At 33.9% G+C, this 115,343-nt stretch carries 88 protein-coding genes and 3 tRNA genes (2 of these 91 cut by a window edge); 48 read left to right on the forward strand and 43 right to left on the reverse strand.

Annotated features, from left to right (window positions below; all coding sequences use genetic code 11):
• Positions 1–613: the 5' portion of a UxaA family hydrolase gene (locus OZP10_RS09465; RefSeq protein WP_281634437.1), read on the reverse strand. Its footprint begins 1,043 nt before the window's first position; only the first 613 of its 1,656 coding nucleotides appear in the window; it begins with the start codon at positions 611–613; the stop codon falls past the left edge of the window.
• Positions 614–785: 172 nt separating this feature from the next.
• On the opposite strand from OZP10_RS09465, the gene OZP10_RS09470 reads away from it, so the two are divergent.
• Positions 786–1,682: an AraC family transcriptional regulator gene (locus tag OZP10_RS09470; protein WP_281634438.1), complete on the forward strand. Its 897-nt coding sequence runs from the start codon at positions 786–788 to the stop codon at positions 1,680–1,682.
• 141 nt (positions 1,683–1,823) lie between these two features.
• On the opposite strand, the gene OZP10_RS09475 is transcribed toward OZP10_RS09470, so the two are convergent.
• The 5 genes from OZP10_RS09475 to OZP10_RS09495 all read right to left on the reverse strand — a co-directional run bounded on the left by OZP10_RS09475 (position 1,824) and on the right by OZP10_RS09495 (position 8,134).
• Entirely contained in the window at positions 1,824–2,603 is a 780-nt protein-coding gene (locus OZP10_RS09475) for an L-fucose dehydrogenase (RefSeq protein ID WP_281634439.1), read from the reverse strand.
• Positions 2,604–2,879: 276 nt separating this feature from the next.
• A complete protein-coding gene (locus OZP10_RS09480; protein ID WP_281634440.1) occupies positions 2,880–4,565 on the reverse strand; it encodes a sodium/sugar symporter in 1,686 nt (561 codons plus the stop codon).
• 248 nt (positions 4,566–4,813) lie between these two features.
• Positions 4,814–5,875: a UDP-glucose--hexose-1-phosphate uridylyltransferase gene (locus tag OZP10_RS09485; protein ID WP_281634441.1), complete on the reverse strand. Its 1,062-nt coding sequence runs from the start codon at positions 5,873–5,875 to the stop codon at positions 4,814–4,816.
• 16 nt (positions 5,876–5,891) lie between these two features.
• Complete coding sequence (gene galK / locus OZP10_RS09490; RefSeq protein WP_281634442.1) at positions 5,892–7,052, reverse strand: galactokinase; 1,161 nt, start codon at positions 7,050–7,052, stop codon at positions 5,892–5,894.
• Between the two features lie 29 nt (positions 7,053–7,081).
• Entirely contained in the window at positions 7,082–8,134 is a 1,053-nt protein-coding gene (locus tag OZP10_RS09495; RefSeq protein WP_281634443.1) for an aldose epimerase family protein, read from the reverse strand.
• A gap of 101 nt (positions 8,135–8,235) precedes the next feature.
• On the opposite strand from OZP10_RS09495, the gene OZP10_RS09500 reads away from it, so the two are divergent.
• On the forward strand, positions 8,236–9,234 hold the full coding sequence (locus OZP10_RS09500) for a GntR family transcriptional regulator (protein ID WP_281634760.1): 999 nt from the start codon (positions 8,236–8,238) through the stop codon (positions 9,232–9,234).
• A gap of 12 nt (positions 9,235–9,246) precedes the next feature.
• On the opposite strand, the gene OZP10_RS09505 is transcribed toward OZP10_RS09500, so the two are convergent.
• Positions 9,247–9,936 (reverse strand): NUDIX hydrolase, encoded by a 690-nt coding sequence (locus OZP10_RS09505; RefSeq protein ID WP_281634444.1) that lies wholly within the window; start codon positions 9,934–9,936, stop codon positions 9,247–9,249.
• Between the two features lie 397 nt (positions 9,937–10,333).
• Here OZP10_RS09505 and OZP10_RS09510 point away from each other — a divergent pair, with 397 nt between their 5' ends.
• The 7 genes from OZP10_RS09510 to OZP10_RS09540 all read left to right on the forward strand — a co-directional run bounded on the left by OZP10_RS09510 (position 10,334) and on the right by OZP10_RS09540 (position 19,058).
• Complete coding sequence (locus OZP10_RS09510; RefSeq protein WP_281634445.1) at positions 10,334–11,872, forward strand: alpha-N-arabinofuranosidase; 1,539 nt, start codon at positions 10,334–10,336, stop codon at positions 11,870–11,872.
• Positions 11,873–12,101: 229 nt separating this feature from the next.
• The gene (locus tag OZP10_RS09515) at positions 12,102–13,793 is read left to right on the forward strand and encodes a ribulokinase (protein WP_281634446.1); all 1,692 of its coding nucleotides are present in this window, start codon (positions 12,102–12,104) and stop codon (positions 13,791–13,793) included.
• Positions 13,777–14,478, forward strand: a complete 702-nt coding sequence (locus tag OZP10_RS09520; RefSeq protein ID WP_115887881.1) for an L-ribulose-5-phosphate 4-epimerase — start codon at positions 13,777–13,779, stop codon at positions 14,476–14,478. Before OZP10_RS09515 ends, OZP10_RS09520 begins: the two co-directional genes overlap by 17 nt.
• 185 nt (positions 14,479–14,663) lie before the next feature.
• Positions 14,664–16,172, forward strand: a complete 1,509-nt coding sequence (gene araA, locus OZP10_RS09525) for an L-arabinose isomerase (protein WP_281634447.1) — start codon at positions 14,664–14,666, stop codon at positions 16,170–16,172.
• A 106-nt stretch (positions 16,173–16,278) separates the two neighbouring features.
• Positions 16,279–17,463, forward strand: a complete 1,185-nt coding sequence (locus OZP10_RS09530) for an aldose epimerase family protein (protein ID WP_281634448.1) — start codon at positions 16,279–16,281, stop codon at positions 17,461–17,463.
• 170 nt (positions 17,464–17,633) lie between these two features.
• On the forward strand, positions 17,634–18,512 hold the full coding sequence (locus OZP10_RS09535; RefSeq protein ID WP_281634449.1) for an alpha/beta fold hydrolase: 879 nt from the start codon (positions 17,634–17,636) through the stop codon (positions 18,510–18,512).
• A 75-nt stretch (positions 18,513–18,587) separates the two neighbouring features.
• Positions 18,588–19,058 (forward strand): OsmC family protein, encoded by a 471-nt coding sequence (locus OZP10_RS09540; protein WP_281634450.1) that lies wholly within the window; start codon positions 18,588–18,590, stop codon positions 19,056–19,058.
• A gap of 37 nt (positions 19,059–19,095) precedes the next feature.
• Here OZP10_RS09540 and OZP10_RS09545 read toward each other — a convergent pair.
• Positions 19,096–19,175, reverse strand: a tRNA-Leu gene (locus OZP10_RS09545).
• A 288-nt stretch (positions 19,176–19,463) separates the two neighbouring features.
• Between OZP10_RS09545 and OZP10_RS09550 the strand changes: the two genes are divergently transcribed.
• The 4 genes from OZP10_RS09550 (at position 19,464) to OZP10_RS09565 (ending at position 23,033) form a co-directional block, all read left to right on the forward strand.
• Positions 19,464–20,405 (forward strand): ribose-phosphate pyrophosphokinase, encoded by a 942-nt coding sequence (locus OZP10_RS09550; protein WP_177211423.1) that lies wholly within the window; start codon positions 19,464–19,466, stop codon positions 20,403–20,405.
• A 123-nt stretch (positions 20,406–20,528) separates the two neighbouring features.
• Positions 20,529–21,140: a 50S ribosomal protein L25/general stress protein Ctc gene (locus OZP10_RS09555; RefSeq protein WP_111368498.1), complete on the forward strand. Its 612-nt coding sequence runs from the start codon at positions 20,529–20,531 to the stop codon at positions 21,138–21,140.
• Between the two features lie 464 nt (positions 21,141–21,604).
• A complete protein-coding gene (gene pth, locus OZP10_RS09560; protein ID WP_281634451.1) occupies positions 21,605–22,282 on the forward strand; it encodes an aminoacyl-tRNA hydrolase in 678 nt (225 codons plus the stop codon).
• A gap of 139 nt (positions 22,283–22,421) precedes the next feature.
• Positions 22,422–23,033: a superoxide dismutase gene (locus tag OZP10_RS09565; RefSeq protein WP_091490394.1), complete on the forward strand. Its 612-nt coding sequence runs from the start codon at positions 22,422–22,424 to the stop codon at positions 23,031–23,033.
• Between the two features lie 841 nt (positions 23,034–23,874).
• Here OZP10_RS09565 and OZP10_RS09570 read toward each other — a convergent pair.
• From OZP10_RS09570 to OZP10_RS09590, 5 genes are all read right to left on the reverse strand, one after another.
• Positions 23,875–25,773, reverse strand: a complete 1,899-nt coding sequence (locus OZP10_RS09570; RefSeq protein ID WP_281634452.1) for an amidophosphoribosyltransferase — start codon at positions 25,771–25,773, stop codon at positions 23,875–23,877.
• A gap of 83 nt (positions 25,774–25,856) precedes the next feature.
• Positions 25,857–26,780: a PfkB family carbohydrate kinase gene (locus OZP10_RS09575; RefSeq protein ID WP_177211420.1), complete on the reverse strand. Its 924-nt coding sequence runs from the start codon at positions 26,778–26,780 to the stop codon at positions 25,857–25,859.
• A 288-nt stretch (positions 26,781–27,068) separates the two neighbouring features.
• Positions 27,069–27,971: an alpha/beta hydrolase family protein gene (locus OZP10_RS09580; RefSeq protein WP_281634453.1), complete on the reverse strand. Its 903-nt coding sequence runs from the start codon at positions 27,969–27,971 to the stop codon at positions 27,069–27,071.
• A gap of 8 nt (positions 27,972–27,979) precedes the next feature.
• Positions 27,980–28,384, reverse strand: coding sequence for a hypothetical protein (locus tag OZP10_RS09585; RefSeq protein WP_281634454.1), 405 nt, complete (start codon positions 28,382–28,384; stop codon positions 27,980–27,982).
• The gene (locus tag OZP10_RS09590; protein WP_281634455.1) at positions 28,368–28,955 is read right to left on the reverse strand and encodes an RNA polymerase sigma factor; all 588 of its coding nucleotides are present in this window, start codon (positions 28,953–28,955) and stop codon (positions 28,368–28,370) included. The genes OZP10_RS09585 and OZP10_RS09590 overlap by 17 nt, the downstream gene beginning before the upstream one ends.
• Before the next feature lie 328 nt (positions 28,956–29,283).
• Between OZP10_RS09590 and OZP10_RS09595 the strand changes: the two genes are divergently transcribed.
• Positions 29,284–29,631 carry a DUF6249 domain-containing protein gene (locus OZP10_RS09595; RefSeq protein ID WP_281634456.1) on the forward strand — a complete coding sequence of 116 codons (348 nt, stop codon included), beginning with the start codon at positions 29,284–29,286 and terminating at the stop codon, positions 29,629–29,631.
• A 51-nt stretch (positions 29,632–29,682) separates the two neighbouring features.
• On the opposite strand, the gene rnhA is transcribed toward OZP10_RS09595, so the two are convergent.
• Positions 29,683–30,159 carry a ribonuclease HI gene (rnhA, locus tag OZP10_RS09600; RefSeq protein WP_281634457.1) on the reverse strand — a complete coding sequence of 159 codons (477 nt, stop codon included), beginning with the start codon at positions 30,157–30,159 and terminating at the stop codon, positions 29,683–29,685.
• A 149-nt stretch (positions 30,160–30,308) separates the two neighbouring features.
• A complete protein-coding gene (purN, locus tag OZP10_RS09605; protein ID WP_281634458.1) occupies positions 30,309–30,872 on the reverse strand; it encodes a phosphoribosylglycinamide formyltransferase in 564 nt (187 codons plus the stop codon).
• A gap of 175 nt (positions 30,873–31,047) precedes the next feature.
• Here purN and OZP10_RS09610 point away from each other — a divergent pair, with 175 nt between their 5' ends.
• From OZP10_RS09610 to OZP10_RS09680, 15 genes are all read left to right on the forward strand, one after another.
• A complete protein-coding gene (locus tag OZP10_RS09610; RefSeq protein ID WP_007137004.1) occupies positions 31,048–31,284 on the forward strand; it encodes an acyl carrier protein in 237 nt (78 codons plus the stop codon).
• Between the two features lie 237 nt (positions 31,285–31,521).
• Complete coding sequence (gene fabF / locus OZP10_RS09615; RefSeq protein ID WP_111368511.1) at positions 31,522–32,775, forward strand: beta-ketoacyl-ACP synthase II; 1,254 nt, start codon at positions 31,522–31,524, stop codon at positions 32,773–32,775.
• A 9-nt stretch (positions 32,776–32,784) separates the two neighbouring features.
• Positions 32,785–33,525, forward strand: coding sequence for a ribonuclease III (gene rnc, locus OZP10_RS09620; RefSeq protein ID WP_177211413.1), 741 nt, complete (start codon positions 32,785–32,787; stop codon positions 33,523–33,525).
• A 125-nt stretch (positions 33,526–33,650) separates the two neighbouring features.
• A complete protein-coding gene (locus tag OZP10_RS09625) occupies positions 33,651–34,139 on the forward strand; it encodes an IPExxxVDY family protein (RefSeq protein WP_095930692.1) in 489 nt (162 codons plus the stop codon).
• Positions 34,140–34,144: 5 nt separating this feature from the next.
• A complete protein-coding gene (gene pyk, locus OZP10_RS09630) occupies positions 34,145–35,578 on the forward strand; it encodes a pyruvate kinase (RefSeq protein WP_177211412.1) in 1,434 nt (477 codons plus the stop codon).
• A 609-nt stretch (positions 35,579–36,187) separates the two neighbouring features.
• Positions 36,188–37,870 (forward strand): arylsulfatase, encoded by a 1,683-nt coding sequence (locus OZP10_RS09635; RefSeq protein ID WP_281634459.1) that lies wholly within the window; start codon positions 36,188–36,190, stop codon positions 37,868–37,870.
• Positions 37,871–37,933: 63 nt separating this feature from the next.
• Positions 37,934–38,950: an HAD family hydrolase gene (locus tag OZP10_RS09640; protein WP_281634460.1), complete on the forward strand. Its 1,017-nt coding sequence runs from the start codon at positions 37,934–37,936 to the stop codon at positions 38,948–38,950.
• A 72-nt stretch (positions 38,951–39,022) separates the two neighbouring features.
• Complete coding sequence (locus OZP10_RS09645) at positions 39,023–40,645, forward strand: arylsulfatase (protein WP_281634461.1); 1,623 nt, start codon at positions 39,023–39,025, stop codon at positions 40,643–40,645.
• Between the two features lie 112 nt (positions 40,646–40,757).
• Positions 40,758–41,579: a hypothetical protein gene (locus OZP10_RS09650; RefSeq protein WP_281634462.1), complete on the forward strand. Its 822-nt coding sequence runs from the start codon at positions 40,758–40,760 to the stop codon at positions 41,577–41,579.
• Positions 41,580–41,622: 43 nt separating this feature from the next.
• Positions 41,623–43,023: a DUF2252 domain-containing protein gene (locus OZP10_RS09655; RefSeq protein WP_281634463.1), complete on the forward strand. Its 1,401-nt coding sequence runs from the start codon at positions 41,623–41,625 to the stop codon at positions 43,021–43,023.
• A 298-nt stretch (positions 43,024–43,321) separates the two neighbouring features.
• The gene (locus OZP10_RS09660) at positions 43,322–43,900 is read left to right on the forward strand and encodes a DUF4136 domain-containing protein (protein ID WP_111422276.1); all 579 of its coding nucleotides are present in this window, start codon (positions 43,322–43,324) and stop codon (positions 43,898–43,900) included.
• 129 nt (positions 43,901–44,029) lie between these two features.
• The gene (locus OZP10_RS09665; protein ID WP_281634464.1) at positions 44,030–45,205 is read left to right on the forward strand and encodes a helix-turn-helix domain-containing protein; all 1,176 of its coding nucleotides are present in this window, start codon (positions 44,030–44,032) and stop codon (positions 45,203–45,205) included.
• A gap of 102 nt (positions 45,206–45,307) precedes the next feature.
• Positions 45,308–46,219 carry a SphA family protein gene (locus OZP10_RS09670; RefSeq protein WP_281634465.1) on the forward strand — a complete coding sequence of 304 codons (912 nt, stop codon included), beginning with the start codon at positions 45,308–45,310 and terminating at the stop codon, positions 46,217–46,219.
• A 79-nt stretch (positions 46,220–46,298) separates the two neighbouring features.
• Positions 46,299–47,459 (forward strand): BamA/TamA family outer membrane protein, encoded by a 1,161-nt coding sequence (locus tag OZP10_RS09675; RefSeq protein ID WP_281634466.1) that lies wholly within the window; start codon positions 46,299–46,301, stop codon positions 47,457–47,459.
• A gap of 222 nt (positions 47,460–47,681) precedes the next feature.
• Positions 47,682–48,878: a C1 family peptidase gene (locus OZP10_RS09680; RefSeq protein WP_177211400.1), complete on the forward strand. Its 1,197-nt coding sequence runs from the start codon at positions 47,682–47,684 to the stop codon at positions 48,876–48,878.
• 73 nt (positions 48,879–48,951) lie between these two features.
• Here the strand turns inward: OZP10_RS09680 and OZP10_RS09685 are convergent, their stop codons facing one another.
• From OZP10_RS09685 to OZP10_RS09695, 3 genes are all read right to left on the reverse strand, one after another.
• Positions 48,952–51,360, reverse strand: coding sequence for a helicase-related protein (locus OZP10_RS09685; RefSeq protein ID WP_281634467.1), 2,409 nt, complete (start codon positions 51,358–51,360; stop codon positions 48,952–48,954).
• Positions 51,330–52,238, reverse strand: coding sequence for a Hachiman antiphage defense system protein HamA (locus OZP10_RS09690; protein ID WP_281634468.1), 909 nt, complete (start codon positions 52,236–52,238; stop codon positions 51,330–51,332). Before OZP10_RS09690 ends, OZP10_RS09685 begins: the two co-directional genes overlap by 31 nt.
• 239 nt (positions 52,239–52,477) lie before the next feature.
• Positions 52,478–52,873 (reverse strand): helix-turn-helix domain-containing protein, encoded by a 396-nt coding sequence (locus tag OZP10_RS09695; protein WP_198854942.1) that lies wholly within the window; start codon positions 52,871–52,873, stop codon positions 52,478–52,480.
• A gap of 178 nt (positions 52,874–53,051) precedes the next feature.
• Here OZP10_RS09695 and OZP10_RS09700 point away from each other — a divergent pair, with 178 nt between their 5' ends.
• Complete coding sequence (locus tag OZP10_RS09700) at positions 53,052–53,330, forward strand: hypothetical protein (protein WP_281634469.1); 279 nt, start codon at positions 53,052–53,054, stop codon at positions 53,328–53,330.
• Positions 53,331–53,449: 119 nt separating this feature from the next.
• On the forward strand, positions 53,450–54,130 hold the full coding sequence (locus OZP10_RS09705) for a hypothetical protein (RefSeq protein WP_281634470.1): 681 nt from the start codon (positions 53,450–53,452) through the stop codon (positions 54,128–54,130).
• Positions 54,131–54,569: 439 nt separating this feature from the next.
• Here the strand turns inward: OZP10_RS09705 and OZP10_RS09710 are convergent.
• The 3 genes from OZP10_RS09710 to rseP all read right to left on the reverse strand — a co-directional run bounded on the left by OZP10_RS09710 (position 54,570) and on the right by rseP (position 56,183).
• A tRNA-Asn gene (locus tag OZP10_RS09710) sits at positions 54,570–54,643 on the reverse strand.
• 39 nt (positions 54,644–54,682) lie between these two features.
• Positions 54,683–54,756, reverse strand: a tRNA-Asn gene (locus OZP10_RS09715).
• An 83-nt stretch (positions 54,757–54,839) separates the two neighbouring features.
• Positions 54,840–56,183 carry an RIP metalloprotease RseP gene (gene rseP / locus OZP10_RS09720; protein ID WP_177211392.1) on the reverse strand — a complete coding sequence of 448 codons (1,344 nt, stop codon included), beginning with the start codon at positions 56,181–56,183 and terminating at the stop codon, positions 54,840–54,842.
• A 732-nt stretch (positions 56,184–56,915) separates the two neighbouring features.
• Between rseP and OZP10_RS09725 the strand changes: the two genes are divergently transcribed.
• The 7 genes from OZP10_RS09725 to hflX all read left to right on the forward strand — a co-directional run bounded on the left by OZP10_RS09725 (position 56,916) and on the right by hflX (position 67,506).
• On the forward strand, positions 56,916–57,986 hold the full coding sequence (locus OZP10_RS09725; protein WP_281634471.1) for an NADH:flavin oxidoreductase/NADH oxidase: 1,071 nt from the start codon (positions 56,916–56,918) through the stop codon (positions 57,984–57,986).
• Between the two features lie 218 nt (positions 57,987–58,204).
• Positions 58,205–59,248, forward strand: coding sequence for a Gfo/Idh/MocA family oxidoreductase (locus OZP10_RS09730; RefSeq protein WP_281634472.1), 1,044 nt, complete (start codon positions 58,205–58,207; stop codon positions 59,246–59,248).
• 258 nt (positions 59,249–59,506) lie between these two features.
• The gene (locus OZP10_RS09735; RefSeq protein ID WP_177211378.1) at positions 59,507–60,727 is read left to right on the forward strand and encodes an MFS transporter; all 1,221 of its coding nucleotides are present in this window, start codon (positions 59,507–59,509) and stop codon (positions 60,725–60,727) included.
• 216 nt (positions 60,728–60,943) lie between these two features.
• The gene (locus OZP10_RS09740; RefSeq protein ID WP_281634473.1) at positions 60,944–63,763 is read left to right on the forward strand and encodes a carboxypeptidase-like regulatory domain-containing protein; all 2,820 of its coding nucleotides are present in this window, start codon (positions 60,944–60,946) and stop codon (positions 63,761–63,763) included.
• A 17-nt stretch (positions 63,764–63,780) separates the two neighbouring features.
• A complete protein-coding gene (locus OZP10_RS09745; RefSeq protein ID WP_281634474.1) occupies positions 63,781–65,115 on the forward strand; it encodes a DUF5689 domain-containing protein in 1,335 nt (444 codons plus the stop codon).
• Between the two features lie 136 nt (positions 65,116–65,251).
• Entirely contained in the window at positions 65,252–66,109 is an 858-nt protein-coding gene (locus OZP10_RS09750; RefSeq protein WP_177211375.1) for a hypothetical protein, read from the forward strand.
• A gap of 164 nt (positions 66,110–66,273) precedes the next feature.
• Entirely contained in the window at positions 66,274–67,506 is a 1,233-nt protein-coding gene (gene hflX, locus OZP10_RS09755) for a GTPase HflX (protein ID WP_281634475.1), read from the forward strand.
• A 142-nt stretch (positions 67,507–67,648) separates the two neighbouring features.
• Here the strand turns inward: hflX and OZP10_RS09760 are convergent, their stop codons facing one another.
• From OZP10_RS09760 to OZP10_RS09785, 6 genes are all read right to left on the reverse strand, one after another.
• Positions 67,649–68,599 carry a DUF3078 domain-containing protein gene (locus OZP10_RS09760; protein ID WP_281634476.1) on the reverse strand — a complete coding sequence of 317 codons (951 nt, stop codon included), beginning with the start codon at positions 68,597–68,599 and terminating at the stop codon, positions 67,649–67,651.
• Between the two features lie 78 nt (positions 68,600–68,677).
• On the reverse strand, positions 68,678–69,187 hold the full coding sequence (locus tag OZP10_RS09765) for a DUF2480 family protein (protein ID WP_177211372.1): 510 nt from the start codon (positions 69,185–69,187) through the stop codon (positions 68,678–68,680).
• 79 nt (positions 69,188–69,266) lie between these two features.
• Complete coding sequence (locus tag OZP10_RS09770; protein WP_012023258.1) at positions 69,267–69,590, reverse strand: SUF system Fe-S cluster assembly protein; 324 nt, start codon at positions 69,588–69,590, stop codon at positions 69,267–69,269.
• A gap of 87 nt (positions 69,591–69,677) precedes the next feature.
• Entirely contained in the window at positions 69,678–70,103 is a 426-nt protein-coding gene (locus OZP10_RS09775) for a SufE family protein (RefSeq protein WP_281634477.1), read from the reverse strand.
• A gap of 2 nt (positions 70,104–70,105) precedes the next feature.
• Positions 70,106–70,531: a hypothetical protein gene (locus tag OZP10_RS09780; RefSeq protein ID WP_281634478.1), complete on the reverse strand. Its 426-nt coding sequence runs from the start codon at positions 70,529–70,531 to the stop codon at positions 70,106–70,108.
• Between the two features lie 13 nt (positions 70,532–70,544).
• Positions 70,545–71,759, reverse strand: coding sequence for an aminotransferase class V-fold PLP-dependent enzyme (locus OZP10_RS09785; RefSeq protein WP_281634479.1), 1,215 nt, complete (start codon positions 71,757–71,759; stop codon positions 70,545–70,547).
• Positions 71,760–71,979: 220 nt separating this feature from the next.
• Here OZP10_RS09785 and OZP10_RS09790 point away from each other — a divergent pair, with 220 nt between their 5' ends.
• Positions 71,980–73,329, forward strand: a complete 1,350-nt coding sequence (locus OZP10_RS09790; protein WP_281634480.1) for a serine hydrolase domain-containing protein — start codon at positions 71,980–71,982, stop codon at positions 73,327–73,329.
• Between the two features lie 120 nt (positions 73,330–73,449).
• On the opposite strand, the gene sufD is transcribed toward OZP10_RS09790, so the two are convergent.
• From sufD to OZP10_RS09815, 5 genes are all read right to left on the reverse strand, one after another.
• Positions 73,450–74,766, reverse strand: coding sequence for a Fe-S cluster assembly protein SufD (gene sufD, locus OZP10_RS09795; RefSeq protein WP_111368792.1), 1,317 nt, complete (start codon positions 74,764–74,766; stop codon positions 73,450–73,452).
• 117 nt (positions 74,767–74,883) lie between these two features.
• Positions 74,884–75,252: a four helix bundle protein gene (locus OZP10_RS09800; protein ID WP_012023264.1), complete on the reverse strand. Its 369-nt coding sequence runs from the start codon at positions 75,250–75,252 to the stop codon at positions 74,884–74,886.
• 50 nt (positions 75,253–75,302) lie between these two features.
• The gene (sufC, locus tag OZP10_RS09805; RefSeq protein WP_008466070.1) at positions 75,303–76,049 is read right to left on the reverse strand and encodes a Fe-S cluster assembly ATPase SufC; all 747 of its coding nucleotides are present in this window, start codon (positions 76,047–76,049) and stop codon (positions 75,303–75,305) included.
• Between the two features lie 158 nt (positions 76,050–76,207).
• Positions 76,208–77,656, reverse strand: a complete 1,449-nt coding sequence (sufB, locus tag OZP10_RS09810) for a Fe-S cluster assembly protein SufB (RefSeq protein WP_177211367.1) — start codon at positions 77,654–77,656, stop codon at positions 76,208–76,210.
• An 85-nt stretch (positions 77,657–77,741) separates the two neighbouring features.
• Positions 77,742–78,071: a HesB/IscA family protein gene (locus tag OZP10_RS09815; RefSeq protein WP_012023267.1), complete on the reverse strand. Its 330-nt coding sequence runs from the start codon at positions 78,069–78,071 to the stop codon at positions 77,742–77,744.
• A 319-nt stretch (positions 78,072–78,390) separates the two neighbouring features.
• On the opposite strand from OZP10_RS09815, the gene OZP10_RS09820 reads away from it, so the two are divergent.
• A complete protein-coding gene (locus OZP10_RS09820; RefSeq protein ID WP_281634481.1) occupies positions 78,391–79,311 on the forward strand; it encodes a DUF8428 domain-containing protein in 921 nt (306 codons plus the stop codon).
• Between the two features lie 81 nt (positions 79,312–79,392).
• Positions 79,393–80,250: an MBL fold metallo-hydrolase gene (locus OZP10_RS09825; RefSeq protein ID WP_281634482.1), complete on the forward strand. Its 858-nt coding sequence runs from the start codon at positions 79,393–79,395 to the stop codon at positions 80,248–80,250.
• Positions 80,251–80,327: 77 nt separating this feature from the next.
• Here the strand turns inward: OZP10_RS09825 and OZP10_RS09830 are convergent, their stop codons facing one another.
• From OZP10_RS09830 to OZP10_RS09840, 3 genes are all read right to left on the reverse strand, one after another.
• Positions 80,328–83,501 carry a T9SS type A sorting domain-containing protein gene (locus OZP10_RS09830; RefSeq protein ID WP_281634483.1) on the reverse strand — a complete coding sequence of 1,058 codons (3,174 nt, stop codon included), beginning with the start codon at positions 83,499–83,501 and terminating at the stop codon, positions 80,328–80,330.
• A 156-nt stretch (positions 83,502–83,657) separates the two neighbouring features.
• Positions 83,658–84,359 (reverse strand): glycoside hydrolase family 78 protein, encoded by a 702-nt coding sequence (locus OZP10_RS09835; RefSeq protein ID WP_281634484.1) that lies wholly within the window; start codon positions 84,357–84,359, stop codon positions 83,658–83,660.
• Between the two features lie 3 nt (positions 84,360–84,362).
• Entirely contained in the window at positions 84,363–88,895 is a 4,533-nt protein-coding gene (locus OZP10_RS09840) for a T9SS type A sorting domain-containing protein (protein WP_281634485.1), read from the reverse strand.
• A 294-nt stretch (positions 88,896–89,189) separates the two neighbouring features.
• Here OZP10_RS09840 and OZP10_RS09845 point away from each other — a divergent pair, with 294 nt between their 5' ends.
• From OZP10_RS09845 to OZP10_RS09860, 4 genes are all read left to right on the forward strand, one after another.
• Positions 89,190–90,824 (forward strand): S8 family peptidase, encoded by a 1,635-nt coding sequence (locus OZP10_RS09845; RefSeq protein WP_281634486.1) that lies wholly within the window; start codon positions 89,190–89,192, stop codon positions 90,822–90,824.
• Positions 90,825–90,888: 64 nt separating this feature from the next.
• Positions 90,889–92,769 (forward strand): M1 family metallopeptidase, encoded by a 1,881-nt coding sequence (locus OZP10_RS09850; RefSeq protein ID WP_281634487.1) that lies wholly within the window; start codon positions 90,889–90,891, stop codon positions 92,767–92,769.
• 136 nt (positions 92,770–92,905) lie between these two features.
• On the forward strand, positions 92,906–93,490 hold the full coding sequence (locus OZP10_RS09855) for a Crp/Fnr family transcriptional regulator (RefSeq protein ID WP_281634488.1): 585 nt from the start codon (positions 92,906–92,908) through the stop codon (positions 93,488–93,490).
• Between the two features lie 94 nt (positions 93,491–93,584).
• On the forward strand, positions 93,585–94,643 hold the full coding sequence (locus OZP10_RS09860) for an SDR family oxidoreductase (RefSeq protein ID WP_281634489.1): 1,059 nt from the start codon (positions 93,585–93,587) through the stop codon (positions 94,641–94,643).
• A 264-nt stretch (positions 94,644–94,907) separates the two neighbouring features.
• Here OZP10_RS09860 and OZP10_RS09865 read toward each other — a convergent pair whose 3' ends face one another.
• Positions 94,908–95,846: an L-threonine 3-dehydrogenase gene (locus OZP10_RS09865; protein WP_281634490.1), complete on the reverse strand. Its 939-nt coding sequence runs from the start codon at positions 95,844–95,846 to the stop codon at positions 94,908–94,910.
• Between the two features lie 323 nt (positions 95,847–96,169).
• On the opposite strand from OZP10_RS09865, the gene OZP10_RS09870 reads away from it, so the two are divergent.
• The 3 genes from OZP10_RS09870 (at position 96,170) to OZP10_RS09880 (ending at position 100,934) form a co-directional block, all read left to right on the forward strand.
• Entirely contained in the window at positions 96,170–96,778 is a 609-nt protein-coding gene (locus OZP10_RS09870; protein WP_281634491.1) for a hypothetical protein, read from the forward strand.
• Complete coding sequence (gene mfd, locus OZP10_RS09875; protein ID WP_281634492.1) at positions 96,771–100,136, forward strand: transcription-repair coupling factor; 3,366 nt, start codon at positions 96,771–96,773, stop codon at positions 100,134–100,136. The genes OZP10_RS09870 and mfd overlap by 8 nt, the downstream gene beginning before the upstream one ends.
• A 243-nt stretch (positions 100,137–100,379) precedes the next feature.
• Positions 100,380–100,934, forward strand: coding sequence for a DUF5683 domain-containing protein (locus tag OZP10_RS09880; protein WP_177211352.1), 555 nt, complete (start codon positions 100,380–100,382; stop codon positions 100,932–100,934).
• A 161-nt stretch (positions 100,935–101,095) separates the two neighbouring features.
• Here the strand turns inward: OZP10_RS09880 and OZP10_RS09885 are convergent, their stop codons facing one another.
• From OZP10_RS09885 to OZP10_RS09915, 7 genes are all read right to left on the reverse strand, one after another.
• Complete coding sequence (locus tag OZP10_RS09885; protein WP_281634493.1) at positions 101,096–104,212, reverse strand: Ig-like domain-containing protein; 3,117 nt, start codon at positions 104,210–104,212, stop codon at positions 101,096–101,098.
• 224 nt (positions 104,213–104,436) lie between these two features.
• Positions 104,437–106,617, reverse strand: coding sequence for a glycoside hydrolase family 97 protein (locus OZP10_RS09890; protein WP_281634494.1), 2,181 nt, complete (start codon positions 106,615–106,617; stop codon positions 104,437–104,439).
• Between the two features lie 39 nt (positions 106,618–106,656).
• Positions 106,657–108,054 carry an alpha-amylase family glycosyl hydrolase gene (locus OZP10_RS09895; protein ID WP_281634495.1) on the reverse strand — a complete coding sequence of 466 codons (1,398 nt, stop codon included), beginning with the start codon at positions 108,052–108,054 and terminating at the stop codon, positions 106,657–106,659.
• A 119-nt stretch (positions 108,055–108,173) separates the two neighbouring features.
• Positions 108,174–109,250 (reverse strand): SusE domain-containing protein, encoded by a 1,077-nt coding sequence (locus OZP10_RS09900; RefSeq protein ID WP_281634496.1) that lies wholly within the window; start codon positions 109,248–109,250, stop codon positions 108,174–108,176.
• Positions 109,251–109,264: 14 nt separating this feature from the next.
• Positions 109,265–110,758: a RagB/SusD family nutrient uptake outer membrane protein gene (locus OZP10_RS09905; RefSeq protein WP_281634497.1), complete on the reverse strand. Its 1,494-nt coding sequence runs from the start codon at positions 110,756–110,758 to the stop codon at positions 109,265–109,267.
• Between the two features lie 8 nt (positions 110,759–110,766).
• The gene (locus OZP10_RS09910; RefSeq protein WP_281634498.1) at positions 110,767–113,982 is read right to left on the reverse strand and encodes a TonB-dependent receptor; all 3,216 of its coding nucleotides are present in this window, start codon (positions 113,980–113,982) and stop codon (positions 110,767–110,769) included.
• A 190-nt stretch (positions 113,983–114,172) separates the two neighbouring features.
• Positions 114,173–115,343 carry the 3' portion of a FecR family protein gene (locus OZP10_RS09915; RefSeq protein ID WP_281634499.1) on the reverse strand. 8 nt of this gene lie beyond the right edge of the window, so only the last 1,171 of its 1,179 coding nucleotides appear in the window; the start codon falls outside the window, past its right edge — the gene reads right to left on this strand; its stop codon occupies positions 114,173–114,175.

A 115,343-nucleotide genomic window follows, 5' to 3' on the forward strand; every position in this document is an offset into this window, starting at 1 on the left:
TGATTCCGTCTACATTTTCAAAAACACGTTTGTTTTTTGGCGTCGGATTTAATTCAATATTGATATCGTTAATGTCATTTCCGTTCAAATAACCTTCCAGTAATTCGTGCGTAAATTGGTTGTATTTGTCTGTTACAGTATAACCCAATTGCTTGTGAAGTGCTTCTTTGATAACATCTAAATTTCTGTTTTCACAAAAAACAGTCGGGATAAAAAGCCAGTAATTAGCAGTTCCAACGCGTCCGTCTTTTCTTTTGTAACCTTTGAAAGTTCTGTTTTCGAATTTTGAAACATCTGGTGCATTCCATTCGTAAGAAGCGTTTCTGTAAGCGTACGGATCTGCAGCGTGTTTAAGGTTTTCAGTCGTCATTAAACTTCCTTTTGCTACATCGTTTTGCACTTTCCCAACCAAAACACCATACATATTTACTTCTTCTCCCTGCTTCATATCCTGCATGTAGAATTTATGTTTGGCTTTGATGAGGTCTTGTAAAACGTAAGTTTTGTTTTCAAAATGAATGGTTTCGCCTTTTTGAAGATCGCTTAAGGCAACCAATACATTATCATCTGGATGCAGTTTTACAACCAGTTTTTTTGTGTTATTCTCAGACATTGTGTTGTTTGTTTTTTTCTTTTTTTTGATGTCACCACTTTCGTTTTAAAACAATTTAATCCTTTGATTTTGTATAGAATTCGGGCAGTTAACGGAAAATAAAATTAGCTTTTTTACACATTGGTTAATAGTCTAATATTATCCGTATCTAATCTTTAATTATCTTTGCAGTATGAAATTGGAACAAACCAAAATAGCGTCTTATCTCAATACAAAAGTTTCGGTGCTCAATCGTATTGAACCTTTTTTTCAAGCGCCCTTTCATTCACATCCCGAATTGGAGTTGGTGTATGTAAAAGAGAGTTACGGCAAACGAATTATAGGAAATTCGGTAATGCCTTTTGCGCCTGGCGATATGGTTTTTTTAGGTTCTGATATTCCACACGTTTGGCTGAATGATGAGAAATATTATCAGGGAATTGAAGATTTAAGAGCCAATTCGATTGTCGTATATTTTCATAAAGATATTTTCGGACCTACTTTTTACGAATTAAAAGAAACTCAAAAAATCAACGAACTTTTTCTTCAGGCAGGAAAAGGAATTTCGATTATCGGAAAAACCAATAAGCAGATTGCTAAAAAACTGGAAAAATTAGTTTCTAAAAAAGACTTCGAAGTAATTGTCGGACTTTTTGAGATTTTATCTATTCTTTCTGAAAGTCAGGATACGATTTATATCAATGACGAGATTTATTCTTTGATGCATAAAGATTCGAAAGTAGATCGTCTTTCGGAGGTTTTTCAATATGTAAATAGAAATTACAAAAAGAATATTTCCTTAGAAGAAATTGCGGCTGTCGCAAATATGACAAAAACGTCTTTCTGTAGAATGTTCAGGGTAAAAACGAAAAAGAATTTTGTGGATTATCTGCACGAAATCCGAATTTCGAATGCCTGTAAATTGTTGCTGGAAACCGATAAAAGTATGTCTGAGATTGCTTATGAATGCGGTTATAAAACAGCTTCAAACTTTAATAAGCTTTTCAAAAAAGTTAAAGGAATTACGCCTTCTGATTTTAAGAATAATGCGAAGGTTAGTTTTGCCACTCCCGATAGCTATCGGGATTAAAGATTAAAAGGATTCCCTTTAGTTTGTCACCCTGAGCGAAGTCGAAGGGCGTTCCAATTGGGCGTGGGCTTCGACTTCGCTCGGCCTGACAAAACTGGATTTGAAAATCCTTTTAATCTTTATAATCTGTGGCAAAAAAAATTAAATAGAACGATCTAAATGTGTGTAACCACCATCAACATAAATAATCTGTCCTGTTGTATGGCTTGATTTTTCAGACAATAAGAAAACCACCATATTAGCAATTTCTTCCGCGGTTGTCATTCTGTTTTCTAACGGAATATTTTTAGTGATTGCCGCTAATTTTTCTTCTTTATTTTCAAAAGTATTAATCCATGTTTCGTAAAGCGGCGTGTAACATTCAGCCACGATTACGGCGTTTACACGAATGCTATATTTTAGCAATTCAACTGCCCATTCTCTTGTTAAAGCGTTTCTACCTCCGTTTGAAGCGGCATAAGCTGAGGTTCCACCTTGACCAGTTTCGGCAGTTTTAGAACCAATATTTACAATTGCTCCTTTCGATTCTTTCAAATAAGGAAGTGCATGCTGTGCCATTAAATAATAGTGCACTAGATTTTTGTGAAGTGAAGCAGCGAAATCTTCATAATTTCCATTTTCTAATCCAACGCCATCATTAACTCCAGCATTGTTTACTAATCCATCAATTCTACCGAATTTGGAGATTACGGCTTCAACGGCTTTTTTGCAGTCTTCAGGTTTTGTTAAATCGGCGGCAACTTGATGCGCTTCTTTTCCAATGGCTTTTAATTCTTCTACGGCTTTGATGTTGTCATTTTCGTTACGACCAACGATAAACGGAATGGCATTTTCTTCGGCTAAAACCTTAACGATTCCTAAACCGATTCCTTTTGCGCCTCCAGTAACGATAATGATTTTTTGGGTTAATGATAACTGCATGATATTAATATATTATAATTTAAATTCTGTTTAATATTTTTTGCCACAGATTATAAAGATTAAAAGGATTTTTTAAATCCTGTTTTGTCAGGCTGAGCGAAGTCGAAGCCCGATTCCAATTGGAACGCCCTTCGACTTCGCTCAGTGTGACAAAATAAAGCGAATCATTTTAGTCCGTAGCTTTTATTTCTATTTTAAAACTTTTTTAAAAATTTACAGCTGTTGTTCATGACAAACAACAGCTGTAAAAATAGAGAGAATAGAACTGATAATTTATTACCAGAACTTAACATAAAGCGCAACAATAATCAATAATGTAATTACAATTAAGACTGTTGTTTGCGGTTTAACTTTAAACATTCCAGGTTCTGTCTCGAATGCTTTAGGGTTTACTTTTGGTCCAGCGAAACTTATTAGAATCATGGCAATCATTGTAAATAAGAATGATAATCCCATACAGATGTGGAACGGAATTTCGAAAGCTCCTTTTCCATTAGAGTATGCTGTGTATAAAAGTGTATCGTTTCCAAATAAAGCTGGAGCGTATTCGTTGAATAAAACAGATAATAAGAATCCTAAAATTACTCCCACGATTGCCGCTGTTCCAGTAGTTCTTTTCCAGAACATACCTAAGAAGAACATAGCAAAAACTCCAGGGCTGATGAATCCAGTGTATTTTTGGATATAGGTAAATCCACCAACACCACCAATTCCTAAAACGTCATTCCAAGTAAATAAAACAGCTAAAAGCATTGCAGCAAAAACGGCAAGACGTCCGATATTTACCTGTTGCTTTTCACCAGCTTCTTTTTGAATGTATTTTTTATGAATATCTAATGTATAGATTGTAGAAATACTGTTTACTTTTCCAGCTAAAGACGCTACGATCGCAGCTGTTAAGGCAGCAACAGAAAGTCCTTTTAATCCAGTTGGAAGGAAGGTTAAAACAGCAGAGTAAGCTCCGTCTTTTCCTCCAACCAATTGAGGCAAATGTCCGTTTGTGTATAAAACATAAGCAGCAATACCAGGAAGCATTACGATAAGAGGCATTAATAATTTTAACATACCAGCAAACAAGATTCCTGTACGAGCTGTTTGTAAATCTGCTCCAAGTGCTCTTTGTGTAATGTATTGGTTACATCCCCAATAGTTTAAGTTAATGATCCAGATACCAGCAGCGTAAGACAACAATCCAGGGAAAGTTAAATATTTATCGATTTCTAACTGAGAAGATGTAGCAGTCGGTTTTGGGATAATCATTTTGAAATGCTCAGGAGCTTCTCTCATTAAAACTTTGAAACCAGCGATTGCATTTTCACCCACTCCAAAATACTGTCCAACAGTTGTTAGAGCAATATAAGAAGTCACCAAACCTCCAATGATTAATACGGCAACCTGAATAACGTCTGTATAAGCCACAACTTTCATTCCTCCAAGAGAAATAAATAAAGCAAAAACAGCTAATCCGATCATAATAGCGTGAAGGTATTCTCCTCCTGCAAGACCGTTAATAGCAACAGCTCCCAAATATAGAATAGAAGTCAAGTTTACAAAAACATATAAAAATAGCCAGAAAACAGCCATAATCAAAGCAGTAGACTCGTTGTAACGCGTTTTTAAGAACTGTGGCATCGTGTAGATCTTGTTTTTAAGATATACAGGAATAAACCATACAGCCACGATAATAAGGGCTACAGCAGCAAGCCATTCGTAAGCAGCAACTGCGATTCCTAAAAAGAAACCTTCACCACTCATTCCTATGAATTGTTCTGCAGAGATATTAGAAGCAATAAGAGAAGCTCCAATTGCCCACCAAGTTAAATTTCCTTCAGCCAAAAAGTAAGCTTTAGCATCTTGTTCGTCTTGTTTACGTTTGCGATAAACGGTGTAACCGTAGACCGAGACTACGATAAAATAAATAATAAAAACCGCATAATCTGCGAAAGCGAGGTTTTGGTTCATTGTTAGTAGTATTTTAAAAAATTATTATAGGGTTGTTTGTTTATTTGGTTCTAAATCAGTTTTGTGTTGTGTAATCTTGTTAAATATGCAAGATGTGTTTTATTTCTGTTATTTTTTTGCGAAAAAAAAGCAGAAGCCAAATGTAAAATAAAAATTTATAAATCAACCATCAGTAAATGTGTTTTTTACATTTATCTGATTGAAATTGTGTTAAATTTTTTTAGTTTTAAGCTTTATTCAAAAACAAGTTATTGGGCTTTTACTAGACTTTTGTAATGTACATCTGAAAGCTGTCTTAAAATTTCGGCACTTTTTTCAGGTGTAATATCACGTTGCGATTCGCCCAACATTTCGTATCCTACCATAAATTTCTTTACAGTTGCAGATCTTAACAACGGCGGATAAAAATGCATGTGGAAATGCCATTCTGGATGCAGTAAACCATCTGTTGGCGATTGGTGAATTCCTGAAGAATATGGAAATGAAGTATTAAACAAATTGTCGTACTTCGTTGTTAACTGTTTTAAAATTTTCGCGAAAGCGGTGCTTTCTTCGGCAGTAAAACTGGTGATTTTGTTTACGGCTCTTTTGCTTACAATCATCGTTTCGTATGGCCAGATTGCCCAAAACGGAACTAGTGCAACAAAATGATCATTCTCGATTACGATACGTTCGCCAGCTTTCAATTCAGCTTTAACATAATCTTCCAATAATGTTCTTTCGTTTTTATCGTAATATGATTTTAAGCTGTTTTGTGTTTTTTCAACCTGAGTCGGTAATGAAGACTGCGCCCAAATTTGCCCGTGCGGGTGCGGATTGCTACAGCCCATTACACTTCCTTTATTCTCAAAAATCTGAACGTGGTTAATGTATTTGATGTTTCCTAAATCGGTATATTCTTTCTGCCAGGTTTTGATGATGTTTTCAATATCAGCAATTTCCATTTCTGGCAAAGTCAAATCGTGTCTTGGTGAAAAACATACTACTCTCGAAATTCCTTGCTCTGGTTTTGCTTTAAAGAAGGTATGTTTAATATCATCTTCAAAAATAATTTCGTCCTGCTTCATGGCAGCAAAATCATTTTCAAAAACAAAACTGCTTTCGTATTGTGGGTTATTCACTCCATTGGCACGAACATTTCCAGGACACAAATAACAAGTTGGGTCGTATTTAGGAAGTGCTTCTGTAGAAATAGTTTCATTTTGTCCTTGCCAAGGGCGTTTTGCACGATGAGGAGAAACCAATACCCATTCGTTAATTAATGGATTGAAGCGTCTGTGCGGATCTTCGTTAATGTCAAAATTTTTCATTGTACTGTGTGTGGTTTTAAAGTAGCGTTGTTCCGTTAGAGATTTTTACATCATAGAATTTTAATTCAATTCCAAATGTATCTAAATAAAGCTTCGAAAACTTACGCTTAACCTCATTTTCATGTCCTTTTTTAACTAAATTGATGGTGCAACCGCCAAAACCGCCTCCCATAAGTCGAGAACCAATAATGGCATCGTCTTCTATTGCGGTATCAACAAGCATGTCTAATTCTTCGCAGCTTACTTCATATTCTTTTGATAATCCGTAATGAGTTTCAAAAAGTAATTTTCCTAACTGTTCAATATTTCCTTGATCTAAAGCTTCGCACGCTTTGATAACACGATTGATTTCTTTTACCACAAAATGAACTCTGCTGAAGACTTTTTCAGTCATTTTATCTTTAAGGCTCAAAACCTGTTCTTCTGTAGCGGTTCTAAAAGTTTTTACTTCTGGAAAATGGTTTTTTATAATTGACAAACCTTCTTCACATTCGATTCTTCTGGTATTATATTCTGATGTAAAAAGAGAGTGCTTTACATTAGAATCAAATAAAATCAGAGAATAATCTTTAAAGTCGGCATTATGATATTCAAAATCTAAAGTATTGCAGTCTAGTTGAATTACTTTGTTTTCAAGACCATGAACACTTGAAAATTGATCCATAATTCCGCAGTTGATACCAACCCAGTGCTCTGCTTTTTGTCCTAATAACGAAATGTCTTTTTTCTCAATTTTTAAATCAAAAAGAGATTTAATTCCGAAAAGCATTCCGCATTCTAAAGCCGCCGAAGAAGATAATCCAGAACCAACCGGAATATTACTGCTGAAAACACAGTTGAAACCATCAAAGGAAAATCCGTTGTCTTGCAATTGTTTGATAACGCCTCGAATATAATTTGTCCAAACCACATCGCTCAGTTTTACTTCTTGAGTCAAATCGATTTCAAATTCTTCGTTTAAATCGATAGCGATTATTTTGGAAGTTTTAGTGTTGTTTTTTTCAAAAGCAAAGCAAATCACTTTGTCAATTGCAGCAGGTAAAACATAACCGTCATTGTAGTCAATATGCTCTCCAATGATGTTGATTCTGCCTGGAGAAAGTACCGTTTTCTGAGGAGTAGATCCGAAAGATTTCTCAAAAAAAGCAACGGTATTTTGTATTAAAATATCATTCATTATAGTTGCGTAATTGTGGTATTGTATAGTTAGTTTAAGGGTTCAAATTTGTAGAGCGTTTTTTGCGTGTATTCTTCTCCTTTTCTTAATATAGCATTTGGAAAATGGTTTTGATTTGGAGCGTCTGGGAAATTCTGTGTTTCAAAACAAATACCGCTTTGAGCATTGTAATCTATATTTTCTTTTCCCTTTAATTTTCCGAAACAATTTCCGCCAACATATATATGTACGCTTGGCTGATCGGTGTAAACATTCATTCTCAATTTATTTTTCAAACTGATTAACTGTGCTACAATTTCAGTTTTAGAATTTACCACAAAAGAATTGTCAATTGGAAACGGACAGCTTTTAGGTGTTCTAAAATCAAAATCATGATTGGTCAAATCGGTATAATTTCCGGTTGGAATATTGTCTGGATTTGTTTCCAGCATTTTAGCCGATTTGATAAACATCTGCTGTTCCAACACATTTCCATCGTGTCCATCAAGGTTAAAATAGCTGTGATGAGTCAAATTGATAACTGTATCTTCTGTTGAGGTTGCTTTATATTCTAATTTTAATTCATTTTCTTCAGTTAACGTATAAGTCAAATAAACCGTCATTTCGCCAGGAAAATTTTCGTCTAAATGTGCACTCAAAAGACCAAAAGTAATTGACGGATTTTCGTCAGAAGTTGCATTAACAACACTCCATGCTTTTCTTCCAAATCCCATTACTCCTCCGTGAAGTGTGTTGCCGTTATTGTTTCCGTCTAGCTGAAACTTTTTATCGTCAAGACTGAAAGTAGCATTATGAATACGACCGGCATAACGGCCAACTGTGGTTCCGAAATATGGAGCGCTTGGTAAATTATAGGATTCTAAATACGATTCTAAATTATCAAACCCTAATACAACATCGATTAACTTTCCGTCTACTGGAATTTGGATCGAAGTTACCGTTGCGCCATAATTGATGACTTGAACTTTCATTCCATTTTTATTAACTAAATCAAAAGAATAAATTTCTTCCTTATTGGGCATTAAACCAAACAATTTGCAATTGTGAGTCTCTTTTAAATGCGATATGTGTTTTATTTCCATATAATTTTTAGCAAAAATGAAATCCAAAAATAGAAACATTTTCTATATTTGCATACCAGTACCTACCAGTTTTTAATTATAATAGTCAAAATGACTTTATCATAATCATGATTTCAATTCAAAATAATATTGGGTTGCCAAAATATAGGCAGATAATTCTTTCAATCGAAAAAGCGATTGAAGAGGGAAATTTAATTAAAGGTGATCGACTTCCGTCAGTCAATAAAGTTTGCCTAGCCTTTTCTTTATCTCGAGATACGGTCTTATTGGCTTATGATGAATTGAAGAAAAGAGGGATTATTTATGCTATTCCGGGCAAGGGTTATTATGTTAAAAGTGTTGAAATCACTATAACTCAGAAGATTTTTTTACTTTTTGATGAGTTGAATATTTTTAAAGAAGATATTTATAATTCGTTTTTAAAAAACATTGGAAAAAATGTTCAGGTCGATATTTTCTTTCATCATTTTAATGTTCAAGTTTTTAAAAAACTGATAAATGACAGCAACGGAAATTATACAAAATATATAATCATGCCGACGAACTTAAACGATATCGTCGATTCGATAAAAACCCTACCAGTAAGCGACGTAATTATCTTGGATCAGACTAATCCAGAGTTAAAAATGTTTCCAGCGATTTATCAAAACCATCAAAAAGATATTTACGAAGGCTTAATGAAAGGCAAATCCCGATTGTCAAAATATAAGAAACTGATCCTGATTTTCCCTGGTTTTAGAGAACCTGCTGGAATGAAATTAGGTTTTGAATCATTTTGCCAAGCTTATAGTTTCGATTATGAAATTATCTCAGATTTCAGCAACCAGTCTATTGCTTTTGGAGATTTATATATTATTCCTCATGACCGAGATTTGCTTTTGGTTATAGAAAATGCAATGGGTCGAAACTTAAAATTAGGGGAAGATTTTGGTATTATATCTTATAATGAAACTCCATTGAAAAAAATTGCCGCAAACGGAATCACGACGATTTCGACCAATTTTGAATTGATGGGAAAAATTCTAGCCGATATGGTTCTGAAAGGAATAAAAGAGCAGATCGAAAATAAATCTGCTCTTATAGTAAGGAACTCTTTATAATAAAAAGTTTAATTATAAATTAAGTGCAAAGTTGTTTTGCAGTTTCTCTTCGTATTTCTCCTTATTAAAGGTATATAAATAAGAGCCTTTTCGAGAAGATTGCATGTCTTTTTCGTCAAGTTTGTTTAAAATCTCAAGCGAATTAATTTTGCTGATGAAATTTCTTTTGTCCAATTCTTTGCTTAAAATAGCTTCGTATAATTCTAAAAGCTGGCGCATGGTGAATTTTTCAGGAAGCAATTCAAAACCAATTGGTTTTACAGAAGTTTTGTAACGAAGTCTCTTTATAGCATTTTGAACCATTTCGTTGTGGTCAAAAATTAAGTTTGGAGCGTCGTTAATTGGAAACCATTCTGCATGGTAATTTTTAATCAATTCAGCATTGTGGTTTTCGATATTAATTAAAGCAAAATAAGAAACCGAAATGGTTCTATCTACTGGGTCACGATCAATTTCGCTATAAGCATGCAATTGCTCCATATAAATATCGTTCAAACCCGTATACGTATTTAAGATTCTGGTTGCGGCAGCATCTAAAACTTCATCACGCTTTAAAAACCCTCCAATCAAGGACCATTTTCCTTTTTCAGGTTCAAAATCTCTTTGAATTAAAAGGATTTTAAGACCATCATTGTCGAATCCGAAAATGATGCAGTCTACCGCCAGTAAAACTTTATCAGCAGAGCTATAACTATTTAGCATATATAATTAATTTGGATGGGTAAATATATAAACTTCTTAAAAGGTTTCATAATTATTAATGTAAGATTTACACTTAATTATGGTTTGTTATGAAATAAATGTTTTTTGTTTGGTAATTATGGGGGATTGCGGATAAAATTTTGCTCGGCTTAGAAGTGACCAAATTTAGTGCAAAGTTTTTTATTAGAAGAGATTTTCTAAATATTGCTTTCTAATTATTTTAAAGGAATTGTTTAGAATTATGCTTTTAATTATGGTTAAATTGACTATTAGTCATTTTTTTAACTACATTTACAAATGTTTAAAACACACTTAACTATTGTTTGAATCTTTTTTTAACCTTAAAAAAAATCAAATTTCCTTATAGAAAACCTTACTTACTATTAAAAACCACATTATGAAAAAACCACTTTTCCTTTTGATGATGGCACTGTTTTATCAGTTTGCATTTTCTCAGGTTACTACAATTTCGATAAAAAATAATAGCGATTCACCGACTATTAGCAAGAACATTTACGGTCATTTTGCAGAGCATTTGGGACACTGTATTTATGGCGGATTTTTTGTTGGAGATACTTCTAAAATTCCAAATACAAAAGGAGTTCGTAATGATATTATAAAAGCATTAAAAGATTTAAAAATTCCGAATTTGAGATGGCCGGGCGGATGTTTTGCCGATACGTATCATTGGAAAGACGGAATTGGTCCAAAAGAACAGCGTCCGACAATTGTAAACCAATGGTGGGGAGGAGTTACAGAAGATAATAGTTTTGGAACACACGACTTTTTGAATATGTGTGAATTGCTTGGCGCGGAACCGTATTTGTCTGGAAATGTTGGAAGCGGAACCGTTCAAGAACTAGCCGATTGGGTTCAGTACACAAATTTCGCAGGGAAAAGTCCAATGAGTGATTTGCGTAAAAAAAACGGTAGAACAGAGCCATGGAAGGTGAAATATTGGGGAATTGGAAATGAAGCTTGGGGTTGCGGCGGTAATATGACGGCAGATTATTATGCAAACGAATATAAAAAGTTTGCCACTTTTATGTCTGATTGGGGAAATACAGGTGGAATTACAAGAATTGCGTCTGGAGCAAACAGTTCTGATTACAATTGGACAGAAGTTTTAATGAAAAACATTCCGTTAAGCATGCTTGGTGGTGTTGGCGTTCATCATTATGCCGTAATCAATTGGAATAAAAAAGGCTCTGATGTTGATTTTACTGAAAAAGAGTATTTCTTGACCATGCAGTCGGCCTTAAAAATGGAGGAATTAGTGACCAAACATGCTGCTGTTATGGATAAATACGATCCAGAAAAAAAAGTTGCTATGATTGTAGATGAGTGGGGCGGCTGGTATGATGTGCAAAAAGGGACAAATCCTGGTTTTTTATATCAGCAGAATACTATGCGCGATGCAGTTTTGGCGGGTGCGACTTTAAATATTTTCAACAATCATGCAGATCGTGTTCGTATGGCAAATCTAGCACAATGCGTTAATGTGCTTCAGGCCGTAATCTTAACAGACAAAGCCAAAATGATTACAACGCCAACCTATCATGTAATGAAAATGTATAGCGTGCACCAAGACGCGAAATTATTGCCAATAGATTTTAAATCACCTTCATATGTTTTTGAAGGCCAGAGTATACCAGCGGTATCGGTTTCTGCTTCAAAAGATGCAAGCGGATTGGTTCATATTTCATTAGTAAATGTTGATGCCGTAAATAAAAATAAAGTCGAAATTGATGTGGCCTCGCTTGGCGCTAAAAACTATACCGCAAGTATAATTACGGCTTCAAAACTTCAAGATTATAACTCTTTCGAGAATCCAAATAAAATTGTTCCAGTTGCTTTTAAAGGTTTTGAAAACAAAAAAGGAAAGTTAGAAATTACAATTCCGCCATTTTCGGTATTGGTTTTAGAGGGAAAATAACATTTAAATACATTAAAAATTTTTCGTGTAGATGCGACTTTATGAATTTTAGTTGAAATAATCGCAACGTTATAAATGTATTGTTAACATTTATTTTTTGAAAAGGGGCTAAAATGCTGTTTTTATGCATTTATAGCAAAAATGAATCATGGAATTTAAGTTAAGTGTTTTTTATACACTTATAAAATAATTATATCTATATTTGTCAATATTTTAAAAATAAAATAGAATGAAAAATTATGTAATAGGATTGGACTACGGAACAGATTCTGTTCGCGCGGTGCTGATAGACGCTGAAAATGGACAAGAATTGGCATCCAATGTTTCTCATTACAAAAGATGGAAAAACAAACAATATTGTGACGCTTCTATAAATCAATTTCGTCAGCATCCTTTGGATCATATTGAAGGATTGGAAATTACAATTCAGAATGTTGTTAAAGAAAGTAAAGTAGATCCTTCATTAGTAAAAGGAATTTGTATCGATACAACTGGATCTTCTCCGGTTCCAGTTACAAAAGACGGAACGCCATTAGCATTGACAAAAGGTTTTGAAGAGAATCCAAATGCAATGATGGTTTTATGGAAAGATCATACATCAATTAATGAAGCAAACGAAATCAACGAACTAGCAGTTAGCTGGGGCGGAGAAGATGTTACCAAATATGTTGGAGGAATTTATTCATCTGAATGGTTTTGGGCAAAAATTCTTCATATCGCAACACAAGACGAAGCCGTTAGAAATGCGGCGCACACTTGGATGGAGCATTGCGATTTAATGACATATTTATTAATTGAAGATAAAGATTTAAAAACCTTTAAAAGAAGCCGTTGTGCAGCAGGTCACAAAGCGATGTGGCACACAGACTGGAACGGATTACCGCCAGTTGAGTTCTTAGAAAAATTACATCCGTATTTAGCACAGCTTCGTGGTAATTTATATGATGAAACCTATACTTCAGATTTAGTTGCTGGAAAATTAAGCCAAGAATGGGCAGACCGTTTAGGACTTTCCACAGAAACAGTTGTAGCTGTTGGAACTTTCGATGCGCATTCTGGAGCAGTTGGAGCTAAAATCGAAGAAAATACTTTGGTTCGTGTAATGGGAACTTCAACTTGTGATATCCTTGTTGGTTCTTATGATGAGGTTGGAACAAAAACCGTTCGCGGAATCTGCGGTCAAGTTGATGGTTCTGTTATTCCAGGATTTATTGGTTTAGAAGCAGGACAATCTGCTTTTGGCGATTTATTGGCTTGGTACAAAGAACTTTTAATGTGGCCAACAGAACATTTATTAGGTGCTACGTCACTTTTAAATGAAACTCAAAAAGAACAACTAAGAGAAGAGTTCAGCGATAAATTAATTGTGGAATTGACGAAAGAGGCAGAGAAAATTCCAGTTTCAGAAAGTCTCCCAATTGCTTTAGACTGGATTAATGGAAGAAGAACTCCAGATGCAAATCAGGAATTAAAAAGCGCGATTTCGAATCTTTCTTTAGGGACAAAGGCGCCTCATATTTTTAAAGCTTTAGTAAACGCAATTTGTTTCGGAGCGAAGAAAATTGTAGACCGTTTTGAGGAAGAAGGTGTAAAAATCGACAGCGTAATCGGAATTGGTGGTGTGGCGAGAAAATCTCCTTTCATTATGCAGACTTTGGCTAACGTTTTAAACAAGCCAATTAAAATTGCGGCTTCGGACCAAACTCCTGCTTTAGGTGCGGCAATTTACGCGGCGGTTGCAGCAGGAATTTATCCAAACGTAATCGAAGCAAGCCAAAAAATCGGAAGTGATTTTGATGGAGAATATTTCCCTGAGACAGATAAAGTTGAAGCGTATCATAAGCTTCTTTTAGGATATGAAAAATTAAGTGCTTTTGCAGATCCAAACCTTAAAATATCGAAACATGAGCTCTCAATATAAAGATTTAAAACAAGAATGTTACGAAGCCAATATGCAGTTAAATGCATTGAATTTGGTGGTGTATACATTCGGAAATGTAAGTGCCGTGGACAGAAAAAATGGTGTTTTTGCCATTAAGCCAAGCGGTGTTCCTTACGAAGATTTAAAACCTGAAGATATCGTAATTGTCGATTTTGATAATAATGTTATTGAAGGTACAATGCGTCCATCATCTGACACAAAAACGCATGCTTATTTATACAAAAATTGGCCAAATATTGGAGGCGTTGCGCATACACACGCAACCTATTCTGTGGCTTGGGCACAATCGCAGCAAGATATTCCAATTTTCGGAACAACGCATGCAGATCATTTAACTGCCGATATTCCGTGCGCACCGCCAATGGCAGATTCTTTAATTGAAGGAAACTATGAGCACAATACGGGAATTCAGATTCTGGATTGTTTCAAAGAAAAAAATCTTTCATACGAAGAAGTAGAAATGATTTTAATTGGAAATCACGGTCCGTTTGCCTGGGGGAAAAATGCAGCAAAAGCGGTTTACAATAGTAAAGTTTTAGAAGTAGTTGCCGAAATGGCGTACCTGACTTTACAAATAAATCCAAACGCACCAAGATTAAAAGATTCATTAATAAAGAAACATTATAACCGTAAGCACGGAAAAGATTCGTATTACGGACAGTAGGAGTTTTGTTTCAGGTTTTCTTTGTTTCAAGTTTCAAGTTGTTGGAACGTGAAACCTGAAACTTGAAACAAACAAAAACAAAACAATAATATAACAATTCGAGTTTTCAGATTCCAACAACTTGACTCGAGAGCTATGCTCGAACAGGCGAAGCAAACCTGAAACTTGAAACAAAAAATAACAAAATGATTGACATTTCTCAAAAAGAAGTATGGTTTGTAGTAGGAAGCCAGGAATTATACGGTGAAGAAACACTAAGAAAAGTAGCAGAACATTCACAAATTATTGCAAAAGGATTAGACGCTTCGTCTTCGATTCCAGTAAAAGTGGTTTACAAAGATGTGGTAAAATCGCCTTCGCAGATTTTAGATGTTTGTTTGGCTGCAAATTCAGAGAAAAACTGTATCGGAATTATCGCTTGGATGCATACTTTCTCTCCAGCAAAAATGTGGATTGGCGGATTAAATATTCTTAAAAAACCATTATGTCATTTGCATACACAATACAATGCTGAAATTCCGTGGGGAAGCATTGACATGGACTTCATGAATTTGAACCAATCGGCTCACGGAGATCGCGAATTTGGTTTCATCATGTCAAGATTACGTAAAAAACGTAAAGTAGTGGTTGGACATTGGGAAGATCAAAGAGTTCAAAAACAATTAGGAATCTGGTCAAGAGTCGTTTTGGGTTGGGATGAACTTCAAAACCTAAAAGTAGCTCGTATTGGAGATAATATGCGTGAAGTTGCCGTTACAGAAGGAGATAAAGTTGAAGCTCAAATTCGTTTCGGAATGTCTGTAAACGGATACGATTCTTCAGATGTTACCAAACATATTGAAAAAGTAACAGACAAACAATTAGCTGATTTATTGGCAGTTTATGAGTCTTCTTATAACTTAACAGATTCTTTAAAAGAAGGCGGAGCACAAAGAAGTTCATTAGTAGAAGCAGCAAAAATCGAATTAGGACTAAGAGCTTTCCTTGAAGAAGGAGGATTCGGTGCTTTCACAGATACATTTGAAAACCTTGGTGTTTGGAAACAATTACCAGGAATCGCGACACAAAGATTAATGGCTGATGGTTATGGTTTTGGCGGTGAAGGAGACTGGAAAACTGCTGCAATGGTTAGAGCTTTAAAAGTAATGTGTGTTGGTTTGGAAGGCGGAACTTCTTTCATGGAAGATTACACATACCATTTCACACCACAAAAATCATACGTTTTAGGATCTCACATGTTAGAAATCTGCCCATCTATTGCTGACGGAAAACCTTCTTGCGAAGTGCATCCATTAGGAATTGGCGGAAAAGAAGATCCAGCACGTTTGGTATTTAATTCGCCTGCAGGTGACGCCATCAATGTGTCTTTGGTTGATATGGGAACTCGTTTTCGTTTAATTGTAAACGAAGTGGAAGCTGTGAAACCAATGGCAGAATTGCCAAAATTGCCAGTTGCACGTGTTCTTTGGGATTGTAAACCAAATTTAGAAGTTGCCGCAACAGCTTGGATTTTGGCTGGTGGAGCGCATCATACAGTTTACAGCCAGTCAATCACAACAGAATATATGGAAGATTTCGCAGATATTGCTGGAATCGAATTATTGGTGATTGATGAGAAGACAACAGTAAGAGAATTCAAAGATAAAATCAACGCCAACGAAGCATATTTCCATTTGTTTCAACACGGACTTTAACTAGTCACAAGCCGAAAGTCATAAAGTCGGAAAGTTTTAGTTACTTTGAAGAAAAGACTTTATGACTTTTGACTTTAAGACTTTACTAACTTAAAAAATATCATTTATGAATGTATTAAAACGCTCTCTCTTTATACTAAGCTTGCTTGGAACTGCTATTGTTTTAGTTCAATGTAAAAGCGATAAAAAAGCTGATACAGAAAAAGTTGCTACTGAAGGAAAAGATTTAGTTACAATTGACAAATCAGAATACGGAACTACTGCCAAAGGAGAAAAAGTCGAGAGTTATAAACTGAAAAACCAAAATGGGATGGAAGTTGATATCATCACTTTTGGAGGAAGAATTACAGATTTGAAAGTGCCAAATAAAGCTGGAGTTTCAGAAAATGTAGTAATCGGATTCAGTTCTTTGGCACAATACGAAAAAGAAAATCCGTTTTTTGGAGCATTAATTGGAAGATACGGAAACCGAATTGCAAAAGGTAAATTTTCATTAGATGGAAAAGAATATCAGTTAGCGATAAACAATGCGCCAAATGCTTTACACGGTGGGCCACAAGGATTTTTTAATGTAGTTTGGAAAGCAGATGAGGTTAAATCTGGTGAAAATGCTTCTTTAAAATTATCTTATGTAAGTAAAGATATGGAAGAAGGGTATCCTGGAAACCTAAAAGTTTTTGTGACTTATACATTGACAAATGACAATCAGTTAGAAGTTTTGTACGAGGCAACAACAGACAAAAAAACGGTTGTTAACTTGACGCAGCATTCATATTTCAATTTATCTGGAGATTTTACCAAAACAATCTTAGATCATGAATTGACTTTAAATGCAGATAAATTAGTTCCAGTAGATGCAGATTTGATTCCGACAGGAAAATTAGAAGATGTTGCTGGTACACCTTTCGATTTCAGAACGCCAAAATTAATTGGAAAAGATATCAATGCTAAAAATGATCAGTTAGAAAAAGGAAAAGGTTACGATCACTGCTGGGTATTGAATAATCCTGAAAAAGGAAAAACAATTATAGCAAAAGTATATCACGCAGCAAGCGGAAGAGTTATGGAAATGACAACAGACGAACCTGGAATTCAGTTCTACTCTGGAAATTTCCTTGACGGAACTCTGCCAATGCCAAACGGAGGAACTTTTGCACACAGAACAGGATTGTGTCTAGAAACAGAACATTATCCAGATTCTCCAAATCAGAAAAATTTCCCAACAACGGTTCTAAATCCGGGAGAAAATTATAAAACGAAAACTACTTTTAAATTCTCGGTAAAAAAATAGTTTTAGAATCTGTTAATTAGTTTAGTAATTCTCTAAAAACCTCGAAAGTTTGTGCTTTCGAGGTTTTTTTTGTTTGTAAATATTAGAGTGAATGCTTTCGATAAGTATTTTGTTAATTTTTTAGAATCTTTCTTATATTTGAGAAATAACTATCCTAAAAAAACTTACTTATGAAGAAACCAGTCAAATTGCTAATGGCCGTATTAGCTTATTCTGTATGTGTAATAGCAAACGCTCAGGTTCAGATGAATTTTAAATTTGATACGCCTTATGGTAAAAATTCCGCTGTCGGAAAATTTGTTGAACTCAATGGTGCTAAAATCTACTATGAAGAATACGGAAAAGGCGAACCTTTGTTATTGATTCATGGAAATAGTGGAAGTATTGAGACAATGGGAAATCAGATTGATTATTTTAAAAATAAATACAGAGTCATTGCTGCCGATAGTAGAGGACATGGCAAATCAGAGTTGAAAACGGATTCTTTAACATTTGTCCAAATGACAAAAGATACTGAAGCATTAGTTAATCACTTAAAACTGGATTCAATAAGTATTATTGGATGGAGTGATGGAGGAATTGTTGGATTGCAAATGGGTATTTCAGGGAAGTCAAAAATAAAAAAAATTGTAGCGATGGGTGCCAATTTACGACCTGATTCTACTGCTATTTATTCATGGGCGGTAAAAGGTCTTCAGAACGAGAGAAAACTGTTTAGTACAAAAATTAAAGAAAAAGACACTAGTGAGAACTGGAATCTATTGAAACAAATTTCTGGACTTTTAGCAGATCAGCCTAATATTGTAGCAAAAGATTTATCAAAAATTAAAGCAAAAGTGCTTGTAATAGCAGGAGATAGAGACGTAATCAGAAATGAGCATACGGTTGAAATTTTCGAAAATATACCAAAAGCACAGTTATGCATTATGCCTGGAGAAACTCATTTTGCGCCGGCTTCAAGTCCGGAAGTGTTTAATGCAATAGCAAATAAGTTTTTATCAGAACCTTTTAAAAGACCAGATTCAGATTTTACTAAATGGGGTAAATAAAATTAGATAAAGAGAATTGTATTATTTTAGCCATGAATTTCAACTTCATGTAATTCGTGGTTAAAAAACAAAAAAATGACTTTCAAACACCTATTCAAAGCAGAAGTAAATTGGACTTCCAAAAAAGACGCAATAGATTCTTCCAAAAGATTCTATAGTAAAAGTCATCAAATTAAAATTGAAGGAAAACCAATTTTACATGTTTCGGCAGCAAAAGCTTTCAAAGGAGATCCATCATTATATAATCCCGAAGATTTATTGCTGAGCAGTTTAGTTTCCTGCCACATGATGTCGTATTTATATGTTTGCTCGCAAAACGGAATAGAAGTTTTGGAGTATTCAGACAATGCCGAGGCGACACTAGAAGTAAATCCAGAAGGGAGCGGACGTTTTGTTGAGGTAAGATTATATCCGAAAGTAAAAATTTTAAATCCAGACCAAATCGGATTAGCTTTAGAACTTCATAAAAAAGCAAATCAATTGTGTTTTATTGCTAATTCATGCAATTTTCCTGTTTTGCATTATGCAGTTTGTGAAGCAGTATAAATAAAAAAACCTCTTCCGTTAAGAAGAGGTTTTTATGTACCCGGAGCCGGAGTCGAACCGGCACGGTTTCCCACAGGTGTTTGAGACCAGCGCGTCTACCAATTCCGCCATCCGGGCGTAGCAGACGAAAAAATAAATGATAAATCAATTATTTTAACGCAATAGAATGAAGTCATAAATGGCGCCATTCCTTTAACACGGTGCAAATGTAAAAAATAATTTTAAACGAACTACTAAAAATACTTAAATTTTTGCTTTCAGTGTTCAATAAATTTTATAAATTTGCAGCTCGTTAAAACGAAGCACACACAACTAACTACATCCGAGACATTTATACACATTCTGCTTTATTGAAATATAAAGTTGAATTTTTTTAAAAGTAACGGGATAAAACAACAAATTACAATGTCGCACCTAGAACCAGAAGCTAAAATTTTTGCTTGTTCACAAAGTGTTTATCTTGCAGAAAAAATTGCAAAAGATTACGGAATTCCGTTAGGAAAAGTAACGATGTCAACGTATAGTGACGGAGAATTTCAGCCGTCTTACGAAGAATCAATAAGAGGTTTACGAGTATTTATCGTATGTTCAACTTTTCCAAGTGCAGATAATCTGATGGAATTGTTGTTAATGATTGATGCGGCAAAACGCGCATCAGCAAGACATATTACAGCTGTTATGCCTTATTTTGGTTGGGCTAGACAAGACAGAAAAGACAAACCAAGAGTTCCGATTGGAGCTAAGTTAGTAGCTAATTTACTAACTGCTGCAGGAGCAACAAGAATCATGACAATGGATTTGCACGCAGATCAAATTCAAGGATTCTTTGAAAAACCAGTAGATCATTTATTTGCATCTACAATCTTTTTACCATATGTAGAAAGTTTAAAGTTAGAAAATCTGACAATTGCATCTCCAGATATGGGAGGTTCAAAAAGAGCATATGCTTACTCTAAGTTTTTAGAATCAGATGTAGTAATCTGTTACAAACAAAGAAAAGCAGCCAACGTTATCGATACTATGGAACTAATTGGTGAAGTAAAAGGACGTAACGTAATCTTGGTAGACGACATGATCGATACAGGAGGGACTTTAGCGAAAGCGGCAGACCTTATGATCGAAAAAGGAGCACTAAGTGTAAGAGCAATTTGTACGCACGCTATTTTATCTGGCGGAGCATATGAAAAAATCGAAAACTCAAAATTAACCGAGTTAATCGTAACAGATTCTATTCCGTTAAAGAAAGAGTCAAAAAAGATAAAAGTGGTAAGCTGTGCACCTCTATTTGCTGAGGTAATGCAGATGGTTCACCACAACAATTCCATCAGTGGAAAATTTATTATGTAAAAGCAGTAAGCTGTAGGCCTTAGGCCGTAAGTTTATTCACTTTGCATAAAAAAAAGCCTAAAGCATATTGCTTAAAGCTTACAGCAAACAAGAATATTTATTTAATAACTATATTTTTTTACAATGAAATCGATTACAATTAAAGGATCAGAAAGAGAAAGCGTGGGCAAAGTGTCAACTAAAGCCTTACGTAATGCTGGACAGGTACCTTGCGTTTTATACGGAGGAAACCAGGCAGTACACTTCTCAGCAGACGTTACTGCATTCAAAAACTTGGTTTACACTCCAAACGCTCACACTGTTGTGATCGAACTTGGAAAAGGAAAATCATTCAATGCAATTTTGCAAGATATCCAAGTTCACCCAGTATCTGACAAAATTTTACACATTGACTTCTTCCAATTATTTGATGATAAAGAAATCACAATGGAAGTTCCTGTGAAAATCGTTGGTACATCTAAAGGTGTTCTTGCGGGAGGTGTTTTACGTTTAAACCAACGTAAATTGAAAGTTAAAGCTTTACCAGCAAATCTTCCTGATTTCGTTGAAGCTGACATCACTCCACTTGAAATGGGTAACAAATTATACGTTACTAAAGTTGGAAAACCAGAGTACAAAATTATGCACCCAGACAACACTGTTGTTTGTCAAGTGAGAATCTCTCGTGCTGCTATGAAAGCTGCTCAAGAGGCTGCAAAAGCTGCAAAAGCTCCTGCAAAAGGAAAGAAAAAATAATTTTTTTCAAACTCAATACAAAAGCCTCAATCTTGCGATTGGGGCTTTTTTTTTGGATGCTAAGTTTCTTTAAGAAATTCTCTAATTGTCACATTCTCAAATTTTCCAATTATTTTTTAGAAGCAGAAACTTTCCTTTTCATAAGACGTGACATTCCTGCCATTCGCTATATCTTTTCCTGGCTAAAGAAGCCAGAAAAAGGATACCGCTCCTGTCAGGGCTAGCTAGAAAATATCTTTTTCATAAGGTTTTAAGTTACTAAGAGTCTGAGATACTACGTTTTTTCATAGTTGTCAGACTGAGCGAAGTCGAAGTCTTTGTGTTCTTTGTAACTCTCAGTAAAAGCTATTTCTTAGCGTTCTTAGCAGAAAACCCTTGCGATCTTTGCGGTTAAATCACGAACAACAGTCAATTATCTAATTATCCAATTGTCACATTCTCTAATTAATGTTACTTTTGTAATCATGATAAAATGGATAACAAAACTGTTTTCATCACCATCAAAAGAAGAGAACATAGAAGATAATATGAAACCGGAGGTTCACGAACGCCAAAAAAACAATATAAAAAACGTGAGTAAAAAATATTTAATCGTAGGATTAGGAAATATCGGAGCCGAATACGTAAACACCAGGCATAATATCGGATTTAAAGTCCTAGACTTTTTAGCCAAAAGAGAAGGGCTTTCTTTTGAAACCGTAAAACTAGGTTCAATGGCTGAATACAAATTTAAAGGGAGAACATTTTTTCTTTTAAAACCAAATACTTACATGAATTTAAGTGGTAAAGCGGTGAAATATTGGATGGATAAGGAAAATATACCGTTAGAGAATATTTTGGTCATTACAGACGATTTAAACCTGTCATTCGGGACTATTAGAATAAAGCCAAAAGGTAGCGACGGTGGTCATAATGGGTTGAAAAATATTAATTTAGTTTTAAATACTCAAAATTATACACGCTACAGGTTTGGTATTAGTGACGAATTCAAAAAAGGACAGCAGGTAGATTATGTTTTAGGAGAGTGGACCGCTGAAGAAGAAGCAAAACTTCCAGAACGCTTAGAAACTTCAGCAGAAATTATTAGAACTTTTGGAACAGCAGGTTTAGAAAACACAATGACAACATTTAATGGTAAATAAAGATTTTCAGGTGTTTATGTTGTAAAAATGTAAATTATCAATGAATTTAATTCAATTATAACGAAATAGTATTTTCAATTCCAAAGTTAAATGTCTAAATTTGGAATAAATTATTATAAACCATAAAAATTAGAATATCATGGCTTTTGAATTACCACAATTACCTTATGCATACGATGCATTAGAACCACATATTGATGCACGTACAATGGAAATCCATCATACAAAGCACCACAACGCTTATACTACAAATCTTAACGCAGCTATCGCTGGAACAGATTTAGAAGGAAAAACAATCGAAAACATCTTAATCAACTTAGATAAATCTAACGCTGCTGTTCGTAACAATGGTGGAGGTTTCTACAATCACAATTTATTCTGGACTGTAATGTCTCCAAACGGAGGAGGATTGCCAACTGGTGATTTATTAGCAGCAATCGAAGCTTCTTTTGGATCTTTCGAAGAATTTAAAGCAAAATTTGCTAAAGCTGGAGCAACACAATTTGGTTCTGGATGGGCTTGGTTAACAGTTCAAAAAGGAGGAAAATTAGAAGTTGTAGGTACTCCAAATCAAGATAATCCATTAATGCCAGAAGTTGCTGGTCACGGTGGAACTCCAATCTTAGGAATGGATGTTTGGGAGCACGCTTACTACTTAAACTACCAAAACAGAAGACCAGATTATATTGAAGCTTTTTTCAGTGTAATTAATTGGACAGAAGTTGCTAGAAGATTTGCTTTAGACAAATAAGAGAATAGAGCAAAGAATAAATATAAAAGACGAGCCCAAGTGCTCGTCTTTTTTTATATATACATTTCGTCCATAATCTTTCTTCTATTTTCTTTTCTCTCAAAAAAAAGAAAAATAAAAAAGGCGGAACTTCTTCCACCTTTTTTGCCCCAAATCTACCATAAACTTAACCTACTAATGTTATGGTTCTGTAAAGGTATGGCAGATATTTTTTTGAATGAAACATTTCAGATAAAAGGCAAGTATATCCGATAAAAGACCTGTATCGCTAGTTTTTAAAATTTCCTAGATTTATTTCAATAAAAAAGGCGGAATTTCTTCCACCTTTTTTGCCCCAAATCTACCATAAACTAACCTACTAATGTTATGGTTTAGTAAATGTATGGCAGTAATTTTTATAAAGAAAAATTTTTAGATGAAAAGCAATTATATTCGATGAAAAGTATTTAAACGACTGTATTTCAATTAATTGCAGTTTAAAAAAAATAAAAAAGGCGGAAGTTACTCCGCCTTTTTTGCCCCAAATCTACCATAAACTAACCTACTAATGTTATGGTCTAGTAAATGTATGGCAGTTATTCTTGTGAAGAAAAATTTTCAGATAAAAGGTAAGTAAATCCGATGAAGAGATACAATCGGCTGTTTATAAATAGTTTGAGTTTATTCCAATAAAAAAGGTGGAATTGCTTCCACCCTTTTTGCCCCAAATCTACCATAAACTTAACCTACTAATGTTATGGTATTTCAAAAGTATCATAGCTTTTCAACTTCACCAAAGAAATAGGATGAACGGCAAAAAAAACCGATGAAATGCACAATTTAACCTTTTATTAGTATTTTATTAATACGCTCTAGCGTCTTTTCCTTCGTAAAAATTCATGAAAGCACGATTTACAACTCGATTTCCACCTGGAGTAGGATAATCTCCTGTGAAATACCAATCGCCTAAATTTTTAGGACATGCTTTATGTAAATCGTCAACTGTTTGGAAGATGATTTTTACTTCAGCATTAATTTCTGGCGAGCTTAACATTTCTGCAATTTTATCTGAAATCTCCTCGTCTGTAAATTGGTCGTAAATTGCTGTTACATAGTTTACAACATCTTTATCAAGGAAATTTTCTTGAGCTTTACATTTTGCATAAACTTCATCTACAATATGATAAAGGTTTCTTTCTTTCAATAAAGCAAGTGCTGCTCTAAAAGCAACTAAACCTTCTAGTTTTGCCATATCAATTCCATAACAATCCGGATAACGAATTTGTGGAGCAGATGAAACGATTACGATACGTTTTGGTTTTAAACGATCCATCATTTTAATGATGCTCATTTTCAATGTAGTACCACGAACAATACTGTCGTCGATAATAACCAAATTATCTTCTGGTTTAATTACGCCATAAGTGACATCGTAAACGTGAGCTACTAAATCATCACGGCTGCTATCTTCAGTAATAAAAGTTCTAAGTTTAGCATCTTTAATCGCAACTTTTTCTGTACGAATCTTTACAGCTAAAAGTTCCTGAAGGGTTTCTGTCGTTAATGTATTTCTATTTTCAAGAATGTAATTGTTTTTTCTCTGGTTTAAGAAATCCTGAGCAGCTTCAACTAAACCATAAAAAGAAGTTTCGGCTGTATTTGGAATATAAGAGAAAACGGTGTTGTCTGTATCGCTATCAATCGCTTTAAGAACAGCAGGTAAAATTAATTTTCCTAAATCTTTACGTTCTTGATAAATTTCGGCATCACTTCCTCTTGAGAAATAAATTCTTTCGAACGAACAAGCTTTTTTGATTGTTGGTTCCAAGATTTGATTCATAGAAACATTTCCGTTTTTCTTGATGATCAAAGCATGACCAGGATCAATTTCCTGAACGCTTTCAAAAGGAACATTAAATACAGTTTGAATAACCGGTCTTTCAGAAGCTACAACTACAACTTCGTCATCTTGATAAAAATAAGCTGGACGAATTCCTGCTGGATCTCTGAAAACAAATGCATCACCATGACCTAATAAACCTGCCATAGCATAACCTCCGTCTAAGTTTTTAGCCGAACGAGCTAGTATTTTAGCAATATCCAAACGTTCTGCAATTACTGGAGAAGCTTCTCTTTTAGAATATCCTTCAGCTTTACAGTCCTGATATAATTGCATTACTTCTTTGTCTAAGAAGTGGCCAATTTTTTCCATTACAGTAACGGTATCAGCCATTTCTTTAGGATGTTGTCCTAATTCAACTAGATTTTCGAAAAGTTCTTTAACATTGGTCATATTAAAGTTTCCAGCCAAAATCAAGTTACGGTGCATCCAGTTGCTTTGACGTAAAAATGGGTGAACACTTTCGATGCTATTTTTTCCAAAAGTTCCGTAACGAACGTGACCTAAAAACAATTCTCCAACATAAGGAATATTTGCTTTTAGCTCTTTCATGTCGTCTCCAAGTTCTGGATGCACTTTTAGTTCTTCGCTAACGCGCTCATTGATTTGTTTGAAAACATCTTGGATAGGTTGTGAATGATTTGAACGGACTCTGCTGATATAACGCTGTCCAGGTTCAACATCAAATTTAATGCTAGCAAAACCAGCTCCGTCTTGTCCACGGTTGTGCTGTTTTTCCATCATTAGATACATCTTCTGGATTCCGTAGAAAGCAGTTCCGTATTTTTCTTTATAATATTCAAGCGGTTTTAGTAGTCTAACTAAGGCTATACCACATTCGTGTTTTAAAGCGTCGCTCATTGTTTTTTGTTATTTGTGTGTTGTTGTAAGTTGTGTGTATTAACGTAATAAAAAAAGCCCCGTTTTATCGAGGCTCTTAGGCATTATATTTCTATGTCAAACTGAGTTAACGACTTAAATTGCTGTAATCGAATCGCTACTTCGGCTTTACTTAATGATTCCATCCTTTCAGTTCCAAATTTTTCAACGCAGAACGAAGCTAAATTTGAACCGTAAATAATTGCATTCTTCATGTTGTTGAATGAAATGTTTTCGCTCTGTGCAATAAATCCAGAGAAACCACCTGCAAAAGTGTCTCCAGCTCCTGTTGGATCAAAAACATCTTCTAATGGTAAAGCTGGTGCAAAGAAAACTTCTCTGTTGTGGAATAAAAGCGCTCCGTGTTCTCCTTTTTTGATCACCACATATTTTGGTCCCATATCTTGGATTTTAGAAGCTGCTTTTACTAATGAATATTCGCCAGAAAGCTGTCTAGCTTCTTCGTCATTGATTGTAATAACATCTACACGTTTAATAACGTCTAATAATTCTGGAAGAGCGCAGTCCATCCAAAAGTTCATAGTATCTAAAACTACTAATTTTGGTTTTTTCTCCATCTGATCTAAAACACTGCTTTGAACTAATGGATGTAAGTTTCCTAACATAACAACATCAGCATCTTTGTAGTTTTGAGGAACTTTTGGCTGAAAATCAGCTAAAACGTTCAATTCTGTTACGAGAGTGTCTCTAGAATTTAAATCGTTGTGGTATAAACCGCTCCAGAAAAAAGTCTTTCCACCTTTTACAATTTCGATACCAGAGATATCAATATTTTTTGAAGTTAAAAGATCTAAATGTTCTTGAGGGAAATCGTCGCCAACTACAGAAACAATGGCCGATTGCAAGTTAAAAAATGATGCCGATAATCCGATGTAGGTTGCAGCACCACCTAATATTTTATCTGTTTTTCCGAAAGGAGTTTCAATCGCGTCGAAAGCAACTGTTCCAACAATCAATAGTTTATTCATTTTATGAATTTCGAATTAGGGTGCAAAGATACTTCATAAGTTACAATCTTGCAACGGTTTAGGGTCTCAAAATTTTCTTAAAAAAACGAAGGTGTTTTCGAAGTAAAACTATTGTAAATGAATGGATTAAAATTGATTTTTTGCAGTGTTTATAATAGGTTTTTTGAATTTAAGATGCAACTTTTTTGAAAATAATTGCGAATAATTTACATCTGATTCTTCCATCTTATTTTTTTAAATGAAGAGAATTTTCTTTTTTAGATTAAAACACGAAAAATGATTTTTAATTTATTTTACATTTTTAATCCAATTGATTGCATCTTTCATTGGCTCTTCAGACTTTGAAAAAGCTGTATTGTGACCCAAGTTTGGAAATAATTTATAGTCATAAGGTTTCCCTTTAGATTTTAATGCATCAAGATATTCGATTGATAGATTCGCAGGGACTTGAATATCTTTACCTCCAAAAATCCATATTCCTGGAATTGATAATTTAGAAAGAATACCTTTAGGATCTGTGTCAACGAATTCGTATTTGTTAGGGTCATTGAATACATGTTTTCTTGCCTCTTCTTCAGAGTGTGTATCCCAAAAATTTTTATCTCCATTTGTATAGAATTGGAATCTCAATTGTTCTTTAACCGTTATAAGAGCTCCGCTAAATATGGTCATAAATTTAACGTTCTTATTTTTCTCTGCAGCCAATGGAATTATCCATCCAGCTTGACTGCCTCCGATTAAACCGATTGATATTTTATTATTTGATAAGGATTTAGATAAAGTATTTACAGCAGCACTTACATCTAAAGACAAAAGATTTAGATTTGAGAAATCAACATTGTTTGTTCCTACTTCTGGTCCAGCATATACGCCACCTGATTCTCCGACTCCACGTTTGTCATAGGTTAAAACTGCAACTCCGTTGTTGGCTAGAGTTGTAGCAAAGTCTGTCATTCTTTTTTCTTGTCCAGATCCATGAACAATCACAACAGCTGCTTGCATATTGTTTGGTATAAAAATGGTTCCAGAAAGTGAAATGCCTTCACTAACAAATTTTACTTCTTTAGTAGTAAAGTTTGATGGAATTGCTGATGCATAATTTGTAATAAATAACAACAACATTAATAGAATATATGTGCATGTTTTTTTTCCTTTTAGAACTTGTTTAAAAAATGCTGTTTTATTTTTCATCTTTAAATCTATAATTGATATTTTTTATCAAAATAATGCTTCAAAATTCCAACCTGTACCAAAATCATAATTGGAACAATCAAAATGGCATACAAGATATTTTTAGAAAAATGAATTCCAGAGAATGCTGTTGAGATTCGATCAGAATATAATTTCCCGACTTCATCAATTTTGAAATCAGTTTCTGAAACTGAGAATAGAGAAACATAAATTACTAATGCTGCGACAGCCAATCCCATTAAAATCCAGATTGGTTTAGAAATTAAAGGTTTGTATACTTTGAGTTTTTTCTCTTCTAAAAGATGAATATCAGCCATTATTTTGGAAGTAAAATCTATTGATGGAGACTGTGGTTTGTCTTCCGCCATCATTTTCTCAATAAGTTGTTCTATGTTTTTATCGCTCTCTTTCATAACATTCTATTATTTCTGGTTCTAACTGCAGTCTCAAAATTACAGCTAATTTCTGACGGCTCCTAAATAACTTTACTTTGGCATTGTTGGCCGATATATTCATGATTTTTCCAATTTCTTCTAAATTTTGATCATCAAAATAAAATAAGGTCAAAAGGAAGTTTTCATCACTCGGTAATAAATTTAAACATTTCTGAATGGTATACTTTCGTTCTTTTTCTTCTAAAGCACTCAAAGCGTTGTCCATTGTTTTAATTAAATGAGAAGAAAAATCATCAATAGAAATATTTAAATCTTCTTTCTTGTTTTTCTTCAAACGATCCAGACAGGTATTATAAGCAATTTTGTAAATCCAGGTCGAAAATTTAGATTCGCCTTTAAATTTTGTCAATGAATTATAAATTTTTATAAAAGTGTCTTGAGCTACTTCTTCTGCTTCTTCACGATTTTTAACCATTTTAAGAGCTAAGGTAAAGATCATATCCTTATATCGATCCACAAGAACGGCAAATGCATTGGTCTCGCCTTGCAAAATTTTATCGATATAATGTTGATCATGTATTGTGCTCATATTATATAGGACGATAGTTTGTTTATTTAGGTTACAAGAAATTGGAAAATAAATTCCAAACTTTTTAAATTGCTTCGCCCGTTCGCTATCGCTCGGGTCCAAATTCCGATCTTTAATATATAATAAAGTATAGGAGTTGAACTTTGTCAAAGTTTTAAACTTTGATAAAGTTGCGGTGATCAATTGATTTTTATTCAAAATTAATTGATAATCAGTTAGTTTTGGAATTTGGAATTTAAAAATTGAAATTTTTCACCAAAAGTTGTAACCTCATTTTAAAAAGTCTCGTCATATGAGGTATATCAATCAATTAAAAACATAAAATATCATGGACGAAAAAATTTTAATTCCAATCAGTCTTTTCTTAATGATCTTCGGGATTGTTTATTTAATTTATTCAACAAGAAACAGAGAGCGTTTGGCTCTTATAGAAAAAGGAGTAGATGCAAGTATCTTTTTACAAGGAAAAGGAAGCGGGGTTCCAGCCTGGAAAGTGTTTGTTGTAAATATAGCTTTCCTATTAATAGGATCGGGTGTTGGAATTTTTCTAGCGTTATTAATTACAACTTATACGTCTCTAGATGATGGTGCCGTTTATCCTTCAATTATTTTCATCATGGCAGGAATTGGACTTTTGACAGGTTTTAAAACTGCTAAAGATTTAGATAAAGAATAAATAAGAAATAAAGTTAGTACAAAAAACGCATCAAGTAATTGATGCGTTTTTTTATTGTTTAGACCCGATGGTTTCGTAATATACGTCAACCGAAAGTTTAGGTTGCATGGATGCCATAACGGCCAATTGATCGCAGCGCTCATTTTGCGGATGATTGTTGTGACCTTTAATCCATTTAAAATCGACTTGGTGTTTGCGGTACACAATTAGAAAACGTTTCCATAAATCTGGATTTTTTTTATCCTTATAGCCTTTTTTCTCCCAGCCAAAAACCCATTTTTTTTCGACAGAATCTACAACGTATTTTGAATCAGAAATGACCAAAACTTTCATGTTTGGCTTTTTTAATTTTTCTAACCCCACAATTACAGCCAGAAGTTCCATTCTATTATTAGTAGTAAGTCGAAAACCTTCGTAGAATTCTTTTTTATGAGGAGTGCCAACCAATTCCATTACCACGCCGTAACCGCCATTGCCAGGATTTCCTTTTGCCGCGCCATCTGTATATATATGTACTTCGTGATTCATTTATTTTAGACTTCTTAGAATTTTAGATTATTAGACTTCTTAGATTGTTGAATTATTAGAATTTCAGATAAAAGAGGGTCTTAAGTTTTATTCGAAAAATATAAAAGCTAAGAAGTCTTATGTCTAAGAAGTCTAACAATCTAAACAATTTATTGCTCTAATATTTTATGAATAATCTCTGGGAAATGTTTTTGTTCCAGTTCGTGAATCTTTTCTGCAACAGTTTCTGGAGTGTCTTCATCTGTCAAGGCCACATTTGCCTGAAAAATAATAGCGCCTTCATCATAATTTTCATTAACGTAATGAATTGATATTCCAGTTTCTTTTTCCTTATTATTAACTATAGCTCTATGTATGTGCATTCCGTACATTCCTTTCCCACCATAATTAGGTAAAAGTGCCGGATGTATGTTTATTATTTTGTTTGGATATTGTTCGATGATGTTTTCGGGGAATTTGAGTAAAAAACCAGCAAGAATTATCAAATCTGGGTCGATTTCCTGTACTTTTTGTAATACATTTCTTTCTAAAAGTTCGTTTTTTGAGAAGATTTCGACAGGAATTTGATGATTTTTTGCTCTGTCAATAACTTTTGCCGAAGCATTATTTGTAAAGACCGAAACGACCTTTGCAATTTCGGTGTTCGAAAAATATTTTATAATGTTCTCTGCGTTAGTTCCTGATCCTGAGGCAAAAACGATAATTTTTTTCATAAAGCTGTGTGTTTTAAGACTGCAAAAAACGGAATAAAAATCGAAAATAAATAGCTTTAAAAGACCTTTCTTGAAATTAATTTTATAAATTAGTGTCACATTTATAAACTAAATAGTTGTTTTAAAATAAAGTTTTTTATTTTTGCCAACAAATTAAATTCTAAAATTAAAGATTATGTCAGACATTGCATCAAGAGTAAAAGCGATTATCGTAGACAAATTAGGTGTTGACGAAAACGAAGTTGTAACAGAAGCAAGCTTCACTAATGATTTAGGAGCTGACTCATTAGACACTGTTGAGCTTATTATGGAATTCGAAAAAGAATTTGATATTCAAATTCCAGACGATCAAGCAGAAAACATTGCTACTGTTGGTCAAGCTATTTCTTATATCGAAGAAGCAAAAAAATAATAATACCACACCCGATTTCTAAAAGTCCCAATTTTTGAAATTCCAAATTCCAGGTTGGATTTTGATTTTTGATTTTTGAAATTTTTAAGGATCGGGTGTTATTATTTTTTTAAAATTTAAATTTCGATTGGTTTTCAATCAAAAAGATATATTTATATTGTAATTCCCATGGCTCTTAAGTAACAATAAGTTAAGAAAGCGTGGGTTTTATTTGTTTAAAGTACAAAACACATATTTATGGCATTAAGGCGAGTTGTTGTAACAGGATTAGGTGCACTTACTCCTATCGGGAATAATATCCAAGAATATTGGAACGCACTTGTGAATGGGGTTAGCGGAGCGGCTCCTATAACATATTATGATACAGAAAAGCATAAAACGAAATTTGCCTGCGAAGTAAAAAACTTCAATATTGAAGATTACATGGATCGTAAGGAATCTCGTCGATTAGATAAATTTGCACAATATGCAATTGCTGCCAGTGATGAAGCTATTAAAGATGCAGGAATCACAAATGATAACGTAAACAAACAAAGAGTTGGTGTTATCTGGGGAGCTGGAATTGGAGGTTTAGAAACTTTCCAAGATGAAGTGCTTTATTATGCAAAAGGTGATGGAACTCCAAAATTCAATCCTTTCTTTATCCCTAAAATGATTGCCGATATTGCTCCTGCACATATTTCTATGCGTAATGGGTATATGGGACCAAATTATACTACGGTTTCTGCTTGTGCATCTTCTGCAAACGCATTAATCGATGCTTTCAACTACATTCGTTTAGGAATGTGCGATGTTATTGTTTCTGGTGGTTCTGAAGCTGCTGTTACAATTGCTGGTATGGGAGGATTTAGCTCAATGCACGCTTTATCAACAAGAAACGAAAGTCCAGAAACAGCTTCAAGACCTTTTGATGCAACCAGAGATGGTTTCGTTTTAGGAGAAGGAGCAGGAGCTTTAGTTCTTGAAGACTACGAACATGCTAAAGCCAGAGGTGCAAAAATCTACTGCGAAATTGGCGGTGGAGGTATGTCATCTGATGCTTACCACTTAACTGCGCCACATCCAGAAGGAATTGGAGTTATTGCAGTAATGGAAAACACATTGAGAGATGCTGGTATGACTCCTGATCAAGTGGATCATATCAATACTCACGGAACTTCTACTCCATTAGGAGACGTTGCTGAATTAAAAGCGATTAGCAAAGTTTTTGGAGATCACGCTAAAAATATCAACATCAACTCTACAAAATCGATGACAGGACACTTATTGGGCGCGGCTGGTGCTATTGAGGCTATTGCTTCAATCTTGGCTATGCAACACGGAATTGTTCCTCCAACGATTAACCATACAGTTGTTGACGAAAATATTGATCCATCTTTAAATCTTACTCTAAACAAACCTCAAAAAAGAGAAGTAAATGTTGCTATGAGTAATACATTTGGTTTTGGTGGACACAATGCTTGCGTATTGTTTAAAAAATTAGCTGACTAATTTCTGTATATGAATATTATCAAAAAAATATTTTCTAAATCCCGTTCTCTAGAAGACGGGATTTTTTTTGACACTATTCAGAAAATTCTTGGTTTTCAGCCTTCAAGTATAGATTTTTACAGACGTGCATTTACACATCGTTCATCTAATAAATTAGATCAGAATGGGCATCCTATTAATTATGAGCGTTTAGAATTTTTAGGAGATGCTATGTTAAGTGCTGTCATTGCAGCGCATTTGTTTAATAAAGCTCCAAATGGCGATGAAGGTTATTTAACCAAAATGCGTTCTAAAATTGTGAGCCGTGAACATTTGAATGAATTAGGTAAAGATTTAAATTTAGTGCAATTTGTAGAAAGCAAAGTGCCAATTCAGCATTTTGGAGAAAACATTCACGGTAATATTTTTGAATCTCTTATAGGAGCTATTTATTTAGATAAAGGCTATTCGTTTTGCGAAAAATTCATCCAAAAAAGAGTAGTGACACCTTATGTCGATATTGCGCGACTAGAAGGAAAAGTTATAAGTTATAAAAGTCTTGTTATCGAATGGTGTCAGAAAGAAAAAAGAGTTTTTCATTATGACATTTTTGAAGATAACGGAATAGACGGCCAGCGATTATTTGGTGTTAAATTAAGTATTGATGATAAAGTTGTTGCGAGAGCGAGAGCAACTTCAAAAAAGAAAGCCGAAGAGAAAGCCTCTCAGAGAGCTTATTTTGCGTTTCAAGAAAAAATTGACAAGAAATAGCTGCAAAAATGTTGTAACTATCACAATGCTACAACGTTTTCGTTTATAATTTAACAAAACAAGCATGTCATAACTGTTGAAGCTCCGTTTAGAAATAGTATATTTACAACTTGATTTTTCAAGACATGGCTATTCATAAATTGGATTTAGACGAATTTGACGAAATTGATTATTATTTAATGGCAATTCATACTTCATTAGAAGATTATAGATTGGCCTATTTTATCAATAAAATCCTTCCGATTAACTTAAGTAAGAGCAAAAACGAGATCCATGCTCAAACTAAGGAAGGTGAAGCAAATTTTTCCAGATTCTATTATTATGATGAAGAAAAAGCTGTTTCCTGGAATTTAATTCAGAATAAAAATGAAATCATTTCTGTGAGTACAAATGATTTCCAGAATTTGTTTTCTAATGAAACAAGTGAGGTTTCTACAACAATTCATTTACTTCCTGAATTCAAGAAAGTCGATTTTTTCCTGAAAATTGATAATAGCGAAGAGGCGCTTAATTTTTCAGAAATTCAACAAAAATTAAACACAATAGAAAGTATAGCGGCTATTTATGCTGTGGATACTGATAAAATAAAATCAAAAAACAATCTAATTTTTTAAAAAAAATGTTAACAAACAAGAAAACCAAAATTGTTGCTACACTTGGCCCCGCTTGTAGTACAAGAGAGATCATTAAAGATATGATCGATGCAGGTGTTAATGTGTTTAGAATCAATTTTTCGCATGCAGATTACGAAGGAGTAAAAGAAAAAATCGACATTATTAGAGGATTAAACGAAGAGTTTGGTTACACAACTGCAATCTTAGGAGATTTGCAAGGACCAAAACTTAGAGTTGGTGTAATGGAAGAAGGAACTGTTGTAAATGATGGTGATGAAATCACTTTTACAACTGCAGAAGATATTATCGGAAATGCAAAAAAAGCATTTATGAAATATCAAAATTTCCCAAATGATGTAAATGTTGGAGAGCGTATTTTGCTTGACGATGGTAAACTTATTTTTGAAATTGTTTCAACAGATAAAAAAACAGAAGTTGTTGCTAAGGTTATTCAAGGTGGAGAATTAAAATCTAAAAAAGGAGTTAATCTTCCTAACACAAAAATTTCTTTACCAGCTTTAACAGAAAAAGATATTGCAGATGCTATTTTTGCAATCGAACAAAAAGTAGACTGGATTGCACTTTCATTCGTAAAGACTCCACGCGATTTACAAGATTTGCAAGAATTAATTGCTAAACATTCAGATGTAAAAATTCCAATCATTGCTAAAATTGAAATGCCAGAAGCTCTTGAGAACATGGATAAAATTGTAGCATATTGCGATGGTTTAATGGTTGCTCGTGGAGATCTTGGTGTTGAGCTTCCTGCTCACGAAGTTCCATTGGTACAAAAAGATTTGATCAGAAGAGCTAAAACTGCTAGAATTCCTGTTATCGTTGCTACACAAATGATGGAAACAATGATTACAAGTTTAACTCCAACAAGAGCAGAGGTAAATGACGTTGCGAACTCAGTAATGGACGGAGCAGATGCTGTAATGTTATCTGGAGAAACTGCTACAGGAAACTATCCAGTACAAGTAATTCAAAGAATGGCACAAATTTGCGAAGCTGTAGAAAACTCTCCGCTTATTCAAGTTCCTCAAAATACACCACAAATTAAAACTAAACGTTTCGTTACTAAAACAGTTTGCCACCAAGCAGCTTTATTAGCAAATGAAATCGAAGCTAAAGCAATTTGTACTTTGACAAATAGCGGTTATACAGCGTTCCAAATTTCGGCTTGGAGACCATCAACAGCTCATATTTTAGTATTTACTTCAAACAGAAGAATCTTAACACAATTGAATTTATTATGGGGAGTTAAATCTTTCTACTATGATAATGAAGAAAGTACAGACGATACTGTGACAGATGTAAATCAAATTGCAATCGAGAAAGGTTATGCACAAAAAGGAGATTATTTAATCAATCTTGCTGCAATGCCAATTAAAGATAAAGGAATGGTTAACACGATGAGAGTTTCTGAAATCGAATAACAATCCTTCAAATAATTTTAAAAAGCCGCTTATTTTTTAAGCGGCTTTTTGTTTTTTTAAACTTTTTTATAAAAGTAAAATACTTTTCGAATTTGATATTTTGTCTTTTCTGGGTCATTTTATGACTTAATTTTCTGATAATCTGACAAAATTTTAGACGAAAAAAAAGATTTTTTTTGTTTCATTTCACTAAAATTTCAAAAAATATCTATACAGAAAATCACCTCAAGCTATTTTTTGCTCTCTTTCCGCTCTGTCATAACTAAAGATCTAACTACTTAATTTTCTGTTAGTTTGATGTGTTTCATTTTGTAAAATGAAACATTTTGGTGCAAATTCTCCAATTATCTTGTTTCATTTTATAAAATGAAACAAGCTCATGCCGAATAAACACGATTGTTCGCTCTTTTATTAGTTAATTTGAGATACTTAAGAAAAAGTTAAAAATATTTTGTTTCAGATTTTAAAATAAAAATGAATTTGAAACACATCAAAAAAATGCAACCTTGGTGGAGAGTATTTTTTGAAAGCGTACCATTTTCCCCATTTGTTTTTTTGGATTTTCAAGCTCATATAAATAACAAGAATCATTAACGAATTTTTATTATCATGAAACAAGTCAAATTTAAGTACGGATTTGCAGATACCTTAAAGGTATTAGCATTGCTGTTTTTTACGGGAGTTTCTGTAACAGCACAGAGCAAAAAGCCAAATATTCTGGTGCTTTGGGGCGATGATATTGGAACAACTAATATAAGTGCTTATAGCGATGGACTTATGGGATATACTACTCCTAATATCGATCGCTTAGCCAATGAAGGATTACGTTTTTTACATTATTATGGAGAACAAAGCTGTACTGCTGGTCGCGCGGCATTCTTAACTGGACAGCATGGTCTTAGAACAGGACTTACAAAAGTAGGTTTTCCAGGTGCACCAATGGGAATGAGCCAGTTAGATCCTTCTGTAGGAGGAATCATGAAAAGCTTAGGATATGTAACGGGACAATTTGGTAAAAATCACGTAGGAGACCGAAATGAAAGTTTGCCAACTGTAAATGGTTTTGATGAATTCTTCGGAAATCTGTATCACTTAAATGCTGAAGAAGAACCAGAATTACCAGATTATCCAAAAGATCCAGAATATTTGAAAAAATTTGGACCAAGAGGAGTATTAAAATGTACTGCAACAAATGTTGATGACGCAACTACAGATCCTCGTTTTGGAAGAGTTGGAAAACAAAAAATTGAAGATACCGGAGCACTTACTAAAAAAAGAATGGAAACAGTAGACGACGAAACTTCTGCTGCGGCTATTGATTTTATTAAAAGACAAAGTGCATCAGGAAAGCCATTTTTCTGTTGGTTCAATGCTACTCGTATGCACCTTCGTACACACGTAAGAGCAGAACACAGAGGTAGATATACACATGGAGATAGTGAGTATATAGATGGTATGATTGAGCATGACGAAACTATCGGAAGTATCTTGAAAGCATTAGACGAGTTAGGAATTGCTGATAATACTATTGTAGTGTATTCTACAGATAATGGACCTCACATGAATACATGGCCTGATGGTGCTATGACCCCTTTCCGTTCAGAAAAAAACACTAACTGGGACGGGGCTTTCCGTGTACCATGTATTGTACGCTGGCCAGGACATATCAAGCCAGGAACTGTAACTACTGAATTGATGAGCCATAATGACTGGATTCCAACTTTCGCTTCAATTGCAGGAGAACCAGATATCGTAAATAAACTTCTAAAAGGTTACTCTGCAAATGGAAAAACATATAAAGTGCATTTAGATGGTTTTGATCAGAGTAAATTTTTAGAAGGCAAAACACCAAAAAGCGCCAGAGATAAATTCTTTTATACTGATGATGATGGTCTTTTGGTAGGTTTAAGAGAAGGAGATTATAAATATGTTTTTGCAGAACAACGTCTAGGAGGTACAATGGGGGTTTGGGCAGAACCATTTACCAAATTGCGTCTGCAAAAAATATTCAATCTATATCAAGATCCTTTTGAAAGAGCCGATATTACTTCAAATACTTTCTGGGATTGGCAGATGAATCATGTGCAGTTAATGTATGGCGCAATACAAGATGTGGTTGTGTTTGCAGAAACATTTAAGGAATATCCACCAAGATCAATCCCGCCAAGTTTCTCTGCTTATACTATTATGGAAGAAGCGATGAAAGATATCAAAGCTCAAAAATATGTAGAGAAAAATGTTTTACCTAAGCTAAAAGAAGAAGAAGAGACAGCTTCAAAAAAGAAAAAATAAATAATCTAAAAAGAGATTCAGATTTATTTGAATCTGAATCTCTTTTTCTAACATAAAAACATCATGAAAAAAAGTATATACATATTACCTCTGGTGGTTTTGTTTTTTTTGTCCTGTAAAAAGTCCGACACCTTAACTTCTCCAACAGAAAATAAACAAACAGAAACTACTGCAACAAGTGGTGATCCGCTGCCAAGCTGGAATGATGGAGCTTTAAAAAAAGACATTATAGCTTATGTTGAAAAAGTAACCAAAGAAGGAAGTCCAGATTTTATTCCTGTAGAAAGCAGAATTGCGACTTTTGATAACGATGGAACTCTATGGGCTGAAAAACCTTATGTTCAAGAACTTTTTGCTTTTTATAGAGTTAAAAAAATGGTAGAAGCTAAACCTGAATTAGCCAAGAAACAGCCTTTTAAAGCAGTTATTGAAAAAGATAAAACGTTCTTCGAAAAAGGAGGCGATAAAGCACTTATAGAACTTGTTGCAGCAACTCATACCGGAATGGCCGAAGATGAATTTGAAGCATCCGTTAATGACTTTTTTAAAACAGCACAATATCCTGGTAAAAATGTTCCGGTAAAACAAATACGTTATCAGCCTCAATTGGAACTTTTGAATTATTTGCGTGCAAATGGTTTCAAAACTTTCATTGTAACTGGCGGAACGGTTGAAGTTGTTAGAGCAATATCTCAGGATTTTTATGGAATTCCAAAAGATCAGGTTGTGGGAACGTCTTTCAAATACAAATTTGACGATGCTAAAAATGCAGTCTTAAGAGAACCTGCTCTAGATCATTTTAATGATAAAGAAGGAAAACCTGTTGGGATTCAATTGCACATTGGTCAACGACCAGTTTTTGCCTGCGGAAATGAAGGCGGAGCAGGTGACCTTGCCATGTTGAGATATTCTTCTGGCAGTAAATATCCTTCGTTTCAGTTAATTGTAAATCATAACGATTCTATAAGAGAGTACAATTATCAGGAAAAAGATAACCTTTCTTTAAATACTGCCGCAAAATATAAATATCATGTAATCAGCATAAAAGACGATTGGAAAAAAATATTCCCTGATAAATAATTAGAAGTTGAAATAGATTTTCTACCCTAAAATTTTAGAATTAGAGATTGTATAATTTATTACCAAATACCTATGAAAACAAATTTTAGATCAAACAAATTGGCCAGTCTACAGAAGACTTTTGGCTTGCTTTTTTGCTTCTTTATAGCCAGTTTTGGTTATGCACAAAAAAGCCCAAATATTATTATTTTATTATCAGATGATACCGGATGGGGAGATTTAGGCCCTTATGGTGGTGGTGAAGGTCGTGGAGCCGCAACTCCAAATATAGATCGTATGGCGAATGAAGGAATGCAGTTTTGGTCGTTTTATGGCCAGCCAAGCTGTACTCCAGGAAGAGCAGCATTAATTACAGGAAGAATTCCAAACCGCAGTGGTATGACAACCGTTGCTTTTCCCGGCGATGGTGGAGGTTTGCCAAAAGCCGAATGGACATTAGCATCTTTATTAAAACGTAAAAATTACAATACCTTTTTTGCCGGAAAATGGCATCTTGGCGAGGAAGATTATTCTATGCCTATCGCACAAGGTTTTGATGTGATGAAAAACGTAACTCTTTACCACTTAAATGCTTACACCTACACAGATCCGGATTGGAATGCAGATATGCCAGAAGATATTAGAGCAACATGGGTAAAAGGAACCAAAGGTGCTTTAGAGGGAGAAGCTGGGAAACCATACAGAGAAGTTAGAAAAATAGACGGAAAAGTGATTCCATTTCTTGATCAGTATACAGAAGAAGAGTCTATAAAATGGCTGAAGGAAAATGGTAAAAAAGATAAGCCATTTTTTATGGAAATCTCTTTTGCAAAAAATCACCAGCCAAACTTACCGCATCCTGATTATGCAGGAAAATCTGCAGGTAAAAACAAATACGCCGATTGTATTGTTGAATTAGATTCAAGAATTGGGCGTATTATGGATGAAGTTCGAAACATGGGAATTGCCGAAAATACATTAATCATTTATACGGTTGATAATGGAACTTGGCAAGACGTTTATCCTGATTGTGGTTACACTCCTTTTAGAGGAACAAAAGGAACTGACCGTGAAGGCGGTAGCCGTATTCCAACATTAGCTTGGTGGCCTGGAAAAATTAAAGCAAACAGCAAAAATAATGACATTTTAGGAACACTTGATTTTATGGCAACTTTTGCCGCTTTATCAGGGCAGGAATTGCCAACTGTAGATAGAGAAGGAAAACCAACAATTTTTGACAGCTATGATATGTCGCCGGTTTTATTTGGAACGGGAAAATCTAAAAGAAATATGTGGTTTTATTTTACAGAAGATGAATTATTGCCAGGAGCTATAAGAGTTGGAAAATTCAAAGCAGTTTTTAATTTACGTGGTGATAACGGACAGGCGACAGGAGGTTTAGCGGTAGATTCTAATTTGGGTTGGAAAGGAGCAGCAAGTTATGTGGCAACTGTACCGCAAATATTTGACTTATGGGCAGATCCGCAAGAGCGCTATGATTTATTCATGAACAATTTTACAGAGAAAACCTGGTTCTTGCCTACTATTCAGAACATTATAGGAGAATTTGCTAAAACTTATGAAAAATATCCACCTCACGAAGTACAAAGCAACCTATATCCTGGTCCAATTACTATCGATAATTATTTGAGGCTTAAAGAGGCAAAAGAAAAATTAAAAGCCACAACAACTGCAAAAAGAAGCGGAGGCGGATGATAATTAATTAGTAATAAAATATTTTAGAATCAAAAAACAAGCAACTTTTACAAGGTTAAAAGTTGTTTGTTTTTTGATTCTATTAAAATTAAAAATCAAAAAAGAAAAAATTATGAAAGTATCTTCTGCTTCAATTAAATATTTATTTGCCCCGCTTTTTTTTCTTTTAAATTTTACTGCGTTTGCTCAGGAAGAACCTGCAAAACCTGGAAACAGTGCACAGGAACTTGCCGACAAAATGGCAAATCCCGTGGCAAGTTTAATTAGTGTTCCACTGCAAAATAATCTAACTTATGGAATTGGTCCTTATAATGGATCAAAATATCAGATCAATATACAGCCCGTTGTTCCTTTTAAGTTAAGTGAAAATTTAAATTTAATTACTCGTTATATTCTTCCAGTTGTAGATCAGCAAGATGTTACGGGAGAAAATACGCATGAATTTGGTTTAAGTGATGCAACGGTAACTGCGTTTTTCGCTCCAAAAACTAAAGGAATTATCTTGGGGGTTGGTCCTGCTTTTTTGGTGCCAACAGCTACAGAAAAATTGTTAGGAACAGAAAAATTTGGAATCGGTCCAAGTGTTTTGGTCATGCATCAAGGGAAGGGACTTTCTATAGGTTTTCTAGCCAATCAAATTTGGTCTGTTGCAGGAAATGCTGATAGAGCAGATTTTAATCAGTTTTACACACAATTATTTCTTACACATAGCTATAAAAGCGGTGCGAGTTTGGGTATCACTTCAGAAATTACCCAAAACTGGCAAGGAAATACAACTCTTATAACTCTTAGTCCAAACGTTGGTGCAATTACAAAATTAGGAGGTCAGACGATGCAATTTGCTGTTATGCCTTTAATACCAATCGTTGGGCACCAGTCTATAAAACCAGATTGGGGATTAAGAGCGGTCGTAGCCTTTATATTTCCACAATAATAAAACCGTTTAAAAGGTCTTTTTAATTTTATTTATCGGAATTATGGAAGAAGATTCAAAACATACAGCCGAAACCCCATTTAACCCGATTGCATCAAAGGCAGAACGTTATGAAAAAGGAGCTTCGATTAGAAAGAAAATCCCTTTAGCGAAGCATGGAGAATGGAATCCTTTAAAAAACCGTAAAAATCCAGTAGATATTTTGATTCAGACCAGCGAAGGAAGAGTTGAAAGTCTATTGCCTATTCGGTACAGAAGAATGATGGAATCTCCTTTTGCATTTTATAGAGGCGCCGCTGCTATCATGGCTGCCGATTTAGCGCATACTCCTGTATCGGGAATAAATCTTCAGCTTTGCGGTGATTGTCACTTGATGAATTTTGGCGGATTTGCAACTCCAGAACGCAAATTGGTTTTTGATATTAATGATTTTGATGAAACTTTTCCTGGCCCGTGGGAATGGGATGTAAAAAGACTGGCTGCAAGTTTTGTTATTGCAGGAAGATGGCGAAAATTCTCCCATAAAAACTGTAAAGAATTTGCTTGGAATGTTGCGGATAGCTATAAAAGGCATATGTTGGATTATAGTAAATTATCTGCACTTCAAATCTGGTATGCCGATATTGATTTGGCGGAGCTGATTGAATTAGGACGAGATAAAGAATTTAAAGAATTTGACCAGAAAAGAATTAAAAAGGCATCAGAGTATACCGCTCACGAAAAAGAGTTTGCCAAGATGACGTATTTTGATGGCGCCAGAGCACGTATAAAAGACGATCCACCCTTGATATTTCACCCAACAGGAGAACTTGAAAAACAAGTGGCAAAAGAAGGCGAAATCATCCACAATAGATATTTAGAATCCCTTTCAGAGGAAAAACAGGTTTTGTTAAGCAGATATAAGCTTCATGATATTGTTATAAAAGTAGTGGGCGTTGGAAGCGTTGGAACATTGTGTGGCATCAGTCTGCTAATGTCGGCAACTGGAGAACCTATTTTTTTACAGTTTAAAGAAGCCCGAAAAAGCGTCTTGGAAGGAAACGTAAAAGCAAAAGGAAAATACAGCCATCAAGGCGAACGTATTGTAATGGGACAAAAGCTAATGCAGTCTGCATCGGATATGTTTCTGGGATGGACAGACGACAGTAAAAACAGATTTTTCTACATACGCCAACTGAGAGATGCCAAAGTAAAACCCGTTCTCGAAGTGATGAAGTCCAAAAATATGGCAGAATATGCCAAAGCTTGCGGATGGGCACTTGCAAGAGCTCACGCACGTTCGGGAGATCCTTCTTTAATTTCGGGTTATATTGGAGATGCAAACGAGTTTGCCGATGCTATTTCAGAATTTTCGGTTTTGTACGCCGATCAAAACGAATCGGATTATGATAAAATGCTCGAAGCGATAAAGCATGGAAAACTACCAATAGCTGCGGAAATCTGATTCTTTACATTTAAAAGAAATAGAACAGATATGTAGCTGTACAAAGTAAATAAAACTTTAAAAAATCTTAAAATATTGAACAAAATATGCTTGAAAACCACAAAGTAAGATTTTATTTATTTAATACTGTTAATTAAAGAAAATGATTTATCTTTGAGAGTGATCTAAGTAATTGTTTAGTAATGGTTTGTGCTATATGAGCAATTATTGACATCTGTTCCGCCCCACGTTCAAGATTTTTACGATTTTAATACATGAGTTAAACTGATTTAATTATTAATTTAATAAATACCACAACATGAATATTAAAAGAACAAGTCTTCGTATAATCCCAGTCTTATTTTTGGGTTTATTTTACAGCTGCTCTCCAACTGTAAAAGTTACAACTGATTATGATCATTCTGCTAACTTCAGCGAATACAAAACTTTTGCGGTTTATGACTTAAAAGCGCAGCAAGGCCAAGTAAATCAGTTAAATGTTGATCGTGTTGCAAAAGCAATCCGAAACGAAATGCTGGCAAAAGGATTTACAGAATCTAGTAATCCTGATTTAAAAGTGAATGCCGTTTCTATACTAAAAAACAAAACATCGGTTAGTGCTAACACAGACTTTTACGGTTATGGCGGAATGTATCGTCCATACGGATATTGGGGAGGCGGTGCTATGATGGGCGGTGCCAATACAACATTTAATACTTACGATTATGTTGATGGTTCCTTGGTTATAGATATCGTATCTACAAAAACAGACAAGCTGGTTTGGCAAGGAATCGGAAATGCCGAGATTGACAGCAGACCAGATAATCCCGAACAATTTATAAACGACGCAATCAAAAAAATATTAACTGGTTTCCCTCCAGGAGCAGTTAAAAAATAATACAATAAAACATTTGTACTTGCCATACTTCGGCAAGTACAGTGTTTCTCTTCCTACATACGCCCCCATCGTATTCTATTTTTAAGATATTAAGAAAAATAATTATTTACTCAAATTAAGCTTAAAAAAATGATCGATATTTTACTTTCCCTTTTCTTTTTTATAGCCACAATTGCTGGCCTTGCTACTGCAATTATGGTTTTATTTTCCAAAAAAAATTACTCAAAAAGTTTCTTTTTAGGAATGTTTCTGCTGAGTCTGGCGGTAGTGAGTATCTACAATTTTTATCTGTCGGCCAATATCTTCAAAGAATTTCCAGATTTATTTATCATTACCAAATCATTTATTTTTCTGGCAGCACCTTGTTCTTTTTTATATGTTCGAAATATTTTAACGTTAGACAAAAGCTTCAGAAAATACGATTGGATGCATTTTATTCCTTTTACGGTATACTTCGCCTTAACACTTTTTGTATACATTGGAAGTTTTACTAATCTAAAAATCGTCGATTTTATAGCAGCAAAAATCAGAAATCCGTTTTCTATTTTGACCTTGACCATTTGGCTTTCCTATGTCTTTTTTCAAACCATGTTGATTTTAAACTATGATCTGAAAAAATTTAAAGGCAACCAATTTCATCGAGCCAAAGTAATCAACTGGATTAGGGTTTATAACCTTATGATTTTGTTTCTTTTCTCGGCACTTTTTGTACATCATTTTTTATCAAGAAAAGTTGGAGTTGTAGACCTTTCTTGTTATTTCTTAATTTCGTCGGTATTGTTTTTTACTGTCGGATGGCTTTATTTCAGACCTCAGATTTTTCATGACGAAGAAGAAACATTCGATTTTGTGGTAGATAATACTGTAGTGGTAAAAACAAAAGAGACCAAAAATACACTTCCAATAACAAACGAATTAACGTTAGAAAAACGAGAAGAATACCTTTTAAAACTGGATTATGTTTTAAACTCTAAAAATCTGTTTTTAAAGAAAGATTTCGTAATCAGAGATTTGGCAGACGAAACAGGAATATCGGTACACCATTTATCCAATTTGATTAATTCTGAATTCGGACTTCATTTTCAGGATTATGTAAACCTTAAAAGGATTGAATATTTTAAAGACAAAATAAACGATCCAGAATGGAAAGATTTATCTTTAGAAGGCATGGCTTGGGGTTCTGGTTTTAAATCCCGAACAACTTGTTTTAGAGCCTTTATAAAGCATACTGGGAAATCTCCTTCCGAATATTTTAAAACCATCAGAATAAATCCAGATCGTACAGGGTCATATTACTTCAAGTAAAATTAGTAACGGCTATTGCATCATCTTAATTTAAAATATTCTGCCATGAAATTAGAAATTGATAATTCGGGAAGAAAAGTGTAGTCAGTTTTTGCCGTAATAATGGTATTGATTTCTGTTTATTGTAATGCACAATTAAAAGGAGGACATATTCTTGGTGCAATGGGACTGCAATCGGGAACTCAGGCTCCAGAGAAAACCTTGAGCGTCTATATTCCAGGTTATATTTATGCCGCATCTTCTTTGCGAAATGGCAACGGAGACAATATTGGAAATCCCAATCTTACTATGTTCATAACAGGTGTTGGAGCTAATTATGTAACCGATTTTAAAATTTTGGGCGCCAATTACGGGGCCACAATTTTGCTGGCGGGTGCTTCTAACACTATTCAAGGAAGTTATGTTGATTCTAAAAGCGATTTTGCTTTTACAGATATGTACATACAGCCCGTTCAGTTAGGCTGGCACAATAAAAGAGCCGACTTTGTTTTCGGTTATCAATTGTATCTGCCAACAGGAAAATATGAATTGGGAGCTAGCAACAACAGCGGTTTAGGAATGTTCATGAATGAATTTTCGGCAGGGACAACTTTATATTTTAATGACAAGAAAACATTCCATTTTTCAGCTTTGGCTGCTTATGAAATCAACGGAAGAAAGAAAGATACCGATATTAAAACAGGAGATATCTTAAGCATTGAAGGCGGTTTAGGAAAAACATTTTATTGTATGAATGCCGAAAAAACCGCACCAAAAGGCATATTCAATGCGGGTTTGATTTATTACCTGCAATATAAAGTGTCAAACGACAGAATTCCTGTAGGAAGTATTTTGGTTATTGAACCAGATAAAGATAAAGTGGGCGGACTAGGAGCTGAGGTGAATTATTTGCACATAGGCAGTATGACATCGGCTGGTTTTAGATGGATTGGAGAAGTAGATGCAGTAAACAGATTTCAGGGAAATACGTTTTTTATAACGTTGGCACACGTTTTCAACTTTAATAAAAAATAATTTCTGAATTGTATTTCAGTAGATTTCAAGATTTTTTTGCGATGAAATAAAAATTTAAATCTAAAACGATAAATAGTCTATGAAAAACAAAAAAACAACAAAAAGAAGCGTTCTGTTTTTGCTTTGCATGATTGTATCGTTGAATGTTTTAAATGCACAAAAGCATCAAACCGTTTTAAAAGATTCTTTAGACGGAGCTTTCGATTTAAGTGATTTTCTTATTTATGCCAACGGATTCATAGTCGTGCCAACCATTATTACAGAACCGGCCGTAGGAGGATTTGGAGGTGCAGTTGCCCCAATTTTTCTAAAAAAACGTGCTCCCGTAATCGAAGCAGACGGAAGAAAACGATTTGTAAATCCAGACATTACAGGAGGAATCGGAATGTATACGGCCAACAAAAGCTGGCTTGCAGGAGCTTTTCGTTCTGCGACATTGGTAAAACCAAAAATATTATATCGTGCTTTTGCGGCTTATGGCGATATGAATTTATCCTTTTATGCCAATAATCTGCCGAATCATAATGACGAAGAATTTAAGCTCAACTTTAAATCGACTATTTTTTATACGCAATGGCTCAAACAATTTAATAATGCCAAATGGAGCGCTGGACCGCAGTACTTATTTTTAAATTCTAAAATAAACCTGCCCGATTTAGATCTTCCGCCACCATTTGTAGATCCTAAAGATATTAAAAGCACCATAAGTCAGCTTGGAGCCGCGGTTCAGTTTGACGGACGTGACAATATATTTACACCAGATAAAGGAATAAGGCTTCAGACCGATTTTTTCTGGTCAGATAAGGCGCTTGGCAGCGATTATCAGGCATGGCGCATCAATTTATCGGCAATTGGATATTATCCGTTGGCGAAAACTCTAATTGGCGGACTAAGGATTGAAGGAGAGCAGGCGTTGGGGAGTCCGCCTTTTTATTTACAGCCTGGAATTAATATGCGAGGAATTCCTGCTGCCCGATATATGGGAAAAACAAGCATTGTATCTGAACTTGAATTTAGATGGGATTTGTACCGAAGATGGAGCCTCATGGGATTTGGAGGTCTTGCAAGCGCCTTTAACGATTGGGATCAAGCCTTTGCAAAACCTGTTGTTTACAGCTACGGAACTGGTTTTAGATACCTCATTGCCAGAAAATTCAAACTTCGTATGGGAGTCGATGTGGCAAAAGGACCAGAAGAATGGGCGTACTATATTGTTTTTGGAAGTAACTGGATGCGATAGCTAAAAAAAGCAAAAAACTTGTAAGAAGTTAATTTATAAATAATAAACCTAAAAAGCCTTAATAACGTGTTATTGAGGCTTTTTTGTATTAAATACCTTAATAATTTATACCGTTAAGAAAATATTAACAATTAAACATTACACAAATTGTATAATATTTAATTGTTTTGTAACAAATTGGAAACATTGGAGACTAATTTTGTTAAATCTTAAACATAACTTATGAATACATTTTCATTCAAATCAGTGTTTGCTGCTTCAATCTTTTTGGCTGGAACTGCAGGCTGTTTTGCGCAAGACATCTTAGTAAATTCACTTAAACTAAATGCAAGCGACAAAAGTAAAGAGAACTTCAAATTTACAGAAGTAATCAACCTAGGAACAACATCGGTAAAATCTCAAGGATCATCTGGAACTTGCTGGAGCTACTCAACAAACTCATTCTTAGAGTCAGAAATGATTCGTTTAGGAAAACAGCCTGTTGAGCTATCTCAAATTTATTCTGCAAGAAACGTGTATGTAGAAAAAGGGATCAACTATGTTCGTATGCACGGAGCAATTACACTTGGAGACGGAGGAGCTTTACATGATGTAATTAACATGTACAAAAAATACGGAACTGTGCCTAGAGAAGTTTACACAGGATTAAACTACGGAACAGATAAAAATAAATTTGCTGAAATGGGTGCTCTTATTGAAGGTGTTCTTGCAGCAGTGGTGAAAAACCCGAACGGAGAATTGACTCCAAACTGGCAAAAAGCGTATTCAGCTGTTATTGATTCTTATTTAGGAAAAGTGCCAGATAACTTTACTTACAAAGGAAAAAACTATACGCCACAATCTTTTGCTAAAGAAGTAGTAGGAATTAACCCAGACGAGTATGTAGAAATGTCATCTTTTACAAACGCTCCGTACTACCAAAAAACAACTATGATGGTGCCAGACAACTGGTCATTGGATCAAGTTTACAACGTAAAATTGAACGATATGACAGACGTTATCGACAATGCACTTAAAAAAGGATATACTGTAGCTTGGGCAACAGATGTGAGCGAGAAAAGCTTTAGCTGGAAAAACGGTGTGGCTTATGTGGCATCTAAAAAATTCGACGATATGACGGCTGAAGAAAAAGCAGACATGTTTAACGGACCAAAAGTAGAACCAGAAATTACTCCAGAAATGCGTCAGGCAGCGTTTGATAACTACACTACAACAGACGACCACGGAATGCACATTATTGGTCTTGCAAAAGATCAAACTGGAAAAGAATATTATATCGTAAAAAATTCTTGGGGAGAAACAAACGACTACAAAGGTTTCTTGTTTGTAACTAAGAACTTCGTAAAATATAAAACTACTGCATTACTAGTAAACAAAGGAGGAATTCCTGCTGAAATTGCTAAGAAATTAGGGGTTTAATTCTCTGAGAGTTTTATAGAAAATAGAAAAGCGCCGTAATCTTTGGATTGCGGCGCTTTTTTGTTGAATAAAATTATTCTTCAATTATTTTTTTTATTCTTTGGTATATTTGTTTTTCATAATTATCAAACCTATCTAATAATCTTCTTCTTTCAGATTCGTTATTTGAATCATAATAGTTTATAATATTTTGCGGTACACCATAATCACTAGCAGTTCTTGCCTCGGGAGTAAATGCATTGTATTCAAGTTTAATGAGTAACTTATCAATACCAATGACATCTGCGAAATCTTTATTTTGCTGCTTGGAAATATAAAATTTGTACATTAGATTAAAAACTCCAATGTATTTTACTAATTGATATTTAAATGTATTGAAAACTAAGGTTGATGTGATTCTCATAGCAGAATTGACAGCATTTTTAGTTTCCTTTTCAATGTCAAATAATTTATTTTTTTTAGTAGCATCTTCAGCTCTTTTATTGATATTATCCATGAGCCTTTTAAAGTTATAACTGTAAACGCCTTCATACCCATTATAGATGTAACTAACTAGAGATGCAATAAGTACCGAAAATGTCTCTCCTTTTTTAGTATTGTATTTTCGTTCAATTAAAAAATATAAATTATTATTTTCAATAGTGAGTTCTTTTATAACATCTAATATTTCTTGAAAACCAATTTGATTTAATACTAAAAAAGGTCCAGAATTTAAATCATGAATTAAAGTATTTATTCTTTTATGAGATTCAGCATTTAGATTATTAATAGCGTCATATATTTTTATTTTATCTCTTTTGCTGATTACTTTAAATTGAGAAAGTATTTCTTCTGGAATGTCTCTATCTTCTTGTAAAATTTTAATCTCTGCAAGTCTTTGTTTACTTGTTTCATTTAGATATTCAAGAGGAGTCATCTCATCATCAATTTCTTTTCTTTCATTCAATAATTGATAATTCTTGTGCTCAATTTGATTCCCAACTTCATTTATTACATTAAGAAACTCCTCTTCTAGAGAAATTACACGCCCCTTAAAGTGTTCCATAAATCGCCCGGCTCTTCCAGCAATATTTTTTGCATCAAAGGTTAATAAGGGCTTTCCATTAGTGCCAGCCCCTTTTTCACTTTTGTAAACAATCATATTTTTGGCAGTGGTATTTACACCTTCGGTTATTGTAGTTGTGGAAGTTAGTATATTTACATTTGACTCTTTTGTGTTAAACAAGTTTACTATTTCTTTTTGAATATATTTTGGCACAACACCATGATGTACTGCAATTCCTTTTTCTAAGGATTCAATTACAACCCACCTGTTGTCATATTTATTTTTTAAATGGTCAATAAATGCTTGAAAGAAATTTGTGTCTATATTAGATCTTTCATATTCATTTGCCACTTTTTCAGCATTGGCTTGGGTATTACAATAGACTATTGCATTTTCATCTGCTAATAGAATTTGATCCAAGATTTCCTGCATTCTTGATCTTTTAGTCTTCTTTTTTGTAAAATCAAAATTTACACCATCAATATTTATTTCTGTTTTTACATTTTCAATTTCTGTTTTACTAACCTTGACGATTTCATATTCATTTCTTAAAAGTTTGGTTATTTTAAAGTCATTTAAGAATAAATCAAATGAAGGGTTATAACCTGGTGATTTTTTTTCAAATATTTCAATGTATGGTCCTGCAAGCAATAAATCTACTTTTGTATATTGTGATAGCCCATAAAATATTGCCATTCTGTAAGCAACATCTCGTTCATTTTCTTTTGCTTCATCATCAATAACGTATCCATTATCAATTTTATAAACTTCATCTACGAAAATAAAGTCTATTAATAAAGATGTATTGTTTTTGTCTAAAAAGGATAAAAATCTTTCAGGGGTAAAAATGAAAATATTATATATTCCATAATCGGAATCTATATCACTCAATGTATGAATTTTATAATCAAGCGGAAAAACAATTCGACCTTCTTTAATCTTCGATAGATTTTCTGACAATAATGCAATGCTAGGAAATATTAGAACAATATTTTTATATTTCATTTTTTTTATCACTTCGTAAACTAAATGTGTTTTTCCAAATGATGTTGAAGCCGAAAGAAAATATCTGTTTTGTTTTTGAACTTCAAATAAATTAAGAATATCCATTTGAAACTTGTGAAGTTTTGAGTCTTCGTCGGTGAATAATGAGGATTCATAAAATAATGATGAAAAAGTACTTAAGCCTATATTTTCATCGTCAATTGAAGAAGAATAACTGGAATTAAATTTATCCAGCACATCATAATATTGAGGAACTCCAACTTTATTTGACAAATAAATCAAGAATCTTTTGTCCGAATCATCAAGTTCTTCATCTTTAATGAAATCAAAAAAATCACAAACTTCATCTAGTAGTTTGTGCATTGGTATGTTGCCACTATTGTATGAATTTAGTGCTTTTACTACATTAAGGGTTCTTTCTTGTCTATCCATTTTATAATTGTTTCTTTAGATGATTTTACATCATCAATTGGAATCAGAATAAAAAATATTGAGTGTTCGATAGTTATTTGATCAAATTTTATATGATTATAATTATCATTAATATGCTTAATTGCAGTCTTAATCGTTTCATTATAATCGTTATTAATTTTGTTAAACGTTACAAGAATAGGGTATACTAATTTTATTTCATTTTTAATTAACTCGTCTGCTAATGAATCAATTATGCATTTTTCCCACTGATCAAGTATTTTATAAAGTTTTGAGCTCTTATCTGTAATATTACCTTTTTTTTGAAGAATTGTTGTAAAGTTCGTATTAACTAAATAATCATCTGAAATTGCCTTTTCTATGTTTTTAAAAACACTATCGATCGCGTCTTCACAATCTTCATAAAATTTGGTTTCTCCAAACCAAAGCTCAATTTCATTGTCTTTTTGAATTAAATGGAAAGAATCATATCCAGTTACTTCTGATTTTTTTTGTATGTCATAGAAATACCCTCTAGAAACTAAAGTGTTTGTATTGTAAAAGTGATGAAGTACAGTACATAGTAATGCCTCTCCGTAAATCCCTAATCTTCTTTTTGCTAAATCAGTTGCAGTATAATTGTATTTAAATTTAGTATTAAATGCTTTGATAAACATTTTCTGATGATCTCCGTCCAGTAATTGAAATTCATCATATGCATAATACAAGATACTTTCATAAATAATCCTATTTAAATCTTCAGCATCAATATTTTTATAACAATCATCATTCAAATCTTTATGAGTTATACAAGTTTTATCTATACCCAAAGTAGAATGGGATAATTTATACTCTAATATAAGTGTCTTGTCTATTAGCTTTTTTAGACTGTCTTTCATTTTGCATACTTTAAGAGTCGAAAAATTTGCTTGTAAATAAAGAATTTTAAATATTATTACATACAGTATAAACACCTGTTTTATGCACAGGAATTATATACAAAGAGCATAGCATCTATAAATCTTAATTATTGATAAAGATAAAGTGTTTGTTTTTTATTATTTTACGGGTTTCCATAAAACAAAAAAAGAGGTACAAATAAAGTACCTCTTTTTTATTATATATTTTTCAAAGAAATCTACTTCCCCTTCATCAACCTCTCCAAATACTCCACTTTATCCTTTTCAGCTTGAACCAAACGCTCGTAAAGTTCCACAACTTTATCAAGTGGATTGAAGTTGCAATTATGGTTTACAGTTGGTCCGCTATGAATAACAGAACCTTCGTGATTATTTTGAATGTTGTTTAATACAACTTCGTCGCTATAATTCTTAATTGCATCAGCCGAAACACCTAAAGCTTCTGCAATAGAGTTTAATCTTTCATCGTCAACATTCTCGCTTCCTTCAATGGTAGAAACGTATTGTTGGCTAACACCTATTGCAATCGCAAGTGCTTCTTGTTTCATTCCTCTAAGCTCTCTAATACGGCTTATGTTTCTCCCGATATGTTTTGGTTTTGTTGCTGTGCTCATACTTCAAAGATATTAAAAATCCTTAAAAATTAGGAATATAGTAAAATACAATCTTTTTGCTTGTGAGATAAAATCGTAATCTATTTTGTTAGAATGTATTCTATTGTTTATTTAGCCGAAACAAAAATACAATTTTTCGTACAATAATTATTCATAACCAAAACCATAAATAAACGCCATGAAAACAGAAAGCGAAAGCAATGCAAATCAAAACAAAATAATAGAATCGATAGCTAGATTAATATCAGATATTGGTTTCGACGGAGAATATAAAAACCATACAGAATATTTAAACGAGATTTTTGAGCATCTTCTAGAAACAGAATCGGGAGACAGCCGTTCTTTACGAATTAAAATGCTTAGTTGCATTAGAACCAGTAAAATGCTGGCAAAAGCACTAGAACCATTTTCAGATGAAGAAATACAAAATGCCTGCCTTCAAATGACATATGAGTAAAAAGAAGCACTTTATCGGCTTTCTAAGTAATTCGTGGTTAGAATAAAAGCTAACTAAAAGAAAATCAGTAACTTTAGGCTGAGTTTTTTAATTGGGGCATCTAATTTTATTCAAAAATCATGAAAAAGTATGAAGCAATTTTATGTACACTTGCGTTCGTATTTTCTCTCGGCTGTTTTGCTCAGCGCACCAACCATGCCTCCGCTTCTCCAGCAACAGGAAAAACGACACTATTGACGGATAGTCTTTCTACGGGTGATTATGTCATACAATCGTATTATGTCGAAGAAAGAATAAATAAGCTTTTTGGAGGTAGAATTATTACCTACCAAGTTTCAAAGCTGGACATGGTCGATACTTACGATCTTGGGCCAAATAATACAAGAACGGTAATTCCGAATTACGTAAAAAGAAAACCAAAAGTAGCTCCAAATAAAATTGAAGCCAAAGCGCTTGTTGCAAGTTCGTCTGCTTCTCTAGAGCCAGTTAAGGTAGAAGTTACGGCTCCTTCAACTATATCCTCAAAATTTGTAAGCGTTAATGTAGTCGACACCTACGAAAAAGTGATTGATAAAGGGTATAAATCTATCGATATGCTGAAAAAAGTAGCAGACCGTTTTTATTTTGAAGGCAATCTTAGTGCTGCGGCGGGCTATTACACGCAATTATTTGAAGAAGCCAAAGATTTAGAGGTTATTTACTATTATAGATATGCTCAGTCCTTAAAAGCAATAAATGAAAATGAAAAAGCAAATACTTTAATGAAAAGGTTCAAGAGCGAAACTTTGACAATGAAATAGTTTGTTTTAACCGCAAAGGGCGCTAAGGTTTTACGCAAAGTTTCCCTAACCGCAATCCCGATAGCTATCGGGAGCTAAGATTTACGCAAAGAGCACAAAGGTTATTTTGAGGTTAAATCTAAAGATTAAGTTCGCAAAGCTTTGTGTTTATAAAGTTTTGCGAATTTTTTTGTTTTACCTACAGTTTGTCATACTGAGGAACGAAGGATCACACTCGCATATCGACAAAGATCGGCAGACTTTGCGATCTCTTTTATAGATTCCTATTAAGTCTCAGAAAAAAAACACTTAGCATCCTCTGCGTTAAATCTTTGCGAACTTTGCGTAAAACCTTGCGAACTTTGCGGTTAAATAAACAATCCTATTATTGGAATTTGGAATTTTTAAACTTTGGAATTTGAACAAAAAAAAAGACCATCATTTCTGATAGTCTTTTTTGCTCCCCCTCTTGGGCTCGAACCAAGGACCCTCTGATTAACAGTCAGATGCTCTAACCAACTGAGCTAAGGAGGAATCACCTTAAAAGGTTAATATGTTTGCTAAAAAAAGTTGCTCCCCCTCTTGGGCTCGAACCAAGGACCCTCTGATTAACAGTCAGATGCTCTAACCAACTGAGCTAAGGAGGAAAGTGTTGCTCTTTTTAGCGAGTGCAAATATAAAACTATTTTTAGTTTCTCAAAAACATTTTCACTCTTTTTTTGACTTTTTTTTACTTGCCTACAATGGCTTTGTAAATGTCGTTACCGTTAGCAAATAGTAGTAGTGAAATAAGTAAAACAAAACCAACCATTTGCGCATTCTCTAGGAATTTATCGCTCGGTTTTTTGCCACTTACAATTTCATACAATAAAAACATTACGTGACCACCATCAAGTGCCGGAATTGGCAATAAATTCATAACTCCAAGCATAATCGACAATAAAGCTGTGATTGACCAAAATACTTCCCAGCTCCAAGAACTTGGAAAAATGTTGTAAATCGCAGCAAAACCACCCACTTGTTTGTAAGCTTTAGTTTCTGGATTAAAAATCATTTTCAATTGTTTTCCGTAACTTACCAATTGATCTTTTCCTTTTTCAAGGCCAACTGGAATAGATTCGAAGAAACCATATTCTTTTGTACTTATTTTATAGTATCCTAGTTTTTCTAATGATTTCATGTCTAAACCACCAGAAACAACACCTAATTTACCATCGTTAGTAACTTTTAGAGTAATTGGAGTTTCTTTTAGATCACGTAAAACAACTGCAGGAATTTGCTTTCCTTTGTTCATATCCAAAACAGCTTTAGCTTCATCAAAATATTTAATTTTTTGTCCGTTAAGAGAAAGAATCAAATCTTTTGGTTTTAAATTTTGGTTTGGAGAATCTTCCGCAATTTGGCTAATTGCAAAAGGTCTACGAATTCCAACAAGAAGCCCTTTTTCTGTTTTAGAAAGCTGATCTATAAAATCAGTTGGCATTTTTAGTGTTTGCTGTTGTCCGTTTCTTTCAATCAAAACCTCTTTAGCCATGATAATATTAATATTCATGTCTTTGTCAAAATTTTCTACAGATTTACCATCAATAGAAATAATTTTGTCACCTGTTTTAAAACCTGCTTTAAGCATCACTGGATTTTCAATCAGGACACCATCTTTTAAGTCAGCATTAGCAATATAAGTATCTCCGTACGCGAAAGCCATTCCGATATAAATAATAAAAGCCAGGATAAAGTTTACAGTAACACCACCAAGCATAATAATTAAACGTTGCCAAGCTGGTTTAGTACGAAATTCCCAAGGCTGAGGCGGAAGCTCCATTTGCTCTTTGTCCATACTTTCATCAATCATTCCAGAAATTTTCACATAACCACCAAGAGGAAGCCATCCGATACCATATTCTGTTTCTCCGATTTTCTTTTTGAATAGTGAATATTTAACATCAAAAAACAAGTAAAATTTTTCGACTCTAGTTTTAAACAATTTAGCAGGGATAAAATGCCCTAATTCATGAAGAATAATAAGTAAAGATAAACTCAATAGAAATTGAGAGAGTTTGATAACTATATCCATTTTTTGTTTTTAATTCGTATTTAACGCACAAAAGTAGCGTTTTCTATTTTAATATAAGAGTGCAAGATAGTGTTTAAGGTTTTAAATGTTTGTTAATAATTAAGGTAAGTTTTTACAAATCAATTAAACGTTATTTTATTAGTAGCCTATTTGCTGATTATGTTACAAACATAATGCCTTACTATATAATAGTGTTGATTTTACAAAAAAAAAGGGAATTTTAAATTAATGTTTCAAAATTAAATTTGTAAGATATTTTCTTATATTTGATTTACAAACAACAAAAAAAATGATTATGGAAGATATTTTTGAAAAAACGCCAACAGCATTAAAGGTTATGTATACTGCTTTTATTTTGATAGCTGCAGCCTATTTTGCGGGTTACATTTTTGGAAAATTCTTTTCTGCTTAAAATAGATAGAACCTTTGATGAGGTTAATAAAAATCATGAATTTTAAAAAATTATAATATGAAGTTTTTCAAAAGCAACTCGTTTTATGTTTTGGTCTTAGCCTTTATAGTTATGGTATTAATGGCTTATGCATTTGATAAAGGAGAAATTCTTGGCATTGCAATGGCTAAATTTCATTGATTAAAATGAATGAGATGTGATTTAAATGTTTGTTAATTAATAAACATTTCGAATTCTCGTTTTAACAAGATACTGTAACTTTACTTTTCGAACACTGCCTTACTCATTGGTAGTATAAACTCATTAAAAGTTACAAGTATATGGCAACGAAATTATTTTCTCCGCTTACTATAAAAAATATCACTTTAAAAAATAGAATTGCAATCTCGCCCATGTGCCAGTATTCTGCAATTGACGGATTTGCAAACGATTGGCATCTGGTTCATTTAGGAAGCCGTGCCAGCGGAGGCGCTGCACTAATTATTCAAGAAGCAACAGCGGTTTCTCCAGAAGCGAGAATTTCTCCAGCCGATTTAGGAATTTGGAAAGACGAACACATGGAAAAACTAAAGCAGATTAACGCTTTTATAGTTTCCCAAAATTCGATTCCAGGAATTCAATTAGCACATGCAGGAAGAAAAGCGAGTGTTTCGGCTCCGTGGTTGAGCAATAAAAAGTTAGATTTCGCTCAAGGCGGATGGCAAACCGTGGCACCAAGTGCGATTCCATATCACGACAACGAACCATTTCTTCCAGAGGCTTTAGACAAAAACGGAATCCAGAAAGTAATCTCCGATTTTAAAACAGCAACCAAAAGAGTAGTTGAAGCAGGATATCCGGTTGTAGAAATCCATGCGGCTCATGGCTATTTATTGCATCAATTTCTTTCTCCATTAACAAATGTAAGAACAGATGAATATGGCGGAAGTTTCGAAAACAGAATTCGTTTTACTTTAGAAGTTGTAGAAGCGGTTCAATCAGAATGGCCGTCAGATTTGCCTTTATTTGTTAGAATTTCGGCAACTGATTGGGCAGAAAACGGATGGAACCCAGAAGAATCTGTACAGCTTTCTAAAATATTAAAAGAAAAAGGAGTAGATTTAATCGATGTTTCGTCAGGCGGATTGGTTTCGCATCAGAAAATTACATTAGGGCCAGGTTATCAGGTTCCTTTTGCAGAAAAAGTGAAACAAGAAGCGGGAATTTCTACAGGTGCAGTTGGTTTAATTACAGAAGCCAAACAAGCGGAAGAAATCTTAAATAACAGTCAAGCCGATTTAATTTTATTTGCGAGAGAATCTTTAAGAAACCCGAATTTGCCTTTGGATTTTGCTAAAGAACTTAACGACGATATTCAATGGCCAAAACAATACGAAAGAGCTAAACTTTAAATATTTTTATAAGCCACAGATTACACAGATTAAAATTATTTTTTTAATTTTTTTTTCGCCACGAATTGCGCAAATTTTCACAAATCGTTGCGTTCAGAAACTTAAAAAAAATAGTGAAAATTTGTGTAATTGCTTCGCCAGTTCGCTATCGCTCGAGTCGTGGCAAATGAAAATCCTTTTTAATCCATATAATCTGTGGCAAAAAAAAACATAACAATATGCAAAAGATAAAGACAGCACTATTATCATACGGAATGTCGGGGAAAGTATTTCACGCTCCGTTTTTAGATATTCACGAAGGATTTGAACTTTTAGGTTCTTGGGAAAGAAGCAAAAAGCTAATTCAGGAAGATTATCCATACGTAAAAAGTTACGCATCTCTTGACGAACTTTTAGCCGACGATGTAGATTTAGTAATCGTAAATACACCAGTTGGAACACATTACGAATATGCTAAAAAAGTGCTTTTGGCAGGAAAACATGCCGTTGTAGAAAAAGCATTTACAACAACTGCAGCCGAAGCAAAAGAATTGGCAAAAATTGCAAAAGAAAAAGGTTTGAAATTGGCTGTTTTCCAGAACAGAAGATGGGACAGCGATTTTAAAACCGTTAAAAAAGTAATTGATGATGGCGTTTTAGGAGATTTGGTAGAAGCCGAATTTCATTTTGACCGATACAATCCGTTATTGAGCCCAAAAGCCCATAAAGAAACCGCAAATGATGGAGCAGGAGTTCTAAAAGATTTAGGGCCTCATATCATAGATCAGGCGGTTAGTTTGTTTGGTTGTCCAAAAGCAGTTTTTGGAGATATTCGAGTAACCAGAGAAAATTCAGTTGTAGACGACTGGATCGATTTGACTTTGTTTTATTCTAATTTCAGAGTTCGTCTAAAAGCAGGATTTTTTGTGAGAGAAGCCAATCCAGCGTATACTTTGCACGGAAAAAAAGGCTCTTTCTTAAAACCTCGAGGAGATGTTCAGGAAGATGAATTGAAAGTTGGTAAAAAGCCAAATCTAGATTCTTGGGGAACAGAAGATGAAAGCTTGCAAGGACTTTTGCACACCGAAATAAACGGTAAAATTGTGCGAGAAAAAATCCCAACGCTTCAAGGCAATTATTTTAGTTTCTTCGATGGTGTTTACGATTCGATTGCAAACGATAAAAAAGAACCTGTCACGGCAGATGAAGGTGTAAAAGTAATGCAGGTTATAGAAGCCGCAATTGCGAGTAATGCACAGCAAAAGGTAATAGGCATATCATAATACATCCCTACGGAACAATGAAATATAAATAAAAAGGGATTATCTCAAAAATTGAGATAATCCCTTTTTATTTTCTTAAAAAAATCAAACAAATTATAATTCTACTAAACCCGAAAAATCGTAATTTTAATAAGCCAAATTCAATTAAAAACCTTTGAATTTATAAACAATAACGTTGTATATTGTGGATAACCTTAGGCTTTATGCACTTTGACGAGCGTTTTTAGTATTTTTGACAACATTCCAATAAAATTCAATATGCTGATAAACATTAATCCATTATCGCTTTTTCAGACCAAAGCCAAAATCAAAAAAGTATTTAGAGAAGCCAAAGCGTCTTATTTAAATCGAATTCGTTTTGCTGTTGGAATGTTCTATTTCGGAATGGGTTTAAGTTTTGCCACTTGGGCAAGCAGAATTCCAGATATTAAAACCGCTTTGCATTTAACAGAAGGCGATTTGGGTTCTATACTTTTCGCACTTCCGGTAGGACAATTGATTATTATGCCTTTTTCGGGTAAAATGGTAACCAAATTCGGTAGCCATCGTATTCTAATTTTCTCTTTAATAATGTATGTTTTGTGCTTAATCAATTTAGGTTTGGCGACAACATCGTTACAATTGTCATTAGGATTATTTTTGTTTGGTGTGTTCGGAAATCTTGCCAATATTGCCGTAAACACGCAAGGCGTTTATACCGAAGTTTTATTTAAAAAAACAATTATGTCCTCTTTTCACGGAATGTGGAGTTTTGCAGGATTTACTGGCGCGTTGGTAGGTTTAGGAATGCTGGCTTTAAAATTAAGTCCGTTGCATCACTTTATTATTGTAGCCGGAATTGTTTTATTGATGGTAGCTTTTAATTTTAAATTTTTGGTTAGAGCCAAAGAAAAAAAGAAACCAAAGGAAGAAGGCAAAAAACTATTTGTAAAACCAGATACAGCTTTGCTTTGGCTTGGTGTTATCGGATTCTGTAGCATGGCCAGCGAAGGCGTTATGTTTGACTGGAGCGGGGTTTATTTTAAAGATATTGTAAAAGCACCTGGACCTTTGGTAGTTTTAGGTTATACTTCTTTTATGATTATGATGGCAAGCGGAAGATTTCTAGGCGACGGATTAATCAATAAATTTGGACGCGAACGCGTTATGCAGATTAGCGGTGTTATGATTTCCGCTGGACTTTTTACAGCTGTTTTTCTTCCTTATATTATTCCATGCACCATAGCTTTTATGTTTGTAGGTTTGGGCGTTGCCACAATTGTACCAACTGTTTATAGTATTGCAGGTAAAAACCCGACCGTTCCTGCGGGAGAAGCTTTAACTATTGTTTCGAGTGTAAGTTTCCTTGGTTTCTTAATGGGACCTCCAGTAATTGGGCACATTGCACAAAGTTTCGGGCTTCAGTTTTCTTTTGCCTTTATCGGAATTTTTGGTGTTCTAATCGCTTTTATGGTTTCTAAAATTAGAACAGAACAATAATAATTGACCTTTGTAAAAATGCCTTATTTTGACCATTCTTTCATTATATCAAAATAAATTTGAAAGAATTTACTTATAATTAAATATTTTGTTTATTTTTGAATTTCAAACTTCAAGCACTGAGATTTGAAATTTTCTTTTTTCCAAAAACCAATTTTATCTTTTGAATTAAGGATTCTAATCCTAGAATATATTCAAAGTTAATAATAGGTTTTAATGATAAAAAATTACGCTGTCTTCTTTATTTTATGGTTCTTTAATTTTGCTTTTTCGCAGAAAGAAATAACAGTAACAGGAATTGTTATTGATGCCCGAACACAGAATCCATTGGAAAGTGTAGTGGTGACAATACAGAATACGGCTGTAATGCAGCTTACGTCAAAAACAGGGAAATTTGAACTTCATATATTTCCCAAAAAAGAGCAGTTGCTTTTACTTAGAAGTCAGGGATACAAAGATTTTCTTTTAAAAGTTCAGTCCGATTTGGGACAAGATATTAATCTCGGCATTTTACAATTAGAAGATACTTATTCAGATGAAGTGCCAGCAGCATTGATTACGCTCTCGGATAATGATTTTTCAGATGATAACAGTTCGTCAGAAATGACTTCAGGACTTTTACAATCGTCAAGAGATGCTTTTATGCAGGCATCGGCATTCAATTGGGGGCAGGCTCGGTTTCGTATGCGTGGTTTAGACAGCGAAAATGCAATCACGATGCTTAATGGAATGCCAATGAATAAAATCTACGATGGCAGACCACAATGGGGAAATTGGGGAGGTTTAAACAATGTGCTTCGAAATCAGGAATTCTCAGTAGGAACAGCTGCTTCCAATTATACATTTGGCGGAATTTTAGGCACACAACAGATTTTTACTCGTGCTTCTTTATATAGAAAAGGAACATCATTAACGTTTTCTGGAAGTAATACCACTTATTTATGGCGGGCAATCGGAACCTACGCTTCGGGAATGAATGCTTCTGGTTGGGCTTTTGTGGTTTCGGCAGGAAAACGCTGGGCAGATGAAGGCTATTTTGAAGGTACAAATTTTGACGCAGACTCTTTTTTTCTTAGTGTCGAAAAGAAACTAAACAGCAGAAATTCAATCAATTTTACAGGGTTTTATACGCCTAATTTTCGAGGGAAGAATTCTTCTAATACTGCTGAGGTTACCGATTTAATGGGCGAAAAATACAATTCGTACTGGGGATTTCAGAATGGTGAAAAGAGAAATGCAAGAGTGAAAAATGTAGAAGAGCCACTCTTTATCCTGAATCATTATTTTAAAATTGATGATAAAACCAATCTGAATTCTGCAATTATGTATCAATTTGGAAAAGTCGGAAACAGCAACATTGATTACCAAAATGCAGACAGTCCAGATCCTGTTTATTACAGGAAAATGCCAAGTTATTTTAGTTCGCTTTATGCCAAAGATCGTGGAGAATTTTCAGGTGAATTTACTCCAGATTATGAAAATGCAGAAAAAAACAAAATAGCTTTTTTGGAACATCCACAAATCAATTGGGACGAAATGTATTTTGCTAATCAAAAAATAGGACAGAATGGTTATGAGCCAGCTAAAAGTCATTATGTACTTTACGAAGACAGAACAGATGATCAGACTTTAGCCGTAAACTCAAATTTGAATACACAGATAACTCCTAATATTTCTTTTGATGGCGGATTTACTTTTAAGAAATTAAAATCGCATAATTTTCAGTATTTATTAGATCTTCTTGGCGGAGCATACTTCGAAGATATCGATTCGTTTTACAAAGGAAGCCTATCTCAATCTGACTTACAGCACCCGGACCGTCAAGTTGTAAAAGGAGATATTTATGGATATAACTATAATTTACTGGCCAATACTTTAGATGTTTTTGCACAATTTAAATTTAGTTATAACAAAACAGAATTCTTCTTGGCACAATCGTATTCTATGTCAGATTATCAAAGAGAAGGATTATATCAAAACGGATTATATCCAACAAATTCGTTGGGTAAAAGTGAGAAAGTAAATTTTGAGAATTTTGGTTTCAAAGGAGGTTTCACCTATAAAATATCAGGAAAACAACTGTTTTTTTTTAATGCTGCACATTTTACCAGAGCACCTTCGCTTCGAAATACATTTTCAAATTCACGTTTAAATAATACTATCGTTGACGGAATTGAAAGTGAAAATATTAGTAGCGCTGAGGTTAATTACATATACCGATTGGCGAAGCTTAAATTGCGTTTAACTGCTTATTATGCTGCCATTAAAAATACTTCGAAAACTTCATATTTCTATGCCGAAGGAATTTTTGATAACGGTTCTGGTTATGATGCTACAAATGCATTTGTAAGTCAGACCCTAACCAATTTGGATAAGAAAAATACTGGAGCAGAATTGAGTTTTGAGTATCAAGTTTGGCCAACTTTAAAAACAACTTTATCTGCAGCATTTGGAAATTACATTTATAATAGTAATCCGAATGTGATGATTACAAACGATGCCAATAGAGCGAAAGAAGGAGCGCAAACTACTTTTGATTTTGGATCGGCATATTTAAAGAACTACAAACAGCCAGGAACTCCACAGCAAGCCTATTCATTTGGATTAGAATATCGCAATCCGAAGTTTTGGTGGATTGGGGGGAATATTAATTATTTGGCAGAAAGTTATATAGATGTTTCTCCAATTTCTAGAACATCTCAATTTTACATCAATCCAACCAATGGTTTTCCTTTTCCTGAAGCAACTTCAGAAAGAGGGAATGAATTATTAAAACAAGAAAAATTTAACCCTATTACATTATTGAATTTGAGCGGAGGAAAATCTTGGCGTATTCATAAAAAGTATGTGGGACTTTTTGCCAGTGTAAATAATGTCTTGGATCTAATATATAAAACGGGCGGTTTCGAACAGGCAAGAAATGCCAATTTTAGAGCGCTAAATCAAGACGCTTCAAGCGGAACACCATCTTTTGGTCCAAGATATTATTATGGCTATGGCCGAACTTATTTTCTAAATCTCACAATCGGGTTATAAACTGAAAGCTATTTCTCATGAAAAAATTAATTTTATTTTTTGTATTATCCTTAATCAGTTGCAGTAAAGATGTTGAAACTCCAGAATTAACCTGCACTCAACCCAACCTTACTGTAAATAAAAGCGTAGAAAAAGTCTATGAGCTTTCGGGTACAACAGCGAAGCAATATTTGTACGATGATATTATAGAAGCTTATGTAGTTTCAAGTGATGAGGGAGGCAATTTTTTTAAAACGATTTCATTGCAGACAAGAGAAACTGATGGAATTCCTGCGATTGGTTTTAGTGTTCCAGTTGATGCAACAAATACTTACATTGATTATCGTATGGGAAATAAAGTGTTTGTAAAACTTAAAAACCAATTTACAGATTTGTATTATGGAGGATTGAGGATAGGGAGTTTGTATGTAAGCAATGCTGGTGATCCAACAATTGGAAGAATTTCTCAAAATGAATACAAAAATGTACTAAATGCTTCATGTACAAATATTGACGAGAATCAGTTGGTTAAATCACTTTCTGTAGAAGAAGCGCTTTCAGATTCTAAGTTAAATACTTTGATAGAGTTAAATGATGTAGAGTTTACCGAAGCAGCATTAGGACGCCATTATTTTGAAGAATCCAATAATGTTGGAGGTTCGACGAACTGGTATTTGAGAGATAAAACAGGAAATCAGATTATTTTTAGAACCAGCAGTTATGCAAAATTTGCAGATTATGCTGTGCCGGAAGGAAGCGGAAAAGTCAAAGGAATTCTAACAAAATTTGGGACGGATTATCAATTTATGGTTCGTTACGAAAGTGATATTATAATGAATGGGAAAAGAAATACACCATTTTTTGCTGAAGATTTTCAGTCAGTTAAAAACAATGTCAATTTTGTGCTTCCTGGTTGGAGTAATATTGTTGAGAAAGCAACAAAGCTATGGAAAAGCATCGTCTATGGAGGAAATGGATATGCCGAATTTAATACCACGAGTACAACTGCAGCCGAGAATGTGGCTTGGCTTGTTTCGCCTAAAATAAATCTAACAGGGTATAAAAACGCAGTGCTTTCTTTTAGAAGTGCTCAACACGATTTAAAAGTTGATTCTCCATTAAATACTTTAGAAGTATATGTTTCAACTAATTTTGATGGTGCAAGCGTGACCAAAGCGAAATGGACAAAATTGGAAGCAAAAGTTCCAACGCTTTCGACACCTTCCCGTGAGTTTATCAGTTCTGGAGGAATTGATCTTTCTTCCTATTCTGGAAATATAAATATTGCTTTTAAATACATCGGCTCAGGAAAAGACAAAACATTAAATGGTGCTTTTATGGTAGATGACATTAAGATTTTTGGAGAGAAATAAAAGGTATTTTAAAAGAATGAAAATAATCTGTTGATTTTTAGAGTATTATTGAAAAGTTTGTAGTTTTTGTATTTCAAATTGTTAAAATCTAATTGAATTTCGTACTTTGGTCATCCCAAATCAATACAAATACCACATGAAAACCTACTTTATTGCCATCTTAATGGTGGTGTTTCCTTTCTTGATGCACAGTCAAGACAACGTTAGACTAAAGCAGATTAACATTGTAAAAACAAATTACCAAAATTCTAAAGACGGCGAAATTGTTAACAAAACAATGGCCTTTAAAGACGGTAAACTTCAAACGATTACCACTTCAGATGTTGTACAGCATTTCTACTATAACAAAAATGGCTTGCTGGATATGTCTGTAAAAGACAAAGTGGGAAGCGACTGGAAAGAAGTAATAAACTATACTTATGACGCTGATAACAATATTACCAAATTTGTAAAAAAATATCAGGAAGGACCTAATTATATTACAAAAGTAGTATCATTTGTATACGAAGGAGCGAGGGTAAAAGTAACAACGAAAAAGAGCACTAATCATCAGAATTTAGTAGATGATATTGAATATCTTGTTGAAAACGGAATTATTGTAAGACGTACTTCTCGTGATAGAAACAAGGCAATTATTGGAAAATTAGAATATGTTTATGTAAACGATAACGTGTCAAGACACAAAGGTTTGGTTGGAGACAAAATCTCAAAATCATATACTTACGATGATAAAAAATCGGTTGATCAGCTAATCGTTCAAAATCTTTTTGGGGATAATTACAAAGTAATTGTTCCGATGATTTCGTATCATGAAGAAGAGTTTGAGTTTGAATCGATTTCTTATAATAATGAAATGAATTTTAGTCCATCCTCAACAGCTTTAGTTGCGGTGAGCAGAAAATACAAATACAATAAATTAAACTACCCAATTTCTTGCTCTCAAATAGAAGAAAACGGAATTGTGAAAACGGAAAAAACTTTTATTTACGAATAAAAGTTTTAAACTTAGACCATTTATTGATTAAGTGGAACCTTGTTGAGTTTATCTTGACAGGTTCCATTTTTTTTGAAGTTTATTCTCCTAATATAAATGTAAAAACAAAATTGTATAATTGATTGTAGCAGACAAATGATTAAATTTGCACCTTATTCAAGACTATGTTAGAAAAAGAAGTTATAAATTTTGAGAGAACAGTAATTGTAGGTATCGTTACTCAGAATCAAAGTGAAGAAAAGCTAAATGAATATTTAGACGAATTGGAGTTTTTAACTTTTACCGCCGGAGGTGAAGTTATAAAACGCTTTTCGCAGAAAATGGAACGTCCTAACCCCAAGACTTTTGTGGGAACAGGAAAAATTGACGACATCAATCTTTTTGTAAAAGAAAACAAAATATCGACTGTAATTTTTGATGATGAATTAACGCCGTCACAGCAAAAAAACATCTCAAGAATTATTGACTGCAAAATTCTAGACAGAACGAACTTAATTCTAGACATTTTTGCGCAGAGAGCCGAAACTTCATACGCTAGAACTCAGGTAGAATTGGCACAATGCCAGTATTTGCTTCCGAGACTTTCTGGTTTATGGACGCACCTTGAACGTCAAAAAGGAGGTATTGGTATGCGTGGACCTGGAGAAACAGAGATTGAAACCGATAGACGTATTGTGCGTGACCGAATTTCGTTATTGAAAGATAAAATCAAAACGATCGACAAGCAAATGAGCATTCAACGAAGTAATCGTGGTGCAATGGTTCGTGTTGCTCTAGTTGGATATACCAATGTTGGGAAATCGACTTTGATGAATGCAATTGGTAAAAGTGATGTTTTTGTAGAGAATAAATTGTTTGCAACTTTAGATACAACAGTTAGAAAAGTGGTGATTAAAAACCTTCCTTTTTTACTTTCTGATACGGTTGGATTTATTCGAAAACTGCCAACACAATTGGTAGATTCGTTTAAAAGTACTCTAGATGAGGTTCGTGAAGCCGATTTATTACTGCATGTAGTAGATATTTCGCATCCAGATTTTGAAGATCATATCGAATCTGTAAACAAGACTTTGCAGGAAATAAAAAGCAACGACAAACCAACGATTATGGTTTTTAATAAAATCGATGCTTACAAACATCTTACTATTGACGAAGATGATTTGATTACTGAAAGAACGAGAAGACACTGGACGCTTGATGAATGGAAACAAACTTGGATGAGCAACGTAGGCCATGATAAAGCGCTGTTTATTTCGGCTAGAAACAAAGAAAATTTCGAAGAATTCAGAGAAACAGTTTATGAAGCTGTTCGCCAGATTCATATAACACGCTTTCCTTATAATAATTTCTTGTATCCTGACTATAAGGATGCAGTTGAAAAAGATGACGAAGAATAAAATGAAAAAAAGCTTTTGATAAATTCAAAAGCTTTTTTGTTTTGCCACAGATTAAGGGATTATTTAGATTGAAAAATCCTTTTAAATCTTTTAATCTGTGGCATTAATAATTTTATATGCCGGAATCTAGTACGATGGATAATTAAAATCCAAAATTAACTCCTAAACCAAAGACTTCTCTAGTTTGGAGTCCTGCAAATGCATTATCATCATAAATAGCCTGAAACGATAAATTAGCAGATAAAAACTTGTTGATTTTCATTATAATATTTAGCGAATAATTGATATCGACATTTTGTGGGTCTTCAAGATAATTTGAATAAAGATTAAGCGTGTTTTCGGCAGTGACGTTTGTCATGATTGCTAATTTGTAATAAACGGAAGCATAAAAACCAAGCTCGTAACGGATACTTTTGCCTTCGTCAACACCAAAATAACTGCCATCTACATATGGTAATCCAGTAAATCTATCAATTCCAGTTGTATAAGCACTGTCTACAAAAGTGAATTTTGAAGTTAGCGGTGCAAAATTTATTTTAAGATTGTCATCTTTTGTCCAGTAAATACCAGGACCTGTGGTAAGATATCCAGGAGACATAAATTTGGTTTGTTCAGTCCTGATTTGCTTTCCATTGTCATCTTGACCATAAATATAACCGGTTGAAAATTGTGTTCTAAAATTTAGAAAGTAGGAGTAGTACCATTCGCCAAAAGCTTTTTTTCCAACTATGGAATTGAACTCTAAGCGGTCATCTGTTTTTTTTGTGAAGTCATCGTTTTTGGTTTGAAGAAGACCGTACGATGCTAAAATTTTGTTGTCCCAAGTTAAGCCATCTTTTTTGTAATTGAAATCATAATTGATTCCTAATGTTCCAGAAAAGCTGTCTTCACCTCCTGCAATCCAATTGTTAAAACTCGATTGATTCAGTAAAAGGGAAACAGTTCCTTTTGTTTTCCAGCCTTCGCCTTCGATAGTATCGTTAATTTTTTTTACTGCCTTTTCAGTATTCTGAATTAACTCTTTTTCTGAATTTTGGGCTTGTACAAACGTGAAGTTTACTAAAATGAAAAGTAATAGAGTTAGCTTTCTCATGGTTTTTAGTTTAGAGTGTATAATCAAATATACTAAAAACCAATGGAAAGTTAAAGATTACTATACTGTTAATGCAGGTTATTTCTTAGATTCTTTGTATAATGGCACTGCAGAACATGCTTCGCCGTACATAATACTGCGGGCAAATGGCTGTAAATAGTTTGTAGCTAAAATATACGCACGCATAGGAACGGGTTTTCTAGAACAGCCTTTTACAATTACGGGTTTGTTTTGGTAAACAGAATAATCAATTTTGCTTAAAATTTCTTCATAAAGGCTTGCGTCAAGATCTTCAATAGTTCCGTTGACTACTTTTTTTGCAAAAGGCGCTAAATGAACGCTAACCAAAATTAATGCCCAAGCGGGAATTATAGCATCTGTACTGCAGTGTACAGCAACATATTGATCCTGATATTGTGACCAATCGTGATTTTTAAGATGCTCTCTAAAGTCTTTTTCTTTCAATAAAAATCCTTCCAAAAGCCATTGCGAAATGTCAATTTGCACACGCATTCCTTTTGGATAATAATCCTCAAGATCAAAAACTTCTAAAGCACTATTGGCAACTTTATTGATGATTTCTTCCATATGAAAAATGATTTCAAGTTTAAAGTTTCAGGTTTCACGTTATGCAAAACTTGAAACTTTAAACCTGAAACAAATATTTTTAAAGCATTCCTAATTCTAACTTCGCTTCTTCGCTCATTAAATCTTTGCTCCAAGGCGGATCAAAAGTGATTTCTACGTCAACATCTTTAATATTTTCGATAGTTTTTACTTTTTCTTCAACTTCTCTTGGTAAGCTTTCTGCAACTGGGCAATTTGGTGAAGTAAGTGTCATCAGGATTTTTACTTCGTAATCTGTGTTTACCATTACATCGTAAATTAATCCTAATTCGTAAATATCTACAGGAATCTCAGGATCGTAAATTCCTTTTAAAACTCTTACGATTGATTCTCCTAATTCGTTTGTGTCTATTTCTTGTTCCATTTTGTTATTTGTTTTTTTGCCACGAATTTCACAAATTTCCCGAATTAAAAATTAGTGTTCATTCGTGTAATTTGTGGCAGAAGAAATTTAATTTTTGTTTTTTGCGTCAAAAGCCAAAGCGTACATTTTGATGTTTTTTATCATCGAAACCAATCCGTTGGCGCGTGTTGCGGATAAATGTTCTTTTAAGCCGATTTCGTCTATAAAATCAGTATCAGCTTCTAAGATATCTTTTGCCTTTTGATTGGAGAAAGCACGAATTAAAATTGCAATAATTCCTTTTGTCAAAATAGCATCACTATCTGCCGTAAAAACAATTTTATCATCTTGCTGTTCACCTTGCAGCCAAACTTTAGACTGACAGCCTTTGATTAAATTATCGTCGGTTTTGTATTCTTCTTTAATTAACGGAAGACTTTTTCCTAGTTCGATGATATACTCATAACGCTGCATCCAGTCGTCGAACATTGAAAATTCGTCTATTATTTCGTTTTGTATTTCTTTTATTGTCATAATTATTCTTTAGAAAAATCAACTAATAAATTTACTAGTTTTTCGATTTCTTTCGGCGGAAAACCATTGTCAAAACCTGGTGTTTCGTATGTTTTTCCTTCTTTCGTTATTTTTAAATTTCCTATTGCAGCGCCATCATAAGTGCGTTTGTCTGTCGGTGCTTTTAGAGTGTTGAGACTTTCCAAGTTAACTTTTGAATAGGCATCAACAATTTTATTCCATTTTGCATCATCAATATTGCTTTTAACAGCTTCAGCATTACGTTCCTTAACAACCGATACCGTTTTGTTTTGTACTGTTATCACTTTATAATAACCTCTAGAAAGTGCAGAATATTCAATCTGAGTAGATTTCATGTCGGCTTTTTTTTGACTGCAGCATCCCGTAGCGATAAAAAGTGTTAGGAGCAATAATGATACTATTCGCATATAATTTATTTTTTTAGCTTAACATAGTTTGTGCTTTCTTAACAGCATCAACCATGGCATCGATTTCTTCTTTTGTATTGTAAAATGAGAAAGAAGCACGAATTGTTCCCGGAATACAGAAGAAGTTCATAATTGGTTGAGCACAATGATGCCCAGTTCTAACTGCAATTCCTAATTTATCTATAATAGAACCAACATCATACGGATGAATTCCATCAATATTAAACGAAATTACAGATGCTTTATTTTTGGTGTTTCCGTAAATTCGGATGCCTTCAATTTCGTTAAGACGTTTTGTAGCGTGTTCTAACAATTCATTTTCATATTCATGAATTTTATCAAAACCGATCTCGTTTAAATAATCAATAGCAGTTCCTAAAACAATTCCGCCAGCAATATTTGGCGTTCCTGCTTCAAATTTATGAGGAAGATCAGCGTAAGTTGTTTTTTCGAAAGTCACTTCTTTGATCATTTCACCTCCGCCTTGATAAGGAGGAAGTTTGTTCAACCAAGCTTCTTTTCCATAAAGAATTCCAGTTCCTGTTGGCCCACACATTTTATGACCCGAAAAAGCATAAAAATCACAATCTAATTCCTGAACATCTGGTTTTAAATGCGGAACTGCCTGTGCACCGTCAATTAAAACTGCAGCGCCAACTGCGTGAGCTTTATCAATAATATATTTGATTGGATTAATTACGCCCAATGCATTTGAAATATGATTTACAGTAACAATTTTCGTTTTATCTGAAAGCAGTTTATCAAATTCCTCAATGATTAATTCTCCATTGTCATTAATTGGAATAACTTTTAAAACAGCTCCAGTTTTTTCGCATAACATTTGCCAAGGCACAATATTGCTGTGGTGTTCTAATGAAGAAACGACAACTTCATCGCCAGGTTTTAAAATAGAAGCAAATCCGTTTGCAACTAAATTAATTCCGTGAGTTGTTCCCGAAGTAAAAAGCACTTCGTGCGCATGTTTGGCATTGATGTGATCTTTTACTTTTCCACGAGAAATCTCGTAAGCATCAGTTGCTAACTGGCTTAAAGTGTGAACGCCACGGTGAATATTGGCGTTGATTTCCTGATAATATTTTACTTCTGCATCAATTACAACTTGTGGTTTTTGCGAAGTAGCTCCGTTGTCGAAATATACTAATGGCTTTCCGTTTACAGTTTGAGAAAGTATCGGGAAATCAGCTCTTATTTTTTGAATATCTAGCATGTCTTATTTAGAAAAAATCTATTTACAAAAGTACTAAAACTAAATTTGTTTATACATTAATTCTATAATTTCCTTTTATGGCGCCATTGCTACAAGGTGCAAATGCTGATTCCTTAAAAATCAATTCAATTTCCTGCATTATCCGAATCAGATTTGTAATTTGAGTTCTAAAATCGTGAACATAAATTATTTATATTGCAATAAAAATAACTAACATATCATGAAAAAATTTCTCAAAGTACTTTTACTTGTTGTGGTTCTTGCTTTTTTGTATTTCGGATTTACAACGTATCCGAAACTTGATTTAATTTCTGGCTTCTCAGCCAAAAGTGTCGCATCTGGACATTTTATGGATAATCGCCCTTTGGATTTAATTGAAAAAACCGACAATGATATCGACATGATTGATCTGGCAAAAAACTCCATTGATGATGCAGGAAAATATGCTATTTCATCTGTTTATGGGCTTAAAGAAAGAAAAGCGATTTATAGAGAAGGTTTAGGTGCTTTATTAATTAATGATGAGTACGATATTTCGAAACCTTATTTGCTTCCGAAAAGAACAAAATTGGTAAATAATCTTCCTTTTCCATATGGAAATAATGAACCGAAAGATACCGCTTTCGCGAATGTGGATTACGCAAAATTGAAAAAAGCAATTGATGATTCTTTTGATAAAGATGGAGGAAAGGCAAAACGCACGCGTGCGGTTGTAGTTCTATATAAAGACAAATTAATTGGCGAAAAATACGATACAGGTTTCAATAAAGATAGTAAAATTTTAGGCTGGTCGATGACAAAAAGTATTACAAGTTCGGCTTTTGGAGTTTTGGCTAAACAAGGAAAAATTGACATTAATAAACCAGCGCCTATCAAAGAATGGCAAAATGATGAACGTAAAAATATTACGATTAACGATTTACTTCACATGAATTCTGGTTTAGAATGGGAAGAAAACTACAGTACAATTTGTGATGCAACAAAAATGCTTTTTCAGTCTGCAGATATGGGAAAAGTGCAAATGGACAAACCTGCGAAATATAAACCAAACACGCATTGGTACTATTCTTCAGGAACGACAAACTTATTATCAAGAATTTTAAGAAGCCAATTTAAAACCCAACAAGAATATCTTGATTTTTGGTACAGCGCCGTAATCGACAAAATCGGAATGAACTCGATGATTGTTGAGCAGGATATGTCAGGAACTTTTGTTGGTTCATCTTATGGATGGGCAACTCCAAGAGATTGGTCAAAATTTGGATTACTTTATCTTCACAAAGGAAATTGGAATGGCGAACAGATTTTGGATGAAAGCTGGGTAAAATACACGTCAACTCCAACCAATACTTCGGAAGGAAAATACGGAGCACAATTTTGGCTAAACGCGGGAGGGAAATTCCCAGATGTTCCTCGTGATATGTTTTATTGTAGTGGATATCAAGGTCAAATGGTGGCGATTATTCCGTCTTTGGATATGGTAATTGTGAGAATGGGAGTGAAGGAAGAAGAACCTGGATTTGATTTTAATGGGTTTTTGAAAGGGATAATTTCTTCAGTAAAAAAATAAAATTTAACCGCAAAGAGCGCAAGGATAAAAGCGCAAAGTTCGCAAAGCTTAATGAAAAACTTTGCGAACCTTGCGTAAACCTTAGCTCCCGATAGCTATCGGGATTGCGGTTAAACAATACTACAAATCAAATCCTAAATTCACGCCTAATTTCGTAGCAATGATTTTAGTAATTCTTTGTTTTAATTCTGGTATTTTGATGCTTTCGATAACGGCATTTGAGAATGCGTACATCAATAAAGCTTTAGCTTCTTTTTTCGGGATTCCACGAGACTGCATGTAGAACATTGCTGTTTCGTCCAATTGTCCAACTGTACAACCGTGAGAACATTTTACGTCATCAGCAAAAATCTCTAATTGAGGTTTTGCATTGATAGTCGCTTTATCACTCAATAAAATATTGTTGCTTTTTTGAAAAGCATTTGTTTTTTGAGCTTCTTTTTCTACCAAAACTTTTCCGTTGAAAACTCCAGTCGAACGATCAGAGAAAATACCTTTATAATCCTGGAAACTTTCGCAGTTTGGTTGTGCGTGGTTTACCAAAGTATAATGGTCAACGTGTTGTTTGTCGTTTAAGATGGAAATTCCGTTAAGCGTACTTGTCAATCTTTCTCCAAAATGGTAAAAGTTTAAGTTGTTACGAGTTAAATTTCCACCAAAAGAGAAAGTATGCACATAAGCGTGGCTTTCTTGTTGTTGAGAAACGTAAGTGTTGTCAATTAAATTCGCTTCGCTATTATCGTTTTGAATTTTGTAATAATCAACAATCGCACGTTTTTGAGCAAAAATCTCAGTAACAGAGTTTGTTAAAACTGGATTTTCATTCAAACTTTGGTGACGCTCAATAATTTGTACATGTGAATTTTCGCCCACAATAACCAAGTTTCTTGGCTGAACCATTAATGCAGCTTCATTTCCAGTTGAGAAATACATAATCTCAATTGGTTTATCAGCTACTTTTTTCTTTGGGATATTGATAAAAGCACCTTCAATTGCAAAAGCCGTATTCAATGAAGTCAAGCTGTCATCTTTACTTGCAATCTGATTAAAGTACGTATCAATAACCATTTTATATTTTGGTTTGGTCAATGCCGATGACATCAAGCAAACATCGATTCCGTCATGCGTTGTAGAAGACAAATGCGAACTGAAAACACCATCGATAAATACTAATTTGTAAGTATCAATTTCGTGTAAAAAGTATTTTTTTACTTGATTAAATTCGATTGCATTTTCTTGCTTTGGAAAAACCGTAAAGTCATTTTTTAAGATGGCATTTAGCGATGTATATTTCCAAGCTTCTTCTTTTTTGGTTGGGAAACCTTTATTTTCGAAGTTTTTTAAAGCATTTGTGCGTATGTCATGTAAATCTGAATGTACATCGACACGCTCTTCAAAAGCCATAAAAGACGATACTAATTTTTCTTTTAAATCCATTTTCTGTTTTAGTCTTAAAGTCGAAAGTCGAAAGTCGAAAGACTTAGGATTGTCGACTGTTTTTGCCAAAAGGTCAAGAATTAAAGCATAAAGTTTTTGACTTTATTACTTTCGACGTTATGACTTTGGGCTCAAATATTTAATGAAACCGCTTAATAATTTCGATATTTCTGTTATCGATTCTAAAAGCATTTCAAATTCTTCTTTTATAATATATTCTAAATCAAAAGCTAAATATAATTGAGATCTTACTTCTCCTGCTGATGCTTTGGCTACATATAAAAAGTAAATAAACTCTTTGTCTGTATTTCTCTCAAAACCTTCGGCTATATTTGATGATATAGAAAGTGATGCACGTCTAATTTGTCTAACAAAATCAAAGTCTTTTTTGAAATTAGAATTTTCAGTAATCAAATATATTTTCTTGTTGAAGATTCGAGATTTTTGCCAAGAATTTATTTCCTCAAAAGATTTGAACTTACTCATATTGTATTTTCGACTTTATGACTTTTGACTTTCGACTTTACGACTTAGAATTAGTTTTCTGCTTTGATCCAGTCGTATCCTTTTTCTTCTAATTCGTAAGCCAATTCTTTTCCGCCAGATTTTACGATTCTTCCGTTGTAAAGAACGTGAACGAAATCTGGAACGATATAATCTAACAAACGTTGGTAGTGCGTGATTACAATAATTGCGTTTTTGTCGCTTTTTAATTTGTTCACTCCGTTAGCTACAATTCTTAAAGCGTCGATATCAAGACCAGAATCGGTTTCGTCAAGGATAGCTAATTTTGGCTCTAACATTGCCATTTGGAAGATTTCGTTTCTTTTTTTCTCTCCTCCAGAAAACCCTTCATTAAGAGAACGAGAAAGAAATTTACGATCGATTTCTAACAATTCAGATTTCTCACGAATTACTTTCAGCATTTCGTTTGCTGGCATTTCTTCCTGACCGTTTGCTTTACGAGTTTCGTTGATAGCAGTTTTCATGAAGTTAGTAACGCTAACTCCAGGAATTTCTACCGGATATTGAAAAGAAAGGAAAACACCTTTATGTGCTCTTTCTTCTGGAGCTAAATCAGCAAGATCTTCTCCGTCAAGAATTACTTCTCCATCTGTAACTTCGTAGTTTTCGTTTCCTGCGATAACAGCAGAAAGTGTACTTTTTCCAGAACCGTTTGGTCCCATGATAGCGTGAACTTCTCCAGCTTTAACTTCTATATTAATTCCTTTAAGGATTTCTTTATCACCAATTGCGGCGTGAAGGTTTTTTATTGATAACATCTTTTTTTTGTTTAAAGTTTCAAGTTTCAAGTTCTCAGTTGTGCTGAAAAGCGAAACTTTGAAAAATCTTTTATTTTAATATGATATAAAATTCTTTTTTAATGGTTGCAAAAGTAAGTTTCGGATCAAAAACTTGAAACCTGAAACATGGAACTTTTTTAACCTACAGATCCTTCTAAAGAAATCTCTAATAATTTTTGAGCTTCAACAGCAAATTCCATTGGAAGTTTGTTCAAGACATCTTTACTGAAACCGTTTACAATTAAGGCAATCGCTTTTTCAGTGGGAATACCTCTTTGGTTACAGTAGAAAACTTGGTCTTCTCCAATTTTACTTGTAGTTGCTTCGTGCTCGATTTTTGCTGTTGGATTTTTACTTTCGATATAAGGGAAAGTATGTGCGCCGCAATTGTTACCCATTAACAATGAATCACATTGAGAAAAGTTTCTTGCATTCTCAGCTCTTGGCGAGATTTGCACTAAACCACGGTAACTGTTTTGCGATTTTCCAGCCGAAATACCTTTAGAAATAATAGTCGATTTAGTGTTTTTACCTAAATGGATCATTTTAGTTCCCGTATCAGCTTGTTGGAAATTATTGGTAACAGCAATCGAATAAAATTCTCCTACTGAATTATCTCCTTTTAATACACAAGAAGGATATTTCCAAGTTACAGCAGAGCCGGTTTCAACCTGCGTCCAAGAAATTTTAGCGTTAGTTTCGCATAAACCTCTTTTAGTTACAAAGTTGTAAACTCCACCTTTTCCTTCTTTGTTTCCTGGGAACCAGTTTTGAACTGTAGAATATTTAATTTCAGCATCATCCAAAGCGATCAATTCAACCACAGCAGCGTGTAATTGGTTTTCGTCACGGCTTGGAGCAGTACATCCTTCAAGGTAAGAAACGTAGCTTCCTTCATCGGCAATAACTAAAGTTCTTTCGAATTGTCCAGTTCCTGCTTGATTGATTCTGAAATAGGTTGAAAGTTCCATTGGACATTTTACGCCTTTTGGAATATAACAGAAACTTCCGTCAGAGAAAACAGCTGAGTTTAATGCTGCATAGAAGTTGTCTTTTTGAGGTACAACAGTTCCTAAATATTTTTTTACTAATTCAGGGTGTTCTTTAATTGCTTCAGAAATTGGACAGAAAATAATTCCTTTTTCTGCCAAAGTTTTCTTGAAAGTCGTAGCTACCGAAACAGAATCGACAACAATATCCATAGCGACATTGTTCATCTTTTTTTGCTCGTCGATAGAAATTCCTAATTTTTTGTACATCTCTAATAATTCTGGATCAACATCGTCCAATGTTTTATTAGGATCTACTTGTTTTGGAGCTGAATAATAAGAGATTGCCTGAAAGTCTGGTTTTTCGTAATGTACGTTTGCCCATTCTGGCTCGATCATTTCTTTCCAAGCGCGGAAAGCCTCGATGCGCCATTCGGTCATCCACTCAGGTTCTTCTTTTTTTAGAGAAATAGCTCTTACAATTTCTTCGTTTAAGCCAATAGGGAAAGTCTCAGATTCTATATCGGTATAAAATCCGTACTCATATTCTTTAGTTTCCAGTTCGATCTTTAAATCGTCTTCGGTGTATTTGCTCATTATTTTTGTTATTGTCTAAAGTTTTGGAGTCTAAAGTTCGAAAGTCAATTGAAGTCTTTATGACTTTACAACTTTCAGCTTTTGACTAAAGAGAGAATGATTCTCCGCATCCGCAAGTTCTACTTGCATTTGGGTTATTGAAAACAAATCCTTTTCCGTTTAATCCGCCAGAGAACTCTAAAATTGTTCCGGCAAGGTATAAGAATGATTTTTTTTCTACAGCAATTTGTATGTCGTTGTCAACGAATATTTTGTCGTCTTCTCCTTTGGTTTTGTCAAATTTTAAATCATAAGACAAACCAGAGCATCCACCGCTTTTTACGCCTACTCTAACGTAGTCGCTTGCGGCGTCAAAACCATCATCAGTCATCAGGTCGATGATTTTCTTTTTGGCAGTATCTGAAACTTTTATCATTGTTCTTAGATGTTTGTTTTTAAAGAGCATTTTTTCTCTGTAATGAATTTAGTACAGATTTAAAACGCTAATTTTCAATGTTAAATAGAAATTATCGGCAAAGATACGACTTAAAAACCTTTTTCCATAACGGTTCACATTATTATAACAAATGTGAAAATAGATATTACTTATTTTGATAAAATTGGTCTTGAAACGGCAAAACGAATCTTATTTTAGAAATAGCTGCAAATATCGCTCCTAAATGTTAAAAAACAAGTATTTCTACTGATTATAACCAATTTTTATTCGATATTTTTGCAGAAAATTAAGAGTAATTATGAAAAAACAAAATGAAATAAAGTGGTTTAAACCCTTGTTTGCTATAATTTTTGTTTTAGGATTAGGTGCTGTAGTTTTGGTTTTTAGCAGTGAACCTGATAAGAATAATAGTGAAGCTAAAAAGGAAAGCATTACCAATATAATGCCATTTGAAAGTAAAGAAGCAAGTGAGCAAAAGAATATTTTAGATTCTTTAAATACATTAAAAAACGCATATGATCAGGCTATTTTAGAAAAAACAGCTTTGTCTAAAGAATTGGAATTGGAGCGTAAAAATGTTGAGAATTTAGTGGCTATTATTAAAGCTTCTAATAATCCATCGGCGGAGCAGATTAGAATTTATCGAAATCAGCTTTCAGATTTGAATTCGTCTCTAGAAGGCAGAATTCAGGAAATTAAAAAACTGAAATCTCAGAATAAAAATTTATTGACAGAAATAGAAAGCCAGAATGTTGTCATGTACAATCAAAAAGTAGAAAATGACACTTTGGTTTCTAAACAGAAAAAATTAGAATCGACTTTAAAAGATGCTTCAAAATTGTATTTAAGCAATTTTAAAGCTATTGCACTTCGTGAAAAAAATTCTGGTGCTGAATTGGAAACGACAAAAGCAAAGAATACAAAAAAACTTAAAATTAGTTTTACGGTTAACGGAAATGCTGTTGCAAAAACAGGAAAACGAGTTTTTTATGTTCAGGTTTTAGATCAGAAAAATACGGTTTTGGGAGATAATAAATTGATTGAATTTGGTAATGATAAAGCGCTTGTTTATAGTTTTATAGTAAGTACAGATTTTCAAGGCAAATCGGTAAATGCTTACGGAATTTTGAATGCTGACCAGTTTAAGAAAGGCACTTATTTTGTGAATTATTTTGATAAGCAGGAAATAATGGGAAGCACTTCGATTACATTAGAATAATTAGAAAATTTGTTTTTAGCTTTAAATTTTAGCAAAAGGGATTTGAATTTTCTAGCTTTGTTCTTTTAGAAAATTATTCTCATGAAACTTTACCCAATAGAATCCGGAAATTTTAAATTAGACGGAGGCGCAATGTTTGGCGTTGTTCCGAAGACAATCTGGAACAAGACAAATCCTGCCGATGCTAATAACTTAATTGATATTGCTGCTCGATGTTTATTGATCGAAGACGGAAATCGTCTTATTTTAATTGATACCGGAATGGGCGATAAGCAATCTGAAAAGTTTTTTGGATATTATTCGCTTTGGGGATCACATTCTTTAGATAATTCTCTAGCGAAATATGGTTTTAATCGAGATGATATTACAGATGTTTTTATGACACATCTTCATTTTGACCATTGCGGAGGAAGCGTTCAATGGAATGCCGACAAAACGGGTTATGAGCCAGCTTTTAAAAATGCCAAATTTTGGACAAACGAAAACCATTGGGAATGGGCAACAAAACCCAATGCTCGAGAAAAAGCTTCTTTCTTGTCTGAAAATATCCTGCCAATGCAAGAAAGCGGACAATTGAATTTTATTGAAAGACCAGAATCTGATTTTGGTTTTGCAAAAGAACTTGGTTTTGATATTTATTATGTTGACGGACACACCGAAAAACAGATGATTCCGTATATAAAATACCAAGATAAAACGATTGTTTTTTGTGCCGATTTATTAGCAACAGCGGGGCATATTCCGTTGCCGTATGTGATGGGTTATGACACAAGACCTTTGTTGACAATGCCAGAGAAATCAAAATTTTTGAATTTGGCAGCAGATAATAATCATTATTTGTTTTTAGAACACGATGCACACAATCAAATTATTACTGTTGAACATACCGAAAAAGGTGTTCGATTGAAAGATGTTTTTACTTGCGAAGAGATTCTTTAAACAGAATAAATTAGACATAAAAAAATCCCATTTTCTGATATTGAAAATGGGATTTTTATTTTTTGAAAAAGGGACGATTATTCTACTATAACTTTTTTAGCAGAAGCGGCATCTCCATTGATTAGATACACATAATAAACTCCTCTAGGCAAGCCAGATAAGTCGATCGTATTATATGTATTTACATTATTTAAAGTAAAAGATTTTACAAATTGTCCTAACGCGTTATAAACTGTTGCTTTGTCTAGAGCAATATTATTAATCGTTATTTCTCCTTTTGTTGGGTTTGGATATAAAATAACTTGACTAAACTCAGATTTGTCAATACCTAGACTTTTACAAGTATTAGAATACGTAGTGGTCGATTCTTTGATGTTTGACCAGTTTGCATTTGAATAATTCTCGTCATCAACTTGTATACAATTTAGTTTTGCATTTCCTAGAAAGCTAGTATATATAATTGTATCATCTGCCATTTTACCACTAACTGAAGGAAGAACAAAGTTTTTATTGTTTCCATTTTGAATATTTAATGAGTTTAATGGATTGAATTCTACATAAACACGTTCAAGTAAAGGATTGTGAGATAAATCTAAAGTTGTGAGTTGATTCCAAGATGCACTTAATCTTTTTAAGAGAATATTATAGCTCAGATCTAAAGAGGTTAATTCATTATTGCTACAATATAGATCTACAAGTTTTGTATTGAGAGAAAGATCTAATGCAGTAATCTTATTACGGTCTATTATCAAATTAGTTAGTTCGGGTGCATTTGAAACATTTAATTGTGTTAAATTGTTTCGGCTGCAGTCAATAAGAGAGAGTGCTGTATTTGAGGTTAAATCTAAATTGGTAAGCAGATTTTTAGAAGTGTTTAAAAACAAAAGTTCTTTGTTGTTAGCTAAATTTATAGTAGAAACCTCATTGTAAGCAAAGGATAAATTTAAAAGCTTAGTGTTTTTTGTAACGTCCAGCGATGTTAAATGATTTGAATTTAAATCTAATTTCGTAAGATTTAAATTTTTACTAACATCTATTGTATTAATATTATTGCCACTGCAATCAAGATAGGTTAATCCTGTAAATTTTTCAATGCCTTTTAGATCGTTAATATTGCTATTTGATAAATTTAAAGAAGTAATTTTTTCTAAGTTTTCCACAGAAACTTTTCCGTTTACCCCATCGTTGTCGATTCCTAATTCGATTAATTTTTTTTCAAAATTAGAATCAATTGCAGTATAAACAGTACAGTCTAAATTGTAGTTTGCAGCATCATCTTTAATGCTAGCCCATTTTTGATTAGCGTAAACTTCATCATCAACAGTAATACAAGTTAAATCTGGATTTTTTGTAAAACTTGAATTCAGATCTAAATTTTTATTATTTCCATTCTTTAAATTTAAGCTCGTTAAATTATTAGAACCACAATTTATAAAAGTTAGCGCTTTATTTTGGGACAGATCTAAAGCAGTTAATAGATTTGACGAACAATTTAAAGTGCTTAAGTTTGAAAAGCCATTAATTCCAGTTAAGTTTTTGATGTTACTGTTTTCTACATTCAATACCGTAATGTTTGAAATACTGGTGTTTAAAACAGTACCATTTTTACCATCTTTATCGATTTGTAAATAAATTAATTTGTCTTCAAAAGCTGGATCTGGTATTGCAGTAATCTGAGAACAGTCAACAGTTGAGTACGATGCAGATTTTTCTTTAAAACTTGCCCACTTTTCATTAGAATAAATAGGGTTATCAACCAAAATACAGGTAAGCAATGGGTTTTTCGTAAAATCAATAACATATGGCGCTATCTGCATATTTCTATTGTTCCCATTTCTTAAGTCTATATTTGTAAGCGTTTTGTTTTCTGAACAAGTTAAAAGACTCAGCTTTTTATTTTGAGAAAGATCTAAACTTTTTAATTGGTTTAATTGGCAATTAAGTAAAACCAGTTCTTTATTATTTGAAACATCTATAGTTGTTAGCTGATTTGATGAACAAGAAAAATATTTTAATTTAAGATTGTTTGAAACATCAATGTTTTGGATTTTATTGTTGGATACTGATAAGTTATCTAGAGCAATATTATTTGAAATGTCTAAGGTTGTTAGATTGTTGTAGCTAATTAGCAAATAGTTTAAAGCTAAATTTTTTGAAAGGTCTACTGTCGATAATTTGTTAGACATTACATTTAAAGATGTCAAAGCTTTAAAACCTTCTATTCCGGTTAAATCAGAAATGTTGCTGTAATAAAGATTTAACTCTGTAACAGATTCAATAGATGAGCTCAAAATATTTCCATCGGGAGTTCCAGAATCTATTCCTAATTCGATTAGTTTTTTCTCAAAATTAACATCAGGAATTAAGGTATATGAAACAGAATCATTGCAATCTAATTTAAAAATTGCTGAAGCATCTTTGCTGGCAGACCAATTTGTATTGGCGTAGCTTGTGTTATCGACTTGTATACAAGTTAAATTTGGATTATTCTTTAAATTGAAAAAATCAGTATCTATAAGAGTGTTTTTTCCGTTTTGTAAATTGAGTTCTTTCAAACTACAGTTAGTTAAAAAGAGTTCCATCAGTTTTTTATGTTTTGAAAGATCTAATTTGCTTATTTGATTATCAGAAGCATTTAATGCAATCAATTCGAGGTTGTTTGATATGTTTAAATTGGTGATATTGTTCTTTTCTAAAAACAAAGAAACTAATAAAGGATTATGTGTTAGATCTATATTTGTTATTTTATTTTCAGCAATATAGAGATCGTCCAAAAGAATGTTGTTTGTAAGATCTAATGTTGTTAGAAGGTTTTTGTGACAATAAATATAAGTTAGTTCAGGATTATGAGTAACATCTAAACTGGCTATCTTGTTATCGCCACAATTAAAAATTACAAGTTTAGTATTTTGTGAAATGTCTAAAGAAGTTAATTCGTTTCTTTGACATTGTAGCCATGTTAAAGATTTATTATTAGAGACATTAAGATTGGTAATCTTATTATTAGCGATATCTAAATCTTCTAAATTTTTAAAATCCTGAATTCCTGTCAAGTCTGTTATTGAACTCGATTGCATTTGTAGTTTTTTGACATCTGCGATGTTAGCCGTGTTTACCTTTCCATCAATGAGGTCGTCATAACCTAATTCGATTAGTTTTTGCTCAAAATTAACATCGGGAATTAACGTGTATTGCTGGGCATAGATTGAAAAATGTGCTAGTAAAAGCACTAAAAGTAATTTTATTTTCATAGGTTTAGTTTTGGATTTAGTTATGCAAGTATACAATTTTATGAGGATAATTCTTTACGGAAAGCCGTAACGTATACTGTAGAATCATAAAAAAATCCCGTTTTCAGCACTTTGAAAACGGGATTCTTTAATATAACTAATTGTAATTTTCTAAGCTTAGTTTGTCTTAAATTTCCAAACCTGGCCTACGGTTTCACCGCCTTTATTGTCTTTAACCACTATTCTCCAGTAATACTGTGTTGTTGGCTGAAGCGTAACCTCAAATGATTTTGAACTTGAATTCTCGCTCACTTTTGCCATTGGCGGATTTGCCGTTCCAAAATAGATATCATAAGTAAGAATATCAGAAGTGTCAACATCAGAAGCGTTCCAAGTTAAAGTTGCAGTTGATGTGCTTAAAGCCGCATTGATTGCTGGAGATATTAATTCTGGAGCAAACGGCAAATGATTCACTACTGCTGTTCCTGCAGTATAAAACTTAAATGTTGAAGAATAGGCACTAGCTAGACCCTTACTGTCAGTTGCTTTTACCCTCCAATAGTAAGCTGTATTTTTCTCTAATGCTAACGCACTTGTAGAAAGAGATGAATTGTCAAGCGTATTCACGATTTGAGTAAAACCGTTATCTTTTGCAATTTGAATCTGATATACGATAGCATCTTGCTGAGCATCAGTTGAAGCGCTCCACTGAAAAGAAACATTATTATCTTGACATAATTTATTGTCAGCTGGAGTAGTTAAAACAGGTACAGTTGGAGCTGTGTTTTCTCCTGGCGGATTTACAGGATCATCTCCGCCTCCGCCACCACAGGCTGCAAATACTAAACAGATTATTGATAAATATATAGAATTCTTCATTTTTTAATTTTTTATGATTTTAATGTATTCTGGAGTTTCTAAATTGATTTTAGCAGCATAAATTCCTGATGGCAATTTTTCAAGATTTAAAAGTGCTCTTCCACTTTCAATATTATAAGTTCCGTGAGAAACCAACTGACCGCTAAAATTGTATAAATCAATAACAACTTCAGTTTTTGAGCTAGGAATTTCGATTTCGATACTGCCAGAAGTAGGGTTTGGATAAGCAGAAAGCATTGTTCCTAATTCATAAGAAGTAACTTTTTTGGCAAAAACACCTTCACAAGCTTTTGCGGTTGCTACTTCAACTAATCCGGCTTTATCTAGAGAAACTGTAAAGTTGTTGTCTGTTGTCTGGAATTGTTCTGCACCATTAACAAATACGGTGAAAGGAGCCGTTCCTTCGGTAATTTCAACATTTACTGTTTTAGCGCTTACATCAGATCTTCCTGTTGTAGTTGCAGCTTTTTGAATAGTAAAATTGAAATTTTGTTCAAAGTTTTCTTCAGCAATGGTAACAGAAACGGTATAAGTGCCAGGAGCTAAATTTGCTATTTTCACGCTGTTGTTGGCAAATGAATATGCTTTTCCAGCTATAGTTGCTACATAGGTATAAGATCCTTTTGCAGTAATGCTAATTTCTCCATTATTTTCACCTTGGCAAGATTCTCCTTTTGTTTCAACACTAAAGTTGTCACTTGGTAATACAAGAGCAGTCCCACAATTAGTATTATAAGAAGCTGTTGCATCTTTTTTGTTTGCCATTTTTGTATTAGCAACAGTTGCATCGTCAACCTGAATACAAGTTAAATTTGGATTGTTCGTAAAATTTAGATAAAAATCACTTTCATAGTATTGGCTGAAAGCCGCATTATTACCATTCTTAATATTTAAGGAAACTAAATTATTTGAACTACAATTTACCGCTGCAAGTTTTTTGTTTTTTGAAAGATTTAAAGTCGTCAATTTATTCTCAGGGCAATATAATGTCCATAAATTGGTGTTATTAGATAAATCTAAAGCAATTAGTTGATTTTTACTACATGTAAACTGTGATAAGTTTGTGTTTGCAGACAGATTTAGAGTTGTCAATAGATTGTTGTCGCATCCAAACTGTATTACAGAAGTCACTTTAGAAATATCTAAAGTCTTTAATCGGTTATTAGCAAGGAAAAGATAATTGATATACTTGTTGTTTGACAAATCTATGCTTTCCAATGAATTGTTGACACAATTTAGATAATTTAAATTTGGATTTGCTGTTAGATTTACACTGGTAAGTTTATTGCTATCAGCATATAAATAATTAAATTTTGGGTTTTTAGAAAAATCTAAAGAAGTCAATCTGTTGCCTTGACAGTTGACAGTTGTAAGTTCGGGATTTTTAGAAAAATCGATTTGAGCCAATACATCATTGTATCCGCAATCAAATTTTGTTAATAAAGCATTTTTAGAAATATCAATTGTACGCAGACGGTTTCCTCCACAATTTACCTCTGTCAAAGCGGTATTTTTAGAAAGATCTAATACCGTTAAATAATTATATCCAACAGATAGTTTTTCAAGTGCTTTAAAGTCTTGTATTCCTGTTAAATCTTGTATTGGAGTAGTTTGTACATTTGTAGACTCATTAAGATTTAATTCTTTTACAGAAGAAATACTAGATGTTAAAACAGCTCCGTTAACACCATCTTTATCTATCCCAAGTGCAATTAATTTAGTTTCAAAATTAGCATCAGGTAACATTGTAAAATTATTTGCATCACAAACTGTTGAGTAAGAAGTGGCAATCTCTTTTGCATTTGCCCAATTAGAGTCAGCAAAAGCTTTGTCGTCAACCTGAATACAAGATAGATTAGGATTGCTTTTAAAGTTTCCAGCAGTAACATTTTGCATTTTTGAATTGTTTCCATTCTTCAGGTTTAAGCTGAATAAATTATTTGAAGAACAATCCACTTCTGTTAATGCCGTATTTTTTGAAAGATCTAAATTTAATAATTGATTTGATTTAGCATTTAATGCTGTAATTGCAATATTTTTTGTTAGATCGATCGTTTTTAAATTATTAGAAGAAATATTCAACTGTTTTAAAGCAACAAATCCTTCAATTCCGGCAAGATTTGAGATTGAACTTCCAGATACGTCTAAAGTTGAAATTGAAGAAACGCTAGAAGTTAATACTTTTCCGTTTTTTCCATCAGTATCAATTCCTAATGCAATTAACTTATTTTCGAAATTAGAATCTGGAATTGCAACAAAAGAGTTACAAAGCGTATTATAGTTTGCTGTAGCATCTTTTAAAGCAGCCCAGTTTGTGTTGGCATAATTTTCATCATCTACTTGAATACACTTTAAAGAAGTATTGTTTAAAAATGAAGAAGTCGTTTTGTTAAGCAATGTATTTTTGCCGTTTTTCAAATCTAAACTTACGAGCTTATTGTTTGAAGCATTTACAGAAGTTAAAGAAACGTTTTTAGATAAGTCTAAGAATAATAATTGGTTGTCTTGGCAATTTAATGTTTCTAAACTGCCAAAATCCTGAATTCCGGTTAGGTCAGAAATATTGCTTCCAGAAACATCAAGAGTTTTTATTTGAGCAATACTTGAAGTTAAAACCTGTCCATTTTTACCATCAATATCAATTTTTAAGGCAATTAACTTATCTTCAAAATTTGAATCAGGAATAGAGGTGTATGGTCTGCAGTCTTCAGAGAATTTGGCCCAACTGTCTTTTTTTGTGCCCCATTTTAGATCAGCATTAGCTTTGCTGTCAATTAAAATACAAGTTAGACTTAGATTTTTTAATAAGGAAACATCCAAAGCTGCATTGTTGCCATTTTTAAGATTAAGATCATAAAGCAGCTTGTTAGACGTAATGCTCGCGTATGTCAATTTTGTATTTTTAGATAAATCTAAGCTCTCAATCTTACTTTCTCCAAAGTACAAAGAAGTTAAGGCAGTATTTTTAGAAAGATCAAGGCTCTTTAGCGGAACATTTCTAGAAACAAACAATTGAAGCTTTGGGTTATTGCTAAGATCTATTTCTGATATTTGATTATTATCAATCGTTAACTGCTCAAGCAATAAATTTTTAGTTACATCCAGTTTGGTTAGACTATTATAATGAACAGCCAATCTGGTTAATTTTGCATTTTGCGTTACATCTATAGCAGTGATTTTATTCAAAAGAATATCTACAGCAACAAGTTCTTTATTGTTGGAAAGATTTAGTTCTTTTAATTCATTTCTAGAACAAGCTATGCTGGTTAGTAAAGTGTTTTTTGTTAAATCTAAACTAGTTAATTTATTTTCATAACATTCAAGCGTCTTTAAATTTGGCTGATTGGTAACGTCTAAAGTTGTTAAACTATTAGTGTATACTCTAACAAGTTCTAATAAAGTATTTTTAGAAATATTTAATTCTGTCAGTTTAGAACCTTGACCGCTTAAATTCTTTAAAAGCGTATTTTTAGATAAATCTAGTGATGTAATTGTGTTGTATGCGAAGTTTAAATCTGTAAGAAGAGGGTTTTGAGATAAATCTAAACTAGTAATTTTATTGCTGTAACAATTAAAATCAACAAGCTCTTTGTTATTTGAAACAGAAATTGAGGTTAGCTGATTAGATTCAAATTTTAATGTTTTTAGTTTAGTGTTTTTAGCAACATCTATTGTTGTTAACTTATTGCTTCCAAAATTTAAACTCTCCAACTCAAGATTATTAGAAACATCTAAAGCTGTTAATAGATTTGAACTAACATCTAAATTTTTAAGCTTTAAGTTTTTAGAAACATTCAAAGTAGAAATTTTACCGGCATTTCCTTTAAAAACCAAACTTTCAAGAGCGGCAAAATCTTCAATTCCAGTTAAATCTTTGATGTTCCATGTTTTGAATGAAACATCCAAAGTTTTTATTGATGAAATGTTGCTTGTAGCTACTTTTCCGTTTATTCCATCTTTGTCAGCTCCAATATAACTCAAATAGCTTTCAAACTCTGGATCAGGAATTTTAGTATATTGTTGCTCATTAATATCAACCATAGAAACATTATCAACCAAAATTTCAGAGTTGAGACTTCCATAAGTCCAAATATCAACTTCGACATTTTCAGAAACAGTTGGAGTATATTCAAATTCTATTTTTCTCCACTCAGTAGCAGAAAAAGTAACATCCGATTTTTTAATTATTTCCTCCTTAAAAGTACCAGGTTTATGTTGCAAACTAAAATCTATAGAAGAAAACGTTCCTTTTGCAAGTTTGTGATATAATGTAACTCTATACGTTTTACCAGCAATTACCGGAAAATAGTCCGTGTTAATGAAGTTAAATGTTCCGCTGGCAACCATCATGTTAATACTTGATGAACCATTTTGAGCAACAGTACTTTTAGAGATATAACCGCTAAAATATTGAAACCAGTTATCGGGTTTTGAAGATACAGACCAGGTTTCGAAATTCCCATTCGGAACTAAGTTGGTTTGCGCATAATTAGAAAAACTTGCCAGTAACAGCAATAAGAGTAGTTTTGTCTTCATAGAATAAATTTAGGATTAGGTCGCGCAAGTATAAAGTAATTAAACGGGCATACCTTACGGGAAAACGTAAACACTATATTATTTGTTGATTTTTTACCATTCAAAGTCATTGCAAGTATATTTTTGAATGAATAGAATTACATTTATAATGATTTGAATGATAAATATTTGAGGGTATTATAGTTTTGATTATTTTTCGTCAAAATTTCATAACACATTGTTAACAGTTAGTTTTTTGTAACAAAAAAGCATAATTTAGACCCATCTTTTAACTTTACTTATATTTATACATACATGAGTCATATAAAACCTCTTAAATTATCTGCTTTTGCATTGCTTGTTTTAGCAGGTTGCAGCGCCACAGTTCAAGCGCAGGTTTCCACTTCAAAAGAGTTTATTACAGCGCCTGCGACAGTTGTAAAAAAAGCGCCTGTTAGTGAAAATGAATTAAAAAGATGGAGCCATCTTGATTTAATAAAAGACTCAATTCCAGGAATGAGTGTTGATAGAGCTTATGCTGAATTACTGCAAGGTAAAAAAGGGCAGAAAGTAATTGTAGGAATTGTAGATTCTGGTGTCGATATCGAGCACGAAGACCTACAGGGAATGATCTGGACAAATAAAAAAGAAATTCCAGGAAACGGAATCGACGATGACAAAAACGGATTTATCGACGATGTTCACGGATGGAATTTCCTTGGAGATGCTGTTCACGAAAATCTAGAATTGACACGTATCGTTAAAAAAGCCGATGATGGTTCTGCAGAATACAAAGCAGCTCTGGCAGAATATACTAAAAAGTATGAAGAGGCTCTTCAAGATAAACAGCAAGCAGATTTTTTACTTGATGTTCATAACACAATTAAAAAAGAACTTAATAAATCAGACTATAAACTCGAAGATTTAAGCGCAGTTACTTCAACAGATCCAAAAGTGGCAAGAAGTAAAGCAATTATGACTCAGATTTTTACCAATGCCGGACCAACTTTTAATCCAGAATCTGAATTGACAGAGTATAGTGAACAAGTTGAAGATCAGTTAAAATACAATTTAAACAAAGAATACGACGGAAGAAAAATCGTAGGAGATAATCCAGAAGATATTAAAAACAGCCATTATGGTAATAATGTTGTTTTTGGTCCAGACAAAGAAAAAGCACTTCACGGGACTCACGTTGCGGGAATTATTGCCCAAGTTAGAGGAAATAATTTAGGAGGAGACGGTGTAGCAAATAACGTTGAAATTTTGACAGTTAGAGCTGTTCCAGATGGAGATGAGTACGATAAAGATATTGCTTTGGCAATTCGTTATGCGGTAGACAATGGAGCAAAAGTAATCAATGGAAGTTTTGGAAAAAGCTTTTCTCCACATAAACAATGGGTTTATGATGCTATTGCCTATGCAGCTAAAAAAGACGTTTTAATTGTTCATGCGGCTGGTAACGATGGTTACAATATCGATGAAACAAAAAACATCAATTATCCAAACGATTCTAAAGACAACGTAAAAGAATTTGCAGATAATTTAATTACAATTGGAGCTATTAATAAATCATACGGAGAAAATGTTGTGGCTTCATTTTCAAACTTTGGGAAAATAAACGTAGACGTTTTTGCCCCAGGTGAAGAAATTTATGCAACGGTTCCAAACAATAAATACAAGTATTTGCAAGGAACATCAATGGCATCTCCAAATGCAGCTGGTGTTGCAGCTTTAATTCGTTCGTACTATCCAAAATTAAAGGCAGCTCAAGTTAAAAAGATTTTGATGGACTCTGGAGTAGCGCTTCCTTCAATGGTTGTTTTAGGAAAAGGTGAAAATCCTGGAGAAAAACCAGCAGCTGTTTCTTCTGCAGAATCATCAAAAACAGCTAAGATGGTAAATGCTTACAACGCTTTATTAATGGCAGAAAAAATGTCTAAAAAATAAACTATAGTACACTATTAATCCAATGGAAGGGCGAGAGCCCTTCCATTTTCTATTACATATTAACATGCGAAAAATTATTTTACTTTCTTTCCTAAGCTTAGGTTTTAACTCGGCTTTTGCACAAAGCGCCCCATATTGGCAGCAGCACGCTGACTATAAAATGGAGGTTTCGATGGATGTAAAAAACTATCAGTACAAAGGAAAACAAGAATTGGTTTATACCAACAACTCTTCTGATACTCTTAAAAAAGTATTCTATCATTTATATCCAAACGCTTTTCAGCCAGGAAGCGAAATGGATGCGCGTCTTCATTTTATTAAAGATCCAGACGGAAGAATGGTAAACAAAGTAAAACAAGCTGACGGAAAAGAAATAAAACAAAGCCGTATTGAAACTTTAAAGCCAAACGAAGTTGGGTACTTAAAAATCGCAAACTTCAAGCAAGATGGCGTTACGGCTCAAACAAGAGTTTCAGGAACGATCTTAGAAGTGACTTTGGCAAAACCAATCCTTCCAAATTCTAAAACGGCTTTTACTTTAGATTTTGACGGACAGGTGCCAGTTCAGATTCGTCGTTCAGGAAGAAACAATTCTGAAGGAGTTGAACTTTCAATGTCGCAATGGTATCCAAAATTAGCCGAATTTGATTTTGAAGGATGGCATGCAGATCCGTACATCGCAAGAGAATTTCACGGTGTTTGGGGTAATTTTGATGTAAAAATTACAATTGACAAAGATTACACAATTGGTGGTTCTGGATATTTACAGGATAAAAATTCAATTGGTCACGGTTACCAAGATGCAGGTGTAACGGTTACATATCCTAAAAAAGCAAAAACGTTGACTTGGCATTTTATTGCGCCAAATGTTCACGATTTTACATGGGCTGCCGATAAAGAATATACACACGATATTGTAAAAGGACCAAACGATGTTGATTTGCATTTCTTCTACAAAAACAACGAAAAAACGACAGCAAACTGGAAACAGTTAGAGCCGTTAATGGTTAAAGTAATGGACTATTACAACCAGAGAGTAGGAGCTTATCCATACAAACAATATTCATTTATTCAAGGTGGAGATGGTGGAATGGAGTACGCAATGTGTACTTTAATGTTAGGTAACGGAACTCTAGAAGGAATTCTTGGAACAGCAACGCACGAATTAGGGCACTCTTGGTTCCAGCATATTTTAGCTTCAAACGAATCAAAACACCCTTGGATGGACGAAGGTTTTACAACGTATATCGAAGACAGTGCTTTGAATGAATTAAAAGGAGATAAAAAAGAAGCAAACCCTTTTGCTGGGAATTATAAGGCATATTACAGTTTAGTAAATTCTGGTAAAGAACAGCCTCAGACAACTCACGGAGATCGTTACGATGAGAACCGTCCATACAGTATTTCTTCTTATGTTAAAGGAAGCCTTTTCCTTTCTCAGTTAGAATACGTAATAGGAAAAGAGAATGTTGATGCAACTTTAAAAAGATATTTTAACGATTTTAAATTCAAACACCCAACTCCTAACGATATTAAAAGAACAGCTGAAAGAGTTTCTGGAGCTGAGTTAGACTGGTATTTGATTGATTGGACACAAACTACAAATACGATCGATTACGGAATTAAGGATGTTGCTGATAATGCAGCAAAAACAACGGTTTCTTTAGAAAGAATTGGAAGAATGCCAATGCCAATCGATTTAAAAGTAGATTATACAGACGGAACATCTGAGACATTTTATATTCCGTTAAGAATGATGAACTTCATTAAACCAAATCCAAACCCGAACGAAAAAAGAACAGTATTAGAAGACTGGGCTTGGGCACAGCAAAACTATAGTTTTACAATTGACAAAAACAAGACGTCAATCAAAAAAATCACGATCGATCCAAGCGGATTAATGGCTGATGTAAAACAAACAAATAATGTTTTTGAAGTGAAGTAAAAATTCAAAAATCTCAAATAAAAAAAATCCAAAGCTGGTTTCTAGCTTTGGATTTTTTTTTGCTTGATAAATTTAAAAGAGTTGTAATTTTGATACAATAGTAATCTTGTAGATTGAAATTTTAAATTCAAAAAGAATGGCACAATACGAATCTTTAATAAAACATTTGCAAGACCGAGTAGAGCTTTCTGAGGAAGAAACGAATCAATTTGTTTCTAATTTTAAAATAAAAAAGATAAAGAAACGTCAGTTTATAGTGCAGCCAGATTTTGTGGCTAAGCATAGAAACTATGTGGTAGAAGGTGCTTTAAGAGCGTATGTTGTAAATGATGAAGGTCAGGAACACACGATTGCCTTTGCTATTGAAGATTGGTGGATTTCTGACTATAATAGCTATATTTATCAGCAGCCGGCCACGATGTTTGTTATGGCTTTAGAAGATGCTGTTTTGTTACAAATAGATTTCGAAACGGAAGCGAAATTGAAAAAGGCTAATCCAAAATTTGAAACTTTTTTTCGTATTACAGCAGAACGTACCGCAGCATTTTTTCAACGAAGAATTATTACCAATCTTACCTCTTCGGCAGAAGAACGTTATGAGAAATTTATAAATCAATTCCCTTTAATCGCAAATCGCGTGCCTCAATATGCTTTGGCATCTTATTTAGGGATGACAACAGAATTTCTTTCGAAAATAAAAAACAATAAGCTGAAAAAATAAACTTGAACTAGTTCAACCTTATTTCATAATTCACTTCATTTTATAGCTCTTTAGCTTGTCTGAACTTTGTAAAACAATTTTAAATACAAAGAAAATGACAGCAAATAAAAATACAGCATTGGTTGTTGGCGCAAATGGCGTTATCGGAACAAATCTTATAGAATATCTTTTATCTACTAACAATTGGGATATTATTGGATTATCCCGAAAAGGAGGCAATGATGCGCCTAATCTGAAATACATTTCAGTTGATTTACTGGATACTGAAAACAGTAAAAAGCAGTTATCTAGCCTCACAAATATTACGCATATATTTTACACCGCTTATCAAGATCGTCCATCATGGTCTGAACTTGTTGAGCCAAATCTAAACATGCTTAAAAATGTAGTTGAGATAATTGAACCATTATCTAAAGGCTTACAGCATATCAGTTTAATGCAGGGCTATAAAGTTTATGGAGCTCATTTAGGGCCTTTTAAAACTCCAGCAAAAGAAACAGACGCGGGTCACATGCCTCCAGAATTTAACATTGACCAGCAGCAATATTTAGAAAAAAAGAAAGAAGGAAAAAAGTGGAATTGGAGTGCTATTAGACCTTCTGTTGTAGGTGGTACTGCAATAGGAAACCCAATGAATCTGGCACTTTTGATAGCTGTTTATGCATCAATTTCTAAAGAATTAAATCTACCGCTTCGATTTCCGGGAAAAGCAGGAGCTTACGATAAACTTATGGAAATGACCGATGCTGGACTCTTGGCTAAAGCAACTGTTTGGGCAGCAACAAATCTGCAATGCGCAAATCAGGCTTTTAATATTACAAATGGAGATCTGTTTCGATGGACAGAACTTTGGCCTAAAATCGCTTCTTATTTTGATATTCCTGTTGCGCCTCCACTTCAAATGGAATTAAAAACAGTAATGGCCGACAAAAAGGTTTTGTGGGAAAATATTCAGGAAAAATACAATTTAGAAAAACACGATTATGAAAAATTGACCAGTTGGAACTTTGGAGATTTTGTTTTTTCTTGGGATTATGATTTTTTTGCTGATGGAACCAAAGCAAGACGTTTAGGTTTTTATGAGTTTATAGATACAGAAGAAATGTTTTTTAGTCTTTTTGATCAATTGCGCCAAGAAAGAATTATACCATAAATAAGAATGGTTTTTTGAAGTAAATAGGAAAGAAAGCACTATATAAGTTGATAAACGGGACTTTTTCTTTTAAGGCGTAACGTTTTTTTGAATAGCCTTCAGCTTTAGCTGGAGGAACAAAAATGAGAATAAAAAAGGCTTTAGCTAAACTATCAAAGTCTGGCTAAAGCCTTTCATTTTTATAACAAAAAATCTCCAACTAAAGTTGGAGGCAATTGATTATTTGCCTTTTAATGATAGTAAACAAATTGTGCTGAAAAGAATTTAACTCAAATGCTCAATCATATCTTTTGTCATGGTTTCTAAATCAAATTTATGATTCCATCCCCAGTCTTCTCTAGCAGAAGAATCGTCTATGCTAGCTGGCCAGCTGTCTGCAATTTTTTGGCGGAAATCTGGATTATAAGTAATCTCAAATTCAGGAATATGCTTTTTAATTTCTGCAGCAATTTCAGTTGGAGTAAAACTCATCGCAGCCAAATTGTATGAAGAATGTATTTTGATTTCTTCAACTGGCGCCTTCATGATATTAATTGTCGCGTCAATTGCATCATCCATATACATCATTGGCATTTTGGTTTCAGAAGACAAAAAGCATTCGTATTTTTTATCGGCAATAGCTTTATAGAAAATATCAACTGCATAATCTGTGGTTCCGCCGCCTGGAGGAGTAGACCAGCTGATTAAGCCTGGATAACGAATACTGCGAACATCAACTCCATAAATATTATGATAATATTCGCACCATCTTTCGCCCGCTTGTTTACTGATTCCGTAAACAGTTGAAGGCTCCATTACAGTATATTGTGGTGTGTTTTCTTTTGGAGTTGTTGGGCCGAAAACCGCAATACTCGAAGGCCAGAAAATCTTTTGAATCTTTTTTGCTTTTGCTAAATTCAAAACATGAAAAAGAGAATTCATATTCAAATCCCAAGCAAAAGCTGGGTTTTTTTCAGCAGTTGCAGATAAAAGTGCTGCCATCAGATATATATCGGTAATCTTATGCACTTCGACCAAATGTTCGATCTGATTAAAATCTAAAGCATTGACCACTTCAAAAGGTCCCGAATTAACAACATCAGTATTTAATTTTCTAATATCAGAAGCGATAACATTCTCGGTTCCGTATAATTTACGCAGTTTTTGAGTCAGCTCTGTTCCAATCTGACCGCACGCGCCAATGATCAATATTTTAGGGTTCATTTCTTGACGATTTTTAGAGAATACAAATATAACGTTTTCGCAATTACTTGCGCTTTTTTGGACGGTAAATTATAAATTCAATAATTAAAAAGTTTGTTTGTTATATTATTCTCTTTTAAAAGTGTGTCTTTGTGCCTTTTTTGAAAACCGCTGAAAAAGCGCCATTTTATTGCTATACTAATCAAATAAAAATTGTTATAATTGATTCTCTGATAGTAATAAAAAGACAAAAAAATAACCTTGATTTATAGAATCTTTAGCAAAAAACAGAATTCATAATTGTAAATTTACTTCGTAACTTTGCAGCCTAACTGTTTTAATCAATGAAATACCAAATATCTCTTTTTCTGCTTTTGACAACTGTATTATTTTCTTGCCAAAATGAAAATGAAAAACGCCTTGCAGAAAATGCAAAAGAAGCGAAAAAGAAAGAAGCTATTTTTAACAATATAAATAAAGGCTGGACTTTTCTAGACGAACCCATTAATGAGATTTCAGAATCACAATTGAATTCTTGGACGGAATGGCGTGAATTTATAAAAGAAATAGGTGAAAAGCCTAGAAAGACCATTGGTGCGTTTCAGAAAAAATCTGCAGCTATTTCCAAAAAAGCGATGGCTCTTAATAATAATATACCGGCTCAGTTTAATCAGCCTCAGATCAAGAGCCGCATTTCTATTTTGATTACTAAAATTAAAATGCTGGATTTGTTTATTCATTTGAGCAACATTCCAGATGATAAAGTGGTTTTTTTAATTCAGGAAATCAATAAGGAACTGATTTCTTTGGAAAGACAAATGGATAAAATTGTCGAAAAAGCCAAGATTCCTAAAGAACAAGGAGAAGAAGATTTCCTTAGAATGTTAGATACAACACGTGCGATTCCGAGTTCGGCACCGCCATTAGATAAAAATATACCAAGAGTTGAGTAAAAACGCCTTATATACTACATACGATAATCTGCCAAAAGCCGAGCAGATTGCTAAAAGTTTACTGGAAGGAAATCAGGTAAAAATGAACATCAGCGGATTGTTGGGATCTGCTGTTTCTTTTATAATACGTTCTGTTTTCAGGAAAACCGAACTGCCTTTTCTGATTGTTTTAGACAACAAAGAAGAAGCGGCATACTATCTAAACGATTTAGAACAAATGATTGGAGAACAAGATGTATTGTTTTATCCAGCTTCATTTCGCCGTCCGTACCAGATTGATGAAACAGACAACGCCAATGTTCTGCTTCGCGCGGAGGTTTTAAACAGAATTAATTCAAGAAAAAAACCAGCCGTAATTGTTACGTATCCTGAAGCACTTTTTGAAAAAGTAGTAACAAGAAGAGAACTAGATAAAAACACTTTAAAGGTTGCTTTGAACGATAAAATTTCAATTGATTTTATCAACGAAGTTTTGTTCGAATACGAATTCAAAAGAGTAGATTTCATTACAGAACCTGGCGAATTTTCTGTTCGTGGGGGAATTGTCGATGTTTTTTCTTTTTCAAATGATCATCCATATCGAATTGAGTTTTTTGGAAACGAAGTAGACAGCATCAGAACTTTTGATGTTGAAACACAGCTTTCAGTAGAAACACATAAAAAAATTACAATTATTCCGAACGTTGAGAACAAACTTTTTCAGGAAAATCGTGAAAGCTTCTTAGATTATATTGCGGAAAAAACAGTTCTTTTCATTCAAAATACTGAAGGACTTTTTAGTCAGTTAGACAAACAATTTGCAAGAGCAGAAGAAGCTTTTGAGAAACTTTCGGGAGAAATAAAACATGCAACGCCGGAACAATTGTTTTTAAATCAGGCGTCATTTATAAAAAGATCTTTAGATTTTTCGGTTGTAGAATTGGCCTCAAGACCAGTTTATAAAACAACCAAGAAATTTGAATTTCATATTCAGCCTCAGCCATCTTTCAATAAACAATTTGATTTATTACTGAATAATCTAAGCGAAAATCATTTTAACGGATACGTCAATTATCTGTTTTGTTCGAATGATACGCAAGCAAAACGTTTTCATGATATTTTTGAATCTTTGGATGAAGCCAATTCAGAAAATATCAGAAAGCAATATCATACGATTGTATTGCCTTTATACCAAGGTTTTATTGATGAAGAAAACCAAATAACGGCTTATACTGATCATCAGATTTTTGAGCGTTATCATAAATTCAACATTAAAAACGGATATTCGAAAAAGCAGAATATTACTTTAAAAGAATTAACCGCACTTTCTGTTGGCGATTATGTAACGCACATCGATCACGGAATTGGTAAGTTTGGAGGACTACAGAAAATTCAGGTTGAGGGTAAAACACAAGAAGCCATAAAATTGGTTTATGCCGATAATGATATTGTTTATGTGAGCATTCACTCACTTCATAAAATCTCCAAATACAACGGAAAAGACGGAACGCCTCCAAAAATATATAAACTAGGATCAAACGCTTGGAAGGTTTTAAAACAGAAAACCAAAGCGCGTGTCAAACATATTGCGTTCAATTTGATTCAGCTGTATGCAAAACGTCGTTTAGAAAAAGGGTTTCAGTTTGCGCCTGACAGTTATCTTCAGAACGAATTGGAAAGTTCGTTTATTTACGAAGATACGCCAGACCAAATGAAATCGACAGCAGAAGTGAAAGCCGATATGGAAAGCGATCGCCCAATGGATCGTTTGGTTTGTGGTGACGTAGGTTTTGGAAAAACGGAAGTTGCGATTCGTGCGGCTTTTAAAGCGGTTGATAATAGTAAACAAGTCGCTGTTTTAGTTCCGACGACTATTTTGGCGTATCAGCATTTTAGAACTTTTTCTGAACGTTTAAAAGATATGCCTGTTACAATTGGCTACTTAAACCGATTTAGAACGGCAAAACAAAAAACACAAACACTAAAAGATTTAGCAGAAGGAAAACTCGATATTGTGATTGGAACACATCAATTAGTAAATAAAAATGTCGTTTTTAAAGATTTAGGTTTATTGATTGTTGATGAGGAACAAAAGTTTGGAGTAAACGTAAAAGATAAATTGAAAACTATTGCTGCCAATGTCGATACGCTGACTTTGACAGCAACGCCAATTCCGAGAACTTTACAGTTTTCGTTAATGGCGGCTCGAGATTTATCGGTAATTACAACGCCTCCGCCAAACCGTTATCCTATTGAAACGAATGTGGTTGGTTTTAATGAAGAGATTATTCGTGATGCGATTTCATATGAAATTCAAAGAAATGGACAGGTTTTCTTCATCAATAACCGAATCGAAAATATAAAAGAAGTGGCAGGAATGATTCAGCGTTTGGTTCCAAATGCAAGAGTCGGAATTGGTCACGGACAAATGGACGGCGCCAAACTTGAGGAATTGATGTTAGGTTTCATGAACGGAGATTTTGATGTTTTGGTGGCAACCACAATTATAGAAAGTGGTTTGGACGTTCCAAATGCCAATACGATTTTCATCAACAATGCGAACAATTTCGGATTATCAGATTTGCACCAAATGCGTGGGCGTGTTGGTCGAAGTAATAAAAAAGCATTCTGTTATTTCATCTGTCCGCCATATTCATCTATGACCGAAGATGCTAGAAAACGTATTCAGGCGTTGGAACAATTCAGCGAATTAGGAAGCGGTTTCAACATTGCGATGAAAGATTTGGAGATTCGTGGAGCAGGAGATTTATTGGGTGGAGAACAAAGCGGTTTCATTAATGAAATTGGTTTTGATACCTACCAAAAAATCATGAACGAAGCGATTGAAGAATTGAAGGAAAACGAATTCAAAGATTTATATCCTGAGGAAAATGATATTGACACGAAAGAATACGTAAAAGACATTCAAATCGATGCTGATTTTGAGCTTTTATTTCCTGACGAATACATCAATAACGTTTCAGAACGTTTGGTTTTATATAACGAATTAGGTGCCATAAAAGACGAAGCTGGATTACAAGAATTTGAGAAAAAATTAATTGACCGTTTCGGACCATTGCCAAAACCTGCTGTTGCTTTATTAAACAGCATCAGAATAAAATGGATTGCGACAAAAGTTGGAATCGAGAAATTGGTTCTGAAGCAAGGAAAAATGATTGGTTATTTTGTATCCGATCAGCAATCAGATTATTACCAATCGGTGAAGTTTAGAAATGTCTTGAATTTCGTTCAAAAGCATAGTAATCTTTGTAAAATGAAAGAAAAACAAACCGTAAACGGATTACGTTTGTTATTGACTTTTGAGAACGTGAAGTCGATAAAACGTGCGCTGGAGTTGATGGAATTGTTTGAGGAGTAAAATAAAGTTTGCCACGAATTGCACGAATTCACACGAATTTTTTTGCCACAGATTAAAAAGATTATGAAGATTAAAAAAATCATTTAAATCCTTTTAATCTGTGGCAATAATTTTTTAAAATAATTCGTGCAAATTCGTGAAATTGGTGGCAAATAAAAAATTAAGCTTTCTTTATCTTTTATTTAAGAAAAATCTTAGAATTAAAAAGTTTTCTTTGAGTCAAATTTTCAAAGACAACTTTATATGCAGAACCAATTTATTCTTCTTTTTCTATTCTTAGGATTAACTACAATCTTTGCTCAGGGAAAAAATAAAAACATTTTAAAAGATTCTCTAAAATCGGAAACCATTGACCCGCTTCGTCCTGCAAAAGCTGCATTTTATTCGGCTGTTTTGCCTGGTTTAGGTCAGATCTACAATAAAAAATATTGGAAACTTCCTTTAGTTTATGGCGCAATCGGTACAAGTGCATATTTATACATTGATAATCAGAAAAACTACAATTTGTACAGAGATGAATATAAAAGCAGATTGGAAGGAAAAAAAAGTGATTCGGAATTTTTGGCTGGCTTAAGCGAAAGCCAATTAATTACGGCTCAAAAAGGCTATCAGAGAAATAGAGATTTATCTGCTTTATTTATGGTGGGTTTTTATATTTTAAATATAATCGATGCCAATGTTGATGCTGCTTTGTCTCAATTTAATGTAGATGAAAGATTAGCGTTTAAACCTGCAATCATAAAAAATGATATCAATTTAAAGAATGATTTTGGAGTTGCTCTGAATTATTCGTTTTAAAAAAAGATTCGCCACGAATTTTTACGAATTCTTTTTTACCACAGATTTAAATGATTTTGAAGATTAAAAAATCATTTAAATCCTTTTAATCTGTGGCAAAATAAAATAAAAAAAGGCGTATGAAATTTTCATACGCCTTTAATTTTTCATCTAAAATCAGCTTATTTAACAATCAGTTTTTTGGTCACATTAAAATCTTTAGAAATAATATTTACAATATAAACTCCAGAAGATAAATGATGATTTACTTGCCCTGAAGAAGAAAGTCTTTCAGTAAGAAGAGTTCTTCCGTTCAAATCAGAAACGAAAATTTCTGCAACATCTCCACTTGCTAATTCTGGCATTAGAATATTAAATACATTGTTTGTCGCTGGATTTGGGTAAATACCGATTACTGGTTCAGTTGTAGAAACTTCTTCAACTTTTAAAGCCATTTTTGATGTTCCAACTGTTGTTGGCTCCAATTGCCATTGCGCACTGTACCAGCCGTCTTGCGAATTTCCGTATTGTGCAGCACCGGTTTGGTTTTCGATATGAATAATATTTCCTGTCTGCCATCTATTTCTTAAACGAACCCAAGTTCCGTCAATATAATCACTTGACCATTGCGCGCTCCAGAAAGTAGTATCGGTTATATTGCACTGTACATTTCCTGTCTGGCCTTCGATATTCATCAATTCTCCTGTTGCAACATTTTTAAGAACAAAATAAGTGGCATCAATTGCGATTTTTTGCCATTTGTAATTGTTGCCAGAAACAGATGTTCCGTAACCTGTATTTGTTCCTGCATCAGATAAATAAGCGCCAGTCCATCTGTTTTTGATTGTATAATAATTTCCTCCGCCAGATGCAGTTGTAACCGATACCAGACATGTACTAGTTTTGTTTCCGTCAACAGTTGTAACAGTAATTGTTGCTGTTCCATTCGCTACAGCGGTGATTAAACCAGAAGCATTTACAGTGGCTACAGCTGTATTGTTTGAACTATAAGTTACCGATTTATTAGTTGCATTTGCAGGAAGAATTGTTGGGGTTAATTGCTGTGTTCCACCAACGTTTAATGAAGCTGTCGTGGGACTTAAACTAACACTAGTAACAGCAACACCAGTTCCTGGATTAGAATCGTACCAAGCGCTGTTCATGTACCATCCGTTTTTATCTCTGCTTAAATCGGCTGTTTGGTTTGTTCCATCATTGAAAATTAAATTGGTTGAAGTTACATTGGTAAAAGTATAGCTGTACCAGCCATTTCCATCATCAGTCATGTTTACTCCTGGCCAGTTTACAGTTGCCAATACTCCTGTTGGTAAAGCATTCCAATAGTAGATTTTAATTCCAGTTCCCCAATTTGATGGTTTGTAGAAATAAACAGTAAAATTGGTATTCGGATTAACCGTAATTGTAGCCGAAGCTGTTTTGTTTCCGTCTTGTGTCGTTGCTGTAATCGTTGCAGTTCCTGCAGAAACTGCTGTTACAAGTCCGCTTGAATTTACCGTTGCAATTGCGGTATTGCTTGAAGTCCAAGTTACATTTTTGTTCGTTGCGTTTGCAGGCGAGATTGTCGCTGTAAGCTGTTGTGTATTTCCTGCATACAAACTTGCTGAGGTAGGAGATACTGCTACAGAAGAAACTGGAATTGCAGCAACAGTTATAGCCGAAGTTGCTGTTTTATTTCCGTCAACTGTTTTTACTGTTATTGTTGTGGTTCCTGCAGCAACAGCCGTAACTAAACCAGAAGCATTTACAGTTGCAACAGCTGTATTGCTTGAGGTCCAAGTTACATTTTGATTGGTTGCATTTGCTGGAGCAATTGTCGCATTTAATTGCTGTGTTGATCCTAAACCAACAGTTACCGTAGTTGGACTAACAGAAACTCCTGTAACCGCTACAACAGGTGCATTTGTATTGGTTAAAACTAAATATTCGTATGCAGCAAAATTACGTGTAGAACCCGCAGTTAAAGTTACCGAAGCATTATTGTTATAAGGATTAACATAAGTTCCTGCCAAAGCTGCTGGAATAACATACGATTTAGCTGCATTTCTCAAATTCGACATTACAATGACTTTTTCTGAGCCTAATGTTTTTGTAAAAATGCTAATGTCATCGTTGGCATAAGTTGTTAAATCACCTCGTCTGATTGCTGCACTGGTAGTTCTAAAGTTTAAGATTTTGGCAAAATCTGCAGCAGCCGTTGGATTTTGTGACCAGTTGAATTTAAAGTTTGTCCAAGGCCAATCGGTTTTTGGTTCGTAATCTATTTCCTGTCCGCTCATTAAAAAAGGAACCCCTCTCATATAAGCCGAAACCAAGAAATTGGCAACAATTCCGTTGTGATTTTTAAATACAACAAATGGTCTTCTCACACCATCATCATTGGTATAAGTATCATGGTTACCTGTATATCTAACGATTTGCTGATTTCCAGTCGCTTTAGCATATTCATAAGTTGTCTGATCTTGGATTCTTTGAGAAACAGGACCTCCATTAGCAATATCATATAAACCGCTATGAAACCATCTGTCTCCATAATTCATATCGAAACCAACTTGAAAGTTTTCTTGCCTGTCTCCTTCAGCTAGCATCAATAAATTATGAGAAGTTATGCTTCGAAGATTTGAATTCACTTCTGACCAGAAATCTAAAGGCGGATTATTGGCATAATCGCAACGGTAACCATCAATATTGGCAGCAAAAATCCAGTAACGCATGGCATCTTTTATGGCTGCTCGTGTAGCAGAACTATTAAGATCAAGCGCCGCAATATCGGAGAAGTTTCCTAATTGCTGAATTGTTGTGCCGGTTCTCTTGTAATATTCAGGATGTGAAGCAATCCAGACATTGTCCCAAGAAGTTCCATTGATGGCAATATCTAGAATTACAGCCATTCCGCGGCTGTGAGCGCCATCAACCAAAGTTCTTAAATCGGCTAAAGATCCATATTCAGAACCCACGGCTTTAAAATCTTTGATACAATAGGGTGAAGCCGAACTGCGAGAATCGGTACCATGTGGGAAAATAGGCATTAGATAAATAACATTGGTGCCCAGTGCTTTTATATTGTCTAATCTAGCAGTTACTCCGGCTAAATCTCCGTTGGCACTAAAAGGGCGTATATGCACTTGATACATATTAACATCTCTCGTGTCTGGCACACCGGCAAAAGGTGTTCCGTATTGCGGAGGATCTTGCGCATAAACTGAACTTGCAAATAATAATAGAAAGCAAACTAATGCTTTGGTAATATGAAATAATCTAGGGGTAATTTTGATTTTCATAATAGTAGTTTTTTGCATGCTTGTCGGCATTTCTAACTAAAATTCATTTTCACTCGCATTGTTTTTAAATTCGACAAACATTTTGTGGTTAATAGTTTTCAAATAGTAAGTTTTTTTTGCTCAAAAAATGAGCATAGTTTTTCTGCCACGAATTCACGAATTAATTATTTATTGGAAAATCTTAATTTGAAAAATTCGTGAATTCGTGACTGAAAAACAGTAATCTATAATTTTTTCAATCCTTTTAAATCTGCAGCAGTTCCTTCTTTGATGCTGATGGCAACACCTCCGCCTGGAGCTAAATACTGTTTTAATTTTGTTTTTGAGTTTACGATAAATTTAGTAACCGTATATTTTTGTGGATTCTGATTCCAATTGGCCTCTTTAGCATCGGCATAAATAGTGGCAACGAAATTTTTCCCTGCAGGTAAATAATCAAATGAAATGTTTGCTGTTCTTGCATTTTCATCTGTAATTCCGCCAATAAACCACTCGTTTTTGCCTTTTGCTTTTCTTGCAATTGTAATATAATCTCCCGGTTCAGCTTCCAAAATATAACTGTTATCCCAATCAACAGCTACATCTTTAATGAACTGAAATGCATCTGGAAAACGCTCATAATTTCCAGGAATATCAGCAGCCATTTGCAGTGGACTGTACATAGTTACATAATAAGCCAATTGTTTTACCAAAGTCGTGTTTACTCGTTGTGAACTTCCGGTTCCGTAATACGAAAGATCGGTTTGGAAAATTCCAGGCGTATAATCCATTGGTCCACCCATTAATCTTGTAAAAGGTAAAATTGTAGTATGATCTGGAGCTAATCCTCCCATAGATTCGAACTCGGTACCGCGCGCTGATTCCTGAGCAATCCAGTTTGGATAAGTTCTGTTTAATCCTGTAGGACGAACGGCTTCGTGGCTGTCAATCATAATTTTGTAATCGGCAGCACGTTTCGCGACATTAATGTAATGATTCACCATCCATTGTCCGTCGTGATGTTCTCCACGAGGAATGATTTTTCCAACATATCCTGTTTTTACAGCATCATAACCATTATCATTCATAAACTGAAAAGCACGATCCAAACGGCGTTCGTAATTGGTTGCCGATCCTGAAGTTTCGTGATGCATGATAATTTTTACGCCTTTTGAAGCGGCATATTCATGAACCGCTTTTACATCAAAATCAGGATAAGCGGTTACGTAATCAAAAACTTCTTCTTTCCAGTTATTAATCCAGTCTTCCCAACCAATATTCCATCCTTCGATAAGAATTGCATCGAAACCATTTTTAGCAGCAAAATCAATGTATTCTTTTGCACGTTCTGTTGTGGCTCCATGTTTTCCGTTTGGCGTAAGTTTGGTAAAATCATCGGTTAATTTTACATTGGTTTCTTTTCCAAAAGCCCACGTACTTCTTCCTGCAACAAAATATTCCCACCAAATTCCGATGAACTTTACAGGTTTAATCCATGAAACGTCTTTGTAACTTGTTGGTTCATTTAAATTCAGAATTAATTTTGAAGCTAAAATATCTGTTGCTTTATCACTTACAACAATAGTTCTCCAAGGCGATTGTGCATCGGTTTGCATGTAGCCTTTTGCTCCAACAGCATCGGGCGCCAAATGACTGATCATTTTATTGTTTACAGGATCAACTTCAAGATACATTGCCGGATAATTGATTAATCCTGCTTCGTGAATGTTGATGTATAAACCATCATCAGATTTCATCATTGACGGCGTTTGTACTGATAATGCTGCGATTGGCCACTGCGAATTGATTTCGATAGTAGCTTTTTTCATCAGCGAAGGAATCTCTGAAATTTTTGAAGTTGTATACGCATATTCGTTAGTATCATAATCCCCTGGAATCCAGAAAATTTTATGATTTCCAGCTAAGTTAAATTGCGAACGTTCTTCTTTAATTACAAAATAGCTCAGGTCATTTTGTTTTGGGAATTCGTATCTAAATCCTAATCCATCATTGAATAAACGGAAACGAATTCTAATAAACCTGTTATTGTTTTTCGCTTGCGCTAAAGTGACAACCAATTCGTTATAATGATTTCGAATTGTTTTTTCTTCACCTAAAACCGGATTCCAACTTTTATCAACAGAAGATTGTGCTGTATTTGTAACGGTAAAACCATCCAAAAACGAAGGCATATTTTGAAGTTCTAAACCTAAAGAACTAGGTTTAATAACCGGTTTTTGTTTGTATGATAATTGATAAGACGGAATTCCGCCTTCTTTCAATTCAAATTTTAAGGAAAGATTTTTGTCTGGCGAAGTTATTTCTTGTGCTTTAACCGCTAAAGAGCAAAGGCAGAGGAAAAATAAAAGCGCAGTTTTCCTGTCCAAACGAATTTGGAACAGTATTTTTCGGGATTGAAAATTCATGTTTTTTTAGTTTTTACAAATCTATTTGTATCAGAAGCGTTATTGTTTTTTAAGGATTAAATATTGATAAGCTTCTAAATTGATTTCTGTGCCAATTGCTATTTGATTTCCAGTCAATGCATCTGTCCAATTGGTGTTAGCCAAAGCAGTTGGAGCAGTATATTTTACATTTTTATTTTTGATATTAGCAACAATTAAAACTTTATCGGTTGCAGTTTCCATGGTAAAAGCACTCACATCATTACTGCTGTAACCAGTCAGTTTTCCTTTTCGAAGCGCTTCACTAGAATTTCTAAAGGCAATTATTTTTTGATATTCCAAAAGCATATCATTATCAGCAGTCGACCAATCGATTGGCACATTGTCAAAATAATCAATGCGTTTGTTATACCCAATTTCTTGACCGTTATAAATCATAGGAACAGATTTCATGCTTGATGCGATTACAAAAGCGGCTAAAGAACCTTTTTTGCCTCCAAAAAGTTCAAGCGGAGTTCCGTCAGAAAGGTTAACATCGTGGTTTGTGGTATAGCGCACAATGCGTTTCGAAGCATCAAGTTGCCCATATTCTTTAGAACTTTCTGTTTGAAGATAACTTGCAGGCTGCGCTTCAGAAAATACTTTTTCGAGAGCACCGAAATAAGCAAAACCAAAAGTATAATCGAATCCTGCATCAAAATGATTGGCTCTAGTGCCTTCTGCCATCAAAATCATCCTCTGATTCTTTATTTTACGGATTGCAGTAATCGCTTCTGACCAGAAATTCATCGGAACAAAATCGGCAGCATCACATCTGAAACCATCAATATTGGCATTATAAACCCAATAAGACATGGCATCGATCATTGCTTTTTTCATTTCGACATTGGTATAATTTAACTGCGCTACATCTTGCCAGTTTGTTCCTGGCGGAATGATAATGTTGCCGCTAGCGTCTTTTTGATACCAGTCTGGATGTGCTGTTATCCATTGGTTGTCCCAAGAAGTATGATTGGCAACCCAGTCTAAAATCACCGCCATATTTTTGCTGTGTGCTTCTGTTACTAAAGCTCGAAGATCTTCTAATGTTCCGTAATCGGTATTAACGGTTTTGTAGTCTTTAATAGAATACGGTGAACCTAATTTTCCAGCCATTTTTACTTTTCCAACAGGATAAATCGGCATTAGATAAATGACATTTGCACCTAGTTTCTGAATATCTCCAAGTCGTTTCTGAACACCTTTTAAATTTCCTTCGGGACTGAAAGAGCGCACATTTACCTGATAAATTACGGCATCTTCATTGGCTGCAACTTTATCAAATGGTGATCCATACTGCTGATATTCGTTTCCAGGCTGTGGATTTGGCTCGGGTTTCGGATTTTCTTCAGAAGAACTGCACGATACAAAAGCTATTGAAAGCAGTAAAGCAAGAAAAATGTTGGAGTTAGACTTCATAATTTTAAAAATTAAATTGGATAGTTTTTGAGCAGGAGTTTTATTTTTAGATAACCTGCCTTTTGCTCAGAAAGGCAGGTATCACTCAAAACTAATCTAACAAGTATGAATGTGCTAGATTATTTTTTAACTATACTGCAAGTTGCTGTTGCAGGATAGCCATTTGTATTTGGATCTGTTTCTTCAATAGTGAACGTAACTTCATAAGTTCCCGTTTCAGTAATGGTATAAGAACCTTGATCGTCACGATTGATGGTATTTGTTGTAGCATCTTTTGGTCCGTAATTAACGTCCCACTTGTTGTTCAATCTGAATTTCAATGCTCCAGGAACTAAATCTGCTGTTACTTTCCACGTTTTAGTCTGATGATTGTAACTCATAGGAGTACTATTGTCCCATCCTCCGGTTTGAGCTGTTCCAACAATTCCCCATGCATAAGGAGTTGCAGACCATTTTAGCGTGTTCAAATTTACTTTAATTTGGTATGAACCTGCACTTGGAAGAAATAAATTATCATCATCCATTCTAACTAGATCTTCATTAGTAGCACCTGCACCATAAAATTCGGCCCATGTTCTGGCAGTATTTAATTTGAATGCTAATGCAGTACCTTCAGCAGTCATGTATCCTTGGTAGATTCCTTTTTCTATTGCTGTTAAAGCAGAAGCAGTTTCAACTGCCCAACCTTGATAATCTCCAGGCATAAAAATTTCACCAAAAACAACTGCTTTTTCGTAAGGAGTAACCGTTAACTCAATTGGATCTGAATAAATATTTCTGTCCATGGTAGCAACAACTCTTACGGCTAATTTTCCGTCTGTGTTTGGTTGTAATCCTAAATCAGTTGCAATTTTATTCAAATCACGAACAGTAAAAGATTTACTCAAAACATCGTTTCCTGCTTCAAATGTTTTCGCATTTAACCAAGCTTTAGCACCGGTAGTATTTGCCGGAAGATCAAATTGAACCGTATATAAAACGGGAGCTTCAATCGGGAAAACAACAGCTGACCAAGAAAAAGTTGTTGCAGTATCGTCGGCGGTATCTTCTGTAAGCACAATTTTACTTGCAGAGGATGTAATTGCGGCAGGAAAAGTAACCGATTTTAAAACGGTTAATTCAGCATCAGATTCACAAGAAGCAGTCACGATTGCAAATGCAAGTAATGCTACTAATTTATTTATATATTTTTTCATATTATTTAGCTGTTTTAGTAACCTGGATTTTGTTTAAGTCCTGGATTTGCATTTAAAGCTGAAGTAGGGATAGGGAATATTTTTCTATATTCTTCTGAAGTGCCTTTGAATTCATTTGGCAACAAAAATTTGTCAAAACGAATCATATCTTCTCTACGATGTCCTTCCCAATTTAATTCACGTCCTCTTTCATCAAAAATATCATCAAGAGTTGGGTTTGAAGCTAAAGCAGCAAGACCAGCACGAGTTCTAATAGCATCCACTAAAGGTTTCGCTGCTCCTGCATTTCCTAAACGAACATTGCATTCGGCTGTCATTAACATAACATCAGCATATCTGTAAATTGGGAAATCATTTGAAGCTCCGCCACCATTCATTGAACCTGCAGGATAAAATTTAACATTTCTAACACCTTCCTGAGCACCTGCTCCCGGATTATCTAATGAAGTGATGTCTAATGTATAATTTACGTTACCTGGCTGTGGTCCTAATAAGAATTGTTTTTTACGAATATCTTTATCGTCATACTTTAGGTAAAAATCTTTTGGAATAACAGATCCGTTCCAGCCACTATAACCAAATAAAGCATTAGCATGTGGCCCAATCAAACTACGTACTGTAAAAATATTACGACCTACAACATCAACGGTAGTATAAATAGATAAAATAGTTTCATCTTGTGGACTTACATCTCCAAACAGTTCATAGTATTTATTTCCTAATGGACTCGAAGCATCTGAAAGAGCAGGATGTAATGAAAACCCTCCGCCATTTACAACATTACAAGCGGCCAAACATTCTTCCCATTTTGGAGTTCCGGTTAAAACACCTGCATTCAAGTATGCCTTAGCAAGCAAAGTATATCCAGCCCATTTGTTGAATCTGCCGTAAAATTCTCCACCCTTAGTACCTGGCAGTAGATCAACATTTGCTTTTAATTCAGAAACTACAAAATCAAATACTTCTTTACGACTTGCTTGCGGTATTTTATCAACTGTGATATTGTTGTCTGTATAAAATGGTACATTTCCAAAATCGTCAATTAATAAATAATAGAAAAAAGCTCTTAAAACTTTTGCTTCAGCAATTTTTGATGCATCCGCTTTAGAGTCTTCTAATAGTTGTATTGCAAGGTTTGCATTGAAAACTGATACATATAACCAGTTCCATGTATTTTTAACTACATCGTCTGTTGGCAACCATTGGTGTTTAAACAAGATTGCAAATTGAGTTGACCAGTCACCTGTATTTCTATGAGGAATAACCTGATCGTCTACACACATGGAGTTTAAGTCGTACCAGCCCAGATCTGCGCCAGCATAACCAACACCATTCCAATTACCAGGAATTTGGGCATATACACCAGCTAGAGCGATATCTGCTCCTTGAGGAGATCCATAAAAATCTGATGCAGGATATTTGTCATATACATTTTCTTCAAGATCGGTGCAAGCTGTAAGAGCAAAGAAACAAATGCTTCCTGCTATAAATATATTTTTTAATTTCATTTCTTTTACTATTTAAATTTAACATTTACACCAAACGAAATGCTTCTGGTACGAGGATAAATTCCTCTATCGCCTCCAAAATAATCATTTACGTCACCACTACCACTTAAGTTAATTTCAGGATCAATACCTGAATATTTTGTGATAAGGAATAGGTTATTTCCAGTAAGAGAAAGTCTAATTGACTCTATAAATCGATCTTTAAAGCTAAAATTGTATCCTGCAGTAACGTTTTCTAAACGAACAAAAGAACCGTCTTCTAGCCATAAATTTGAAGAATATTGAGAGGTAAAAATACCTAAGCCAACAGCACTTTCTAAAACATTGCTTTTTCCAATGTTTTCCATATAGCTTGAACGTTGATTTACGGTGTTATAGATTTTATTTCCTCCAGATCCTCTTAATAAGAAAGAAGCGTCAAACTTTTTATATCTCAAAGTTGGATTGAAAGCAAAAGTATAAGTTGGTAGAGCAGAACCTTGCATTACGCGATCCGCACTCGTATTGCTTTGATCGAAATTTCCATCACCATTTTGATCTACCACTGTTTCAGAGTTGACTGCGTTTTTTCCGTCGTGTTGCAAAATGTTAAATGTACCAATTGGTTGTCCTTCTATTAAGTAAGAATTTGGCGCACCCCAGTCTATATAGTTCGTTTTCAATGGTACACCATTAATCTCTCCGTTTAATTTAAGAACCTCATTACGCATAAAAGATACATTTCCTGCCAAAGTTAAAGTTGTATTTTCATTGCTAATTACATCATATGCTAAAGCAAACTCCACACCTTCATTTCTTAAACTACCAATATTTGCTTGAATTTTGTCATATTGGTAAGGTGGTAGAGAAACGGTATAATTGAATAATAAATTGTCTGTTGTTGCTGTATATAAGTCAACCGTACCTCTCAATCTATTATTAATTAAGCCAAAATCAAGACCAATATTAGTTTGTTTTTTAGTTTCCCATTTCAAATCAGGATTAGCATTTTGAGTAATTTTATAATTTGAAATTTGAGAACCTCCAAAATAAGTAGTTCCTGCAGGACCTACTAAAGAAATTGATCCTTGAGGCTGTAAACCTTGCTGATTACCAGTAACGCCATAACCTACACGTAATTTCAAATCATTAACTACAGATTGATTGGCCATAAACGATTCTTTTGCAATTTGCCAAGCGACTGAAGCAGATGGGAAATTACCCCATTTATTATTTTCTCCAAATACAGAAGAACCATCACGTCTGATACTTGCTGTAACCAGATAACGGTCTAATAAAGAGTAATTTACTCTTCCTAAAAAAGAAACTAGAGTTCTGTCATTTTTAGAGGATTTAATATCTCCAGGTAGAGCTTTACTAATATCACCTAGTTGAAGGTTATTGTAAGTGGCTAAATCATTAACAAAACCTCTTACTTGAGAATAATTTTCTTGCTTGCTTTGGTATTGCCATTCGTAAAGACCTAAGGCATTGATTGAGTGAACTCCAAATGTTTTTTTGTAATTCAAACTAATGTCCATTAACTTTTCCTCTTGGCGAGTATTATTAATGTTTCCAAAACCTTTTTGATTAATAGCATTTGCATCTGTAGATTTTGCTGGATTATAGAAACCAATTGAATTATTTGCTTTTCTCCAGCTTCCAAACCAACCAGCCTGTAAACCATCAACGATATCTAAATCTGCTTTAAGGCTTCCGAATAAATTATCATATTTTCCCTCATTAGTAATTTCTTGTTGAGCCGCATAAGGATTCAAATACTGAAATAGGTTAGGATCTGTATAATAAGTTGTCCCATCTGATTCAAACACAGGATCAGTAGGACGCATTTGATAGGCCTGAGAAATTAAGTTTGAAACTTGATTAACTCTACCGATACTTTGTACACTGCTTTGAGTATTGCTAATTCCGTTAGTTAAAGTATAATTCAAAGTCAATTTATCATCCAATGCTTTTTGTGTTGCTTGTAATCTTGCAATATATTTTTTATTACTAGAGTTAATTACAACACCATCTTGCAAAATAGCACCCACAGAACCGTGGTAGCTGAATTTATCTGCGCCTCCACCAAACGAAAGTGTATGAGTTTGTGTAAACCCAGTTTGTGTTAAAATTCCGTACCAATCTGTATTTGCACCGTGATTTGCAGAAGCAGGAACACCAACACTTTGCGCTGCAGTCCACCACTGGTCAGCATTTAGAAAATCCAATTTTTTTGGAATAAAATCGATAGAAGAAGAACCTACATATTCAAAAGTTGTTTTTCCAGATTTGTTGGTTTTAGTAGTTACAATGATAACTCCAGGCGCACCCCTAGAGCCGTAAATAGCTGTAGCCGAAGCATCTTTAAGAATATCGATAGACGCAATTTCTGTTGGAGGAATAGAATTTAATAAATCTAAGTTTCCCTGAATTCCATCTACTACAACCAAAGGGTCGCTTCCGCCAATTAAAGAACTTACTCCACGAATACGTACACTTGGTCCAGAACCTGGTTCACTACCAATCTGGTTAATATTTACACCAGCCGCTTTTCCAGAAATTAATTGCAGCGGATTTACTATTGGACCTTGATTCATGTCTTTTGCAGCAATAGAAGACACCGCACCCGTTACATCTTTTTTAGAAACAGAACCATAACCCACCAAAACAACTTCCTGTAAGTTCGTAGCGTCTGGTTCCAATTGAATATTTAAAATACCATTTCCAACAGGAACTTTTTTGGTTTTATAACCTACAAAACTCACCAAGATTACAGAAGAACTGCTTTCGACAGTAAGTTTAAATTTACCATCAAAATCAGTTACAACACTGTTTTTTGTTCCTTCTTCGATAATAGAAGCACCAGGAAGCGGAGCACCATTTTCGTCGGTAACAATTCCAGAAATTGTTTCTTTTTCGTCGCCAATATTTTGTGTTTTTAAATCAGGTTTTTTTAGGATAATTTGTGTGTCGCGAATTTTAAATTCGGTCGGAGTTCCTTTAAAAATTCTGTCTAAAACTACATATATCGATTGTTCCTTTACAGAAATGGAAACCGTTCGATCTAAGTCGACATCATTCATTTTATAGATAAATCTGAAATCTGTTTTTTGTTCAATGGTCTCAATAACCTTTTCGATTGTTGAATTGTTTAATTCAAGGGTAACTTTTGTTTTTTGAGCATAAGTACTTGCTTTGATATTAAACATGGCGACCAAAATAAGTAGTGTAGTTAATTTCAATTTTAGGTCATTTTGGAACAATGAGTATAGAAACCCATTATTCTTAGATTTTTTTTTCATAATTTTGTTAATTGATTGTAGTTAATTCGTTATATTCAATCACTTAGTTAATCGGAAATTGTTCGCAGCTCTTTCCGATTTTTTTATTCCCGTAATGTTATCTCATCATATATTGTATTGGTTTTAGTGGTTATTTAATTAGTATTTGATTGTTTTTTATAGTGTAATTAATGCCATGAATATCGTTAAAATAGCTCATCACATTCTCTATTGATTCTTCCTTAAAGCTGGCATTGAATTTCTCGTTAGCCAGTTTTTCATTTTTATTAATAATGGTTACGTTGTAGCGTCTTTCCAGTTTGGTAATGATGTTTTTGAAAGTCATGTTTCTAAAAGTCAGTCCGCCATCAATCCAAGAAGTATAGATTTCTGTAATAACAGGCTTTGTAAATATCGAAGCATTTTCTTTGTTGAAACTTCCTTTATAACCCGGTTTTAAAATGGTGTTTTTAGAAGCGTCAAATTCTTCGTTTGAACGATACATTCCAACAGAACCTTCAACTAAAACTACATCAGTAACTGCATCTTCAGGGTAATTAGAAACATTAAAATGTGTTCCTAAAACACGTACATTCAGTGCATCGGCATTTACAATAAAAGGATGTTTTTTATCTTTTGCTACGTCAAAAAAAGCTTCTCCGTCTAGATAAACCTGACGATTTTCTCCAGCAATAAATTTTACAGGATATTTTAAGGTTGTTCCAGAGTTTAAATGAACCATCGTTCCATCAGACAATTGCAGGCGGAATTTTTTTCCAAATGGAATTTTAAGGGTGTTATATGCTAATTTATCAGAATCAGCTTGATTTTCGTAAACCAATTTATCTCCATCTTGATTTCCAATAATATTCCCTTTTTTGTCATGAACCTGAACTTTACCATTTTCAGAAATAATCTGAACACTTCCATCTTCCATTTGCAAGACAATGTCAGAACTTTTAAAATCGAATGGAACTTCTGTACTTTTAGTAAAGAAACCTTGTTTGTAAGCAAAACCAACTCCCAAAAGAACCAACACAGAAGCTGCAATAGAAATGTATTTTCTATAATTAGATTTTCTTGGCTGTAATTCTATTACTGTTTCTTGTTCTTTTGCTGTAGCTAAGATAGTAGCGAAAATAGAATCAGCTTTTTGCTCATCCATTTTTGGCATTTCATCCAACAGATTTTTCACTTCTTCTACCGTTGGGAAATAATCAGTAAGATCATTATTGCGGCAATAGGCAATAACCTGTTCTGTTTCTTCAGCAGTACATTGATTTAAAATAAACTTCTCCAAAAGCGTTTTTATTTCAGAATTT

Origin of the sequence: Flavobacterium luteolum, from assembly GCF_027111275.1 — a bacterium.
Lineage (GTDB): Bacteria > Bacteroidota > Bacteroidia > Flavobacteriales > Flavobacteriaceae > Flavobacterium > Flavobacterium luteolum.

What these genes read in the sequence shown, in the direction of transcription:
- hflX (WP_281634475.1), top strand. Translation starts at nt 66,274, where the DNA reads ATGTTAGAAAAAGAAGTTATAAATTTTGAGAGAACAGTAATTGTAGGT.
- OZP10_RS09900 (WP_281634496.1), bottom strand. Translation starts at nt 109,250, where the DNA reads ATGAAAAAATATATAAATAAATTAGTAGCATTACTTGCATTTGCAATC.
- OZP10_RS09760 (WP_281634476.1), bottom strand. Translation starts at nt 68,599, where the DNA reads ATGAGAAAGCTAACTCTATTACTTTTCATTTTAGTAAACTTCACGTTT.
- OZP10_RS09880 (WP_177211352.1), top strand. Translation starts at nt 100,380, where the DNA reads ATGCAGAACCAATTTATTCTTCTTTTTCTATTCTTAGGATTAACTACA.
- OZP10_RS09790 (WP_281634480.1), top strand. Translation starts at nt 71,980, where the DNA reads ATGAAAAAATTTCTCAAAGTACTTTTACTTGTTGTGGTTCTTGCTTTT.
- OZP10_RS09475 (WP_281634439.1), bottom strand. Translation starts at nt 2,603, where the DNA reads ATGCAGTTATCATTAACCCAAAAAATCATTATCGTTACTGGAGGCGCA.
- fabF (WP_111368511.1), top strand. Translation starts at nt 31,522, where the DNA reads ATGGCATTAAGGCGAGTTGTTGTAACAGGATTAGGTGCACTTACTCCT.
- OZP10_RS09485 (WP_281634441.1), bottom strand. Translation starts at nt 5,875, where the DNA reads ATGAAAAATTTTGACATTAACGAAGATCCGCACAGACGCTTCAATCCA.
- OZP10_RS09825 (WP_281634482.1), top strand. Translation starts at nt 79,393, where the DNA reads ATGAAACTTTACCCAATAGAATCCGGAAATTTTAAATTAGACGGAGGC.
- OZP10_RS09730 (WP_281634472.1), top strand. Translation starts at nt 58,205, where the DNA reads ATGCAAAAGATAAAGACAGCACTATTATCATACGGAATGTCGGGGAAA.
- OZP10_RS09845 (WP_281634486.1), top strand. Translation starts at nt 89,190, where the DNA reads ATGAGTCATATAAAACCTCTTAAATTATCTGCTTTTGCATTGCTTGTT.
- OZP10_RS09765 (WP_177211372.1), bottom strand. Translation starts at nt 69,187, where the DNA reads ATGGAAGAAATCATCAATAAAGTTGCCAATAGTGCTTTAGAAGTTTTT.
- OZP10_RS09850 (WP_281634487.1), top strand. Translation starts at nt 90,889, where the DNA reads ATGCGAAAAATTATTTTACTTTCTTTCCTAAGCTTAGGTTTTAACTCG.
- OZP10_RS09635 (WP_281634459.1), top strand. Translation starts at nt 36,188, where the DNA reads ATGAAACAAGTCAAATTTAAGTACGGATTTGCAGATACCTTAAAGGTA.
- OZP10_RS09580 (WP_281634453.1), bottom strand. Translation starts at nt 27,971, where the DNA reads ATGAAAAATAAAACAGCATTTTTTAAACAAGTTCTAAAAGGAAAAAAA.
- OZP10_RS09665 (WP_281634464.1), top strand. Translation starts at nt 44,030, where the DNA reads ATGATCGATATTTTACTTTCCCTTTTCTTTTTTATAGCCACAATTGCT.
- OZP10_RS09495 (WP_281634443.1), bottom strand. Translation starts at nt 8,134, where the DNA reads ATGGAAATAAAACACATATCGCATTTAAAAGAGACTCACAATTGCAAA.
- OZP10_RS09575 (WP_177211420.1), bottom strand. Translation starts at nt 26,780, where the DNA reads ATGAATAAACTATTGATTGTTGGAACAGTTGCTTTCGACGCGATTGAA.
- OZP10_RS09780 (WP_281634478.1), bottom strand. Translation starts at nt 70,531, where the DNA reads ATGCGAATAGTATCATTATTGCTCCTAACACTTTTTATCGCTACGGGA.
- OZP10_RS09835 (WP_281634484.1), bottom strand. Translation starts at nt 84,359, where the DNA reads ATGAAGAATTCTATATATTTATCAATAATCTGTTTAGTATTTGCAGCC.
- OZP10_RS09855 (WP_281634488.1), top strand. Translation starts at nt 92,906, where the DNA reads ATGGCACAATACGAATCTTTAATAAAACATTTGCAAGACCGAGTAGAG.
- OZP10_RS09625 (WP_095930692.1), top strand. Translation starts at nt 33,651, where the DNA reads ATGGCTATTCATAAATTGGATTTAGACGAATTTGACGAAATTGATTAT.
- OZP10_RS09770 (WP_012023258.1), bottom strand. Translation starts at nt 69,590, where the DNA reads ATGGAACAAGAAATAGACACAAACGAATTAGGAGAATCAATCGTAAGA.
- OZP10_RS09815 (WP_012023267.1), bottom strand. Translation starts at nt 78,071, where the DNA reads ATGATAAAAGTTTCAGATACTGCCAAAAAGAAAATCATCGACCTGATG.
- OZP10_RS09750 (WP_177211375.1), top strand. Translation starts at nt 65,252, where the DNA reads ATGAAAACCTACTTTATTGCCATCTTAATGGTGGTGTTTCCTTTCTTG.
- OZP10_RS09775 (WP_281634477.1), bottom strand. Translation starts at nt 70,103, where the DNA reads ATGACAATAAAAGAAATACAAAACGAAATAATAGACGAATTTTCAATG.
- OZP10_RS09745 (WP_281634474.1), top strand. Translation starts at nt 63,781, where the DNA reads ATGAAAAAATTAATTTTATTTTTTGTATTATCCTTAATCAGTTGCAGT.
- OZP10_RS09690 (WP_281634468.1), bottom strand. Translation starts at nt 52,238, where the DNA reads ATGAAAGACAGTCTAAAAAAGCTAATAGACAAGACACTTATATTAGAG.
- OZP10_RS09510 (WP_281634445.1), top strand. Translation starts at nt 10,334, where the DNA reads ATGAAAAAACCACTTTTCCTTTTGATGATGGCACTGTTTTATCAGTTT.
- OZP10_RS09870 (WP_281634491.1), top strand. Translation starts at nt 96,170, where the DNA reads ATGAAATACCAAATATCTCTTTTTCTGCTTTTGACAACTGTATTATTT.
- OZP10_RS09675 (WP_281634466.1), top strand. Translation starts at nt 46,299, where the DNA reads ATGAAAAACAAAAAAACAACAAAAAGAAGCGTTCTGTTTTTGCTTTGC.
- pyk (WP_177211412.1), top strand. Translation starts at nt 34,145, where the DNA reads ATGTTAACAAACAAGAAAACCAAAATTGTTGCTACACTTGGCCCCGCT.
- OZP10_RS09655 (WP_281634463.1), top strand. Translation starts at nt 41,623, where the DNA reads ATGGAAGAAGATTCAAAACATACAGCCGAAACCCCATTTAACCCGATT.
- OZP10_RS09595 (WP_281634456.1), top strand. Translation starts at nt 29,284, where the DNA reads ATGGACGAAAAAATTTTAATTCCAATCAGTCTTTTCTTAATGATCTTC.
- OZP10_RS09740 (WP_281634473.1), top strand. Translation starts at nt 60,944, where the DNA reads ATGATAAAAAATTACGCTGTCTTCTTTATTTTATGGTTCTTTAATTTT.
- OZP10_RS09830 (WP_281634483.1), bottom strand. Translation starts at nt 83,501, where the DNA reads ATGAAAATAAAATTACTTTTAGTGCTTTTACTAGCACATTTTTCAATC.
- OZP10_RS09705 (WP_281634470.1), top strand. Translation starts at nt 53,450, where the DNA reads ATGAAAAAGTATGAAGCAATTTTATGTACACTTGCGTTCGTATTTTCT.
- sufD (WP_111368792.1), bottom strand. Translation starts at nt 74,766, where the DNA reads ATGGATTTAAAAGAAAAATTAGTATCGTCTTTTATGGCTTTTGAAGAG.
- galK (WP_281634442.1), bottom strand. Translation starts at nt 7,052, where the DNA reads ATGAATGATATTTTAATACAAAATACCGTTGCTTTTTTTGAGAAATCT.
- OZP10_RS09610 (WP_007137004.1), top strand. Translation starts at nt 31,048, where the DNA reads ATGTCAGACATTGCATCAAGAGTAAAAGCGATTATCGTAGACAAATTA.
- OZP10_RS09660 (WP_111422276.1), top strand. Translation starts at nt 43,322, where the DNA reads ATGAATATTAAAAGAACAAGTCTTCGTATAATCCCAGTCTTATTTTTG.
- OZP10_RS09695 (WP_198854942.1), bottom strand. Translation starts at nt 52,873, where the DNA reads ATGAGCACAGCAACAAAACCAAAACATATCGGGAGAAACATAAGCCGT.
- rnhA (WP_281634457.1), bottom strand. Translation starts at nt 30,159, where the DNA reads ATGAATCACGAAGTACATATATATACAGATGGCGCGGCAAAAGGAAAT.
- OZP10_RS09820 (WP_281634481.1), top strand. Translation starts at nt 78,391, where the DNA reads ATGAAAAAACAAAATGAAATAAAGTGGTTTAAACCCTTGTTTGCTATA.
- OZP10_RS09785 (WP_281634479.1), bottom strand. Translation starts at nt 71,759, where the DNA reads ATGCTAGATATTCAAAAAATAAGAGCTGATTTCCCGATACTTTCTCAA.
- OZP10_RS09540 (WP_281634450.1), top strand. Translation starts at nt 18,588, where the DNA reads ATGACTTTCAAACACCTATTCAAAGCAGAAGTAAATTGGACTTCCAAA.
- rseP (WP_177211392.1), bottom strand. Translation starts at nt 56,183, where the DNA reads ATGGATATAGTTATCAAACTCTCTCAATTTCTATTGAGTTTATCTTTA.
- purN (WP_281634458.1), bottom strand. Translation starts at nt 30,872, where the DNA reads ATGAAAAAAATTATCGTTTTTGCCTCAGGATCAGGAACTAACGCAGAG.
- OZP10_RS09865 (WP_281634490.1), bottom strand. Translation starts at nt 95,846, where the DNA reads ATGAACCCTAAAATATTGATCATTGGCGCGTGCGGTCAGATTGGAACA.
- OZP10_RS09735 (WP_177211378.1), top strand. Translation starts at nt 59,507, where the DNA reads ATGCTGATAAACATTAATCCATTATCGCTTTTTCAGACCAAAGCCAAA.
- OZP10_RS09530 (WP_281634448.1), top strand. Translation starts at nt 16,279, where the DNA reads ATGAATGTATTAAAACGCTCTCTCTTTATACTAAGCTTGCTTGGAACT.
- OZP10_RS09700 (WP_281634469.1), top strand. Translation starts at nt 53,052, where the DNA reads ATGAAAACAGAAAGCGAAAGCAATGCAAATCAAAACAAAATAATAGAA.
- OZP10_RS09685 (WP_281634467.1), bottom strand. Translation starts at nt 51,360, where the DNA reads ATGGATAGACAAGAAAGAACCCTTAATGTAGTAAAAGCACTAAATTCA.
- OZP10_RS09555 (WP_111368498.1), top strand. Translation starts at nt 20,529, where the DNA reads ATGAAATCGATTACAATTAAAGGATCAGAAAGAGAAAGCGTGGGCAAA.
- OZP10_RS09585 (WP_281634454.1), bottom strand. Translation starts at nt 28,384, where the DNA reads ATGAAAGAGAGCGATAAAAACATAGAACAACTTATTGAGAAAATGATG.
- OZP10_RS09565 (WP_091490394.1), top strand. Translation starts at nt 22,422, where the DNA reads ATGGCTTTTGAATTACCACAATTACCTTATGCATACGATGCATTAGAA.
- OZP10_RS09640 (WP_281634460.1), top strand. Translation starts at nt 37,934, where the DNA reads ATGAAAAAAAGTATATACATATTACCTCTGGTGGTTTTGTTTTTTTTG.
- OZP10_RS09550 (WP_177211423.1), top strand. Translation starts at nt 19,464, where the DNA reads ATGTCGCACCTAGAACCAGAAGCTAAAATTTTTGCTTGTTCACAAAGT.
- OZP10_RS09515 (WP_281634446.1), top strand. Translation starts at nt 12,102, where the DNA reads ATGAAAAATTATGTAATAGGATTGGACTACGGAACAGATTCTGTTCGC.
- sufC (WP_008466070.1), bottom strand. Translation starts at nt 76,049, where the DNA reads ATGTTATCAATAAAAAACCTTCACGCCGCAATTGGTGATAAAGAAATC.
- OZP10_RS09570 (WP_281634452.1), bottom strand. Translation starts at nt 25,773, where the DNA reads ATGAGCGACGCTTTAAAACACGAATGTGGTATAGCCTTAGTTAGACTA.
- OZP10_RS09905 (WP_281634497.1), bottom strand. Translation starts at nt 110,758, where the DNA reads ATGAAATTAAAAAATATATTTATAGCAGGAAGCATTTGTTTCTTTGCT.
- OZP10_RS09650 (WP_281634462.1), top strand. Translation starts at nt 40,758, where the DNA reads ATGAAAGTATCTTCTGCTTCAATTAAATATTTATTTGCCCCGCTTTTT.
- sufB (WP_177211367.1), bottom strand. Translation starts at nt 77,656, where the DNA reads ATGAGCAAATACACCGAAGACGATTTAAAGATCGAACTGGAAACTAAA.
- rnc (WP_177211413.1), top strand. Translation starts at nt 32,785, where the DNA reads ATGAATATTATCAAAAAAATATTTTCTAAATCCCGTTCTCTAGAAGAC.
- OZP10_RS09645 (WP_281634461.1), top strand. Translation starts at nt 39,023, where the DNA reads ATGAAAACAAATTTTAGATCAAACAAATTGGCCAGTCTACAGAAGACT.
- OZP10_RS09505 (WP_281634444.1), bottom strand. Translation starts at nt 9,936, where the DNA reads ATGCTAAATAGTTATAGCTCTGCTGATAAAGTTTTACTGGCGGTAGAC.
- OZP10_RS09590 (WP_281634455.1), bottom strand. Translation starts at nt 28,955, where the DNA reads ATGAGCACAATACATGATCAACATTATATCGATAAAATTTTGCAAGGC.
- OZP10_RS09470 (WP_281634438.1), top strand. Translation starts at nt 786, where the DNA reads ATGAAATTGGAACAAACCAAAATAGCGTCTTATCTCAATACAAAAGTT.
- OZP10_RS09800 (WP_012023264.1), bottom strand. Translation starts at nt 75,252, where the DNA reads ATGAGTAAGTTCAAATCTTTTGAGGAAATAAATTCTTGGCAAAAATCT.
- OZP10_RS09680 (WP_177211400.1), top strand. Translation starts at nt 47,682, where the DNA reads ATGAATACATTTTCATTCAAATCAGTGTTTGCTGCTTCAATCTTTTTG.
- OZP10_RS09725 (WP_281634471.1), top strand. Translation starts at nt 56,916, where the DNA reads ATGGCAACGAAATTATTTTCTCCGCTTACTATAAAAAATATCACTTTA.
- OZP10_RS09535 (WP_281634449.1), top strand. Translation starts at nt 17,634, where the DNA reads ATGAAGAAACCAGTCAAATTGCTAATGGCCGTATTAGCTTATTCTGTA.
- OZP10_RS09480 (WP_281634440.1), bottom strand. Translation starts at nt 4,565, where the DNA reads ATGAACCAAAACCTCGCTTTCGCAGATTATGCGGTTTTTATTATTTAT.
- OZP10_RS09890 (WP_281634494.1), bottom strand. Translation starts at nt 106,617, where the DNA reads ATGAATTTTCAATCCCGAAAAATACTGTTCCAAATTCGTTTGGACAGG.
- OZP10_RS09670 (WP_281634465.1), top strand. Translation starts at nt 45,308, where the DNA reads ATGGTATTGATTTCTGTTTATTGTAATGCACAATTAAAAGGAGGACAT.
- OZP10_RS09860 (WP_281634489.1), top strand. Translation starts at nt 93,585, where the DNA reads ATGACAGCAAATAAAAATACAGCATTGGTTGTTGGCGCAAATGGCGTT.
- OZP10_RS09840 (WP_281634485.1), bottom strand. Translation starts at nt 88,895, where the DNA reads ATGAAGACAAAACTACTCTTATTGCTGTTACTGGCAAGTTTTTCTAAT.
- OZP10_RS09520 (WP_115887881.1), top strand. Translation starts at nt 13,777, where the DNA reads ATGAGCTCTCAATATAAAGATTTAAAACAAGAATGTTACGAAGCCAAT.
- OZP10_RS09885 (WP_281634493.1), bottom strand. Translation starts at nt 104,212, where the DNA reads ATGAAAATCAAAATTACCCCTAGATTATTTCATATTACCAAAGCATTA.
- pth (WP_281634451.1), top strand. Translation starts at nt 21,605, where the DNA reads ATGATAAAATGGATAACAAAACTGTTTTCATCACCATCAAAAGAAGAG.
- OZP10_RS09895 (WP_281634495.1), bottom strand. Translation starts at nt 108,054, where the DNA reads ATGAAGTCTAACTCCAACATTTTTCTTGCTTTACTGCTTTCAATAGCT.
- araA (WP_281634447.1), top strand. Translation starts at nt 14,664, where the DNA reads ATGATTGACATTTCTCAAAAAGAAGTATGGTTTGTAGTAGGAAGCCAG.